The organism is Actinoplanes sp. CA-030573, from assembly GCF_050951115.1.
Taxonomy (GTDB): domain Bacteria; phylum Actinomycetota; class Actinomycetes; order Mycobacteriales; family Micromonosporaceae; genus Actinoplanes.
This window is the reverse complement of record NZ_CP192038.1, coordinates 1,732,436-1,843,414: the sequence shown is the minus strand read 5'-3', so window position 1 is coordinate 1,843,414 and position 110,979 is coordinate 1,732,436. Positions and strand designations below refer to the sequence as shown.

The following is a 110,979-nucleotide window of genomic DNA, read 5'->3' as shown; positions in this document are numbered from 1 at the left end:
GGGTTGCCCCGGGTGTCGGCCGTTGACTTGTCCGGTCGCGAGACGTGTCCGCTCGATGGCTCAGCCGCAGTCGCGACCCTTCCAAGCTTTCTCGCTGGTCAGCGTGGTGGTAGCCGCGTGGCTGCTGTCGCGCTGACTCTTCCTTTGGAGGACTTCCCGTGAGGGATGAATTCGACTTCGAGCCGGCCGATGCCGACCTGGACGCGATCGAGGCGGAAGAGCCCCTGATCAGCGCCGAGCTGGTTTGGCTGGATGCCGAGATCACGCTGCTCGCCGCGATCGACCGCGACGCGGTCAGCGACCTGGATCACCGCCGGGTCCGCCGTGCCGAGGCACGCGTGATCCGCGAGACCTTCGCCCACGTGGCCCGGCTGACCCGTACGCCCGGGCCGCGCCGCGCCGCCTGATGGCCCGCATCCGGGCCGCGTTCTTCGACCCGGACGGCAGCCGGTACGGCCTGCCCACCTACTGGTGGCGCGGCGCACCGGACGGCTACGCCACCCGCCGGCAACTACGCGAACGCGGTCTCAACCCGGGCCGACAGCCGATCGCCGCCCAAATCTTGTGGGCCGGTGTCGGCGGTACCCGCGTCGCCTACCTCTACCGCCTCGACCTCGCCCGACCCAAGCGCACCCCGAGCCCCGCGCAACTGCGCGCGGTGCGGCGAGCGCTGCTGGCCCGGCGCACCTGCCCGACCTGCCGCAGGGTGCGGCCCTACTACATCCCGCGCTCGCTCGGCGAGTGCCTGACCTGCGCATCCGTGGAGGCTGCCGCATGAAGACCCCGCCCGTTGCCCTGACCTGTACCTCCCCGAACTGCTCTCTTCCGACCTGCCCGGACTGCGGCGAGTGCGTGAAGTTCTGCGACTGCCGCTGGCCGAAGCCCACCAAGAAGGGTGCGAGCCGATGACCGCCGCGACCGCTGTCCGCAGCGCCTACCCGCCCGCGATCGCCGACCTGATGCCCAGCGCGATCGAGCTAACCAAGACCCTCAACGGCGAGCTGCCCTCGCGCAACCGGCTGATGAAGCACCTGCACATCGGCTCGGACAAGGCCAAGACTGTGCTCGCCGAGCTGGCCACGCTGGCCGAGCGCGACCAGCGGATCACCGACCTGCACACCGCGATGGTGGTCCGGGGCAGCCTCGCCGAGCGACCGCCGCTGACCCTGGTCCCCGACGTTCCGGCCGAACCCGACCCCGAGGCCGAGCCGGAGCCGGAGCCGAAGCCGAAGCCGAAGAATTTCCTGCCGGACCCCGCGAGCTCCACGCCCCTCGCCGCAAATTCTTCGGCCGAGCCGGTCGCCGAGCCGCCCGCGATCGAGGCCGAGCCGCAACGTCGGCCGGTCACCTGGCCGGTGCTGATCCTGTGCCTGCCCGCGTTCGTCGCGATCTGGGGCGGCTGGGTCGAGATGGGACGGCTGACCGGCTTCGGCAAGGTCACCCTCCTGCCCGGCATCGCCGACCGTTTCCAGCTCAACACCGCGATCACGCTCCCGATCGGCGTCGAAACCTACGCCGCGTACGCGCTGTTCGCGTGGCTCTCCGGCCGCGCCACCGGCGACGCCCGCCGCTTCGCCAAGATCTCAGCGATCGCCTCACTCGCCGTCGGTGGCCTCGGCCAAATCGCCTACCACCTGATGGCCGCCGCCGGCTGGACCACGGCCCCGTGGCCGATCACCGCCGCCGTCGCCTGCATCCCGGTCGCCGTGCTCGGCATGGGCGCCGCGCTCGCGCACCTGATGCACAAGTAGCCCCGCCCGGTCGCACGGCCCAAACCGACCAAAGCAGCGCCGTGCGACCGGTCACCCCATCCAGTCAGCAGACCCTTTGGGAGGTCACCAGTATGGCAAGCAACCTGTTCGGGCCGGGCAACTCCACCGGCCGCCGCAGCGCACACGAGATCCGCGACGCCCAGGACGCGGCGCGGGCCGCCGACGCACGCCAGCGCCGCGCCGCTGCGGCCGCCGGCCGCGACCGCCGATCGATCGGCGGCAAGCGATGAGGCGCAACGACCGCACGAGTGTCGAGCAGACCACGAACACCCGGCCGGCGCGCTGCCCGCACGGCTGTGACCCGCTACGTCCGCAGCACCGTCGGGGGCGATGAGCCATGGGCTTGAAGAAGAAGACCTACGGCGTCGATCTCGACAACAAAGACCGCTACGCGCTCATGGAGGAGTCCAAGCACAAGGGCTCCCTCTACTTCGAGGGCACGACCAAACGCCGCTTCGCCCTCGGTGACTCGATCCGCACCTTCCGGGCCGGCCGCTAACCCCGTCCCGCCCGCCGATCCGGTTGCCCGGCAACCGGATCGGCGGCAAACGGCCCACCCCACACACCCGCTCAGCGTCGTCAACCTCAACCCCTCGAACGGAGATCACCTCTCATGCGGACCACCTGTGTCGGGTGCAACGGCACCCGCGTCCAGTACCGCCCCTGCACCCGCTGCAAAGGCGCGGGCCAACTCCGGCTCACCTGCGGCACCTGCGCCGGAACCGGCACCCTCTACGTCAGCCGAGACAAGTGCACCCGCTGCCACGGCGCTCGCACGATCACCTGCACCTGCGACGCCTGCGGCGGCAACCGCAAGATCCCCCACCAGTGCAGCGGCTGCGGCGGCCTCGGCACCGTCCAGGTGCGCCGCTGATGACCGCCCCATTCGTGATGCCGGTCGACGTAACCGACCCCGCCCGGATCGCCGAACGCGCTCTCGCCACGCTCGGCTCCACGCCCCGCGCCGTCGCGGCCTCGCTCGCCGCTGCCGGATTCACTGGCCGCGTCGAGTCCGCCGATGACTGCCCCATCGCCCGGTACCTGCGCGCCACCGATCCCCGGCTGACCGCCGTGATCGTCCTCGGCGACGGCATCCAACTCGACCTGCCCGCCGAGTCCGTCACCATCCCGATCCCCGATCCGGTGCTGTGGTTCGTCACCCGCTTCGACCACGCCGACCTCCCGCACCTGATCGACACATCTCCGCAGCTTGATCCCCTCGCAGACCCGGGCACCACGATCCGGAAGGAGGACCGCCCGTGAACCCCAACCCGACCCCGGAGCCGGACGACTTCGACTGGCAGGCCGCCGAAAACGACGTGGCGGAGCAGCCGGCCGCCGAAGTAGTGGACCTGAACGCGGCCCGGACCCGCCGGGCCAACCCTGCCTCGGCCGAGCGCGACCAGGTCGACGAAGATGCCGAGTCCATCGACGACGCACCGCCCGGCGAGGGTGGCCCGGCCGACCAGGCCGATGACATCCCGGCCGAGGTGCTGGCCCGGCAGAAGGACCGCCGGCCGATCCTGGCCGAATGGGCGCGCTCGCGGCGCGCGTTCCGCGCCGCGCTCAAGCATCAGACCAAGAACGCCGGGTACGTGCTGGCCTATCACGCGGTCCGCTCGCCGAAGTACGCGGCGAAGACGGCCTTGTGGGCTCCGATCGGCCTGTTCCGCGGGCTCGGCCGGGCGCTGCATTGGGCGACGGCCGAAGAGGGCAATTGGGACCTTCGGCAGGCCGCCGCGCAGCGCGGCGAGGCCGACACGTGGTTGAAGCTCGACGCCCGTCGGCAGCGGCAGTCCGTGTGGCGGTGGTGGGTGCTCGCGTTCGGGGCGGCCGGCATCGTCACCGCCGCCGTGGTGCTGGCGTTCGGCCCGACCTGGTGGCGGTGGCTGGCCGTGTGCCTGGCGTTGCCGCTTCTGGCCACGCTCGGGCGTCCGGCGGACAAGCCGATCACCGACCGGGTGACCGAGGGCAGCCGCTACCGCAAGCTCACCGCCGAGCTGGTTCGCCGGGCGTTGACGTCGTTGCAGATGGCCGCGATCAACAGCGCCGTGGCCAAGGACGCGAAGGCGATCGCGTTCCCGTTCGACATCCACCGCGACGGCCCTGGGCACATCGCGATCGTGGACCTGCCGTACGGGGTGGAGGCGTCCGAGGTGGTGGCCCGGCGCGGCCGGCTCGCCTCGGCGATGCGGCTCCCGCTCGACCAGGTGTGGCCCTCAACCGCGCCCGGACACACCGGCCGGCTCGCCCTTTGGGTCGGCTACGAGCCCGCCTCGCAGATGAAGCAGCCGACCTGCCCGCTGCTGAACGAGTCGGCGAAGGTGGACCTGTTCAAGCCGTTCCCGTTCGCCACCACGCCGAAGCTCGACGAGATCTTCGCCGAGCTGATGTTCCGCAACTGGCTGTTCGGTGGGCAGCCGGGATCGGGCAAGACGTTCGCGCTGCGGCTGCTACTGCTGGCTGCCTCGCTCGACCCTCGCGCCGAGATTCGCGGCTACGAACTCAAGGGCGTCGGTGACTTCGCCGTACTCGAGCCCGTCATGGCCGAGTACGGCAACGGCTTCGACGACGAGACCCTGGCCCGCGCGTTCGCGTTCATCGAGTGGCTATACGAGGAGTGCCGTCGCCGGTCGAAGCGGATCGAGCACTACGCCCGGCTCGGCAAGGCCCCGGAGAACAAGGTGACGCCCGAGCTGGCCTCGCTCAAGGGCTCCGGGCTGCACCCGCTGGTGGCCTGGTTCGATGAGCTGCAAGAGCTGATGACCAGCAAGTTCGGCAAGGAAGCCGGCGAGCTGCTGGAGAAGGTCATCAAGCTGGGCCGGGCCTTGGGCGTGATCATCATCATCGGCACCCAGATCCCCGACAAGGACAGCCTGCCGACCGGGATCACCCGCAACGTCAACTCCCGGTTTTGCCTCAGCGTCGCTGACCAGACCGCGAACGACATGATCCTCGGGACCTCGGCCTACAAGCAGGGCTACCGGGCCACCGTGTTCCAGCCGGTCACCGAGGCCGGGTGGGGTGTGCTGCGCGGCTTCGGGGCGGTGCAGTCGGCCCGCTCGTTCTACGTGGACACCACGGCCGCCGGCCGGATCGTGGCCCGTGCGGTGGCGCTGCGCACCGCCGCCGGCAACATCCCGACCTTCCCGACCGAACGCGAGGTCGGTCCGGCGCACAGCGTGCTCGACGACCTGGCGCAGGTGTGGCCGGGCGACGAGAAGTCGGCGTGGAATGAGACGCTGTGCGGCCTGCTCGCCGAGCTGCGGCCCGACGTCTACGGCGGCTGGGAGGCCGCGCAGCTCACCGCCGCGCTCAAGCCGTACCCGGCGATCAAGGTCGGCGACGTCGGCCGCCGCATCGACGGCAAGTCGGTCACCCGGCGCGGCATCCGGCACGCGAACCTCCTCGCCGCGATCGCGGAGCGTGACCGGAAGCGGTCGAGCGACTAGCCCTCCGCCGGCTGCTAGCGCTAGCGGTCCAAGCCGCTAGCGCTAGCAGCTCCGCTAGCACCCGATCAAGATTCTGAGCTGCGATCTAGCGGATAGCAGCTCACGGCCCTTCACGCCCTGAAACCGGCCTTGGAGGCTGCTTTGAACCCCCAGCTCAGCGGCGCTATCGCCGTCCCGCTCGCCCTCATCATTGTCACGCTCGGTTACGCTCTCGCGTGCTGGGTGTGGCCCTTCAAGAGCTGCCGCAAGTGCGACGGCACCGGTAAGAAGCGCTCGCCGTCGCGGCGCGCGTTCCGGCTGTGCCGCCGCTGCGCGGGCACCGGCCGCCGGCTTCGCGCCGGCCGCTGGATCTACAACCGGCTCTCCGGCATCCGCCGGGACGCCCGATGACGCCCCGGACCATGGGCCACCATCGGCGGCAGCCGACGCCGCACACGACGTGGTGCGCCCGCGACCACCGCTGCGGCCTCAACGAACACCGCTCACCCGACATGATCGCCGACGCGGTCGGCGGCCGGGTGACCATCACCCGCGTGCGAGCCGGCGACATCGAGTACGCCGAGATCCGAGGCCGCGTCCCACTGCACGGCCACGACACGACCGCCCGCCGGCAGCTCGTCCTCGCGCTGCACCTGTTGCGACGGCTGTTCGCCGCCGTCGCCGGCATGCGCCCCGAAGCCCTACCCCCGCCGCCGGACCGCCCGGCGATCGGCCGGAAGGCCGCCTGATGAACCGGCCCGCCGTCCCGGGGCAGTGGATCGCCGCGAGCGCGGTGCTCCACCGTCCCGTGACGACCACCGAGCCCTACCCCCACGTCTGCGATCGGCTAATCCCCGCCGACGAGACCACCACCGGCACCCGGCCGATCCGGTTGCCGTCCCGCGACTGTGCCGCCTGCGCGATCAAGCACTGCGGCCAGTCCTCGCGGCGTACGCCGCCCATCCCGCTCGCCGAGGAGGCGACCATGCCCGACCTCGCCCCGACGCTGCCTGCCGCGCTCGCGCTGGCCGCCGAGGGCTATCCCGTGTTCCTGCTCGGCCGCCGCAAACGGCCGGTCGCCAACTGCTCGACCTGCCCTAAAGCCGAGACCGACCCAACCCATGATCCGGAAGGCTGCGACTGCCTGACCTGCCACGGCTTCTACGCCGCCACCCGAGATGCTGACCGGATCGTCGCGCTCCATCAGGCGGTACCGGGCGGCCTGCTCGCCGTGCGCACCGGCCGGGCGGCTGGAATCGCCGTGGTCGACATCGACCCCCGCCATGGGGGCCGCCTCCTGCCCGAGCTGATGCCACCTACTCGCTGCGTGCGTACCGGCTCGGGTGGATGGCACCTGTACTACCGGCACCCCGGCGGCTCGTTCGGCGCGAAGCTACGTGGCCATCCCGGCATCGATCTCAAAGCCGACGGCGGGTACGTGGTCGCGCCGCCTTCGGTACACCCCGACACCCGACAGCCGTACCGGTGGATCGGTGACCGGGCAGTCATCGAGATGCCCCCGCCGTTGATCGAGGCGTGCCGGCCAATCGAGCCGTCCGCCGCCCCGCCGGCCACCGTCACCCCGCTTGGCCGGGGCGGGGGCATCTCGGACCCGGCCGCCCTGCTCGCCGCGAACCTCGCCGCGATCGCCCGCGCCCCGGAGGGCAGCCGCCGCAACACCGTCTACGGCGCGGCCCGAGGCGTGGCCCGGATGGTCGCGGCCGGGGCGATCACCGCCGCCGACGGCTACGCGGCGCTGTACGCGGCCGGCCGGGCGGCTGGGCAGAGCGACCGGGACACCCGCGCCGCCATCCTCGGCGGATTCCGCGCGGAATCCGTTGCCATAGAAGGGATTGCCGCATGACTCAACCACACGCGAATCTCGACGGCGCGACCCTGCTCGATCGGCTGCACGACACGCTGACCCGCTACGTCGTGCTTCCGTCGGCGGAGGCGATCGACGCCACGGTGTTGTGGATCGCCGCGAGCCACGCGCAACCGGCATGGGCCCACGCGGCCCGGCTCGTGATCCGCGCACCGGAGAAGCGCTGCGGCAAGTCCCGGCTGCTCGACATCGTGGAAGGTACCTGCCGAGAACCCTTGATCACGGTCAACGCTTCTACAGCGGCGGTCTACCGGTCGATCGGCACGGCCGAGCCGCCCACCCTGCTCGTCGACGAAGCCGACACGATCTTCGGCGGGAAACAGGCCGAGGCCAACGAAGAGCTACGCGGCCTGCTCAACGCCGGTCACCAGCGCAACCGGCCCACCATCCGATGGAACCAGGCGCGCAACGAGCTGGAGAAGATCCCGACGTTCGCGATGGCCGCGCTCGCCGGGATCGGGCAGATGCCCGACACGATCGAAGATCGCGCCGTGGTGATCCGCATGCGGCGCCGAGCACCCGGCGAGACCGTCGCCCCCTACCGGCATCGCCGGGACGGACCCGCCCTGCGCAAGCTCGCTGGAGACCTCAGCCACTGGCTACGCGGCAACCTCAAGGCGCTCGAACGGGCCGAGCCGGTCATGCCGCTGGAAGACCGCGCCGCCGACACCTGGGAACCGCTGATCGCCGTCGCCGACCTCGCCGGGGGCGACTGGCCTGACCGGGGCCGGCACGCCGCCGAGACGCTGACCGCCGAACGCGACCACAACACCGTGGCGTCCGACCGCATCCGGCTGCTGACCGACTGCCGAGCCGCGTTCGGCCAAGCCGAAGCGATCCCCACCGTCGCGCTGCTCGACCGGCTCAAATCCGACCCCGAAGCGCCATGGGCGGAGTACGGCGGGACTGGCTTGACCGCGATGCGGCTCGGCGCGCTGCTGCGCGAGTACGACATCGGCTCGGGCAACATCCGCTTCTCAACGGACGCGGCCCGCGCCTACGGGCTCACAAGCACGCAAGCCAAGGGCTACCAGCGCGCTGACTTCCTCGACGCTTGGCAGCGCTACTGCACCGAACCCGAGGGGGAGCCGTCCCAGCCGTCCCAGCCGTCCCAGCCCAGCTCAGCCCCGGGACGGCTTGCGACCGTGGTACGGCTCAAGCCGTCCCAGCCCACTCTCGATGCCGAGATGCCCCCGCCGCCGGACGCGGCACGTGGGCTCGATGCCGAGATGCCCCCGCCGCCGGACGCGGCACGTGGGACGGCTTGAGCCGTCCCAGCGTTCAAGCCGTCCCGGGTTTGACCTGCGACGGGACGGCTGGGACGGCTGGGACGGCTTGACCGCCCGGCACGAACCCACTGCCTCGATCCGCGTCTGAGAATGGCCCGCTGAGAGCTACGCAGAGACATCGGTGCATCCGGTCATACCAGCCATGCGCAGATCTTGGCTCTGCGGCGCTCTCAGCGGCCCGTTCTACGCCTTCCTGCCGTACCGCCCCTCGCACCCACGCCAGAGGCCGAGCAACACCGGAACGAGCCTCAGCGACGACGTGGGACCCCCACCGACCCATTCACGTCGCACCACGGGGAGACACCGTCATGGCAACCGACGCCACGCCACTCGTCCTGACCATCGAGCAGGCCGCCCACCGTCTCGGGATCGGCCGAACCCTCATGTACGCACTCGTCACCAGCGGCGAAATCGAGTCGGTCACGATCGGCCGGCTCCGCCGCATCCCCGCCGACTGCGTCACCGAATACGTCCACCGACTTCGCCAGCAGAACACCCAGCTTCCGGCCGCCGCCTGAAAGGAGATTCCCTCGAATGGGACGCAAGCCCAACGGCGCGTCGAGCATCTATCTCGGTGCCGACGGTGACTGGCACGGCCGGGTCACCGTCGGCACCAAGCCCGACGGCCGGCCCGATCGGCGACACGTACGCGGCAAGACCGAAGCGATCGTCACCCGCAAGGTCCGCGACTTGGAGCGCGAGCGCGACAGCGGCTCGATCCGAAAGACCGGTCAGCGCTGGACCGTCGCCTCGTGGCTGACCCATTGGGTCGAGACCATCGCCGCCCCGGCCGTGCGGGAAACGACGATGGTCGGCTACCGCGCGGCCGTGTACACGCATCTGATTCCGGGCATCGGCGCCCACCGGCTCGAAAAACTCGAGCCCGAACATTTGGAGCTGCTGTACGCCGCGATGATCCGGCGAGGAAGTGCGCCGGGCACGGCCCACCAGGCGCACCGCACCATCAAGACCGCGCTCAACGTCGCCATGCGGCGGGGGCATCTCCCTCGCAACGTCGCGCGACTGGCTAAGGCACCCCGACTCGACGAAAAGGAGATCGAGCCGTTCACCGTCGCCGAGGCGCAGCGGCTACTCGCCGTCGCGGCGGAAAAGCGAAACGGCGTCCGATTCGCGCTCGCGCTCGCGCTCGGCCTCCGCAAGGGCGAGGCACTCGGCCTGAAATGGCGACGCGTCGATCTGGAGAACGGCCTCCTGCGCACGCCCCGGCAATTGCAGCGGCACCGATGGCGGCATGGCTGCGAGAACCCGCATGCGTGCGGGGAACGGCTGCACAAGACCGCGCCGTGCCCGCCGAAGTGCTCGCGTCACCAGCGAGCGTGCCCGCCACCGTGCCCACCCGGTTGCCAACGGCACGCGAGCAATTGCCCGCAGCGTCACGGCGGCGGTTTACGCGAGGTCGACGTGAAATCGCGTGCCGGCCGCAGGGCGGTCGGCATTCCCGCACCGCTGGTTGAAGCGCTCCGGCAGCACAGGGAAGCGCAGAACGCAGAACGGCAGATAGCAGCTCAATTGTGGGAAGAAGGCGATTGGGTCTTCGCTCAGCCGAACGGGCGACCAATCGACCCCAGAGCCGATCACGACGCGTGGAAAGCGCTGCTCAAAGAGGCGGGCGTCCGGGACGCTCGACTTCACGACGCCCGGCACACGGCCGCCACCATGCTGCTCGTGCTCGGCGTGCCGACCCGGGCCGTGATGGAAGTGATGGGCTGGTCTCAGATGGCCATGACGACGCGCTATCAGCACCTCGCGCCCGAGCTGGCCGGCGGCATCGCCGAGCAGGTCGCGGGGCTGCTCTGGCGGACCAACTGAGACCGAAACTGAGACCGGAGCGGATCGCCGATCGCTCGGCTGTCCGCTCCGGTGCTGGTCAGATGGGTGGGCGCGGCAGGTTTCGAACCTGCGACCCCTCGCTTGTAAGGCGAGTGCTCTCCCGCTGAGCTACGCGCCCGGCTCGGCCTGCGGCCGACCGGAGTGGTCATCGTACCTTGCCGGGTGGCCGGGCCTCAGGGCGGCGAGGGCCTCTTTCCACGGGTGCTGGTCGCGGGAATCGCCGGGGCCGGTCTCCTCGGCGTAGCGGATCACGCCGGTCCGGTCGATGACGAAAGTGCCCCGGTTGGCGAAGCCGGCCTCGGCGTTGAAGACCTGGTAGCTCTGGGCCACGGCGCCGTGTGGCCAGAAGTCGGCCAGCAACGGGAAGTCGTAACCCTCCTGGAGCGACCAGACCTTGTGGGCGTAGACCGAGTCGACGCTGACCGCCAGGACCTGTACGTCTTCATTGGCATAAAGGCCGATATTGTCGCGGATCTCGGTCAGCTCGCCCCGGCACGTGCCGGTGAAAGTCAGAGGGTAGAAGACCAGGAGCACGGCCTTGCGATCGCGGAAGTCACGAAGGCGTACGAGCTGATTGTTCTGATCTTTGAGCGCGAAGTCGGGCGCCGGGGCTCCCACGTCAAGCGGCATGCGCACACCCTAACCGGACCGGCGCCAGAGGGACGCCGGCCGGCGCGAACGGAGAGGCGAGCGCGAGGCTACTTCTTCTTGGCACCCCTGGGGGAGACGAGCCGGGCACCCGTCCAGTCCTTGCCGGCGTTGACCGTCGAGGTCTGCTGCAGGCCCGCGGTGGGGGCGGACTCCGAGATCTCGCTCGGCTCGACGTGGCCGTCACGGCCGGCCTTCGGGGTCAGCAGCCACACCACGCCGTTGTCGGCGAGGGGGCCGAGGGCATCGGTGAGCAGCTCGAACAGATCACCATCACCGTCGCGGTACCAGAGCAGCACCGCGTCGACGACCTCGTCCGTGTCTTCGTCGACCAACTCGCCGACGCGTTCGGTCAGGGCGTCACGGAGGTCCTCGTCGACATCGTCGTCGTAGCCCATCTCCATGACCACCATGTTCGGCTCGAAGCCGAACCGGTCCGCCAGGCTGCGTACGCCGTCGGCCTGACCAGCGGTCGCGCTCACTGTCTAAGTCCTCCTAGCCAAGAATGAAAATGCACGAAACCTGGGGGTAGTCCACACACTCGCGGCCCCGTGCGCAAGTGGCGCACCGAGTGTGTGGCAATTTACCGCGCCAGCAGGGCGTGGGCACCCTGTGTGATGGCATCCTCCCCCACCAGCACGTGCTGTGCGGCCGGACCGAGCGGAATCAGTGAGTCCGCGGAGGCCGTCCGGCGTGCGGAGCCCACGAAACCGCCGTCCACCAGGGCCGCGAGGATGCCCTCGCCGACGCCGCCGGAGCGCCGGGTCTCGTCGACGATCAGCACGCGGCCGGTTGCCGCCGCCTCCCGGACCAGGTCGGCGGCCGGCAGCGGGCTCAGCCAGCGCAGGTCCACCACGCGGGATCCGTACCCCTCCTCGGCCAGCCTGGCCGCCACCCGCAGTGACATCCGCAGCCCGTTGCCGAACGTGACGATGGTCAGATCGGCCGCGTTGCCCACCGGGTACGTGCGCGCCCGGCCGATCGGCACGTGCTCGCCGGCCCACGAGCTCGGCGGCGAGTACGGCGCCAGCCACTCGTTGTCGCCCTGCTCGTAGAGGTCGCGGGTGTGGTAGAGCGCGATCGGCTCGAGGAAGACGCAGACGCTGCCGTCGGCCGCGGCCGAGGCCAGGCAGGAGCGCAGCATCGGGGCGGCGTCGGCCGGCCGGGCGGGCACGGCCAGGACCAGGCCCGGCACGTCGCGCAGCACCGCCACCGAGTTGTCGTTGTGGAAGTGACCGCCGAACGCCTGCTGGTAGGCGAGCCCGGCGATCCGCACGACCATCGGGTTCCGGTAGGCCCCGGAGGAGAAGAACGACATGGTCGCCGCCTCCCCGCGCAGCTGGTCCTCGGCGTTGTGCAGGTAGGCCAGGTACTGGATCTCGGGCACCGGGAGCAGCCCGTCGAGGCCGGCGCCCAGGCCGAGCCCGAGGATCGTGGTCTCGTCGAGCAGGGTGTCGAAGACCCGCTCGGCGCCGAACCGCTCCTGCAGGCGCTTGGTGACGCCGTAGACGCCGCCCTTGCGCGCCACGTCCTCGCCGAACAGCAGCATGCCGGGGTGCGACAGCAGGGAGTCGGCGAGCGTCGCGTTGATCGTCTGGGCGAGCGTGAGCGGGCCGGACTGCTCGGGCAGCTTGCCGTCGAAGGCCTTGTGCCGGGCCGCGGCGCCGGGACCGACGGCCCGGGTGGCGATCTCGGTGATCTCGTGGGCGATCCGGAGCGGCCGGCGCGGGGCGAGCGGCGCGACCACGTCGGCGACCGAGGCGAGCTTGGGCTCGCCGAGCACCTCTTCGGCGACCTTGCGGACCTGCCAGCCGATCTCGTCGTAGCGGCCGATGATCTCCTCGGGGCTGAACAGGCCGGCCTCGACCAGCAGCCGGGCGGTGCCGACCAGCGGGTCACGCTCGAGATCGCGGTTGATCTCCTCGGTGGTGCGGTAGGCGACCTCGGCGTCGGCGCCGGCGTGTCCCATGAGCCGCACGGTGGACAGGTGCAGCACGGCCGGGCGTCGCTCGCGCCGGACGAAGCCGGCCGCCTCCACCGCGGCGTCGTAGGTGGAGGCCAGGTCGCAGCCGTCGGCCGAGGTGTAGCGCACGCCCGGTCGCGACGCCAGCATGGCCGCGAGCCAGCCGTCCGGCGAGGGCACGCTAACGCCGAGGCGGTTGTCCTCACAGATCAAGAGCAGCGGCAGCCGTACGGACGAATGCTCGAACCACCCCGCGGCATTCAACGCGGCCGTCGCCGTCGCATGGTTGGCCGAGGCGTCTCCGAAGGAGGCGACCGCGATCGCGTCCGCCGGCCAGCGCCGCGGCGTGCTCCGCGGGCGCGCCAGGGACCAGGCCAGGCCGACCGCCCGGGGCAGGTGCGAGGCGATCGTCGAGGTGGTCGGGACGATGTTGAGGTCCGCGCTGCCGAAGACCTTGTGCCGCCCGCCCGCGATCGGCTCGTGCGCCGAGGCGACCACCCCGCGCAGCACGTCCCGGGCCGCGTCGCCGATGCTCTTGGCGCGGGCGCAGAAGAACGCCGCCGACCGGTAGTGCAGCAGCGCCGGATCGGTCGGCAGCAGCGCCGCCGCGACGCCCGCGTTGCCCTCGTGGCCGGACGAGCCGATGGTGTAGAAGCCCTCGTTGAAGCTGCGCAGCCAGCGCGCGGCCAGGTCGAGATGACGGCTGGCGAGCTGCGCGTCGAAGAGCTCCGCGGCCCGGCCGCCGGTGAGCAGGGCGCCGTCCCGTACGGCGTCACCGGGCGCGCGCCGCTCGCCGGGCACCGGCAGGGCCGACACCGCGTCGCGGAAGCGCTCGTCCAGGTTCTGCGGCGTGGTCACGGGACCAGCATCGCCCACCGGCGCCAGGCCTGCCATCTCGGAATCCGGCCGGAGATCGGGACGCTGCCCTGACGTGCAGCGATCACCCGAGTCTGATCCGTCACCGATTCGGGCACCGGCGGGCCGCCCGGATGCTGTACTCGCCGGATGGTGGTGCGGAGGCTCGCCGTGGGCGCGCTGTGGGTGGTGCTGGTGGCCGGTCTGTTCCTGATTCTGGATCTCTACACATGAGAGCGGGCCGGAGGAAGCCCCTCCGGCCCGCTCATCGGCAACCCGCGATCAGGTGGCCACGACCGCCACGACGGTGAAGGCGGCCTTCGCGTAGCGGAGGAGCGTCCCGGCCGGCGGGAGGCCGGCCGCGATGATCGTCTTCGCGCCCGCGGCGGTGCCGGCCGGGATCGTCACCGTCGCGGTGAAGGTCCCGCTCGCGTCGGTCACCGCGGTGCCCAGCCGGGCGCCGCCGGCGTAGAGCGCGAGCGCGACCCCGGTGTACGGCGCGAAGCCGCTTCCGCTCACCGTCACCGTGCTGCCGGCCCGGCCCGAGGACGACGTCGCGGTCAGCGCGTTCGGCGCGGTCGGCATCGTCGTGGTGGACAGCGTCGGCGCCGCCGAGAACAGCGCCGTGGCCGTGACCGCCTCACTGGCCGCCGACTTGACGCCCGTCTGCGAGCCGTTCGCGACGACCGTCACGGCGTACACACCCGGCGTCACGTTCGAGAGCGTGCAGGTGGTGGCGGTCGCCGTGGTCCCGGCGCAGGTGAGCGGGGCGCCACCGGCCGCCGGCGTGGCCGACGCGGTGAACCCGGCCAGCCCGTCGCCGGCGCCGCCGGACGCCCACTGCACCGCGATCGACCGGACGCCGCCGGTGGCCACGACGTTGCGCGGCGTGCCGGGCGGGGTCCGCGGGGTCACCGACGCGGCCGCGCTGGGCGCCGACCATCCGGTGGCCGCCTGGCCGACGCTGACCACGGTGATCTGGTACACCTGCCCGTTGGTCAGACCGGTGATCGTGCAGGTCGTGGTCGCCCCGTTCGGCGTGGTGCAGGTGTGCGTACCGTTCGCGTCGGTCGTGCTCGCCGTGTAGCGGGCGATGCCGTCACCGGTGTTCGCCGGCGCGGTCCAGCTGACCACGGCGCTCGCGTTGCCGCCGACGGCGGTCACCGCGGTCGGGCTGCCCGGCGCGCCCGCGTTCGGCCGCACGCGGGCCGAGGGCACGCTGGTCGCCACGTTGCCCTCGCCGGGCCCGACGGCGGTCACGGTGATCGTGTACGACGTCAGGTTCGTCAGCCCGCCGATCACACATTCGGTGCCGGTGGTCGTGCAGGCGGCGCCGCCGGGGCTGGCCACCGCCCGGTACGAGACGACCCGGTCGGCGGCGTTCGCCGGCGCGGTCCACGAGACCGCCACCTGCCGGTTGCCGGCGAGCACGTCGACGTTGTACGGCCGGCCCGGCGCCTGCGGCACGATCGGTTCGGAGGCGCGGCTGAACGCCGAGCTCCCGCTGCCGCCGGCGCCGACGGCCTGCACCCGGAACGTGTACCGGGTGGCCGGGTCGAGCCCGGAGACCACACAGGAGGTGGCGTCCGCGCCGGCCGGCTCGGCACAGCCGATCCGGCCCGGAACCGACTCCACCACGTAGCCGTCGATGCCGGCGCCGGGCGACGGCATGTCCCAGCTCACCACGACCTCGCTGGTGGTGGCGCCCGGGGCGACGGCGGGCCGGGCCGGCACGTCCGGCGGTCCGACCACGATGGTGTCCGAAGGCTCGCCGACGGCGGTACGGCCCGCGGTGCCCTCGGTGGTCACCGTGAAGCTGTAGGCGGTGCCGCTGATCAGGCCGGTGAAGATGCAGGAGCTCTTCTCGACGTGCAGGCAGGCGGTCGGCGTGGCCACGGCCGGGCTCGACGTCACCGAGTAGCCGGTGACCGGCCCGCCGGTGGTGGGCTCGTCCCAGCTGACCCGCACCGCGTTCGCACCGTTGAGTGCCAGCGTCGTCGCGCCCGGCGCGTCCGGGCCGGCCATGCTCACCGGCCAGCTCGGCTGGCTCTCCGACGTACCGCCGGCCGAGCCGTTCGCGGTCACCACGAAGGTGTACTCCTTGGTGGCGTCCAGCCCGCCGAAGTCGCATTGGGACGCATCGGCGGCGACGTCGGTGCACGCGGCCGAGGTGACCGGCGTGGACGGGGCGTCGGTCGCGAACGCGGTGACGGTGTAGCCGGCGACCGGTCCGGCGCCGGGCGGCGACGGGGGCCACATGACCCGCGCCGTCACGCCGGACTCGTCGGCGGCGATGACGTCGGCCTTCGGCATGCCCGGAGCGTTCGGCTTGTTCGGGATCACCGCGACGGTCGGCGCGGAGGTGTTGCCGTCGAGGGCGTTCTCGGCCCGCACCGTGAACGTGTACGACCTCGTCGGGTCCAGGCCGGTGAGCGTGCAGGTCCGGTCTGTCGCCGGGTTGGGCGTACAGGTCGGGCCGGCCATGCCGCCGGTCGTCGGCGTCACCGTGTACGCGTCGACCACCGCGCCCGCGGGCTCGTCCCAGGTCACGGTCACCGTGCCCGGAGTCGGGCTGACCTGGACCTGCACGTTGGTCGGCGCCGGCGACGGGCCGGGGACGATCGCGTCGGTCGCCACCGAGCCGGCGGTGCCGGCCGCGTTGGCGGCCTCCACCGTGAAGGTGTAGGTCTTGTCCGGGTCGAGGCCGGTGACGTCGCAGGAAGTGTCGCCCGGGTCGCCCGTGCAGGTCGGCGTCTCGGTTCCACCGTCCGACGACGCGGCGGTCACCCGGTAGCCGGTGATCGCGCCGCCGCCGGCCGGCGGCGTCCAGGAGACCGTCACCGAGCCGTCGGCGTCACCGAGGGCCACCTGCGGAGCGGTCGGCGCGCCCGGCTTGTCGGGCTTGAGCGCCGTCGTCGCGGCCGCGTCCGAATGTCCCCGGGGATTCTTCGCCGACACCACGAACTGGTAGCTCTTGGTCGCGTTGAGCCCGGTGATCTCGCAGCTGGTCTCGGTGGCCGCGACCACGCACGGGTTGGTCGTCGGCAGCACCCCGCCGTCCGTCGACGAGGTCAGCACCTCGTAGCCGGTCGGCGCGCCGCGGTCGGTCGGCGCATCCCACGACACGACGACGGTGCCCGGCGTGTTGGCCTTCAGCGCGACGTCCACCGACGTCGGCACTCCGGGCGCGTCCGGCACCAGGTCGGGTGTGGTGGCCGGGGCGGGCGCGGAGCCGAGGTCATTGACCGCCGCGACCGTGAAGTTGTAGTGCTTGTCCAGGTCGAGCCCGGTGATCGTGCACGACGTCGTGGCCGGGCCGGCCTCGCACGGGTTCGGCGTCGGCAGCGTGCCGCCGTCGGTGCTGGCGGTGGTCACGGTGTAGCCGCTCACCGTGCCGCCGCCGGTCGGGGCCGTCCACGTCACCTCGACGGTGCCGGAGGCGGCGCCGGGCAGCGCGACGACCGAGGTCGGCTCCTGCGCGAGGTCGGCCACGATCGGCGCGGTGGCCGCGGCGCTCGTACCGCCGAGGCTGTTGTTCGCGGTCACCACGAAGCTGTAGGGCTTGTCCCGGCTCAGGTCCGTGATCTGGCAGTCGGTGTCGCTCGGCCCGCCGATGCAGCCGGCCGAGACGTCCGCGGTCTGATCGGCCGACGTCGCCGTGACGGTGTAGCCGGTCACCGCGGCGCCGGTCGGCGCGGTCCAGCCGACCGTCACCGTGCCCGGTCCGTCGATGGTCACGGTCGGGTCGGTGGGCGCGCCCGGCTTGCTCGGCACGATCGGGGCGGTCGGGGACGCGGCCGTCTCGCCCGCCGTGTTCACCGCGCTGACCGTGAAGGTGTAGTGCTTGGTCCCGTCGAGGCCGCTGAAGTCGCAGTGCGACACGGTCGGGCCGACCTCGCACGGGTTCGTGGCCGGCAGCGCTCCGCCGTCGGTCGAGGCGACGAGCACCCGGTAGCCGGTGACGAGGCCGCCGCCGGTGGTCGGGACGGTCCAGCTCACCGTCGCGACGACCGGGTCGCCGGCCAGCGTCACGTCCACGTCGGCGGGCGTGCCGGGCTGGTCGGGAACGATCTCGTCGCTCGGGTCCGAGGCCACCGCGCCGAGGTCGCCGACGGCGCTGACGGTGAAGGTGTAGGTGTCGCCGGGCGTCAGGCCGGTGATCACACACGACGGCGCGGCCAGGTTGGCGCCGCAGCCCGCGTCCTGCGTGCCGGCGCTGCCGCCGTCGGCCGGATCGGCCGTCACGACGTAGTTGGTGACCGTGCCACCGCCGGTGGCGGGCGTCCAGCTCAGGCTCACCTTGCCAGGGGCGTCGCCGAGCGTCACGGCCGGCGTGCCCGGCTTGTCCGGCAGCTGCGAGACGATCGGCGCGCTGGCGGCCGACGTCTGGTCGCCCGCGTTGTTGTGCGCGGTCACCGTGAACGTGTACGCGGTGCCGTTCTCCAGGCCCTCGAAGGCGCACTGGGTCGTCGGCGAGTTGACCGTGCAGGTCGCCGGCGACAGGTTGCCGGTGGCCGGCGACGGCGTGACCACGTAGCTGTCCACGGTGCCGCCGTCGGCGGGCTCGTCCCAGTAGACGGTGACCTTGCCGGCGACGTCGCCGAGCTCGACGCTCGGGGCGTCCGGCCGGCCCGGGAAACCGGGGGTGATCGCGGCCGACGCGGCACTGGCCACCGAGCTGCCGCCGTTCGTCTCGCCGACCGACGTGACCGTGAAGGTGTACGACTTCGCCATGTCCAGGCCGGTGACGGTGCAGGAGGTGTCGTCCGGGTCGGACTTCGTGCAGGCGCCGACGCCGGTCGTCGCGCCGTCGACGGTCTTGCTCACCGTGTAGCCGGTGATCGCCGGGCCACCGGACGGCCTCGTCCACGACAGGTCGACGCTGGTGTCGCTCGCGCGGACCACGGTCGGCGCGTCGGGCGCGATCGGCGGACCGGCGATCTTGGCGTCGGATGCGGGGCTGAGCGTCGAGGTGCCGCTGCTGCCGGCCGCGTTGGTGACGCCGTTGGCGGCTACCCGGAACGTGTAGGCCGTCCCCGGCTCGAGACCGGCGATGTCACAGCTGTTCGCCGGGTAGGACACCAGGCCGGTACAGGTGCCGGTCTGACCGGGCGCGGACGGCGAGGGCGTCACCTTGTACGACGCGATGCCGGCCCCGACGCCGTTGGCGCTCCAGCTCACGTGCATCGCGGTGGGATCGCCGGAGTAGGTCACGACCGGCTTGGACGGCGCGGCCGGCGGCCCGGGCGTCACCGAGGCGGTGGTGGCCGGCGCCGAGCAGTCGGTGGCGTCGGTCGGCGTCAGGTTCGGGCAGACGATGACGTCCACGGTGTAGGGCGTGTTCGCGGTCAGACCGGTGATCGTGCAGCTCGTCTGCACCGCCGATGCGTCGCAGTAGGCACCGCCCGGGTTCGCGGTCGCCCGGTACCGGGCGATCACGCCGCCCGGCGTGCCCGGCGGCGTCCAGCTGACCAGAATCGTCCGACGGCCCGGAACCGCCGAGGCGCTGTCCGGCGAGGCGAGCGGCGACGCCATCGCCGGCGCCGGATTGGCCAGCACACCGCCGACGGCCAGCAGCGCGCCCGCGGCTGCCACAACCCATCTGGAAAGAGTTCGCCTTACTGGTCGCACTGCTCCACCCCCGCTACTGGTTGCCACCACCACAAGGTAGCCACTTTCGTGCTAAATACCTCCGAAACCGGCCAATAGGAGTGGACTCGCGGGCGGCCACCTGCTAGGGGACTGGCACACTCGGCCCATGCGCACCGAAGTGATCACGGTCCGGACCGGCTCCCACCCCGTCGTCCGGGACATCACCAGCGAGGCGAGCCGGTTCGCCGCCTCCGAAGGGGACGGTCTGCTGCACGTCTTCGTGCCACACGCGACGGCGGGCCTGGCGATCATCGAGACCGGGGCCGGATCGGACGACGATCTGCTCGCGGCCATCGATGAGCTGCTGCCGGCCGAGGACCGGTGGCGGCATCGACACGGCTCGACAGGGCACGGCCGCGACCACGTGCTGCCGGCCTGGATCCCGCCGTACGCGACACTGCCCGTGATCGGCGGGAAGATAGCGCTCGGAACGTGGCAGTCGATCTGCCTCGTCGACCCCAACGGCGACAACCCGACCAGGCAGGTCCGCTTCTCCTTCATCGAAGGCTGAGAAGTTACTGGTCAGTACGTGTGTCCCGGATCGCGGACACCCCGGGTAGGCGTGACGATGCCCACCGCGAGGGGGCAGGATGGAGTCCTATCCGAGCGACTCACACAATGGGCCGCCCGGTTCCGACACCCGACCAAGAGGATTGCCTGTGGCCACGGAGCGCAAGCGCCCGGTAATCAGCGATGGACTGCCGAGCCAGCTTCCCGACATCGACCCCGAGGAAACCAACGAGTGGGTCGAGTCGCTCGACGGAGTCATCGACGAACGCGGCGCCAAGAGAGCCCGCTACGTTATGTTGCGCCTGCTCGAGCGGGCCCGGGAGCGGCAGGTCGGCGTGCCGCCGCTGACCTCCACCGACTACATCAACACGATCCCGCCGGAGCAGGAGCCCTGGTTCCCCGGCGACGAGTTCGTCGAGCGCCGCATCCGGGCGTACATCCGGTGGAACGCGGCCATGCTGGTGCACCGTGCGCAGCGTCCCGAGATCGGCGTCGGCGGCCACATCTCGACGTACGCGTCGAGCGCCAGCCTCTACGAGGTCGGCATGAACCACTTCTTCCGCGGCAAGGACCACCCCGGCGGCGGCGACCACATCTTCTTCCAGGGCCACGCCTCCCCGGGCATGTACGCGCGGGCCTTTCTCGAGGGCCGGCTCAGCGCCGACCAGCTGGACGGCTTCCGGCAGGAGCTGTCGCACCCCGGCGGCGCCCTCCCGTCGTACCCGCACCCCCGCCTGATGCCGAACTTCTGGGAGTTCCCCACCGTCAGCATGGGCCTCGGCCCGCTGAACGCGATCTACCAGGCGCGCTACAACCGCTACCTGCACAACCGCGGCATCAAGGACACCAGCCAGCAGCACGTCTGGGCGTTCCTCGGCGACGGCGAGATGGACGAGGTCGAGTCGCTCGGCGCGATCGGCGTGGCCGCCCGCGAGGAGCTCGACAACCTGACCTTCGTCATCAACTGCAACCTGCAGCGGCTCGACGGCCCGGTGCGCGGCAACGGCAAGGTGATCCAGGAGCTGGAGTCGTTCTTCCGCGGCGCCGGCTGGAACGTGATCAAGGTGATCTGGGGCCGGGAGTGGGACCCGCTGCTCGCGGCCGACACCGACGGCGCGCTGGTCAACCTCATGAACGTCACGCCCGACGGCGACTACCAGACCTACAAGGGCGAGTCCGGCGCGTACGTGCGGGAGAACTTCTTCGGCCGTGACCCGCGCACCCGCAAGCTGGTCGAGCACATGAGCGACGACGAGGTGTGGAACCTCAAGCGCGGCGGCCACGACTACCGCAAGCTGTACGCGGCGTACAAGGCGGCGACCGAGCACACCGGCCAGCCGACCGTGATCCTGGCCAAGACGATCAAGGGCTGGACGCTCGGGTCGCACTTCGAGGCCCGCAACGCCACGCACCAGATGAAGAAGCTGACCCTGGACGACCTCAAGGGCTTCCGGGACCGCCTCTACCTGGACATCAGCGACAAGGCGCTGGAGGAGAACCCGTACCTCCCGCCGTACTACCACCCCGGCGAGAAGTCCGACGAGATGCAGTACATGCTCGAGCGGCGCCGCGAGCTGGGCGGCTTCGTGCCGTCCCGGCGCACCAAGGGCAAGTCGCTGGCGATCCCCGACTCGAAGGCGTTCGGCGACGTCAAGCGGGGCAGCGGCAAGCAGAAGGTCGCGACCACGATGGCCTTCGTCCGACTCCTCAAGGACCTGATGAAGGACAAGGAGTTCGGCGCGCGCTGGGTGCCGATCATCCCGGACGAGGCGCGCACCTTCGGCATGGACTCGCTGTTCCCGACCAAGAAGATCTACTCGCCGCACGGCCAGACCTACACCTCGGTCGACCGCGACCTGTTCCTGTCGTACAAGGAGGCCACGAACGGCCAGATCCTGCACGAGGGGATCAACGAGGCCGGCTCGACGGCCAGCTTCATCGCCGCCGGCACCTCGTACGCGACGCACGACGAGCCGATGATCCCGCTGTACATCTTCTACTCGATGTTCGGCTTCCAGCGCACGGCGGACGAGCTGTGGGCCGCCGCCGACCAGATGACGCGGGGCTTCCTGCTCGGCGCCACGGCGGGCCGCACCACGCTGAACGGCGAGGGCCTGCAGCACGAGGACGGCCACTCGCTGCTCATCGCGGCCACCAACCCGGCCGTGGTGGCCTACGACCCGGCGTACGCGTTCGAGATCGCGCACATCGTCGAGGACGGCCTGCACCGGATGTACGGCGAGAAGCAGGAGAACGTCTTCTACTACCTCACCGTCTACAACGAGCCGATCGTGCAGCCGGCCGAGCCGCCGAACGTGGACGTCGAGGGCCTGCTCAAGGGCATCTACCGCTACCAGGCGGCGCCCGAGACCACCGGGCCCAAGGCGCAGCTTCTGGCCTCGGGCACCGGCATGGGCTGGGCGCTCAAGGCCCAGGAGCTGCTGGCCCAGGACTGGGGCGTGGCCGCCGACGTCTGGTCGGTCACCAGCTGGACCGAGCTGCGCCGGGACGCGGTCGAGGTCGAGGAGCACAACCTGCTCAACCCGGGCGACCAGCCGCGCAAGCCGTACATCCAGCAGAAGCTGGAGGGCACCGAGGGCCCGGTCGTGGCGGTCAGCGACTTCATGCGGGCGGTGCCCGACCTGATCTCGCGCTGGGTGCCGAACGACTACACCTCGCTGGGCACCGACGGCTTCGGCATGAGCGACACCCGGCACGCGCTGCGCCGCCACTTCCACGTCGACGCGGAGTCGGTGGCCGTGGCCACGCTGCGCCAGCTGGCGCTGCGCGGCAAGGTGCCGACGCACGTGCCGGCCGAGGCGGCCAAGAAGTACGCGATCGACGACGTCTCGGCGGCTCCGGTCGGCGAGACCGGCGGAGACAGCTGACATTTCGCGTGAAGGGCCCCATCGGCGACGATGGGGCCCTTTGCCGCTCAGACCTCGGCAGACCTCGCCGAACAGGGTGAGGTGAGACGTCGCGGTCTGCAGATGAGCCATCAGTTGCTGGCACTCGGCCTGGGCGGGGTGCTGATCACCGCCATCGTGCTGCTCGGGGTCGGCGCCTGGGAGAGCGGCCGGTTCGCCGGGCACGCCGGGGACGAGGTCGCCGCCCAGACCCGGGAGAGCCTGGACCGGACCGTCACCGACGTCACGACGCTGGTGAAGACGGTCGGGTCGGACGTGCAGGGCAAGGTCGACCAGCAGATGAGGTCCGCCGACGTCTACCTGGGCCAGCGCGGCGGCGCCCGGCTGGCCACGGCCACCAGCACCTGGACGGCCACCAACCAGGTCAGCAAGGCCAAGAAGACGGTCACCCTGCCGCAGCTGAAGATCGAGGGCGAGGCGCTGACCCAGGACGGCGACCACAGCGGCGCGACCCGCTTCGTCGAGCGGACGAAGGCCCTGGTCGGCGGCGAGGTCACGGTCTTCCAGCGGATGGACGACGCGGGCGACCTGATCCGGGTCGACACCACGATCAAGGGCAACGTCGGCACGTACATCCCGGCCGTCGGCGCCGACGGCAAGGCCAACGCGGTGGCCGCCGCGATCAAGTCGGGCAAGGGCTACCGCGGCGTCGCCCAGGTCGTCGGCACCCCGTTCATCACCGGCTACGACCCGATCAAGGACGGCGCCGGGAAGGTGATCGGCGCGCTCTTCGCGGGTGTGCCCCAGGCGGACGCCCTGGCCAGCCTGACCTCGGCGATCGCCGTCGAGAAGGCCGGCGCCAACGGCTGGACCTCGGTGTTCAGCACCGCCGCCGCGGACGCCGGTCGGGTGATCGCGTCGAGCATCGACGGCCTGCCCGGCCAAACCGTGCTGGACGCCACCGACGCCGGCGGCGCCAAGTACGTCCAGGAGATCGTGACCAAGGCGCCGACCCTGGGCGACGGCCTCTGGCGCACCGGGTACACCCTGCCGGGCGCCGAGAACGGCAAAGCCGGCGGCACCACCGTCATGGTCACGTTCTACAAGCCGTTCCAGTGGGCGATCGCGGTCGGCGGCTACCACGCCGACGCGAACGGCGCGATCGACGCGGTCCGCAGCGGGCGCAAGGACATGCTCTTCTCGTTCGTGCTGGCCGCGGTCCTGCTGGCGGTCGCCGGCGCGGGGCTGGCCGTGTTCCAGGCCCGGCGGATCTCGGGGCGACTGCGGAAGCTGACCGACGGCCTGGCCCGGCTCGCGCATCGCGATCTCACCGTGTCGGTCGACGTCCGCGGCACCGACGAGATCGCGGTGGCCGGCCAGGAGCTGAACGCGGCCGTGGCCGAGCTGCGCGGCGTGATGACCGAGGTGACCAGCGCCTCGCACGAGGTGTCGGCGGCGGCCCAGCAGGTGGCCGCGAGCGGCGGCGCACTCTCCTCCTCGGCCGACGCGGCGGCGGCCCGGGCCGGCTCGGTGAACGTGGCCGCCGAGAGCGTGTCGAGCGTGGTGCAGACGGTGGCCGCGGGCGCCGACGAGATGGGCTCGTCGATCTCGGAGATCTCCAGCAACGCCCAGGACGCGGCGCAGGCCGGGCGGGACGGGGTGGCGCTGACCGCGGCCGCGGCCGGCGTGATCACCGAGCTGCGCGGGTCGACCTCGCAGATCGCGGACGTCGTACGCCTCATCGCCAGCATCGCCGAGCAGACCAACCTGCTGGCGCTGAACGCCACGATCGAGGCCGCCCGCGCCGGGGAGACCGGCAAGGGCTTCGCGGTCGTCGCCAACGAGGTCAAGGAGCTGGCCCAGGAGACGGCCCGGGCGACCGAGGACGTCACCGCCCGGGTCGCGGCGATCGAGGGCGACACCACCCGGGCGGTCTCCGCGATCGAGGCCATCACCGCCCGGATCGCGCAGGTCAACGACTACCAGACGGCGATCGCGGCGGCCGTCGAGGAGCAGGCCGCGACGACCGCCGAGATGGCCCGCAACATCGCCGAGGTGGCGGCCGGCAGCCGGGACATCGCCGAGGGCATCGGCGTGGTCAGCGGCGCGGTCGACGGCACCCGGCAGACGGTGAGCGCCTCGCACCGGTCGGCCGACGAGCTCAACGCGACCGCCGGCCGCCTCACCGACCTGGTCGGGCGCTTCACCGTGTGAGGAAGCTGTTCAGCTTGGCGTACTGCTCGCCGGCGCCCTGCTCCATGAAGCTCTGGATCTGGTCGGTGAGGTAGCCGGCGAAGTGGTCGAGCATCTCGGTGCGGCCGTCGCCCAGATCGCGGAAGGTGACCGTGACCTTGCCGCCGCCGAGGCCGCGCTGACCGTCCCACTCGAACTCGAGCAGGCTCGGTTCGTCGACCTTGGTGTAGCGCATGTCGGAGGGGAACTCGGCGCCGGTCTTCTCCTGCACCATCACCACCCGGAACACGCCGCCGGGCCGGACGTCCATCTCCACCCGGTCGCGCGGCGTGTGCATGCCGGCCGGGCCCCACCATGCGGCCAGCTGGTCGGGATCGGTCCAGGCCCGCCAGACCACCTCGCGCGGCGCGTCGCAGATCCGGACGATGTCGATCTCGCGGAAGGTCATCTCGTCGGTCATCGGTCGGTTCCCTTCATCAGAGTCTTGAGGTGGGAGTCGAGCTTGTCGAAGCTCTCCTCCCAGAACTGGCGGTAGCGGCCGAGGAAGTCGCTCGCCTCGCGCAGCGGCTCGGCCTCGAGCGTGCAGGGACGCCACTGCGCCTGCCGGCCGCGGGAGATGAGCCCGGCCCGCTCGAGCACCTTGAGGTGCTTGGAGATGGCCGGGAGCGTGAGGTCGAACGGCTCGGCGATCTCGTTGACCGTCGCCGGGCCGTCGGCCAGCCGGGCCAGGATCGCCCGGCGCGTCGGGTCGGCCAGCGCCCCGAACACGACACTGAGCTGATCCGTGGCCATGTGGACGCCTGCGCCTTACGCCGGGATGTAGGTGATGACCTCGACGCCGGTCGTGGTCTGCCAGGTGGCGGTCGGCTTCAGGGCGATCCTGGTGCCGTCGTCCCAGAGCTTGCGCCCCTCGCCCTGCACGACCGGGTAGATCATGATGCGGTACTCGTCGATCAGGTTGTGCCGGGTCAGGTAGTTGACCAGCGAGGCGCTGCCGTTGATCAGGAGGTTGCCGGGCTCGGTCTTGAGCTTCGCCACCGCGTCGGCGACCTCGCCCTGGATGAAGGTCGCGTTCCACTCCGGCTCGGTGAGCGTGGTGGTGGCGACGTGCTTGGGCATCGAGTTCATCTTCACGCCGAAGTCGCCGGTGGAGGCCTCCATCTGCGGCCAGGCGGCCTTGAAGCCCTCGTACGTCTTCCGGCCGAGCAGCAGCGCATCCGCCTCCCCGAGGTTGGCCGCCTGCCACTGCCCCAGCTCGTCGTTGAAGTACGGGCCGCTCCACTGCGGCTCCTCGAAGACGCCGTCAAGAGTCGTGTACTCGACCGCTACAACCTTGCCCATCTCCATCACCCCGGTACTTTCCGACTTGGTTAATTAGCTGATCGGTAAATTACACGCCGGAGTGGCCCTCGTCAACCTGTCTGACATTCCGTAAGCTCTCCGCTACGGAGGGGAGGATCGATGGCGATCACGCACAACCCGGCCGCACTGGCCGAGCCCGTCGTCCCGGTCCGGCGGTCCTGGATCGGCCTGCTCTTCGCCGCCAACCTGGGCCTCTGGATGGCGTTCTACACGCCACTCCAGGTGCTGCTGCCCGAGCAGATCGAAGACCTCGGCGTGGCGCACAAGGAGATCTGGCTCGGCATCGTCACCGGCATCGGCGCCATCGTCGCCGTGGTGGTCAACCCGCTGGCCGGCGCCCTCTCCGACCGCACCCGGCCGCGGCTGTTCGGCCGGCAGTTCGGCCGGCGGCACATCTGGACCGCCGGCGGCGCCGCGCTGCTCTTCCTCTGCCTGCTGGTCCTCGCCGTGGCGCCCAACCTGTTCTGGATCACGGTCGGCTGGGCGGTCGCGAACGTGGGCATCAACATCATGCTCGCGACGCTGACCTCGGCCGTGCCCGACCGCGTGCCGGTCGACCAGCGTGGCCTGGTCTCGGGCTGGATCGGCATGCCGGTGGCGCTCGGCCTGGTGCTCGGCGCCATCCTGGTCACCGCCGTGGTCACCACTCCGCCGCCGGGCTACCTGATCATCGCGTTCGGCATGATCCTGCTGGTGGCGCCGTTCGTCCTGCGCACCCCGGACGACCCGCTCGGCGAGGCGCGGATCCCCCGCATCTCGTTCCGGCTCGACCTGCGGGGCAACCCCGACTTCGCCTGGGCCTGGGTCACCCGGTTCCTGGTCATGCTCGGCAACGCGCTCGGCACGCTCTATCTGCTCTACTTCCTGACCGACCAGGTGAAGCTGGCGGACCCCGACACCGGCCTGCTCTACATGATCCTGCTCTACACGGTCGGCATGATCGGCACGGCGATGCTGAGCGGCTGGCTCTCCGACCGGGCCGGCAAGCGCAAGGTCTTCGTGGTCTGGTCCGGCGTGATCATCGCGGTCGCCGCGATCCTGCTCGCGGTCTGGCCGACCTGGCCGGTCGCGATGGTGGCGTCGGTGCTGTTCGGCGCCGGCTTCGGCATCTACCTGGCGGTCGACACCGCGGTGGTGACCCAGGTGCTGCCGGCCGCCACCGACCGGGCCAAGGACATCGGCGTCATCAACATCGCGCCCTCGGTGTCGCAGGCGCTCGGCCCGGTGCTGGCCGCGCCGGTGGTCGCCTACCTCGGCGGCTACCCGTCGCTGTTCGTCCTCACGGCGCTGACCAGCCTGGCCGGAGCCCTGGCCGTGCTGAAAATCCGTTCTGTGCGATAGGTAGTCTGGTCGGGTGACTGTTCGCGTACGTTTCGCCCCGTCCCCGACCGGCATGTTCCACGTCGGCGGCGCCCGCACGGCGCTGCAGAACTGGATCTATGCCAAGCAGCACGACGGCGTCTTCGTGCTCCGCATCGAGGACACCGACGCCGCCCGTAACCGTCCCGAGTGGACCGAGGGCATCCTCTCGGCGCTCGACTGGATCGGGATCGAGCGGGGCTCGTACGAGGGGCCGTACTACCAGTCCTCGTACGCCCCCGACCACGCCGCCGCCGTGACCCGCCTGTACGGCGAGGGCCGGGCGTATTACTGCGACTGCAAGCGCGAGGACGTCATCGCCCGCACCGGCAACCCGCACACCGGCTACGACGGCTTCTGCCGCGACCGGGGGCTCGGCCCGGGCGAGGGCCGCGCGCTGCGGTTCCGCACCCCCGACGAGGGCGAGACCGTCGTCGAGGACCTGGTGCGCGGCAAGCCGACCTTCGAGAACAAGCTGATCGAGGACTTCGTCATCGCCCGTGCCGACGGCTCGCCGCTGTTCCTGCTGGCCAACGTCGTCGACGACATGACCATGGGGATCAACGTCGTCATCCGCGCCGAGGAGCACCTGCCCAACACGCCCAAGCAGCAGCTGCTGTGGGAGGCGCTCGGCCACACCCCGCCGGTGTGGGCGCACGTGCCGGTCATCGTCAACGAGAAGCGGCAGAAGCTGTCGAAGCGCCGCGACAAGGTCGCCCTCGAGTCGTACCGCGACGAGGGCTACCTGGCCGCCGCCATGAAGAACTACCTGATGCTGCTCGGCTGGGCGCCCTCGGGCGACCGCGAGATCGTCCCGTGGCAGGTCATCGAGGACGAGTTCCGCATCGAGGAGGTCAACCACGCCTCCGCGTTCTTCGACATCAAGAAGCTGCGCGCCTTCAACGGCGAATACATCCGCGCGCTCGCACCCGACGAGTTCGCGGCCTGCTGCGCGCCCTGGCTGCAGGGCACCGACACGATCCCGGCACCGCCGTGGCGCCCGGAGGCCTTCGACATCCAGGTCTTCACGGCGGTCGCCCCGCTGGCACAGACCCGCATCGCGGTGCTGTCCGAGATCGTGGAGTACGTCGACTTCCTCTTCCTCGACGAGCCGGTGCGCGACGAGGCGTCGTGGGCCAAGGCCATGAAGGGCGACGCCGCCGAGATCCTGGACGCGACGGCCGCGGCGTTCGAGGCGCTCGAGGTCTGGGCGGCCGAGCCGCTGAAGGCCGCGCTCGAGCAGGTCGGCCTGGCCCGCGAGCTCAAGCTGGGCAAGACCCAGGCGCCGGTACGGGTCGCGGTCACCGGGCGCTCCGTCGGCCTTCCGCTCTTCGAGTCGATCGAGGTGCTGGGCCGGGAGCGCACGCTGAGCCGACTGCGAGCCGCGCGCGCCGCCCTCTAAGTAGCTCCATATCGTATTTGCCGCCCAGGCCGCCATCGTTGCCCGTCGTTCCGGTAACGAAAACGCTGAGCGGGGTGACCAGGGCAGCAACCGCTTGCCGTCGGTGGGTACTATTCGGCCGCTGATCAACGGCCGTTGTCGCTTCGTCGGTCATCCCCAGATGGCTTCAAATCGTCCGGCTCGAGATGCGCCCGGGCGTCAGTCCGGGGAGGCTGAAGTGGCTCCGGTCGTGCCGCGCGATTCGTCGTCGCGGCACGACCAGTGCACGAAGCCATGTCCACCACGGGGCGGGGGAGGCCGGACGATGGTTCGAGGGGCGATCACACGGTTGACGACGGCGGCCGGAGCACTGGCCGTCGCTTTCGCGCTCACCATCGGTGTCGCGCCCGCGGCGCAGGCCGCGCCGAAGCCGCCGGCCAAGCCGACCAGCATCCAGATCACCGGCAAGGACATCAACGGCACGCTCATCGTCGACCCGAGCGACGGCGCCCGTCTGTTCGACACCCTGCTCGCCGAGGTCAACTGGATGGCGTCGGCCAAGCCACAGACGACCGCGCCCAAGTCGGACAAGCTCGGGCCGAAATACAAGCTGAGCGTGCTGGCCAAGACCGTGCCGCTGCAGGAGTACGAGCTGTACCCGATGGCGGCCGGTGGTCCCCGTGCCCACCGCCCGGCCAACCAGCCCAGCGGCAAGAAGGACGACGGCTGGTTCTACGGCCGGCTCACCATGTCCGAGACGCTGCGGCTGTCCGGCGTCCCGCTGAAGGCCAAGCCCGACGTGATCAACGGCGGCATCGGCGGCGGCGTCGGCGAGGACATCAAGACCGGCGAGCTCGACCCGGTCGCCGGGGTCACCACGTTCCTGCAGCGGATGCGCGAGCTGCTGCTCCTCAACGGCGGCGTGCTGATCGTCATCCTGTTCGGCCTGGCCGGCATCGCCTTCCTGATCCGCCGCAAGGTCTGACCCGCCCGGGCCGCCCTAGTCGATCTGGCCGGCCGGCACCGGCACCTTGAAGACCGGGCAAGCGTCGGCGGCCGGGCCCGGGCACTTCTCGTCCGGGCCGAAGGCGTCGAAGAGCCGCTTGTCGGTCGCGACCTTCTCGACCTGGGCGCCGGTCAGGCCGGGCTTGCCGTCCGACGGGCGGCCGGCGTCCCGCTCGCCGGTGGCCATCACGACCACGGTCCGGCCGTCGGAGATGCGCCGGGCGATCGTCTCGTGCACCTGCCAGCCCGGGTCCTGGTCGTCGTCGTAGCGGACGTACTCGATGCCGGCCGGCGCCCACTCGGTCTTGGCGCACGAGCCCGGCGCGGCCGTCACCGGGAAGCACAGGTCGTCCCGGACGGCGTAGACGGCGACCTCGAGCGTGCCGCGCGGCTTGCCGTCCCGGTCGGTGACCGAGTACTGCCGCCAGCCGTCGCCGCGCTCCGGCGGCCGAGGGGCGAGGTCCATCTTCTTCTCGGCGGCCACCGGCGCGAGCAGGGCCAGCACCCGGTCGGCCACGGCCGGCGGCGCGGTGACGGCGCCGGCCGTGGCCGGGGTGGTCTTCACGTCCGGGCCGGCCGCCGGCATCAGGGTCGTGGTGAGCAGCCAGCCGGCCACCACGATCACGACCACCGCGGCCAGGCCGGCCGCCAGCAACGCCCGGGTGCGGCGGCGGCGCAGGCGGTCGGCACGGCGGAAGATCTCGTCGACCGCGTCGCCGGCCTCGGGCTCGCCGTCGAGCACGTGCTCGAGCAGGCTGGTCAGCTGCACAGTCATCCGGCCAGCGCCGCCTCGGAGTCGGTGAGCAGCTGCTCGAGGGCGGCCAGCCCGGCCCGCTCGTACGCGGCCACCCGCTCCTCGTCGAGGTCGAGCATGGCGCCGACCGCGTCCGCGTCGAAGCCGTCCCAGTGCCGCAGGATCAGCACCGCCCGGCAGCGCGGCGCCAGCTTGTGCAGGGCGTCGAGCAGCAGGATCGACTCGGCCGCGACACCCTCGGCGCCGGCCGCGGCCACGAAGACGTGCTCCCGGCGGCGGTTGCGGCGACGGCAGGCCTCCATCAGGTCCGCGTACGCGTAGACGTCCGGATCGGCGACCGCACCGCGCCGGGTGTCGGCCACGACCCGGGCCAGGCTCGCCTCGGTCAGCTCGGTGGCCAGCTCCCAGTCGCCGCACATCAGGAACGCCGACCGGCGCAGATGCGGGAGGCGGCTGGTCACGAAGTCGCGCAGACCATTCTCGTCGCCGGACATGCTTCCTTTATAGGAAAATATCGGCGCTCGCAACGGCAAAGGGCGGTCAGGACGCCCGAACGGCGACCTCCACCAGGCGTACGAGATCGGTCAGGTCCGCCTCGAACTCGGCCGCCGGATCGCCGGAAGCCGCGGCCGGAAGACCGCCGGTGACCTCGCCGGTCGTGTGACCCAGCAGAAAGGCGGCGATCATCCGGCCCAGCCGGGGAACCTGGGTGTCGGGCACCCCCGCGTCGTGCAGGATGCCGCGCAGCGCCGCGGTGAGCCACGAGGCGGATGCGCCGGCCGCCGAGCGGTTCAGCAGCAGCGGAAAGGCGCCGGGATGCGCGTACGCGAGCTGCCGGACGGCCCGGCCCAGCGCGACCAGCCGGCGCCGCCAGTCGATGCCCTCGCCCTCGTCGACGACCGAGCCCAGCTCGTGGTGCAGGAGGTCGACCAGGCCGTCGAGAAGCGCGTCCTTGCCGCCGACATAGGGATAGAGCGCCATCGACGTCAGACCGACCCGTTCGGCCACGGCCCGCATCGACATCGCCGCCAGCCCGCGCTCGTCGACCAGCGCGAGCGCCTGGTCCAGGATCAGTCGCCTCTTGTCGTCCACGATCCCACCGTGTCCATCCGCCGCCGCGGCCGCTCCCGGACGCGCCGAAGGGCTACCTCGACCGGGTGACTCAGCACCAACGGCCGGGTGGCCGGCCGCGGCCGGCGGCGCGGCGGCGCGGCCGGACCGCGCCGTGCAGATGGGCGCCCGCCCAGCCACGCAGCTCCGTGCGGCAGCCCATCCGGCTCGGACCCGTCATCGGCTCGTCCTCGGCGGCCGGGGCCGCCGGAGTCGCCGGGTCCTCGAGCGCGGGATCGATGTCGGCGCGCAGCGGCCCGTCGTCCGGTTCCGTCATCTCGCCTCCCCCAACCTTCACGCGGTTCCATCGGCCGCGCGGCGCCCGGCCTTACCTTCTGGACCGGGTGACCCGCGCAACGCTAGGACGACACCCTGCCAGGTCACCGACCGAAATCGCGGCAGGGGCGCACCGCTATCCCGACAAAGAACCCAAATCGGTATAGAAACCCCGTGCATTGCACTCATTTGGCCCGCCACCTGCGGACTTGCCCCTATCCCCGCGGATCCTCCCCGACCGGGACAGAGCGGTGGCGAGTCGCCGATCCCGGGCCGCGGCGTGGCACGCTGTGCTGCGTGGCATCTCCCGGGACGACAAAGCCCCCGCTCGCCGCCACGCTGCGCCGCATCGAGCGCAACGCCGGCGGCCTGGCCACCTCGGCCGTGGCCCGGATGGACGAGACCCTCCCCTGGTTCCGCGCCCTCCCGGCCGACCAGCGCTCCTGGGTCATGCTCGTCGCCCAGGCCGGTGTCCGCTCGCTGGTCGAGTGGCTGCGGTCCGGCGGCACCGTGGCGAACACCCAGGAGATCTCGGACGAGGTCTTCGCGGCCGCGCCCCGCGCGCTGGCCCGGTCGATCACCCTGACCCAGGCCGTCCAGCTGATCAAGGTCACCATCGACGTGGCCGAGTCCGAGGTCGGCAACCTGGCGGCGGCCGGCGAGGAGGAGGCCCTGCTCCAGGCCATCCTCAAGTTCTCCCGCGAGATCGCCTTCTCGGCCGCCCGCGTCTATGCCCGGGCCGCCGAGTCGCGCGGCGCGTGGGACGCCCGCCTGCAGGCCATGCTGGTCGACGCCCTGCTGCGCGGCGACTCCTCGGACGTGCTGGCCAGCCGGGCCGCCGCCCTCGGCTGGGCGGACGCGCCCCCGGTCGCGGTGGTGGTCGGCCGCTCCCCCGGCGGCGAGATCACCTCGGTGCTGCACGGCGTCTACCGCGCCGCCCGCCGGGCCCGGCTCGAGGTGATCGGCGGCGTACACGGCGACCGGCTGGTGGTGGTGATGGGCGGCGTCACCGACCCGGCCGCCAGCGCCGCCGCGCTGGCCGGCAGCTTCGGCGAGGGCCCGGTCGTGGTCGGGCCGGCCGTGCCCTCGCTCGACCAGGCCACCGAGTCGGCCCGGGCCGCGCTGGCCGGCTTCCGGGCGGCGCCGGCCTGGCCCGGCGCGCCGAGCCCGGTGGCCGCCGACGACCTGCTGCCCGAGCGGGCGCTGGCCGGCGACCTGGCGGCCCGGCGCGCGCTGCGGCACGACGTGCACGGCTCGCTTGCGCGGGCCGGCGGCGGATTGATGGAGACACTGGACGCATTCTTCGCGGCCGGCGGGGTACTCGAGAGTGCGGCCCGCGAGCTCTACGTGCATCCCAACACGGTGCGATACCGGCTGAAGCGGGTCGCCGAGGTGACCGGCCTGTCACCGCTCGACGGACGCGACGCGTTCGCGCTGCGGCTCGCCATGACCATCGGGCGCTTGGATCCTGCGACCTAAATCACCGAGCGCTCGTTCAGCTTCACGATGCCTACAAATGGTGCGCAAGTGGGCCACCGAACGGGCCCATTTGTAGGATCCCTACAACGGCGGTCGTAGGGTTTGGTTGCCGCCGTCACCCCCGCTCGGCCCCTCCATCCGGAAGAGTCAGTCCCGTGCTCGCCGTACTCTCCCCCGGCCAGGGTTCCCAGAAGCCTGGCTTCCTGACCCCCTGGCTCGACCTGCCCGGCGCCGCCGACCGGCTCGCCGCCTGGTCCGAGCTGGCCGGCCTCGACCTGCGCCACCTCGGCACCGAGGCCGGGGCCGACGAGATCAAGGACACCGCCCGCACCCAGCCGCTGCTGGTCGCCGCCGCGCTGCTGGCGGGCGAGCAGCTGCCGCTCGAGAACGTCGCCGTGGTCGCCGGGCACAGCGTCGGCGAGCTCGGCGCGACCGCCCTGGCCGGCGTCTTCCCGGCCGAGGCCGCGATCACGCTGGCCGCCGTCCGCGGCCGCGAGATGGCCGCCGCCTGCGCCCTCGAGCCGACCGGCATGAGCGCCGTCCTCGGCGGCGACCCCGACGACGTGGTGGCCACCATCGAGCGGCACGGCCTCTACCCGGCCAACCGCAACGGCGCCGGCCAGATCGTCGCGGCCGGGTCGCTGGAGGGGCTGGCCAAGTTCGCGGCCGAGCCGCCGGCCAAGGCCCGGGTCATCGCGCTGCCGGTGGCGGGGGCGTTCCACACGCCGTACATGGCGCCGGCCGAGACCGCCCTCGGCGCCGTCGCCGGCGATGTCGCCGTCACCGACCCGGCCCGCGTCCTGCTCTCCAATCTCGACGGCACCTCGGTGACCGCCGGCGGCGAGATGCTCCAGCGGCTGGTCCGCCAGGTCACCGCCCCCGTTCGGTGGGACCTGTGCATGCGGACGCTCAAGGAGCTCGGTGTCACCGGCATCATCGAGCTGCCACCGGCCGGCACTCTCGCCGGCCTGGTCAAGCGCGAGCTCAAGGGCGAGGGCGCCCCCGAGATCGTCACTCTCAACACGCCGGACGACCTGCCCGCCGCCCGCGACCTGATCGCCCGTATCGGAGGAGCAACACGATGACAGCCGCGGGTTCCCGCATCATCGCGCTGGGGCACTACCAGCCCTCGCGCGTCGTCACCAACGACGACCTGGCCAGCACGATCGACACCAACGATGCGTGGATCAAGGACCGCGTCGGCATCTCCGAGCGGCGCATCGCCGGCGCCGAGTCGGTCGCCGACATGGCCACGTACGCGGCCGAGAAGGCGCTCGCCGGCTCCGGGCTGAACGCCGCCGACATCGACCTCGTGGCGGTCGCCACCTGCACCTCGATCGACCGCTGCCCCAACGTCGCCACCCGGGTCGCGGCCCGGCTCGGCATCACGGCCCCGGCGGCGTACGACCTGAACACCGCCTGCTCCGGCTTCTCCTACGCGGTGGGCACCGCCGACCACGCGATCCGGGCGGGCGCCGCCCGCAACGCCATCGTGATCGGCGCCGAGAAGCTCTCCGACGTCACCGACTGGACCGACCGCACCACCGCCGTGCTCTTCGGCGACGGCGCCGGCGCGGCCGTGATCACCGCGGTGCCGGACGGCGAGGCGGCCGGCATCGGCCCGGTGCTCTGGGGCTCGGCGCCGGACAAGGGTGACGTCCTGAAGATCGAGGGCTGGCAGCCGTACATCCAGCAGGAGGGCCAGATCGTCTTCCGCTGGGCGACCACCGCGCTCGCCCCGTTCGCCCGCGAGACCTGCGAGAAGGCCGGCGTCGACCCGTCCGAGCTGGCCGCCTTCATCCCGCACCAGGCCAACGCCCGGATCATCGACGGCATCGTCAAGCGGCTCGGCCTCGGTCCCGACGTGGTCGTGGCCAAGGACCTGGTCGAGTCGGGCAACACCTCCGCGGCGAGCATCCCGCTGGCCCTGTCCAAGCTGGTCGAGCGGCGGGAGGTGCCCTCGGGCGCCCCGGTCCTGCTCTTCGGCTTCGGCGGCGGCCTCACGTACGCCGGCCAGGTCGTCCGCTGCCCGTAAGCGGCGACCGACCCGGACGGACCACCCTCACCACCACCAGTTGAGAGGAATACACGAGAAAATGGCAACTCGCGAAGAAATCACTTCCGGCCTCGCCGAGATCCTGGAGGAGGTCGCCGGGGTGAACCCGGACGACGTCGCCGAGGACAAGTCCTTCACCGACGACCTGGACGTCGACTCGCTGTCCATGGTCGAGGTCGTGGTGGCCGCCGAGGAGAAGTTCGGCGTCAAGATCCCCGACAACGAGGTGCAGAACCTCAAGACCGTCGGCGACGCCGTCTCCTACATCGAGGCGAATCACTGACATGAGCAACGTAGACGTCGTCGTCACCGGGCTCGGCGCGACCACCCCGTTGGGCGGGGACGTCGCGTCCACCTGGGACGCCATGCTCGCGGGCCGCTCCGGGGTGAGGGCACTCACCCAGGAGTGGGCCGCACAGATGCCCGCCAAGATCGGCGCCGAGCTGGCCGTGGAGCCGAGCGAGGTGCTCGAGCGGGTCCGCCTGCGCCGCCTCGACCGCTCGGAGGCGATCGCGCTGATCGCCGCCAAGCAGGCCTGGGCCGACTCCGGCCTGGAGGACTCCGGGCTCGACCCGGAACGCCTGGGTGTCAGCTTCGGCAGCGGCATCGGCGGGGCCATGACCCTGCTCAACCAGGACGACATCCTCGAGGAGTCGGGCCCGCGCCGGGTCAGCCCGCACACCGTGCCGATGCTGATGCCGAACGGACCGGCGGCCTGGATCGGCATCGACTTCCAGGCCCGGGCCGGCGTGCACGCCATGGCCAGCGCCTGCGCCACCGGCGCCGAGGCCCTCGCCCTGGGCCTCGACATCATCCGTTCCGGCCGGGCCGACGTGGTCATCGCCGGCGGCACCGAGGCGGTCATCCACCCGCTCCCGTACGCCGGGTTCACCGCCATGCGCGCCATGTCCACGCGCAACGACGAGCCCGAGAAGGCCTCCCGCCCCTGGGACAAGAACCGCGACGGCTTCGTCTTCGGCGAGGGCTCCGGCGCGGTCATCCTGGAGCGCGCCGACCACGCCGCCGCGCGTGGCGCCCGGGTCTACGCCCGGCTCGCCGGCGCCGGCATCACGTCGGACGGCTTCGACATCGTGCAGCCCGACCCCGAGTGCAAGGGCGGCATCCGCGCGATGGCCAAGGCGATCCAGGACGCCGGCCTGACCGGCGCCGACATCGCGCACGTCAACGCGCACGCCACCTCGACGCCGGCCGGCGACATGGGCGAGATCGTCGGCATCAAGGCCGCGGTCGGCCGCCACCCGGTGATCACCTCGACCAAGTCGATGTCCGGTCACCTGCTCGGCGCGGCCGGCGCGCTCGAGTCGATCGCGACCATTCTCGCCATCCGGGACAGCGTGGTTCCCCCCACGATCAACCTGGACGACCCGGACGATCGCCTCGACCTCGACGTGGCGGCGCACAAGTCCCGCGCGCTCGACATCCCGGCGGCCATGAACAACTCGTTCGGCTTCGGCGGTCACAACGTGGCGCTGGTCTTCACCCGCCCCTGAGGTCCCGACTCAGCAAGCGCTGCGGGGCAGACCTGCGACGGCGACCGGCGATCGGCCGGTCGCCTTCGCTTTTCCGGCGATGACCGCGGCCAGGGTGGTAAGCGACAGCCTGCTCGACGAGTACGTGGCGATGAGCGTCGGCGACTTGGCCGAGGCGAGCAGGTAGGGCGTGTCCATCATGACCGTGATGGCCGCGGACTGGTCGAGATCGAGGGCGCTGTCGCCGTACCCGACCAGGTGTATGACCTTGCCCCCCGCGGCCTGGACCGGCACGCCCAGCGCTTGCAACGCCTTGACCAGGTTGATCCGCGCCGCCTCGCGGCCGTCGGCCGCAGTGACCGTGACCGGGCCGGTGAGCAGGGGGCCGCCGCAGGCACCCTTGAGGACCGTGATCGACGCGGCATCGAGCGCGGCGACCGCCTGCTCGTGGGCCGCGCCGCTCCCTCCCTCGGCGGGCCGACCCGACTTCTTCGCCTTCAGCGTGAGGATGCGGGTCACGGCCTCGACCAGGCGCTCCCGCTTGAGCGAGCCGTCCTTGAGCCCGGCCAGGATGCCGTCCCGGGCCTTGGTGATGTCCGGCGGCATGAGCAGCATGTCGTTGCCGGCGTTGAGCGCGCGCACGGCGGCCTCGCCCGGCGGCCACTGCATGGCGGGCGGCATGTTCATGGCATCGGTGATCGCCACCCCGCCGAACTTCAGCGCGCCGCGCAGCTCATCCGTCATGATCTTGTGCGAGAACGTGGCCGGTACGCCCTTGTCCAGCGCCTGAACGTCGAGGTGACCGGACATCACCACGTCGGCGCCGGCCGTCACGCCGGACCGGAACGGCGGGAGATCCTGCGCCGTCCAGGCGTCCCGGCTCTGCTTCACCACCGGCAGCGTCGCGTGGCTGTCCCTGTCGGTGTGGCCGTGGCCCGGGAAGTGCTTGAGGCCTGCGGCGACGCCGGCCGACCGCAGCCCGCGCACGACGGCGGCGACCTGGTCGGCGTTGGCCTTGGGGTCGGCGCCGAACGACCGGGAGCCGATCACCGTGTTGGCCGGCGGCCCGAGGGTGTCGGCGACCGGGGCGAAGTCCACGGTGATGCCCATGGCCGCCAGCTCCTCGCCGGCCGCGTGCCAGGCCGCCTCGGTCAGGGCCGGCTTGCCCGCGGCGCCGGCGCCCATCGCGGACGGCAGCATGGTCACGCCCTGGGTGACGCGGGTGACCACGCCGTACTCCTGGTCGGTGCCGATCATCAGGGGTGGCAGCTCGGCCTCGCGGGCCGCCGTCTGGAGGCCGTCGGTGAGCTTGCGGACCTGCTGCGGGTTCTCCACGTTGGTCGCCGGGTTGGTGGAGCCGGTCGGGTCCTGCGCGGTGAAGCTGACCAGGATGAGGCCGCCGAGGTGGAACTTGGCCACCATCTGGGCCGGAGTGTCGACGCCGGCCAGGCCCCGGTTGCCGGCCGCCGACGTCTTGTCCACCGTGGTCGCGTCACTGCCGTAGGCGTACGGCATCAGGACCTGCCCGGCCAGATCGGCGTCGCTCATCGCGGCCGCGCGGGCCGCCGGATCCGCCTCCGCCGCCGCCCCCGTCTCCGCCCCCGCCTTCGCCGACGCCGGCTCGCTGGAGGTTGTGGCCGGCGCCGGCGTCCTGTGCGCTTCGTCCTTGCCGCACGCGGCCGCGGCCAGCAGTGTCGTGGCGACCACGGCGAGCGGCAGGCACCTCTTCACGCACGCCATCTCAGCAGCCCGCCCGACCGTCCGCAAATTTTGCCGTTTTTATCGGCCTTTACCCTACTCTCGTCAGCAGCGTCACCGGCGCGCCGTCGCCCGCGTACCGGTACGGCTCGAGCTCGGCGTCCCAGGCCGTGCCGAGCGCCTTGTCGAGGGCATGCGAAAGGGCCTCCGGCGCTCGCGCGGAGGCCATCAGCGCGCGCAGCCGGTCCTCGCCGAGCTGGATGTCCCCCGACGCGCCCATGATCCCGTGGAAGAGCCCGCGGCCCGGCACGTGCATGAAACGTTCGCCGTCCACGCCCGGGCTGGGTTCCTCGGTAACCTCGAAACGGATCATGGGCCACTGCCGGAGGGCAGCAGCCAGCTCGGCGCCGGTCCCGGCCCGTCCGGTCCAGCTGCATTCGGCCCGTCGCGCGCCGGGATCAACCGGCTGGGCGGTCCATTGCAGGTTGACCGGCGCGGTCAGGACGCGCGCGATCGCCCACTCGACGTGTTGGCACACGGCAAGCGGGGTCGAGTGGACGTATACGACGCCACACGTTGGCACGGTGACCTCCCGGAGACCGAGGTGCGTCTTCCCCTACGACCTCGACCGCGGTTGATCGTGTCCCATGATGCCGGTTGGTACGGATGGTGCGCCAGAGAATCGGCAACATCGACATCTTCGCAGCCGTCGTGGCCCACTCATCTCAACGGCCGGACCTGCTCCGACGGCACGGTCCGCCCGGGATCGTGTAGAGTTGCAACGGCCTTTTTTCTGTTTCCTCAAGGAGTACCGCCGTGGCTAGCAGCACCTCCAAGACCGCCCGCGCATCAGTTCGCGCCGGCCAGGGCACCTCGGGCGCTCTGAGCGTGCTCGGTGAGTACAAGTACCTCATCCCGCTCGCCAGCGGCCGCTTCGCCTACGTGCGCAACCTGACCAACGGCAAGACCGTGCACCTCAAGACCGACTCGGACGCCTTCATCGAGGAGATCCGCTCCCTCTCGGCCGCCGGCCACGGTGCCAAGATCCGCGCCGAGCTCGAGACGCTCAACACCGCCCACCCGCAGGACGGCTGGGACGCCACCGAGAAGCGCCTGGTCGACGCCGGCGTGTTCGAGGGCTGACACACCGTTCGAAAAGGCGCCCCGGCCTGGCCGGAGGCGCCTTTTTGCGCTCTCTGATCATCAGCCCATCGAGATCATCAAGGCATGATCGGGGACAGAACCGGATGATGTACGCATAATTCCGCGCGTTGAGATTGCGGATTGCCTCATCCGCCGCCGTTTGGTTCGTCTGCCGCCCTTCGGCTCGTCCGCCGCCTTGGCTCGTCCGCCACCCTTCGGCTCGTCCCCCGCCCTTCGGCTCGTCCCCCGCCCTTCGGCTCGTCCCCCGCCCTTCGGCTCGTCCCCCGCCCTCTACTGGGTGGGCTCGAACATACGGCTCGGGTACGACAGTTTTTGCCCGGCGATCCACATGCCTTCGCGCGAGCCCACCGCTGGCTCCGACCTCCCAGCACCGAACACAACGCCACGCTCCCGGGAGTCTCTCGAGCACGACCGGCGGCGCAGTCTCAACAGCCGCGCCACTACCAGCCAGCCGTGCACTAACAGCCAGCCGCGCTCGTACCAGCCAGTCGCGGAACACCAGCCCAGCAGCGGGCATCCCAGGCTGAGTCCACCCTGGCTCGCCCCATCGCCGCGGGCCGGTCAGCGCGCCACATCCGCCGGCAAGCCAACGCCACCCCAGCCAACGCCGCCCAGCCAACACCGCCCAGCCAACCCCACCCCACCCGAGCACTGGGTGGGGCCGACCATACGGCCCACCTACGACACTTCCGGCCGGTTATCCACAACCCAAAAACGCCGCAGCCTCAACCGCCACAGCGATGAAGAGCCACAGCGACCCGCAACCCGCAACCTCATCAAGATCCGGGCACCGCCGATCCCCCACCGACCTACGGCAGCAGGTCCACCCATCCCGTATCGAGGTCGTAAACGGCACCCACGACATCGACCCGGCCGGCCGCCACCGCGTCCGCCACGCCCTCGATCTCGCGCATCACCGCCACCGTCCGCGCGACGTGCGCCCGCATGGCCAGCTCCGCCACGTCGGGCGAGTCGAGCCCCACGGCGGTGACCGCGGGAGCGATCTCGTCCACCAGGTACCCGATGTCGCCCGGCGGGCGCTCGCCCGAGCTCAGCGAGTCGACGGTCGCCTGCACGGCTCCGCACCGCTTGTGGCCCAGCACCATGATCAGCGGGACTCCGAGCTTGGCCACGGCGAAGCCGACCGACCCCAGCACGGCCCGGTCGACCACGTGCGCGCCGGAGCGGACCACACAGATCGACCCGAACGTCTGGTCGAAGATGGCCTCCAGCGGCACCCGCGAGTCGATGCACCCGATGACCACGGCGTGCGGCTGCTGTCCGCCCGACGCCGCGGCCGCGGCCGACACGCGGTGCCCGTGCTCGGGGCGCGCGCTGACGAAGCGTTTGTTGCCGGCGACCAGCTCAGCCAGAGCGTCGGCGGCGGTGGTGATCGGTGGGGACGGCGGGGCCAAGGGGTCGGTGGTCATGAGGGAAATTCTCGCCGAGTTCGGGCAAGTGGACAGGGAGTGCGAGGCAAGTCACGGAATGACGGGGAGATGAGCCGTACGGCAGCTAGGGCGAAAGGCAATAAATCACCCAGGACCCGTGGCACTTGCGCGAGATGCGGGTGATGATTACTACCCGTGGGTACAACGGGGCCGTGCGACTTGCGGAGGTGCCCATGTCAGAACGCTCGGTGTTGCGGCTCGCGGATGACGTCGCGCTCAGTGTCGAGACCTGGGGTCCCGCCGACGCGAAGGTCACCGTGGTGCTGCTGCACGGCTGGTGCCTGAACCGGCGCACCTGGCATCACCAGATCGCGGCGCTGCAGAAGATGGGCGAGGCGGCTCCTCGGATCATCGCGTTCGACGCTCGCGGCCACGGCCGCTCGGGATCGACCCGGCTGGGCTCGGCGACCCTCGGCCAGCTGGGCGACGATCTCTCCGAGATATTGCGGCGGTACGCGCCGGAAGGCCCCGTGGTGCTGGCGGGCCACTCGATGGGCGGCATGACGATCATGGAGTACGCCCACGGCCACCCCGAGGAGTTCGCCCAGCGCGTCGCCGGCCTGTTGTTCGTCTCGACCACCGCCGAGGGCACCGCGCACACCCGCTACGGCCTGCCGGCCCGGCTCGCGACCCTGATGCGGGCGGGCGAGACGCTCGGGGCCGGGCTGCTGGCCCGCTCCGGCGCCTGGCGGCCGCACCGCGCCTTCCTCCCCGCGCTGCGGCCGGCCCTGCGCTGGCTGCTGTTCGGCGACGACTACGAGGACGCCGCCCTGCAGATGACGATGAAGAGCGTGGGCCGCACGACGCTGCGCTCGATCGGCGGCTTCCGCACCTCGATCGGCGAGCAGCAGCGGCTCGACACGCTGGCCCGGCTGGGCGACGTACCGGCCGCCGTGCTGGTCGGCGACCGCGACCGGCTGACGCCGCCGCCGTGCGCCGAGTGCATCGCCGAGGCCCTGCCCGGCACCGAGCTCACCGTCTTCCCCGGCGCCGGCCACATGCTGATCCTCGAGCGTCACGCCGAGGTCTCCGCCATCCTCACCACCATCGTGGAGCGGGCCGGCGCGAGCACCTCGGGCGAGCGCCGCCGGCGTACCAGGCGGGCCCGCAAGGCCGCCACTGCGAGCCCGAGCGGCAAGGCCGCCTAGGTTCTGTCTCTTAGATCAAGTCTGTCGGGTACGGCTCGGAGCCAGTCGAGCATTTCGACGAGGTCGAGGGTGGCTTGAAAGTGGGCGCCGAGCTTGTCGTAACGGGTGGCCAGTCCGCGCCAGTGTTTGCGCCGGTTGAAGCCGCGTTCGACCTGGTTGCGCCGCGTGTAGGCGTGCGGGTCGAACGCGGGTGGCCGGCCGCCGTTGCGGCCCTTGCGCAGCCGGTTGGCGACCTGGTCACGCGGCTGCGGGATCGTGGTGGCGATGTGTTTGTCCCGCAAGGCCTTGCGGTTGGCCCGTGACGAGTACGCCCGGTCGCCGGTTAACGAGTTCGGACGCACACGCGGGCGCCCAGGTCCGGGTGTGGCCACCCGAACCTGGTTGAGCAGCGGGATCAGCTGCTGGGTGTCGGCGGCTTGCCCGGGCGTGATCAGCGATGCCAGCGACCGGCCCCGGCCGTCGGCCAGGGTGTGGATTTTCGTGGTCAGCCCGCCGCGGGAGCGTCCGATGCCTTCGCGTGCCTGCGTCGCGGCGACGTCGAGCCCCTTTTTGCGGCCCCGGCAGCATGCTGATGGGTGCGCACGATCGTGGCGTCGACCTGGGCGTCCCAGTCGATGTCGTCGTCGAGTTCGGCAAGCGTGACGACCTGGGCTTTCAACCGCGCCCAGGTGCCATCGGCCGCCCACCGGCGGAAACGTTGGTACGGCGTCTTCCACGGCCCGTACCGTTCGGGCAAATCCCGCCAGGGTGAACCGGTGCGCTTGACCCAGCAGATCGCGTTGATCACCTGCCGGTGATCACGCCACCGCCGGCCCTGAACCGGCTGCGCCGGCAGCAACGGCGCCAGCACAGCCCATTCCTGGTTCGTCAAATCACCACGCGCCACACCCGATCCAACGATCGACGCCCATGATCGCCACGATGATCTAAGAGACAGAACCTAGAGGGACTTGGCCAGCGCGTCCATCAGGTCCTCGGTGCCCTGCTTGCGCTGCGCCGAGTTGTCCAGCCCGTCCAGGTAGACGCCCTGCTCGGTCAGCACGAAGTCGGTTCCCCCGCCGGCTCCCGCCCGCAGCTCGACGGTGGCGACCGAGACCGAGATGCGGCGCCCGTTCATGGTCATCTCGTACGTGTAGACGATCCGCTCGTCCGGAACCACGTCGGTGTAGGTAGCGACGTACCCGTACCGGTTGTCGGCGAAGACCGACTCCATCGTCTCCCGGCCGCCCTCGCGGAAGTCGAACTCCTTGTGCTGGGTCGACGACGGATCGCCGAACCATTTGGCCTTGGCCCCCGGGTCGGCGAAGGCCCGGAAGACCCGCGCCGGCTCGGCGTCGAAATGCCGGTCGATACGGAAGGTGTCGTGCAGCGCGGAACGTTCAGTCATCACTCTCTCCGTTCAGGAAGTCCTCGAGACGATCGAGACTGCTCACCCATCCGGACCGCCGGTCGGCGATCCACTGCTCGGCGGCCTGCAACGCGGCCGGCTGGAGGCGGCAGGTGCGGACCCGGCCGACCTTCTCCGAGCGGACCAGGCCGCTCTCCTCCAGCACGCGCAGGTGCTGCAGCACCGCGGGCAGCGTCATGGTCAGCGGCCCGGCCAGCTCCTTGACCGTGGCCGGACCGCGGCTGAGCCGGTCGACCATGGTCCGCCGGCTGCCGTCGGCCAGGGCCGCGTACATCAGGTCGAGCGAATGGTTAAGCACTTGCTTAAGTATCCGCTTCGGCACCCGGCTGTCAAGAACCCGGCCGGTAGGAGTAAGTTCGATTGCCCCCTTTTTCAACCAGGGAGAAGCACCAGCCTTGAGCGACCCCACCGTCCTCCAGCAAGAGATCGCGGTCGAACAGCAGCATGTGGACCGGGTCTACGCCCGCCTCGCCGAGCTTCGCCGCGACGCCTCGCGCGCCGAGAAGGAGGGCTACCGCCTGGCCGGCGTCGGCACGTTCGGCGCCCTGGTCGAGCGGGACGCGATGGTCTACCACGCGGCCCGGCGACGCCATGCCCTCGACACCGAGTACGAGGGCCTGGTCTTCGGCCGCCTCGACCTGAAGACCGGCGCGACCCACTACGTCGGCCGGATGGGCATCCGCGACGAAAGCTCGCAGCCGCTGGTCGTCGACTGGCGCGCGCCGGCGGCCGCGGCGTTCTACCGGGCCACCGCGGCCGAGCCGCTCGGCGTGATCCGCCGCCGCATGATCCAGTCGAGCCGGGAGAAGGTCACCGGCATCGAGGACGACCTGCTCGACCCGGAGGCGGCGCCGCCCGGCATGCGGGTGGTCGGCGACGGCGCGCTGCTGGCCAGCCTGTCCAAGGCGACCGGGCGGGGCATGCGCGACATCGTCGCCACCATCCAGCGCGAGCAGGACGAGGCGATCCGCTCCCCGGCATCGGGCGTGACGATCGTGACCGGCGGGCCGGGCACCGGCAAGACCGCGGTGGCGCTGCACCGGGCGGCGTACCTGCTGTACTCCGACCGCAGCCGGTTCGCGGGCGGCGGCATCCTGGTCGTCGGCCCGTCCGGCGTCTTCGTGGAGTACATCGCGACCGTGCTGCCCTCGCTCGGCGAGGACACGGCCACCCTGCGCTCGCTCGGCTCGCTGGTGCCGGGCTACGACGCGACCCGGGTCGACAGCGGGCCGGTCGCGGCGATCAAGGGCTCGCTGCGCATGCGGCGGGTGCTCGAGCGGGCCTCGCACGACGCGGTGCCGGGCGGCCCGGCCGAGCTGCGCCTGCTCTACCGGGGCACGCTGCTGCGGCTGGACGCGCGCGAGCTGGACGAGATCCGGCGCAAGGCGCTGCCCCGGGGCGCGCGCCGCAACGAGGTCCGCGGGCACGGCTTCGACCGGCTCTTCGACGCGCTCTGGGCGCAGGCGCGTCAGCTCAAGATCACGGGCCTGCCGGAGAAGGCGGACTTCGAGGCCGAGCTGGCCGACCGCGGGGACTTCCGCGACTTCCTCAAGGCGTGGTGGCCCCGCTTCACCCCACTGCGGGTGCTGCGCTGGCTGGCCGATCCGGGCCGGCTGCGGAAGTACGCCAACGGCCTGCTCTCCCGGGAGGAGATCGCGACCCTGCAGGGCTCGTTCGACGCGCTGGCCGAGCAGGGTCCGACGATCGCCGACGTGGCGCTGCTCGACGAGCTCGACGAGCTGATGGGCCGGCCCCGGCAGGCGCAGAAGAAGACCAAGAACCCCTTCCACGTACGGGACGGGATCCAGGAGGTCAGCACCTACGCCGACCGGCAGGCGGCGGCCCGGGCCCAGCAGGTGCAGCGCGACGAGGACTACCGCGACTTCGCCCACGTTGTCGTGGACGAGTCGCAGGACGTCTCGCCGATGCAGTGGCGCATGATCGGCCGCCGCGGGCAGTACGCGTCCTGGACGATCGTGGGCGACCCGGCGCAGACCGCCTGGGCCGGCGACCCGGCCGAGCTGGACCGGTCCCGCGACCGGGCGCTCGGCTCGCGCCGGCGCAACAGCTACGCGCTGACCACCAACTACCGGAACTCCTCGGAGATCTTCGCGGTGGCGGCCCGGGTGATCCGCACGCTGCTGCCGGACCTGCCGCTGCCGCGGGCCGTGCGCAGCACCGGCGTCGACCCGGTCGATGTGGTCACCGACCGGGCCGGGCTGCCGGGCCTGGTGCGCGAGCTGGCCGAGAAGCAGCTCACCGAGGTGGACGGGACGATCGGCGTGATCACGCCGGTGCCGCGCCGGGACGAGATGGCCGGGTGGGTGGCCGGGCTGCCGGAGCGGGTCCAGGTGGTCACGGCGCTGGAGGCCAAGGGCATGGAGTACGACGCGGTCGTGCTCGTGGAGCCGGCGGCCCTCACCCGGGACGCGGCCGGCATCCGCACGCTCTACGTCGCCCTGTCCCGGGCCACCCAGCGCCTGACCACGGTCGGGACGACCGCCGACTGGGTGCCGGCTACGGAATCCGCACGCTGACCGCGTCGTACGGCGTGGTCGGCGTCGCCGGTGTGGTGAAGCGCGCGTTGGGCAGGTAGAACCGCTTGCCGTACTCGGCGATGGTGGTCGGCACGTCGAACGATCCGTCGGTGGTCCGCGAGATCACCGAGCCGGCGGTGGCGTCCTTGTTCAGCAGGATCTCGGTGATCGTGTTGAGCCGGTTCTGCACGACGTAGAGCGTGCGCCCGCGCAGCCAGAGGCCGTCGCCGTTGACCACGTTGTCGCCGCGCAGGTCGATCTCGGTCGTCTGCCCGTCGTAGCGGACGTGGAACAGCTTGCCGGTGTTCGACTGGACGACGATCAGCGCGCGGCCGTCCGGGGTCGGCGCGATGCCGTTGGCGTTGTTGCCGGCCGCGTACTTGATCGCCCCGGTCAGCGGCACCCGCACGGCCGCGGCCGGCAGCTTGCCCTTCCGGTCCAGCGGCAGCTTGAACAGCACGGGGTTGGCCGAGTCGGTGAACCAGGCGGCGCCGCCGGTCAGTGCCACGTCGTTGATGAACGACGGGACGGTCTGCAACGCGTACGTGCGCAGGACCTTGCCGTTGTGGGTGTCGATCACACGAGCGTCGCCCCCGGAGCCGCCGGCCACGAAGAGGCGTTCCCGCTTGTCGAGCTTGAGGCCGAGCGAGGGAGTGCCCGGACCCTGGTTGATCACCCGGGTCTCGCCGGTGACCAGGCCGACCCGGATGATGTCGCCGTCGGCGCGGGAGCCGAAGTAGGCGTACGGCCGCTCGCCGATGGCGATGCCCTCGGGCTGGAAGCCGGCCGGGAGGGCGAAGCTGGTGAGCACTCCGGAGTGGGAACGGGCCACCGCGGGGGTCGCGCCGAGCGTGACCGCGAGCAGCGCGGGGATGACAATCGCGAGAGTACGTCTGGACACGGAAATCCTTTCCAGGCGGTGCTGTGAGGTTGTCGTTGATGACATACCCCGGCCGAGCCGCCCCGGTTCGGCTTGCACATATAGCGATGTACGCATACATTGGCCGAGGCGGGTCGCGCCGACGGAGGGTTGACGCATGGGAGCCGGGCACGACCACGGGAAGCAGGCGATGCGCGCCGGCGAGCGACACCGGGCCCGGCTGTGGTGGGCCGGTGGCCTGCTGGCCGCGTTCATGCTGGTCGAGGCCGTCGCCGCGTTCGCCACCGGTTCGCTGGCCCTGCTGTCCGACGCGGGCCACATGTTCACCGACGTGCTCGGCATCGCGATGGCGCTGGCGGCGATCACCGCGGCCGGTCGCGCCGCCACCGACTCGCACCGCACCTTCGGGCTCTACCGCCTCGAGGTGCTCGCGGCGCTGGCCAATGCCGCGCTGCTGACCGCGGTCGCCGTCTTCGTCCTGGTCCAGGCGGTGCGCCGGTTCACCGATCCGCCCGAGGTGCTGGCCGGCGGGATGCTGGCGGTGGCGGTGGGCGGCCTGGCGGTCAACCTGATCGCCTTCGGCCTGCTGCGCGCGGGCGCCAAGGAGAGCATCAACGTCCGCGGCGCCTACCTGGAGGTGGTCGGCGACCTGCTCGGCTCGGTCGGCGTGATCATCGCGGGTGTGATCATCAAGACCACCGGCTGGCAGTACGCGGACCCGATCGTCGCCGTGATCGTGGCGCTCATGATCCTGCCGCGCACGTTCGCACTCGGCCGCGAGGCGGTGCGGATCCTCGTGCAGGCCGCGCCCGACCACCTCGACATCACCGCGGTCCGGGCCCGGCTGGCCGCCGTGCCGGGCGTCTGCGACGTGCACGACCTGCACGTCTGGACGCTGACCTCGGGCATGGACGTCGCCTCGGCCCACCTCAGCCTCGAGCCCGCGGCCGAGCTCGCGACGGTGCTGAGCACGGCCCGCGAGGCGCTGCACGAGGACTTCGACATCGACCACGCCACCCTCCAGGTCGAGCCGGTCGGGGCCGGCGGAGGGTGTGCGCCGGCCGGCTGGTGATCGGGTATGGCGATCATCACAGAAGGCGGGCATCCTGGTCGCACTCCGGCCACCGGTCGCGGGAGGCGTCTCTACGCTAGGTGGCTATGTCATCACGAGGGGACACCGTCATGGCGCAGACCGTCATCCATCAGCCGAGAGTCGCGTGGGACGGCGCCCGGGCGTTCGTCCGGGCCGCCGGCAGCCAGCAGTCCGACCGGTTCGCGGCCAAGGTGCTGAGCCGGCTCGGCAGCGAGGTCTACGGCCAGTTCGCCGACACGCGCCAGCGCCTGCTCACGGCTCTGGTCGAGACCGGCGGCGACCGGTACGCGGGGGACGTCGAGGCGGGCAAGTGGCGAGTGCGGCTCGAGGATCTGCTGCAGACGCGGCCGGACCTCATCGATGCCGTACGAGAGTTGACGAACGAGGCATTCGAGCTCTGAGGTTTTATCGCTTTTGCCGGACCGGGCGTCCATAAAAGTGGACAATGTCGGATATGAGCGACGCTCGGGTCATGGTCTTCGCGCCCGCACCTCAACTCACCGTGACTATCGAACAGCAACACGAGCTGCCCGAGTTGCACGTCCATCCGGGCGGGCAGGGCATCTGGCAGACTCGCATGATCACCTCGCTGGGCGCCGAGGTGATCCTCTGCGCGGCCGTGGGCGGTGAGGTCGGCCGCGTTCTCAAGCCGCTGCTCGACTTCAAGGGCGTGACGCTGCGGACGATCCCGCGGGAGAGCGGCAGCGGCTGGTACGTCCACGACCGGCGGGACGGCCAGCGCCGCTCGCTGGCCGAGATCGCCGGCGCGCCGTTCACCCGGCACGAGCTCGACGAGCTCTACAACCTGGCGCTGGCCGAGGGTCTGCGGGCCGGCATCGCGATCCTCAGCGGCCCGGCCCACCCGTCGGTGATCAAGCCGGCCGTGTACCGGCGCCTCGCCGCCGACCTGCGGGCCAACGGGTGCAAGGTGATCGCCGACCTGTGCGGCGACCATCTCAAGGCGGTACTGGAGGCGGGCCTCAACGTGGTGAAGATCAGCCACGAGGAGCTGATCGCCGACGGCCTCTCCCCCGACGACTCCGAGCGGCACCTCACCGACGCGCTGCTCAAGCTGCGCGACGACGGCGCCGAGGCGGTCCTGGTGTCGCGGGCCGACATGGGCGCGCTGGCCCTGATCAACGACGAGATCTACCGGGTCGGCACGCCCAAGCTGACCCCCACCGACGGCCGCGGCGCCGGCGACTCGATGACGGCCGGCGTGGCCGCGGTGCTCGCCCGCGGCGGCGAGATGAGCGAGGCGGTACGCACCGGGGCGGCCGCCGGCGCGCTGAATGTCACCCGGCACGGCCTCGGCACCGGACATCTGGACGCCGTCCAGGTCCTGACCGAGCGGATCAAGCTCACCCCGATCAAGAAGGCACGATGACACGAATCCTGGTCACCAACGACGACGGCATCGAAGCCCCCGGCTTGCGCTACCTGGCACGGGCGGCCGCACGCGAGGGGCACGACGTGGTGGTGGCCGCGCCGGTCACCGAGTCGAGCGGCAGCAGCGCCGCGATGACCGCGATCGAGGAGCACGGCAAGATCATCCTGCACAAGCGCGAGCTGCCGGGCAACAAGCACATTCCGGCGTACGCGGTGGCGGCCTCCCCGGCGTACATCGTGCTGCTCGCCTTGCGGGAGGCCTTCGGTGAGCCGCCGGAGATGATCCTCTCCGGCATCAACCGGGGCGCGAACGCCGGCTCGGCCGTGGTGCACTCGGGCACCGTGGGCGCGACGCTGACCGGGTCCTACGCGGGACTGCACGGCCTCGCCGTCTCGCTCGACGTGCTGTCACCGCGGGTGGCCTCGACCCGCAGCGGCGGCGCCGCGATGGACGTGATCAGCGAGGTCGACGACGAGAAGCGGCACTGGAGCAGCGCCGCCGAGCTCGCCGTGCGGCTGATTCCGACGCTGCTGCACACCGCCGCCGGCACGGTCTTCAACCTCAACGTGCCCGACCTGCATCTGGACGGAATCCGCGGGCTGCGCCGGGCCGCGCTCGCGCAGTTCGGCCAGGTGCAGATGAGCATCGCCGAGGCGGGCGAGGGCTTCGTGCGTACCGCCGTGCAGGCCGCCGACGACCTGCTGGAGCCGCAGACCGACCTGGCCGCGCTGGCCGAGCATTTCGCCGTGGTCACGCCGCTGCGGGCGCCGGTGGAGGCCTCGGACGTCCGCTTCAACCTCGAGACGGTGGCGGTCCAGTCCCCGGCGATCTAGGGAGGGCCGCTCCGGGCCGCTCGAGGCCGGCCATGGAGGGGCCCCCGCATGCGCCTCGCGCATCGTCGCGGCGGGTGTCGGCGGAAGCGGCCGACGCCTCGAGCGTCGCGGCGCGGTCAGGCGAAGGCGGCCGGCTCCTCGCTCTCGGCGCCGTCGCCGAAGGGGGTCGGGTTGCCGAAGAGGCCGAGCAGCCCGGTCACCCACAGCTGCCGGTGGGCGAAGCGGCTCGGCCGGGTGACGACCAGCTTGACCTCGCTCACGGCGGCGAGCTGGAAGGCGGCGACGAGGGCGCTGATGCCGACCGAGTCGATGAAGGTCACGTTGTGCAAGTTGAGCTCGATGCGGGTGGGGCGCCCCTCGGCGAGCTGGGTCGCCACGGCCTCCCGGATCTCGTAAGCGTTCTCCACGTCGATCTCGCCGCTGGGCGAGACCTCCACCACACCGTCGGCAAGCGTCGACGTCATTATCGACAGCGTCACGCCAATCCCTCCACCCGCCCGGACTCCCCGAGCGTCAGCTCCTCTGTGCGCGGGCCGCGACGCAGCGTAGTGCACCACCCCACTGGGCCTCGCGCCGGGGGCAGAGCAGACTACCCCCGAAAGGTTCGGTGAAACTGACCGAAACGCTAGGCCCCGAACCTGTTAGCCACCTGAGTGACCCGTGTGAACCGCGTCAAGACTACCGGCTGGCGTCCAGTCGTTTCCGAAACGTGATGGCGTCCACAGCGGACGCGTTTGCCGCTTGGCGCATATGGGCAGGTGACCGAGGTACGCCGACCGCGTGAGGAGATTGCGACGATGACCACAACAGCCGAGCGAACCGCCGAACAGGCCTGGGACTACCTGACATCCGCGTGGTCGACGGCGAGCGACAACGCGTCGAAGGCGGCCACGGCCGCGAGCGACAAGGCCTCCAAGGCGGCCTCGCGAGCCGGCGACAAGGCGGCGAAGGCGGCCACGCGCGCGAGCAACAAGGCGTCGAAGGCGGCGTCGCAGACCGGGGGCAAGGCCTCGAAGGCGGCGACCCGGGCCAGCGACAAGGCCGCGAAGGCGGCCGCCAAGGCCGCCGCCCTGGCCGGCGACCGTGGCCAGGACTTCGCCGACGAGGCGTGGCGGCGGGCCACCGCGGCCGCCGACGCACTGGCCGGTCGCCGCCCGGGCCGCCCGTGGGGTCTGATCGCCCTGGCCGGCCTGGCCGGGGTGGCGGTGGGCTGGGCGGCGGCCGCCTACGCGCGGCGCTCGCTGGCCCAGCAGGCGGCCGAGGAGGAGCGCGAGCTCGCCGAGACGGCCGTGATCGTCCAGGGCCGCGAGATCTGACACACCCGAGCAGAAGCACCACCGGCCGCCGGGCGGAGCCCTTTGCCGCCCGGCGGCACCTACGCTGTCGGCGTGGATGCGCTCTTCTTCGACACGGCCGCCGACCTGCGTGAGTGGTTCGAGGCGAATCATGCCGCCGCTCCCGAGTTGTTCGTGGGGTACTGGAAGAAGGGCAGCGGCCGCAGCGGGGTCTCCCACCCCGAGGCGATCGAGCAGGCCCTCTGCTACGGCTGGATCGACAGCGTGGCCCGCCGGATCGACGACCAGCGCTACCAGGTGCGGTTCACCCCGCGGCGGCGCGGCAGCGTCTGGAGCGAAGTCAATGTGGCGAAGATCGCTGAGTTGACCGAGCGCGGCCTCATGCGCCCGTCCGGGCTCCGCGCTTTCGAGGAGCGCAAGATCGACCAGGCGCCCGCGTACGCCCACGAACAGGACGGGCAGTTCGACGACCAGCAAAGCGCGCGTTTCCGGGCAGACCCGCAGGCATGGGACTGGTTCTCGGCCCAATCCGCGTCCTACCGCCGGGCGGCGACACACTGGGTGATCAGTGCGAAGCGGAGCGATACCCGGGAACGGCGGTTGGCCCAGCTCATCGCGGACTCGGCGGCCGGGCGAAGGGTGCCATCGCTGGCCCCCCGCTGACCGACGGGCATCTGTAGAGTTGAGCGACGTTCGCTTGCTGTGGCCCTGCCACCCGATTAGATAAGGTCCGGCGGTGCTGTCTGCGGGGATCCTCCTGGGCAACCGTTATCGGTTGGACGAGCGCATCGCGACCGGTGGCATGGGCGAGGTGTGGAAGGGCACCGACGTGGTGCTCGGTCGCGTGATCGCGGTCAAGGTGCTGAAGACCGCCATGCTCAGCGACCCCGAGTTCGCGGCCCGGTTCTACGGCGAGGCGCGGATGATGGCGTCGTTCCGCCACCCGGGCGTCGTCGAGGTCTACGACTACGCCGGCGCCGGTGACGGCGACTCCGACGAGGACCAGGTGGCCTACCTGGTGATGGCGTACGTGGAGGGCGAGCCGCTCTCGGCCCGGGTCCGCCAGGGCCCGATGAGCGTCACCGAGACCATGTCGATCGTGGCCCAGGCCGCCGACGCGCTGCACGCCGCGCACGAGGTGGGCGTGGTGCACCGCGACGTGAAGCCGGGCAACCTGATCGTGAAGCCGAACGGCACGGTGGTGCTGGTCGACTTCGGCGTGGCCCGGTCGAACGCGGTGACCAGCGTCACACAGCTCAACGCGATCGTCGGCACCGCCCTCTACATGGCCCCGGAGCAGGTGGCCAAGGGCAAGGTCACCGCGGCCACCGACATCTACGCGCTCGGCGCCGTGGCGTACCACTGCATCGCGGGCGTGCCCCCGTTCGACGGCGACAACGCGTTGCAGGTGGCCCTGCGTCATCTCGAGGACGAGCCCGACCCGCTGCCCGCGCACGTGCCGCCCCCGGTCCGCGCGCTGATCGCCCGGGCGATGGCCAAGCAGCCGGCCGACCGGTTCGCCACGGCGGCCGAGTTCGCCGCGGCGGCGTTCGAGTCGGCCGGCCCACTCGACTGGAAGCGGATGACCGGCACCGCGCTGGTCGCCCCGCTGAGCCCGCCGGCGCCGACCCGTGCCGTGCCGATGCCGCGTGACCTGCCCTTCACCCCGGCCAACCCGCCGCTGCCGGCCCGGCGCCGGCCGCAGCGCAGCCAGACGGCGCTGCTGGTGGCGGTCTGCGTGATGGCGGTGCTGGCGATCGGGCTGACCATGGCGATCATCTTCCGCAGCGACGACGACCCGCAGTCCGGCAACAACCCGCTCAACGTGGCGCCGACCGAGACGCAGCAGCAGGATGACGATCCGGTCGTGCCGACGCTCGCGCCCACCCCGACGACGAAGCAGCCGAACCGGCAGGCCACCACCCGCAAGACGTCGGCGCCGCCGAGCAAGTCCGCCTCGGCCAGCGCGTCGGCTTCGACCAGCGCGACCCCGACGAAGCCGACGACCCAGCCGACCACGACGTCGCCGCCGACCACGCAGCCGACCACGACACCCCCGACGACGCCCCCGACGACCGACGCCACGACCACGCCGCCCGGCGAGACCGGCGGCTGACCCCCGCGAGATCCGAAGGGGCGCCCGGGAGATCCGAAGAGGACCCTTGACTCTGACACTGTGTCAGGCCGGAGGCTACGAGGACCATGTTCAGTATCGGAGACTTCGCCGGCCTGGGCCGGGTGTCGGTGCGGATGTTGCGCCACTACGACGCCATCGGCCTGCTGCCGCCCGCCCACGTCGACCAGCACAGCGGCTATCGCTTCTACACGGCGAGCCAGCTCAAGCTGCTCAACCGGGTGACCGCGCTCAAGGACCTCGGCTTCTCACTCTCGGAGGTGCAGAAGCTCATCGACGAGAAGGTCGACGTCGGTGAGCTGCGCGGCATGCTGCGCCTGCGCCGGGCCGAGCTGGAAGCGCAGGCACGCAAGGACCGCATGCGGCTGGCCCAGGTCGACGCCCGTCTCCGGATGATCGAGATTGAGGGCCATATGGACACCGGAGACGTCGTTCTCAAGAACATCCCGCCGATCCGGGTCGCGGAGCTGTCCGCGACCGCGACCGGCTACGACCATCCCGATTCGATCACCGAGAACCTGTCCCCGCTCTACCCGCGGCTCATGGAGCTGATGGAGGCCGGCGGCGTGCAGATGACCGGGGCGCCGATCGCGTACTACCTGCCGGCGCCCACCGAGCCGGGCGACGAGACGATCACCGTGCACGCGGCGTTCCCGATCGGTGACGCCGAGGCCGGCGACGACCCCGGCTTCGAGGTGGTCGTGCTGCCCGAGATCGAGCAGGCGGCGACGGCCCTGCACGAGGGCTCGATGTCCGAGGCTTTCCGCACCGGGCAGAAGATCGCGAACTGGATCGACGACAACGGCTACCACACCGTCGAGCCCGGCTTCGCCCGCGAGGTGTACCTGGACTGCCCGCCGGGCGAGTTCGACAAGTGGGTGACCGAGATGCAGGTCCCGGTCAGCAGATAGCGAGGAGGGGCGCCCGAGGCGCCCCTCCACCGAACATGATCAGAACTGGACGGGCACGCCCTCGCGGACGAGCTGCCAGTTCTTGACGAAGAAGTCGGCCGGGTTGATCGAGCCCTTGGCCTGGGCCCAGTCGATGAGCAGCTGGCGGATCTCCTTCTGCTCGTTGTAGACCTGGGTCTTCACGATGCCGGGGAAGTTGCCGCCGCCGGAGCGCCGGTAGTTGTTCACCGCCACCACGAACTGGGCCGCCGGGTCGACGTCGGCGCCGGCGATCTGCAGGCGGGTGATCCGCGAGCCGATCGGCTTGCTGATGTCGATGTCGTAGTCGACGCCGGAGAGCACGTCGTAGTTGTAGTCCGGGATCGACGGGTCGCTGATCGTGGCCGGGTCGACCGGCGCGCCCGGGGCCAGCGTCACGAAGAACTTCGCCGAGTACTCCAGGTACGCCTTCACCTCGGCGCCGGTCAGCACGACCGCCTCGAGCGTGTTGTCGTAGATGTAGAGCCCGGCCACGTCCTTGATCTTGACGTCGCCCTTGGGGAACACGGCCGTCCGGCTGAACGGCGCCGCGATCGACAAAACCGGCAAGCTCCCATAAGCGCCGCCGGCCAGCGCCGCGGTCACTTCGTCGGTCTGCACCTTGTTGATGTAGTCGAGGATCGCGGTGTCCTCGTACCGGGAGGTGGCGGCCGAGAGCTCCTCGGTCGACTGGGCGACGACCTGGTTGACGTACGCGACGGTCTTCGCGTGCTGCGACCGGGTCACCGCGAGAACGCGCGGGTCGGCCTCGACGGTGTTGGTGTTCAGCGTGGTCGCGGCCTTCGCGACAATCGACCACTTGCCGTGCTGACGGACCAGGTCGAAGTCCATCTTGGTGAGGCGCTGGCCCCACTTCGACGGCTCGGACAGCAGCACCTGCTGGCCGGTCGCCTCGTTGGTCACGAACCGCTGCGGGATGTCCAGGTGGGCGTGGCCGAACAGGACCGCGTCGATGCCGGGCACCTGGGCCGCGATCAGCGCCGCCGGGTTCTCGTTCGGCAGCTCGGGGCCGTAGCTGGACTTGCCGCTGTCGCCGCCGTGCGCCGAGACGATCACGATGTCCGCGCCGCAGCGCCGCATGACCGGCACCCACTTGGCCGCGGTGGCCACCATGTCCAGGAACTCGAGCTTGCCCTCGACGTTCGCCCGGTCCCAGATGGCGACGCCGGGGTTGGTGAGGCCGAGGATCCCGACGCGCAGCGTGGGAGCGTGCTTTCCGAGCGAGACCTTCTTGATCACGTACGGGGTGAAGGCCGGCTTACCGGTCGTGGCGCTGACCGCGTTGGCGGCCAGGGCCGGAAAGCCGAGCTGCCGGATCCACAGGTTCAGCAGCGGCAGGCCGTAGTTGAACTCGTGGTTGCCCAGCGTCACCGCGTCGTAGTGCAGGACGTTCATGGCGCGGGCCATCGGGTGCTTCTCACCGGTCGTGGTGATCGGCTCCTGCTTGGCGTAGTAGGTGGCCAGCGGCGTGCCCTGGATGGTGTCACCGGCGTCGAGCACCAGCGTCGCCCCGGTCGCCTCCCCGCGCAGCTTGTTGACCAGGGCGGCGAGCTTGGCCACCCCGACGTCGTTGTGCGCGCTGTCGTCGTACTCGGCGTCCCGGTAGTAATCCCAGTTATACACATTTCCATGCGTGTCGGACGTGCCGAGCACGGTGAGGTGGTACGTCTCCGGGGCCGGAGCGTGGCCGCCATGGGCCTGTGCGGCCCCGGAGGCGACGAAGGGCGCCGCGGTGGCGGCGGCCGAGGCGGCGATAACTGTGCGCCGCGAAACACCGGCGGGAGGGGTCATCACGAACCTTTCCGAATCGGATCGCGCGCCTGGTCCAGGCGCGCCTGAACGCACCCTAACCGTCGATGCCTCGGCAGTTGAAGAACCCACTTGTCACATCTCGCCGGGGATATCGATCCCGAGCAGGCCGAGGCCCAAGCCCAGCGTGCGGGCGGTCCGGTCGGCCAGGGTCAGCCGGCTCGCCCGGGTCGCGCCGTCCGACCGCAGCACCGGGCAAGTCTCGTAGAAGGCCGAGAACGCGACGGCCAGGTCGTGCAGGTAGCCCGCGAGCCGGTGCGGCTCCCGCAGGTCCGCCGCGGCGGTGACGGCCGGCTCGAAGCCGAGCAGGGCCAGCGCCAGCCGCCGCTCGGCCGGCTCGGCCAGCACCACGGGCCCGGGCTCGGACGCGCCCCGCCGGAAGATCGACCGGATCCGGGCGCAGGCGTACTGCAGGTACGGCCCGGTGTTGCCGGTCGAGGCCAGCATCCGGTCCCAGTCGAAGACGTAGTCGGACCGCCGGTCCCCGGCCAGGTCGGCGTACTTGATCGCGCCGATGCCGACGGCGGCCGAGGAGGCGCGGCTGTCGGCCTCGTCGAGCAGGTCGTCCAGCCGTACGTTGTCGCCGGCCCGGGTCCGGAAGGCCTTGCCGTCGTCGCCCAGGATCGAGCCGAACTCGATGTGCTCGGCGGTCACCGCCGCGGGCAGCCAGCCGGCCGCCCGGGCGACCGCGAAGACCATCCGGAAGTGGGTCCGCTGCGGTGCGCCCACCACGTACAGCAGCCGGTCGGCCTTCAGGTCCCCGGCCCGGTGCCGGACCGCGGCGAGGTCGGTCGCCGCATACCCGAACCCGCCGTCGCTCTTGCGCACGATCAGCGGCAGCGGCTCGCCGTCCCGCCCGGTGAAGCCGTCCGGGAAGACGCACAGCGCGCCCTCGCTCTCCACCAGCAGGCCCCGCGCGGCGAGATCGTCCACCACCGACGCCAGCCGTTCCTGGTAGAAGCTCTCGCCGACGAAGTCACCCCCGGTAAGGGTCACTCCGAGCCGGGCGTACGTGTCGAGGAAGTTGCGTTCGGTCTGCTCGACCAGCTGCGTCCACAACGTCCGGGACAGCTCGTCGCCGGACTGCAGGGCCACCACCCGCCGCCGGGCCCGGACCCGGAAGTCCTCGTCGGAGTCGAACTTCGCCCGCGCCACCCGGTAGAAGCCGGTCAGGTCGCCGAGCGAGTGCCGGGCCCGGTCGTGGCCGAGCTCGACCATGTGCTCGATCAGCATCCCGAACGGGGTTCCCCAGTCGCCGAGGTGGTTGGCCCGCACGACGTCGTGGCCGAGCCAGCCGAGCAGCTGGGCCAGCGCGTCGCCGATGATCGTCGACCGCAGGTGCCCGATCTGCATCTCCTTGGCGGCGTTCGGCGCCGAGTAGTCGATGACCACCCGCTCGGGCCGGGCGGCCGGTGGGACGCCGAGCCGGTCGTCGAGGTCGTCGACGGCGGAGGCGAGCACGGCGTCGTCGACGGTGACGTTGAGGAAGCCGGGCCGGGAGACGCGCACGGTGGCCAGGCCGGCGAGATGCGCGCTGGCCGCCGCCGCGACGTCGGTGGCGATCGCCCACGGTGGCCGGCCGGTGCGCTTGGCCAGCGCGAGCGCGGCCGCGGACTGGAAGTCGGCGTGCTGCGACCGCCGGACCACGGGATCGACCGGGAATCCGGCGACGGCGGCGAGCGGCGCCGCGAGCCGGTCGGCGAGCAGAGCTTCGAGATTCATGGCAAACCCATCGACGTGTACGCGCGGAGGCGGGTCGACCGGTTCCGGACACAAAAAACCGGCGGGCTCGACCCGCCGGTGGAAGGGCACAACTTCAGCGGCGGTCGTCAGATCGCCGGCGTCGCTCGCAGAAGCCGTACATGGCCGCGACTGTAGCAGGATGGTGACGTGGGTATCGAGCAACTTTGGCGGGCCGGTGAGCCCGGAGTGATGGCGTTGCCGTCGGGACGGCTGGTGCGCGGCCGCGGCCTGCGCGACCCGATGCCGTCCGGTCATCCCCCGGCGTTCGGCGTCTACCTGCTGGGCAAGGAACCACCGGAAGTGGGCTGGGAACAGCGCTGGGTCCGGTGGCCCGACTTCCGCCTGCCGGCCGATCCGGCGTACCTCCACGAGGTCCTGCTCGAAGCCCTGCGCCGCAGCGAGGGTGAGCGGGTCGAGATCGCCTGCGGTGGCGGCCGCGGACGCACCGGAACCGCGCTGGCCTGCCTCGCGGTGCTGGACGGTGTGCCCGGCCCGGACGCGGTCGCCTACGTGCGCGCGCACTACCACCCGGGCGCGGTCGAGACGCCGTGGCAGAAGCGGTTCGTCCGCGGTTTCGGCGAGAGAGTGAAACACGGGCACTGATCAGAAGCTGCCATTACGCTGGGACAGCACCGCCGACGCCCAGGGGGACCGATGATCGTCGTGGAGCGCACGTTCGCCGTGACCGCAGCCCCGGCCGTCGTGCTGGCCTATCTCCGCGACTTCGCGAACGCTCAGGAATGGGATCCCTCGGCCGTGCGCACCAGCCGGCTCGGCGACGGCCCGACCGTCCCCGGCGCGCAGTGGCGGCATGTGCGCAAGGTGTACGGGGTGACGGCCGAGCTCACCTACACGCTGATCGCCGACGAGCCCGGCCGCCTGGTCCTCCACGGCCGCAGCGAGGGTGCGACCTGCGTCGACTCCGTCGTGGTCCGGGCCGTCCCGGGCGGCAGCGAGGTCACCTACCGGGTCGAGCTCGAGATGCACGGCCTGGCCAAGCTGGCCGCCCCGATCCTGCGGTCGGAGATGGAGAAGCTGGCGTCGGGCGCCGTGGTGGCGGCGACCGCGGCCCTCGACCCGGCGGCGGTGCGCCACCGGTTCGGCGCCGCCACGCCGAACCGGCTACCCACCCCGCTGGAAGAGACCGGTTAGCGGCGCGTCGCCAGCACCTGGACGTAGGCGGCCGCGATCTTCGCGGTGCCGTCGGTCGCGACGTTGTGCACGGCCGCCAGCGCCACCAGGTCGTCGAAGAGCGGCTTGGCGTCGTCGCCGAGCGCCTCGAACGCCTTGACCGTCGGGCCGTAGTGCCGGCGGAAGTACTCGGCGAACGCCTCCGGTGACGGGTAGCGGAACACGAACGTGCGCGGCACGACCCGCAGGTCGGTCACCCGGTCGCCGAACAGCTCGCGGACCCGCGCCTCGCTGCCCCACTCGACCGGGCCGCGGATGCCGGGCGGCGGCGGCACCCGGCGGCCGACCGTGCGGAACATCTGGCCGATGAAGCCCTCGGGCGTCCAGTTCGCCATCGCGATCGTGCCGCCGGGGCGGGCCACGCGGGTCAGCTCGGCGGCGACCCTCTCCTGGTCGGGGGCGAACATGGCGCCGACGACCGAGAGCACCGCGTCGAACGAGCCGTCCGGGTACGGCAGGTTCTCGGCGTCGGCGGTCTCGAAGTCCATGGCCAGCCGCTCGGCCGCCACGCGCTCGCGGGCGCGGTCGAGGAGGCTCGGCACGTAGTCGCTGGCCACGACCCGGCAGCCGCAGCGGGCGGCCGCGATGGCCGCGTTGCCGGAGCCGGCGGCGACGTCGAGCACGCGCGCGCCGGCCGACAGGTCGGCGGCCTGGACGAGCTCCTCGGCGATCGGGTGGATGATGGCGGCCACGGCGCTGTAGTCGCCGCTGGCCCAGGTCTTCTGCTGCTTGGCCTTGAGGCCGTCGAGTGCAAGCTCTGTCATGCGACCGACGCTAGAGATCCCCGGCCGCCGCCACATGGGGAGAGTTCCCTAAATCAGCCCGCGCCGCCGGGCCGCCGCGGCCGCCTGTCCCCGGCTCGGGACGCCGAGCTTGCCCAGTACCGCCGAGACGTGGTGGTCGACGGTCTTGGTCGACAGCGTCAGCCGGGAGGCGATCGCGGCGTTGCTCAGCCCCTCGGCCAGCAGCGCCAGCACCTCCCGCTGGCGGCCGGTGAGTCCGGTCGGGTCGGCCGCGGCGGCGGCCCGGGGACCACGCGGCACCGGCAGCCCACGCTCGCGCAGCGTGGCCCGCAACCGCCGGGCCGGCCGCACGGCGCCGAGCCGGTCGTAGATGCGCAGCGCCTCGGCGGTCGCGGCGGCGTCGCCGGCGGCGAGCGCCTCGGCCCGCAGATAGGTGCAGCCGCGCTCGGCCCAGGCCGCGGCGGCGGCCCGCCACTCCCCCGCGATCATCAGCCGGAACGGCTCGGCCTCCACCGGCGGCGGCTCCTCGCCGCAGCGGGCCAGCCAGAACCCCAGCTCGCCGAGGAACCAGGCGTGCCCGGCCCGCGCGGCGACCTCGGCGCCGTGCCGTGCCTCGGCCGCCGCCCGGCGCCGGTCGCCGTCCAGCCAGTGCAGCTCGGCCAGGGCCAGCGCGGCCGGGCCGACGAACTGGATCTCGCCGGTGCGGTAGCCGCGCTCGGCCGCCTCGGCCGCGGCCTCACCGGCGCCCGGCTCGTCCCGCCGGATCCGCAGCACCGCCCGCGCGGCCAGGGCCGGCAACTGGGCGCCGCCGGGCTCGAGCGGGCCGCTCAGCGCCACGGCGACGGCGTCGGCGGCGGCCGGCCAGTCGCCGCGGGCGAGCTCCATCCGGGCCCGGTGGCCGGACACGTGCCGGACGTAGCCGTGCAGGTCGCGGGCGGTCAGGAAGGGCAGCAGCCGGTCGAAGGCGGCGTCGGCGGTGGCGTAGTCGTAGCGGTCGACGGACTGGGTGCCGAGGTTGACCAGCGCGCGACCGGCGTGGTCGTCGAAGCCGGCCGCGGCTGCCCGCTCGAAGGCGGCGGTGAGCAGGGCCGCGCCGGCCGCGTCGTCGAGCTGGTGCCGGGCCGAGCCGATGTTGACCATCGCGTGCAGCTCGGTGTCGAGGTCGCCCAGACCGCGGGCCAGCTCCAGCGCCCGGTTGCCCCACTCGACCGCCGCCGGCTCCTCGTTGGCCAGCATGAACAGCTGCGACAGGTTGCTGTAGGCGGCGGCCAGCTCGCGGCCCGGCGGCGCCGCCTCGAGCACCTCGACCGCCCGCCAGGCGGCCGCGCGGGCCTCGTCGGGCCGGCCGTTCCACCAGCTCAGCCGGGACAGCCAGCGCAGGTCGTCGCCGATCCGGCGAGGGTCGCCCTGCTCGGTGCGCAGGGCCAGGGCCGCGCGCCGGGTCTCGATCGCCTCGGTGCTGAGGCCGCCGTGGTAGGCGGCCGTCGAGTACTCCTCGAGCAGCCCGGCGTGCTCGTCCGGCGGGCCGGCGGCGACCAGCGGGCGGGCGGTGGCGTAGTGCGCGGCGGCCTGGCGGTAGGCGCCGAGCTGGGCGGCCCGTCGCGCGGCGGCCGGCGCCCAGCGCAGCACGGCCGCCGCGTCCCCGGCGTGGTGGGCGTGGTGCACGAGCCGGGCCGGGTCGATCCCGGGTATCCCGGCCAGGGCCGACAGGACCTCGGCGTGCAGGGCTTTCCGCCGTACGGGCGAAAGGGCCTCCTCCACCGCCAGGCGCAACAGCTCGTGCCGGAAGGCGACGCCGTCACCGCTGGTGGTCAGCACCCCGCGCGCCAGGCACTCCTCGACCGCATCGGCCCGGCCGGTGAGCAGCGCCGACTCGGCCCGCGCCGGCACCACCGCGACCAGCCCGGCCACCTCGCGGGCCGGCTCGCCGAGGGTGGCCAGCCGGGACAGCACGAGATCGCGCACGGTCGGCGGGATCCCCTCGGCCTCGGCCGCCAGCACCTCGGTGACCAGCAGCGGATTGCCGCCGGTGACCGCGTGCACCTCGGGCCGGTCCCGGCCGGAGCGCCGCGCCAGCTCGTCGACGGCGGCACGGGACAGCGGCGGCAGACTCACCCGGCCGGAAAGCGCGGCCGGAAGTCCGGCGAGGACGGTCCGCAAGCGGTGGCCGGGCCCGATCTCGTCGTCCCGGTACGTCAGGAGCAGCAGCGCCCGGCACAGCGCGAGCCGGCGGCCGAGGAACGCCACCATGTCCAGCGTCGCCTCGTCGGCCCAGTGCAGGTCCTCGACCACCACCACCGGCCGCGGCGACTGCGGCGGCCGGTCCAGCGCCTCGAGCAGCAGGTCGAACACCTCGGCCCGGGGCCGCTCGCGCTGCAGGGCCTCGCGCAGGCGGCCGCCGAGCACCCGGGCGATGTCGTGCAGCGGGCCGAGCGCGCGCGGGGTCAACAGCGGGTCGCAGGCGCCCCAGAGCACGTGCGCCCGCGCGCTGGCCGCCTCGGTGAACGCGGTGGCCAGCGTGGACTTGCCGGCCCCGGCCTCGCCGCTGAGCACCGCCACCCGGCCGCCGGCGGACGTCTCCGCGAGCAGCCGGTCGAGCGCGGCCAGCTCGTCGACGCGTTCCAGCAGGTCCATCACCGGTGAGGCTAGGACCTTCAGCTCGGCGTGGACATCCCACTGCCGTACGGGAAGAGGCCGTCGATCGTGACCGGGAGCCGGCCGGGGGCCTCCGCCTCGCCGCGCAGCACCGCGGCCAGCGCGGTGACCGAGACCGGCTGGTAGCCGTAGGCGGCCACGTAGGTGGGCGCGGCCGGGAAATAGGCGATGTCGTAGGGCCCGCCGACCGCGGCGACGACGATCGGCTTGCCGGTCGCGAGCAGGGCGGCGACCAGGCGCTGCTGGGTGACGTCGTTCCAGGCGTTGTACGTGGTGACGACCGTGACGTCGGCGTTGTTCGCGGCCGCGACCGCCTGGGCGATGACCGCGTCGCTGGGCGACCCGGTGTAGAAGCGGGTGGCGCCGAGCGCGTTCGCCAGGTTGGTCGTGGTGGTCGCGCCCCAGCCGGTGACCAGGACGTTCTGGCCCGGCTGCAGCGGCAGCGTGCCCTTGCGCAGGACCGTGATCGAGCGGGCGGCGGCGTCGGCCATGGTCGCGAGGTGCTCGGGGGTGCCGACCGTGGGCTGCTCCGGCACGTACGGGAAATAGGTCTTGGTCTTGAGGATCCGGCGCACCGACTGGTCGATGCGGTGCTCGGAGATGGTGCCGGCGGCGACGGCGTCGAGCAGGGTCTGGATGGCGAGCGGCACGTTGCGCGGCATGAGGAGCTGGTCGACGCCGGCGTTCACCGCGTCGAGGACGATCTCCTGGTCGGTGTAGTCCTCGAGGGCGGCCGCCTCCAGCGCGTCGGTGATGACCACGCCGCCGAAGTGCAGCTGCTTGCGCAGCAGGCCGGTGATGATCGGCTCGGAGAGGCTGGCCGGCCTGCCCGACGGGTCGAGCGCGGGGGCGATGATGTGGGCGGCCATGACGCTCGTCGCCCCGGCCCCGATGGCCGCCTTGAACGGCGGGACGTGCGTGCTCTCGATCTGCTCTTTCGTCTCGTTCGTGATCGCTACGCCGTTGTCGGTGTTGACGGTCGTGTCGCCCAGGCCGGGGAAGTGCTTGGCCTGCGTCCCGATCTTGGCGCTCCGGTAGCCCTTGATCGCGCTTTTCGTGAACGCCACGACGTGGTCGGTGCGGTCGGAGAACGCGCGTACGCCGTCGGCCGTGTTCCTCGGGTTGGTGTTCACGTCGACCACCGGGGCGTCGACCACGTTGATCCCGAGCGCCCGCAGCTCCTGGCCGCTGACCTTCGCGACCTTCTCCGCCGTACGGGGATCGAAGGTCGCGCCGAGGGCCATGTTGCCGGGCGAGACCGCCAGCGGCGCGCCGATCCGGTTGACGACGCCGCCCTCCTGGTCGGTGCTGATCTGCAGCGGGATGCCGGTGTCGGCCATGGCCGTCAGCTGGAGCCCGTTGGAGAGCGCGGCGATCTGGGCCGGGGCGTTGAGGTTGTGGCTCCAGGTGAAGTAGATGACGCCGCCGAGGTGGTACTTGGCGACCGCCTCGGCGGCGGTGCTCACGCCGTACGCCTGCTGGTTGGCGGCCGCGTCGGCGGCGCTCGGATTGGTCGCGGAGTCGCCGTAGACGTAGGAGACGACCATCTGGCCGACCTTCTCGGCCAGCGTCATCTTGGCGATGCGCCGGCCGATCGAGTCCTGTGCCTGCGCCGGCGTTCCGAGTCCCATCATGGCCAGCACCGTCGCCGCGGCGAACGCGGACGCTCTCCGAATCATGCCCTCATCGGAACGCCCGGATCGATCGTTGTCAAACCGAATGCCTCCTCGGCCAGGTCGAGCGCCCGGATCCACGGGAAGCGGCGGGGATCGTTGTGCCCGGGCGGCAGCGGTTCCCAGCCGTCCTCGGCGCCGAACAGGACGCGTACGCCCTCCTCGCGCAGATCGTCGATCGCCCTGCGGAACGGCCGCCGGGCGGCGAGCGCCGAGTTGACCGCGGGCACCACGACGGTCGGCACGCCGCGCCCGATGACCTCGGCGACCGAGCTGAGAACATAGGTGTCGGCGATGCCCGCGGCCAGCTTGTTGATCGTGTTGAACGTCGCCGGCGCCACGATGAGAGCATCGGCCGGCGGCGAGATCCGCCGCCCGTCCGGCGCGAACTTGTACGTGGTCCGCAGCGGCCGCCCGCTGGCGCGCACAATGCTCGCCGGCTCGATGAAGTCGAGCGCGCTCTTCGTGGCGGTCACGTCGACCGTCCAGCCCCGGGCGCACGCCTCCTTGATCAGCGACACCACCCCGGAGGCGGCGCCGCCCCCGCACACCACGACCCGTAGATCACCCATGGCCCCGATCCTGCCCGATCCTCGCCGGTTTGTGTTGCCCAGATCACATCGAGCTTCCGGACATCGCGCGCAATACCCCCAGATCGCCCGCGAGTTAGTCGCCCTGCTGGCGATCCGTCTCGCCGGCCCTGGAACACGGCGGTTACACGACGCTGCGCCGGCCAACAGCGAGGCGAAGATGCGGCAGGCGTTCGACAAACTCGCCCGGCACGGCCGGATCCTCGTCGTCGGCCAGCCGGCCCCGGTCGGCGCGTTGCCGGTCGCGGTCGCCCGGTCTTCCTCGCCGCGTTCGCCAGCCTGCCTCGCCCGCCGCCGCGTCGACGTCCTGTTCGCCATGGTCCGCGACCACCAGCCCGACCAAACCCGGCCCACAGACCACGCCCTCGCCGCTTGACGACACGCACCGGCTCGCACGCGTCGACCCACCGGCCGGCTCGACCTCCCGCCGGGAAGTCGGCGACGGCCGAGGTCGCGCCGGTGGCGGCCATTTCCAGGAAGTGGCGCGGTCGGGGCTTGATTTGGCGTCCACGTCCTTGAAGTGGCGGCGGTGCCCGGGTGGCGGCGGGCGGCCGGCGGATCGGCCGCGGACCGTCCATATGCGAGCGAGGCATTTATTTCGGCCGATGCACCCTCAGTGACGGCGCGGAAACTATTTGTTAAGGGCCGGGAAACGGCCGGGAAATCGCCTCCTCCGAGACTTACCCCATTCCTAGCAGTCAATGCCTGGAACGGTCCCCCAAGGGTTGCCTCAGGAGGATATATGTTCGGGAATCGTGGATATCGGGCGCTGGCCCTGGTGGCGACGGCGGCGACGCTCGCCGGGCTCGCCGGGTGTGGCGCCAAGACCAGTGACGGGGCAACGGCGGGCGGGGCCGGAGCGGTCGTCGACACGGCCGGGCCGAGCGTCAAGGTCGGGCTGCTCAACTCCCTCTCCGGCACGATGGCGATCAGCGAGGTCACCGTGCGGGACTCTCTGCGCCTCGCGATCGACGAGATCAATGCGTCCGGCGGCGTGCTCGGCAAGCAGATCACGCCGGTCAGCGAGGACGGCGCGTCGGACTGGCCGACCTTCGCCGAGAAGGCCCAGAAGCTGATCAGCCAGGACAAGGTCGCCGCGGTCTTCGGCTGCTGGACCTCGGCCAGCCGCAAGGCGGTGAAGCCGGTCTTCGAGAAGAACAAGGCCTTGCTGTTCTACCCGGTGCAATACGAGGGGCTCGAGGAGTCGCCCTACATCTTCTACACCGGGGCGACCACGAACCAGCAGATCGTGCCGGCTCTCGACTATCTCAAGGCGCAGGGCAAGACCTCGCTCTACCTGGTCGGCAGCGACTACGTCTTCCCGCGGACGGCCAACAAGATCATCAAGGCGTACGCGTCGGCGAACGGCATGAAGGTCCTGGGTGAGGACTACGCGCCGCTCGGCTCGACGGAGTTCTCGACCATCGTCAACAAGGTGAAGGCGGCCAAGGCGAGCGCCGTTTTCAACACCCTCAACGGCGACAGCAACGTGGCGTTCTTCAAGGAGTACAAGTCGGCCGGCCTGACCGCGGCGGCGATGCCCGTCGTCTCGGTGTCGATCGCCGAGGAGGAGGTCAAGAGCATCGGCACGCAGTACCTGGCCGACCAGCTCACGGCCTGGAACTACTACCAGACCACGGAAGGCGCCGCCAACGAGAAGTTCGTGAAGGCGTACAAGGCCAAGTACGGCGCCGACAAGCCGACCAGTGACCCGATGGAGGCCGCGTACACCTCGGTCTATCTCTGGAAGGCCATGGTCGAGAAGGCCGGCGCGTTCGACGTCGCCAAGGTGAAGGCGGCGGCCGACGCCGGCGGCATCACGTTCGAGGCGCCCGAGGGCCTGGTCACCGTGGACGGGCCGTCCCAGCACGTCTACAAGACCGCCCGGATCGGCAAGATCGGCTCGGACGGCCTGATCAAGGAGGTCTGGAGCTCCGGCCAGCCGGTCAAGCCGGACCCGTACCTCAAGGACTACAGCTGGGCGACCGGGCTGTGAGCCTCGTCCTCGGCCAGCTCTTCACCGGCATCAGCATCGGCGCGGTGCTGCTGCTCATCGCCCTCGGGCTGAGCCTGACCTTCGGCCAGATGAACGTGATCAACATGGCGCACGGCGAGTTCATCATGGCCGGCGCGTACACCGTCTACGTGCTCCAGCAGGTGATCACCAGCGCCGGCGCCTCGCTGCTGGTCGCCCTGCCGGTCGCGTTCGCGGTCGCCGGGGCGATGGGGGTGCTGCTGGAGTTCCTGCTGATCCGCCGGCTGTACGGGCGGCCGCTCGACACGCTGCTGGTGACCTGGGGCGTGGCACTGATCCTCCAGCAGGCGGCCCGGGACATCTTCGGCGCGCCGAACGTGCAGACCCGGGCGCCCGACCTGCTCACCGGCAGCATCCACCTGCCGGGCGGCCTGGTCATCGCGAGCAGCCGGGTCTTCATCCTGGTGCTGGCGCTCGGCGCGGTGGCCGCCCTGACCGTGGTGCTGCGCACGACCCCGCTCGGCCGGCGGATCCGGGCGGTGGTGCAGAACCGCGACCTCGCCGCCGTCTCCGGGCTGGCCACCGGCCGCGTCGACCGGCTGACCTTCTTCATCGGCTCGGGGCTGGCCGGCATCGCCGGGGTCGCGCTCACCCTGATCGGCCCGATCGGGCCGGCCATGGGCACCAACATCATCGTCAACGCGTTCCTGGTCGTCGTCGTGGGCGGGATCGGCCAGATCAAGGGCACCGTGATCGTGGCGTTCGCGCTCGGCATGCTGCAGTCGATGGTGGAGTACGCGACCACGGTCAGCGTGGCCAGCGTGATCGTCTTCGTGGTGATCGTCGCGTTCCTCCAGTGGCGGCCGCAGGGCCTGTTCACGCTGCGGACGAGGAGCCTGGCATGACCGCCGTCGCGTCACCGCCGGTCGAGTCCCCGCCCCAGCCGCGGGCGGGGCGGCGCTGGAGGCCCGCCGCCGGCTTCGGGGTGGGCGCGGTCCTGCTCTTCGCGCTCGCCCCGGCCGTCCTCGGCGACTTCCGCCTCGGCCTGCTCGCCAAGTACCTCTGCCTCGCGATCATCGCGGTCGGCATCGGCCTGGCCTGGGGCCGCGGCGGCATGCTCACCCTCGGCCAGGGCGTCTTCTTCGGCCTCGGCGGCTACGCGATGGCCATGCATCTCAAGCTGGTCGACGCGGGTCCCGGCAACCTGCCCGATTTCATGCAGCTGTACGGGCAGCTGGACGCCCTGCCGTGGTGGTGGCGGCCGTTCACCAACCCCGTCTTCGCGCTCACCGCGACCGTGGCGCTGCCGATGCTGGTGGCCCTGCTGCTCGGGTTGCTGATCTTCCGGCGGCGGGTCCGCGGCGCCTACTTCGCGATCCTGTCCCAGGCCCTGGCCGCGGCCATGGCGATCTTCCTGGTCGGGCAGCAGGGCACGACCGGCGGCACCAACGGGCTGACCGACATCCAGGGGTTCTTCGGCTACGACCTGAACGACCCGGTCAACCGCCGGATGATCTACTTCATCGTGGCCGGGGCGCTGCTGCTCATGCTCGCGGTGGCCTGGCAGCTGATGCGCAGCCGGTACGGGGAGCTGCTCGTGGCCGTGCGCGACGGTGAGGAGCGGGTCCGGTTCCTCGGCTACGACCCGGCCAACGTCAAGCTCGTCGCCTACGTGGTGGCGGCCGGCATGGCCGGGCTGGCCGGCGCCCTCTTCGTGCCCGCGGTCGGGATCATCTCGCCGGCCCTGGTCGGGGTGGTGCCCTCGATCGAGTTCGTGGTCGGCGTCGCGGTCGGCGGCCGGGCGAGCCTGGTCGGGCCGGCGGTCGGCGCGATCGCGGTGGCCTGGGCCCGTACCGCCCTCTCCGAGAAAGTCCCCTCGGCCTGGACCTACTTCGAGGGTTTGCTGTTCATCCTCCCGATCGTCTTCCTGCCCGGCGGCCTCGCGTCGCTGTGGGAGATGGTCCGCCGGCGGAAGGCGGCGTCATGAGCGGACTCTCGGTGCGCGACCTGCGCGTGGTGTTCGACGGCTTCGTGGCGGTCGGCGGGGTGGATCTCGACGTGCCGGCCGGCGACGTGCGGTTCGTGATCGGGCCGAACGGCGCCGGCAAGACCACCCTGATCGACGCCATCACCGGGCTGGTCAAGGCGTCCGGCTCGGTGACCTTCGACGGGCACCCGCTGCTCGGCACGAAGGTCCACAAGATCGCCCGGCTCGGCGTCGGGCGCACGTTCCAGACGGCGGCGGTCTTCGAGGAACTCACCGTCCTGCAGAACCTCGACATCGCGGCCGGCTGGAGCCGGCATCCGATCACCCTGCTGCGCAAACGCACGAGAGTGCCGGAATCGGTGGCGGCGGCGCTGGCGACCGTGGGTCTTTCGGCCGTACGCGATGAGCTTGCCGGCACCTTGGCCCACGGCCAGAAGCAATGGCTCGAGATCGGCATGCTCCTGGTGCAGGACGCCAAGCTGCTGCTGCTCGACGAGCCGGTGGCCGGGATGAGCCAGGCCGAGCGGGACGCGACCGGCGAGCTGCTCGGGCGGCTGGCGGCCGACCGGACGGTGCTGGTGGTCGAGCACGACATGGACTTCCTGCGCCGGTTCGCCCGCACGGTGACCGTCATGCACGCGGGGAAGGTGCTCTCCGAGGGAACGGTCGCCGAGGTGCAGGCCGATCCGCGGGTGCAGGAGGTCTATCTCGGACACTCGGTGAAGGGGGCGTGATGCTGGAGTTCGACGAGGTGCACGTCGGGTACGGCCGCAGCGTCGTCCTGCACGGGGTGTCGCTGGCCGTGCCCGGCGACGGGGTGGCGGCCGTGCTCGGCCACAACGGCGCCGGCAAGAGCACCCTGCTGCGCTGCGCGGCCGGGCTGCTGCGGCCGCGCCGGGGCCGGGTGCTGCTCGACGGCGACGACATCACCCGGCTCGCCCCACATCAGCGGGTGGCGCGCGGGATGGCGTACGTGCCGCAGGGCCAGCAGAGTTTCCCGCACCTCACCACCGCGGAGAACCTGCAGCTGGTGGCCGACGGCCGCCGGGACGGCAAGGCCGCGACCGCCGAGGCCCTCGACCTGTTCCCGGCGTTGCGGGAGCTGATGGGCCGCCGGGCCGGGCTGCTCTCCGGCGGCCAGCGGCAGCAGCTCGCGATCGCCCGGGCGCTGATCACCCGACCCCGCCTGCTGCTGCTCGACGAGCCGACCGAGGGCATCCAGCCGTCGGTGGTGGCCGAGATCGAGCGGACCATCCGGGCGGTGGCCGACCGCGGCGGCATGTCGGTGCTGCTGGTCGAGCAGCACGTGGGCTTCGCCCTGACCGCCGCCCAGCGCTACTACGTCCTCGAAGCCGGCCGGGTCACCTCGACCGGCGACGGCGGCGCCGAGGCCGAGGGGACGGTGCGGCGGGCGCTCACGGTCTGAACCGCCGGGTTGCTAACGTCGGCCGACGGCCCTCTCGTCCGACGTCACGGGGTAACCATGAAGCTGCTGCTCACGTCCGCTGGTGTCCGGAACAAGTCCATCGAGGCGGCGCTCGTCGAGTTGCTCGGCAAGCCGATCGCCGAGTCCACCGCGCTCTGCATCCCGACCGCCGACTACGGCAGCCCCTACGGCTCGCCGGGCGGGGTCTGGCGCTTCGTCAGTGGACACTCCCCCTTGCCGATGACCGAGCTGGGGTGGAAGTCGGTGGGGGTGCTCGAGCTGACCGCGCTGCCCAGCATCGACCGCGACCGCTGGGTGTCGTGGGTGCGCGAGGCGGACGCGCTGCTGGTCAAGGGCGGCGACGCCCTGTTCCTGGCGCACTGGATGCGGGAGTCGGGGCTGGCCGATCTGCTGCCGTCGCTGCCGGAGACGGTCTGGGTCGGCTTCAGCGCCGGCAGCATGGTGCTGACCCCGCGGATCGGCGCCGACTTCATGAGCTGGGAGCCGCCGGGCGGCCGGGACGAGGCGCTGGGCGTCGTCGGCTTCTCGATCTTCCCGCACGTCGATCATCCGGATCTGAGCGAGAACACCATGGCCGCGGCGGAGAAGTGGGCGGCCGAGATCCCCGGTCCGGCGTACGCGATCGACGACGAAACCGCGATCAAGGTGGCCGGCGGAACGCTCGAGGTCGTCACCGAGGGGCACTGGAAGCTGTTCACACCGGTCGTCGCGGACGCCGGTGACCTGCCCGTTCTCGAGCTCGCCGCGCCGGGCCCGCTCCGGGACGCCGGGGTCGGCGCCATCCTCGGCGGCTTCAAGACGACGATGACCGGGTTGCCCGCGCTGCACGAGCGGGCCGGCGAGCCGATTCCGGCGGCCGGCGACCGGTTCTGCGTCGTGGACTCGGACGGCGAGCCGGCCGCCGTCATCGAGATGACGCACGTCGGCATCGAGCCGATCGGCATGGTCACCGACGAGTACGCCCGGGCCGAGGGCCGTGGCTACCGCGACGCCGCCGCCTGGCGCGCCGCCCACGAGGAGTTCTTCCGCAGCGACTTCGTGGCCGAGTTCCTCGGCGCCGGTCCGGAGATCGACGACGACACGCCGGTGGTCACCCAGCGGTTCCGGCTGGTCGGGCGGCCGGCTACCGCACGTCGACGGTGAGGCGGACGGTCACGGTGTCGCCGACGTCGATGGCCTCGGCTTTCCGCACCACGGTCTTGACCGGGACGATGTATCTGCCGTCCTTGGGCCACAGCGAGGTGGTCCACCCGGTCCGCCCGATGCGCGCCGCCACCGGGATCATTCCCCAGCCGTAGGTGACCAGCGAGGCCGCCGCCGCGATGGCCTGGCACTCGTCGTCGGGGACGGTGACGAAGTGCCAGGGCGCGGGGCCCCGCCAGAACCACATCTCGCCGCTGAACTCGAGATCCATGGCGACCAGGATAGGAGCCCCGGGCCCGGCCGGGCCCGGGGCTTGTCGCGCTAGCCGGTGGTGCAGGACAGGGCCGGGACGCTGTTGGTGCCCGACCACGAGCCGAGGAAGCCGAACGTCGTCGACCCGCCGGCGGCGAGCTTGCCGTTGTAGCCGGCGTTCCTGGCGGTGACGGCCGAGCCGCTGCTGGTCACCGTGGCGCTCCAGGCCTGCGACACCGACTGCCCGTTCGCGTACGTCCAGGTCACGGTCCAGCCGTTGATCGCCGCGCCGCCCGCGGTGACCTTGACCTCGCCCTGGAACCCGGCCGGCCACTGCCCCACGATCGAGTACGACGCCGTGCACGCCCCGCCGGCCGGCGGAGTGGTGGGCGGGGGCGTCGGCGGGGTGGTCGGCGGGGTGGTCGGCGGGGTGGTCGGCGGGGTGGTCGGCGGCGTCGTGCTCGTACCGAAGATCGTCGCCTGCTTCGAGGTCGCCCTGATCCCGTTGGCGCCGTCGACGATCCGCCGGCCCCACGTGGTGAGCGCGTTCGGGTCGAAGTTGGTCGTCATGTCCAGGACCGGGTCGTTGTTGCCGGCCCACGACCAGCCGATGTAGCCGAGCCCGCGCTTGACCGCCTCCGCCATCAGCGTCTGGTCGTCCACCTCGCCCGAGGCGAACTGCCAGCCGAACTCGCCGATCACCAGCGGCCACCCCTTGGCCTTGACGGCGTCCAGGTACGAGGTGATGGACGCCGCCGTGTTGAAGACCGCGTACATGTGGATCGACAGCACGGTGTTGTGCTGAGTGTCGGCGTCGAGCACGGTCTGCGCGTTGTCCCGCATCGTGTACTGCCAGTCCTGGCCCCAGTTCGGCGCATCGACCATCAGCAGGTGCTGGAAGCCGTTGCTGCGCATCTTCTGGACGGCCGCGGCGGTGGCGGCCGTCCACTGGCCGGGGTTGTTGTTGCCGATCGGCTCGTTGCCGATGTTGATGACGACGTAGTCCTCCTGGCCGGCCAGCACGCTCTTGAGGCCGATCCAGTAGTTCACCGCCTGGTCGAGCGGGTAGGCGGCGCCGTCCTCGCCGTACCCGGTGGTGTCGTGGTCCTCGAGCACGCAGATCAGCCGGTTCTGCTTGCAGAGCGAGATCACGTTGGCCACGTCGGAGGCGTTGTTGGCGGTCCATCGGCCGCCACTGAGCACCACGCGTACGGTGTTCGCGCCGGTGGCCTTGATGTTGGCGAACGAACTGGTCTGGTTCGTGAACCAGGTGTGCTCGTGGTTGATGCCCCGCATGATGAACGTCGATCCATTGGACTCGACGATGTTCGTGCCGCTGATGTGCAGCCCGGTGGCCGCGTAGGCCGGACTCGTGAAGGTGAGCACCGACGCGACGAGGGCGATGACCACGGCGCCGATCAGGGTGAGCTGTCTTTTCATGACCTGCCTCGAGAACGGGGGAAGTGGGGAACCACCACCCAGCCCGCCGCCTGCACGGCAACGCGCTCGCCCTCGGGATTCCTGGAAAAGCTACCGATTCCATTGCCGGACGTCAATGGGAGCGTTTCCATCGCGTATTCGTAACCCACACACAGGCCGGGGACAGGTCGGGCCCGCACCTTCGACGGATGCACCCCAGCATCCAGGGAAGGGACGCTCGATGACCACCGACCAGGTCTCACCTCGCCACGACCCGTCTTCACCCGGACGAGCCGGTCACCGCGCCGATCGGGGAATGGGCGCCGACCGGGGAATGGGTTCCGCCGGCCGACGGGTGGAGGACCGTGCCGGCCGACGTCACGACCGCTCCGGCGCCGGGGGGCGGCGGGTCCGTGGACCGGGAAGAAGGTCGCCGCCGCGGTGGCGTTGGCGGCGGCGCTGGCCGGCGGTGCCGGTTTCGGCATCGGCATGGCGGTCGACAGCGGCGGGAGCGGCTCGGTTCAGCAGGGCGTGCCGGGCGGCGGCTTCCGCGGCGGCGAGGGCGGTGGTCCGGGCGGCATGATGGGTGGCCCGCAGGACGGCGCGGGGACGGGCTCGACCACCTAGGCGCGCTCGAGCAGGGCGACCAGGAAGTCGGACCTGGGTGTGAACGGGCGCAGGTCCCAGGTGCTGAACAGTATCTCGGCGGTCAGACCCGCAGTGCCAGCGTCGCTCAGGAACGCCTCGAACGCGTACCCCCGCTTGGCTCCGAAACCGACCGCCAGTCGCGCCTCGGCGCGTAAGCACCCACCCAGCCTGCGCAAGATCTCCACCCGGGTGGAGGGAGCCACGAAGGTCATCACGTTGCCGGCGCAGACGATCGCGTCGAAGTCGCCCGGCACGTCGAGCTCGGCCAGATCGCCGACCAGCCACTCGCCACCCGGATGCCCGGCGCGGGCGTGGGCGATCAGCTCGGGGTCGAGGTCGACGCCGACCACCTCATGGCCCGCGTCGAGGAGGAAGCCGCCCACCCGGCCGGTCCCGCAGCCGGCGTCGAGGATGCGGGCGCGGCGGCCGACCATGGCGTCGATCATCCGGGCCTCGCCGCCCAGGTCCATGCCGCCCGCGGCGAGATCGCGGAAGCGCTGGATGTAGCGCCGTGAGTGGCCGGGATCGTCGGCCACCAGGCGGCGCCACTTGTTCTCGTCAGTCATCGCTGTTCCTACGAAGGCGGCCGCCCCCGCGATGGGGACGGCCGCCTTCGGCGTTGCTCTCAGACGGTGCCGGGGGACTTGCTGTTCGAACCGGCCAGCTCGCCGGTGTCGCTGGTCGTGTGCAGCTTGTCGCCGATCTTCTCGCCCAGCTTGGAGGACTGGATCTTGTCCTTGCCCTCCGAGTAGAGCTTGGTGGCCTGCGCCTGGGCGACGCCGGCGGCCTCCTGAACCGACGGGCTCTCCCAGACCTTCTTGGCGCTGTCCCGGATCTCCTCGTACTTCTCCCGGCCGGCACGGCTACCCAGGACGAAGCCCGCCGCGAGGCCGGTGAGGAACATCAGCTTTCCGCGCATGGTGGCGGCTCCTTCCGAACGTGACGCGTGCGCGTCTCCGCTGCGTCATACCCATCCTGCCTTTTTTGTACTCATGCCACGGTCGTTTCACCCGGTACGGCGCGCCCGGGTACCCCTTGGTGCATCGGGCCCGCGGTCATGTACTCTGTTTCCCGGCACCACGGAGCACCGGTGCTGAGCAGCAATCCCCTGTAGCTCAATTGGCAGAGCAGCCGGCTGTTAACCGGCAGGTTATTGGTTCGAGTCCAATCGGGGGAGCCACTTTCGCCCAGGGCACACGCCCTGGGCGTTTCGCTTGCCTGAGGGTTTTGCTTGCCTGATGGTACCGCCCTAACGTGAAGCGTGACCGATTCTCCTGCCTCGGCCATCTCCCGCCGTTAGGCTGAGGCTCGCCTGTTTCGTCCCCTTGTGAGGTGCCCGTGTCGCAGCCCGTGGAGGTGGATGTCGTCATCGTCGGCGGCGGACTCGCCGGTCTCGCCGCCGCACGCCGGCTGGACCGCGCCGGCGTCGAATGGCTGCTCGTCGAGGGCTCCGACCGCATCGGCGGCCGCGTGGCCACCGACGTCATCGACGGCTGGCACCTAGACCGCGGCTTCCAGGTGCTCAACACCGCCTACCCGCGGATCCCGGCGCTGATCGACGTCGAGGCGCTGGACATGCGGTATTTCACACCCGGCGTGCTGGTACGCCGCGGCGGCGACCTGCACCGGCTGGAGAACCCGCTGCGCGACCCGCTGACCGTGCCCCGCACGCTGGCCTCGGGCGTAGGGACGCTCAGCGACCGCCTGAAGTTCGCGGCGCTGGCCACCCGCTGCGCGACGATGCCGCCCGCGTCACTGCTCGCGGCGCGGGAGACGACCACGCAGGAGATGCTGCGCAAGGCCGGCCTGTCGCACCGGATGATCGAGGAGGTGCTGCGGCCCTTCCTGTCCGGGGTGTTCGCCGACCGCTCGCTCGACACGTCCAGCCACGTGTTCGCCATGGTGCTGCGCTCCTTCGCCCGCGGCCGCATCGGCGTACCGGCCGCCGGCATGGCCGCGCTGCCCGCCGCCATCGCCGGACCGCTCCCCTATCCCCAGCTGCTGATCGGCGCCCGCACCCTCTCGGTCGGCCCCGGCATGGTCGTCACCGAGGGCGGCGAGATCCGCTGCCGCGCCGTCGTGGTCGCCACCGGCCCGGTCGCCGCCACCACGCTCCTCCCCCAGCTGCCGGTGCCCGACATGCACGGCCTGACGACCTTCTACTTCGGGGCCGACCACGCCCCGCTCGACGAGCCCACCCTCCTGCTCGACGGCGACCGCCGCGAGATCATCGCCAACACGGTGGTGGTGAGCAACGCCGCGCCGGAGTACGCACCCAGCGGCAAGTCGCTGATCGCCGCCTCGGTGGTCGGCGTGTCCGCCCCGTCGAGCGCGTCGGAGTCGGTGATCCGGGTCGAGCTGGCCCGCATGTACGGCGTGCCGACCGACTCGTGGGAGCTGCTGGAGACGGTGAGCATCCCGGAGGCGCTGCCCTCGGCCCGCGTCCCGCAGGCCAATCTCCGCAAGCCGGTCGACCTGGGCGACGGCCTCTTCGTGGCCGGCGACCACCGCGACAGCCCCTCGATCCAGGGCGCGCTGGCCGGCGGCTGGCGCACCGCGGGCGCGGTGCTGGCGTGGCTGGGAGCGCGGGTACCGGCGTAGATCGGTGGCTTGCGGGTTGAGTGGCGGGTTAGGATCGCCGCCGGTAAGGGGCGGTAGCTCAGCGGGTTAGAGCAGTCGACTCATAATCGATCGGTCACGGGTTCGAGTCCCGTCCGCCCCACGAGTGGTTGGGTGGAGTCTGCTCGCCGAACGCGCGAGCCGGAACCACTCGTCATGCCTGCTCCGGGGGCCGAGCCCCCGGACACCCCGCGGCGCGGCGGTCGCGCATCGTCGTTGCGGTTCGCTTGCTGCAACGTCCGGTCCACGAGTGGTTGGGTGGAGTCCGCTCGCCGAACGCGCGAGCCGGAACCACTCGTCATGCCTGCTCCGGGGGCCGAGCCCCCGGAAACCCCGCGGCGCGGCGGTCGTGCATCGTCGTTGCGGTTCGCTTGCTGCAACGTCCGGTCCACCAGGTGAAGCATTGCCGGGAACCGTTTCTGGCTCGGCGGCCGCCTCTGTGGTGGTCCCGGCGGTCTCGTCGGGCCGGGGATGCGGAAGACCGGCGGTTTACCAGCAATACCCGGCAATCCGCCCGGCTGCAGTAACCGCGACACCAGTCATGACGCGGAACGGTGCGGGCGTCCGGGCTCACCGCAGGAGGAGCACAGCATCGCCAGCGACCTCGAAACGACGCTGCCACCACCGTCCAGGAGCTGATCCGGCAACGGAGCGAACGTCAGCAGGGGTGAGAGGCGCGCCGGCCGTCGCCTCCGGCCGCCGACGGCGGCCCTCGTACTTCCGGGCCGGCCGCTCGGGCGACCTGCGCGGTCGGCGGGCGATGGGGCCCGCGTTCAGCGGCGCCGCCGGGCGGTCCCGAAGATCGATCGGGCGATTTCCCGGCCGGCGGCCGTGGCGGCGCTGCGCAGGGCCGTGCGCACCGCCGCGTTGCCGAGCGCCTTCTCCAGGAAGGACTTCTCCGGCTCGGGTTTGCGGGCCGGCGCCTCGGGCGAAGACGGCGCCGGGACGGGTGCGGCGGGCGGCGGCACGGCGACCTTGGCCAGCAGCATCTCGTACGCCGACTCGCGGTCGACCCGCGGGCCGTACCTGGCGAACAGCGGGGACGCCTTGACGAGCTGGTCCGACACCGCCGCGTCGACCTGCGCCATCAGCGATTGCGGCGGCGGCATCCTGGTCCAGGCGACCGGGGACGGCGCGCCCCGCTCCGACAGCACCGTCACGACCGCCTCGCCGGTGCCCAGTTGGGTGAGTACCTCCGCGAGGTCGTACGCCGACTTCGGGAACGTCGACACGGTGGCCTTGAGCGCCTTGGCATCCTCCGGCGTGTACGCCCGCAAGGCGTGCTGTACCCGGTTGCCCAGTTGCGCCAGCACGTCGCCGGGCACGTCCTTCGGCGTCTGCGTGACGAAGAAGATGCCGACGCCCTTCGAGCGGATCAGCCGCACGGTCTGGGTCACCGCGGCCAGGAAGTCCTTCGACGCGTCGCGGAACAGCAGGTGCGCCTCATCGAAGAAGAACACCAGCTTCGGCTTGTCCACGTCACCGACCTCAGGCAGGTCCTCGAACAGGTCAGCGAGGAACCACATGAGGAAGGTGGCGAACAGCTCCGGCCTGTCCTGCAGGCTGGGCAGCTCCAGGATGCTGACCACGCCGCGTCCGTCCGGGGCGGTGCGCAGGAACTCGCGGGTGTCGAACTCCGTCTCGCCGAAGAAGTCCTCGGCGCCCGCGTCGGCGAACGCGACCAGCTCGCGCAGGATCACCCCAGCCGTCGCCTTGGACAGACCGCCGAGCGCGGTCAGCTCCCCCGCGCCTGCCGGCGAGGTGAGGTGCTGGATGACCGCGCGCAGGTCGGCGAGGTCGAGCAGCGGTAAGGCGTTCTTGTCGGCGTAGTGGAAGATCAAGCCGAGCGAGGACTCCTGGACGTCGTTGAGGCCGAGCACCCTGGCCAGCAGGGTCGGGCCGAACGAGGTGATGGTGGCCCGCACCGGCACGCCGGTGCCCTTGCCGCCCAAGGCGAAGAACTCCACCGGGTACGCCGTGGGCTGCCAGTCCGCGCCGACGTCGCGGGCCCGGGCGGTGACCCGGTCGCTGGGCACGCCCGGCGCGGCCATCCCGGAGAGGTCGCCCTTGACGTCGGCCAGGAAGACCGGGACGCCGGCGGCAGAGAGCTGCTCGGCCATCGCCTGCAACGTCTTGGTCTTGCCGGTGCCCGTCGCGCCGGCGACCAGCCCGTGCCGGTTGACCATGGACAACGGGATGCGTACCTTCGCCGTGGGGTCGCAGGTTTCGCCGACGACCAGGGCGCCCAGCTCGAGGACAGGGCCGGAGAACGCGTAGCCGGCGCGCACCACCGCCGGGATGTCAGTTTCCGCCATGCCGATCAACTTAGCTCCGCCACGCCGTGAGTGCAGCCAGGCGCCGGTCACGGCGGTTCCCGGCGCGGCAGCCCCGGCCTGGCAACCGGTGATCTGCTAGATCAGCGCGTGTACCGGGCACCCCGCGTGCGGACGAGGGTCTCGCCACTCTCGAGGTGCTGCGGCAGCCGCAGGCCGGCAGCTGGCTTGCGCTTCTGACTCGAAGGTGCTGGCTGCTGGGCCATGTGGGCCGGGCACGCGCCGGCGAGTGATCGGCCCGGGTGCCGTTCTAACGGTCGTTTCAGGTTCGCTCGGTATGAACCGACTTGACCGTCCGTCCGACGCTGAAAGGCAGCCATTCATGATCTCTGTGCTTGTGGTGGATGCCCAGCCGCTGCAGCGCCTCGGGTTTCGCATGCTCCTGGAGAGCACGCCCGATACCGCGATCGTCGGTGAGGCCGAGAACGGCGCCGAGGCCGTTCGGCGGATCACCGAGCTGCATCCCGACGTGGTGCTGATGGACATCAACCTGCCGGGCGTCGACGGGATCGAGGCCACCCGGCGCATCGTCGCCGCCGGTGGGCGTTCGCGGATCCTGGTGCTGACGACCTTCGACGTGGACCGGTACGCGTTCGCCGCGCTGCGGGCCGGGGCGAGCGGTGTCCTGCTCAAAAACATCCGCCCGGAGGAACTGCTCGCCGGCGTCCGCGCCGTCGCGGCCGGGGACGCGGTGATTCCGCCGGCGCTGACCCGGCGGCTGCTCGACGCGTTCGCCGACCTGCTCGACGGTGACCCCTGCGAACCCGTACGGCAGGACCCCCGGCTGGACTTCCTGACCGACCGCGAGCGCGAGGTCCTCGTCGCCATCGGCCACGGCCTCACCAACGGCGAGATCGCGCGACAGCTCACGCTGTCGGAGTCGACGGTGAAGACCCACGTCGGGCGGGTCCTCACGAAGGTCGGCGCACGGGACCGGATCCAGGCCGTCATCCTGGCCTACGACCTGAGACTCACCCGGCCGGTTCAGCACTTCGTCCCGGCGCTTCCTCAGGACTTGCGGGGGGAGACCGTCATGATGCCGATGCACATCTCGTCGCTGGTGCCGTCGCCCCACACCACGTAGCGCGGCGGCAGCTTCCTCAGCTGGGGCAGCAACTTGCGCAGTCCCGCGTCGTGCGTACAGGTCACCCGCAGCGTGTCGCCCGGACCGATGTCCACCGGCTTCGGCAGCTTCATCAGGCGCTGGTTGTCGAAGTCGAAGTGCGGCACGTCCAGAACCACCTGGGCCTTCGGCGTGCCGGGGTTGAGTTCGACCTTGATGGCCCGCCCGAGCATGTGCATGTGGCCGAAGCCCGCGAACAGCGTCATCGGCGCTTCCACCTTGTGGTCGCAGGTCTGGGTGATACCGGGCTTCGGCACGCCCCGGCCGCACTCCTCCACCTGACGGTCCGCCATTTCGCCGACGTCCGGCCCGAACCGCTTCGTCACGTCCGCGATCGAGGCGGCCCGGTCACAGAGCGGACCCGACTCGCCGGCGGCGCAGGGCAGGTCGGTCGGCGCGTCGAGCGGCCACGTTTCGAGCTCCCGGGTCTGCGGAGTGCCGTCCGTCAGCCGCAGCCGCACCGCCGAGCGGTCCGGCCCGGCCGGCTTGCCGCCGGTCGCGAGCAGGTTGTAGTGGATCTGGAGGACGATCAGGCTGCCCGGCTCCAGCTTGTAGCCGGCGTCCTGGTCGAGCAGCGTCTCCGTGGCGCCCGGCGCCCAGGTGTCCACCCAGGCCGCGTCCCCCTCTTCGACCTGGGCGCCGGCCACGCCGGTCCCGCCGAAGCACTGCCAGCCGGCACCAGGCGTCTTCGCGTCCTGCTTGCGCACCGCGGCAGCGCCACGCGGCGGCACCGCGTACACGATGGCGTGGTGCGCGATGGCGACGTTCCCCGGTGTGAATTGGGTCCCGGTCAGAAACGCCGTCTTGGTCAGGCCTGGATCGATCACCTGGCACCGGTACTCGTCCGAGCCGCCCTCCGGCGGCACGGGCGTGTAGGCCGCGGCCATCCTGAGGTTGACGAACCGCTCGCCGGCGCGCAGCGGCTGTGGTGGAGCTGACGACCCGCCGGCGTGCGCGCCGTGCGGGCCGGCCGCGGTGGGCGCCGCCCTGTTGTCGGCGTCCGACCCGCAGGCGGCGACAGCGAACGCCGTCACCAGCGTCATGGCACCCGCTCCGAACTTCCACAATGGGCCCTCGGGTTTCGTCATAGCTCGAAAGCTAGGCCCGATTCCGTCCCGTTTCGTCGTACTGCGGTCGTCATTCTCGGGAGAGGGGCGGTACCGCGGTACCACGCCGCGGCATTAACGGTCGTCTCAGATTCACTCGGTACGAATTCGGCCTCGGATGAGCGACGCAACGCTTACGTAGGAGGCTATTGATGGAAGTCAATGCAACGCCGCCCGGTCGGCTGGCGGGCCGGTGGGTGCCCTGGTTGGTGATCGGCTTGTGGGTGGCGCTGGCGGCGGTCATGGTGCCGTTGAGCGGAAAGTTGAGCTCGGTCACGACCGACAGCGCCGTGGACACCCTGCCGGCCGGCGCGGAGTCCACCAAGGTGGCCGTGCTGGAGGACAGGCTCTCCGGCGGTGAAGACAGCACGTTCGTCTTCGTGTACCACCGCGCCGGCGGCATGACCGACGCCGACCGCGCGACGGTCGAGCGCCAGTACACCACCCTGACCAAGCGATACCCGCCGAAGGCGACGACCGCTTCCGCCGACGCAGGAGAGGGCGAAGGCGCCGGCCCAGCGACGAGAAAGTCCGACGACGGCCAGGCGATGATGTTCACCCTCCAGGTGAGCGCGGCCTACGGTCCACCGGAGACCATTGTCGGTCCGCTGCGTGACGCCGCGAAGGACCGTCCCGCCGGCCTGGAGCTCGACGTGACGGGCCCGGCCGCGATCGACGGCGACATGGACGCCATCTTCGACGGCATCGACCTGCAGGTCTTCCTGACCACGATCCTCGTCGTCACCGTCCTGCTCATCCTCACCTATCGCAGCCCGGTGCTGTGGCTCATCCCGCTGGTGGTGGGTGCCGCCGCATTGACCGCGATGGCGACCGTCTACCTGCTCGTCAAGGGCTTCGGCATCGTGGTCAACGACCAGAACTCGGCGCTTTTGACGATCCTGGTGTTCGGCGTCGGCACGGACTACGCGCTGTTGCTCATCGCTCGATATCGGGAGTCACTGCACCACCATGAGAACGTGCGGGTCGCGATGGTCCACGCGCTACGCGGCGCGGCGCCGGCCATCGTCGCGTCCGCGGCCACCGTGGTCGCCGGCCTGCTGTGCTTGCTCGTTGCGGACCTGAACAGCACCAGTGGGTTGGGCCCGATCGGTGCGGCCGGCATCCTGTGCGCATTGGTCGCCATGCTGACCCTGTTTCCGGCGGTGCTCGTGATGCTCGGCCGGCGGATCTTCTGGCCGGCCATCCCGCGGTTCGGTACGGCCGTGGCGGAGAAGCCGGGGCTGTGGGGACGGCTCGGCGCCGCCATCAGCCGCCGGCGGTGGGTGGCAACGCTCGGCTCGTTCGGAATCCTCGGTGTGCTCGCCATCGGGTTGGCCGGCAATACCGGCGCCCTGCGGGAGCAGGACCAGTTCCTGTCCGCGCCGGAGTCGGTCACCGGCTTCACCGTTCTCCGCCAGCACTTCCCGGAACTCGGCGGCCAGCCGATGACGATCTTCATGCGGCCGGCGTACGAGGAGCGCGTGCTCGACATCGTCGAGGGCACTCGCGGTGTGGCCATGGCCATCCCGGAGCAGGCCGGCGTCGGCTGGGCCACCATCTCCGTGTTCCCGGCGGACGCACCGGACACGGTCGCGGAATACGACACGATCAAGCGGGTGCGCGCCGCCGTGCACGCGGTCAGCGGGGCGGAGGCGATCGTCGGCGGGCCGAGTGCGGAGAACCTCGACACCGAGGTGACCACACGGCGCGACGAGAAGCTGGTGATTCCGCTGGTGCTCGCCGTCGTCCTGATCGTGCTCGGTCTTCTGCTGCGCGCGATCGTCGCCCCGCTGGTCCTGATGGCCACCGTGATCGTCTCGTTCGCCGCGGCCTTCGGCGGCAGCGTGTTCGTGTTCGACACGATCCTCGGGTTCAAGGGCGTCGATAATGCGGTGCCGCTGCTGGCATTCATGTTCCTGGTGGCGCTCGGTGTCGACTACAACATCTTCCTGGCCAGCCGGGCCCGGGAAGAGACGGTGCGTCTCGGTACGAGAGGGGGCATGCTCAGAGCCCTCTCCGCCACCGGCGGGGTCATCACCTCGGCCGGCCTGGTCCTGGCGGCCACGTTCGCGGTCCTTGCCACACTTCCGCTGGTGATGCTGGTCGAGGTCGGGTTCCTGGTCGCCTTCGGCGTGCTGCTCGACGCCGTGCTGGTGCGATCGGTCCTGGTGCCCGCCCTCACCCTGCTGATCGGCCGGCGGATCTGGTGGCCGAGCCGGCTGTCCCGTCCCGTGGCGGAACCGCCGAACGGGCGACACTCGCTCGCCGACCAGGAGGAGCCCGCGCTGCAACGGTGAGCGCGCCGCGCCGCCGGGGCGGGTCAGCGCGCCGCGGTGTCCTCTCCGGCGGTGAGCCGCGCGACCGGGGCGGGCGGGGCCGCGGCCGGAAGGTCGACCCGAAGCAGCGCGCCACCGCGGGCGGAGCGGGCGACGGTCGCCCGGCCGCCGTGGGCGTCGACGACCCGCTGCACGATCGACAGCCCGAGACCGGATCCCGGCAACGCCCGGGCGCTGTCGGCACGATAGAACCGGTCGAACACCCGCGGTACGTCGGCGGCGTCGATGCCCGGCCCGGCGTCGTCGACCTCGAGCACCGCCGACGCGCCCTCGGCCCGGAGCCGTACCTGGACCGCCTGGTCCGCGGGGGACCACTTGCCGGCGTTGTCGATGAGGTTCAGCACCGCCCGCTGGAGCGCGGCGGGACGCCCGCTCACCCAGACGGAGGTCACGTCGGTCACGATCTCGATGTCGGGCGCGCGGGAGCTCGCCCGGGTTGCGGCGGCCACCACCACGTCGGCGAGGTCGAGCAGCTCGGTGCTCTCGTCGCTGACGTCACCACGCGCCAGATCGGTCAGCTCGGCGGCAAGGGTGCTCAACTCGGCCACCTGAGCGCCGACATCGTTGAGCAGCCGGGTCCGGCTCTCGGCCGGCAGCGCGCTGTCCAGCGTGCCGCGCCGATCGAGCCGGATCAGCAGCTCGACGTTGAGGCGCAGGCTGGTGAGCGGGGTCTTGAGCTCGTGGGCGGCGTCCTCGGCGAGCAGCCGCTGAGCCTGCCGGGAGTCCCGGAGCGCGGCGAGCATGTCGTTGATCGACTGGATCAGCCGCCGAATCTCCCCACCACCCTCATCCGGGATGTCGGCGTCGAGATCCCGGGTGTCAGCGACACGTACCGCGGCGGCGGTCAGCCGGTCGATCGGAGCCAGCCCGGTCCGCGCCACGGTCCGCCCGACGAGGGCGCCCCCGGCCATGCAGAGCAGCCCGATCAGCAGCATGCCGAACCCGAACTGGTTGATCGGGCCGTCGTCGGCGACGTGTGCCACCTGGACCGCGCCGCCGCCGGCCCGCAGCGTGTAGACGACGTAGCCGTCTTCGTCGCTGTCGTTCGACTCGATCAGGTCGGCCGACGCTCCACCCGCCACGCGCCGGGCGTGCTCGCTGACCGGGGGCAGCGCGGGTTGGCCGGGCGGCGTCCGGGTCGAGCCGTCGGGCAGGATGACCCGTACGAGCCGACCGGATCCTGGATAGGGCGGCAGCTCGACCTGCGCCAGACCGGCGCGCTCCGCGTTCGTCGCCAGGACGCGGGAGTCGGCGCGTAGCTGGTTCACGGCGGTGTGCTGCAGCTCCCGAGCCAGAAGCTCGCTGGCCACCTGGAAGGCCACGAAGACGCTGACCGCGATGGCCGTCGCGGCGATCACTGTCATCCTGGTTCGCAGGGACCGCCGGCGCCACCATCGGGTCAGCCGACGCGGTTCCCGGCTGACGGGCCCGCTCACGGAGGAGTCTCCCGCAACGTGTATCCCAGGCCGCGCAGCGTGTAGATCAATCGCGGCTCACCGTCGGCCTCCATCTTGCGGCGCAGGTAGCTCACGTACACCTGGAGGTTGTTGGCGGTGGTGCTCATGTCGAAGCCCCAGATCGCCTCGAACAGCGCGTCGCGGGTCAGGACCCGGGTCGCGTTGCGCACGAGAACCTCCAGGAGAGAGAACTCGGTACGGGTCAGGCGCAGCGGCCGCCCGCCACGCCACGCCTCGAACCGGTCGGGATCGACCCGGACGTCGGCGAAAGACAGCACGTGCGACTCCCCGTCGGCCGGCGCGCGCCGACGAAGCAGGGCCCGCACCCGGGCCAGCAGCTCCTCGGTGGCGAACGGCTTGGGCAGATAGTCGTCGGCGCCCGCATCCAGCCCCTCGACCCGGTCGGAGACCCGGTCACGGGCGGTCAGCATCAGCACCGGAAGATCCCGGCCCGCCGCCCGCAACCGCCGACAGGTCTCCAACCCGCCGAGGCGGGGCATCATCACGTCGAGGATCAGCAGGTCCGGCGTGTCACCGCCCGCCCCACCGACCCGGTCGAGCACGGCGAGCCCGTTGGCGACGGCGCTGGTCTCATAGCCTTCGACCTGGAGCACCCGCTCCAGCGACTCACGGATGGCCGCCTCGTCATCCGCGATCATGATCTGCACGCCGGCCCGCCCCCGCAATCGATGGTTTGCGGCTCATGCTGCCCGATCAACCTGAGGCCAAGATTAGAGCCGCCCGGCCGGCGACGATGCAAGACGTTCAGGTCGAGTCATGCCGGCGGGCCGCCGCCCTACGGCCTCGGCCGGCGCGGTGGATGCTGATCCAGGTTTCGATGTCGGTGAGCACCCAGACCTTGCCCTGGGCCAGATCGGCGACGGGCCTCGGGAAGTCGGACCGCAAGGCCAACTGGCGGACCCGCTGGCGGCTCACGCCGAGCATGTCGCGGATCTCGTGCGGTCCGACGAGGGGAACGAAGCCATCGCGCATGCACACGACTATAGGCGTAGGACTAGGATGCTGTCGAAGTCGGATTCGTCGCCGAAGGCGTGACTCCGGCAGGGCCTGCATTGGGCAGACTAGCTGACCTGCTGTTGGAAGACTATAGAGCCTGCATTTGGTAGAGTAGCGCTGTGGTCGATTACCGTCGCCGGATCGTGGACGATGCACTGGATGAGCTCCAGCCGCACCTGCGTGCTCTGTCTATCCACGGGCCGAAAGGTGTTGGCAAGACGGCGACCGCGATGCAGCGAGCCGTATCTGTCATCGACCTCAGCCTTCCTGCTCAGCGAGAGATACTGGCTGCCGACCCGTCGGTTCTGACCACGCTGCCGGGACCCGTGCTGGTGGATGAGTGGCAGCGGCTGCCCGAAGTCTGGGATCAGGTTCGCCGCGCGGTTGATGCCGGCTCCCCGCCTGGGCACTTCATCATCGCCGGCAGTTCGGCACCCCGGGGTGCCGTGGTTCATTCCGGTGCCGGGCGAATCGTTCCGATGCGGATGCGCCCACTCAGCGTGGCAGAGCGGGATATCGAGAACCCTACGGTGAGCCTGGCCGCGCTCCTGGCCGGCGACCCGGACATCGACGGAACCACTGGGCTCCGGCTTGCCAATTACGTTGAGGAGATCACCGCATCAGGATTCCCCGCCATTCGCGGACTGCCGCCTCGCGTCCGCCGGGCCGAGTTGGATGCCTACTTGGAAAACGTCGTTCAGCGAGAATTCCCCGAGCAGGGCTACCCGGTCCGCCGTCCTGCCGTGCTGCGCGCGTGGCTTGCCGCCTATGCGGCCGCGACGTCGACAACGGCGGCGTACTCGAAGATCCTGGACGCAGCCACCGCCGGCCTGGCGAACAAACCGGCCAAGGAAACCACCATGGCGTACCGTGACGCACTGTCGTCGCTGTGGTTGCTCGATGACCTGCCGCCGTGGATTCCGGGCCGGAATCACCTTGATCGGCTCAGTCAGTCCGCTCGGCACCAGCTGGCCGACCCGGCACTGGCCGCCCGGCTTCTGGGACTGGACGCCGCCGCGCTGCTACGTGCCGAGCAAGGCAACACCAACCTTTCCGAGGGTACGATTCTCGGCGCCCTTTTCGAGCATCTCGTGGCGCTCAGTGTGCAGACCTACGCCGAAGCGGCCGAGGCGAGGGTCAGTCACCTCCGCACCCGCAACAACGATCACGAGGTGGACCTCATGGTTCAGCATGCCGATGGAAGAGTGCTGGGTATTGAGGTCAAGCTGGCCGACCGAGTAGAGGATGCCGACACCAGGCACCTGCGTTGGCTGCGGGATCGAATCGGAGAGGACCTGATCGACTCCGTCGTCATCTACGCAGGCGGACGTGCCTACCGTAGGCGCGACGGCGTCGCAGTCGTTCCCTTGGCACTGCTCGGCCCCTGACCCACACCAGACGACCGGCTCGCGGGCTTACAGCGGGCGGGTGAACATCTTCCGGTTGGTGAAGTTGCGGTAGCCGGCGCGCTGGAAGGCTTTGACCATGGCGGTGTTGTCGGCGTCGCAGTCGCCGCGGATCTCGGCGGCGCCGGCATCGCGGAGCACCCGGGTGCCTCGGGCGACCACGCTGGTGGCGTAGCCCCGGCCGCGGCCGATTCTCGCGACGGCGACCAGGCCGATCACCGCCGAAGTGGGCGTACGCGCCGGCATGCTGATCGCCACGGGGGTGCCCGCCGGCTCGTAGCCGATCTCGTACCAGCCGGGCTGGTGGTCCATTTCCAGCATGTCGGCGATGTTGCGCTCGGCCGCGCCGCGCAGGCCGTGCTCGGCGATCTCGGCCTGGAAGATCGAGTCCTCGGTGTCCGTGAAGGTGTCGGCGAGCAGCTCCACGAACGGCGTTGCACCCAGGTCGGCCAGCGATCGCCAATTCAGCCGCTCGTCCTGGGCCGGCATCGGGTCGCCGGCGGTCCACCGGAACCGGCAGCCGTCGCGGATGACGGTGAACCCGGCATTGGCGAGCAAGTCTTCACGCAGTTGGGGATTCCGCTGGAACTGGGGCGCCTGGGCCGGGCTGTCCAGGACATGGCCTTGTGTTTGCGCGCCCCACTTACGGGCCTGGTCGGCGGCGTACGCCAGCAGCGCCGCGCCGGTGTCCGGGTCGCCTGGCTCCAGCAGCACGATGTCCATCGGCACGGCGCGGCCCGGCATCGTCCACAGCACGACGTTTCCCGCCAGGCGACCGTCGCGTTCGGCGGCCAGGCACCACTCCGGCCGGGTGCAGCCGCTCTCCAGCAGGCCGGCCAGGTAGGCAGCGGTCGCGGCGTTGCGCTCGTCGTCGTCGGGAAAGGCCGTCAGCGCGGGTAGCTCGTCGGCGCGGGCGGGACGAATCGTCAGCACGGTCGGGGTTCCTTCTTCGTCGATCGACGGGCGCCGTCAGCCCTGATCCAGGGCTCGAATCGTGTGCCGATATCCGACGACGAAGGCTCCGGCCGGGACGGACCCGGCCGGAGCCTTCTTTCTTGTCGAGCGATCAGCGGGTGCGGAGAGTCCCGTTGATCGGCGTGCCGCTGCGGCTGCCGGCGGCCGAGTGGCTCTGGGCCTTCGCCCGCGGCTCGGCGCCGACGGTGCTCGCCGTACCCGTGGCGTAGATGCTCTGGAAGGTGCCGTTGACATCCACGAGCACGTCAGTCGTACCGACGTAGTTGTAGATGCTGAAGCCCTTGTTCGCACCCAGCCCCACGATCGCGGCGTTCGCGACGGTCTGGCCCTTGGCCGGGTTGAGGTTGCTGGCCGTGGGCCGGGTGACCCCGTTCGGCCACAGGGTCAGGTAGGTGTTGGCGGTCGGCTTGACCCCGGTGACGTTGAAGGCGAGGGCGTCCGCCTGCGCGACGCTGGCGGGCGCCGTCACGTTGGCCGTGACGCCGGCCCCGAGCGCCTTCGCGTAGCCCAGGCCGTTGCGGGTGTCGGTGATCCGCACCGGAGTGATCGGCTGGAACCGCAGGCCGTCGCCCGGCGTCGCGTTGTCGTAGACGCCGACGATGTCGACGATGAGGTGGGTCGTCGAAGTCGCCGAGGAGGTGTTCGTGTTGATCACGCCGATCATCGGGATCCCGCTGGCGTCACACCACGTCTCGTTGCAGGGCGAGGTCGGCACGATGGCCATGTTCGGGACGTTGCGCCCGCTCGTGTAGTTGAGCGTCGACGTCTTCGGGAACGCGCCCGTGTTGCCGTTCCACGCCGACAGGTACCCGCTGCCGTTGGGGCTGACCGCGGTGATGTTGACAGCGACCGCCCGGACGTACGAGTTGAACTCGCCGAAGTCCCAGCCCAGCTGGTAGTAGTCGCCGTTGCCGAGCCGGCCCGCGTCGCCGTCGGCCCGGGTGTCGACCCAGCGCTCCGGCGTGAACGGGTAGAAGTCCGCGTCGGTGTTTCCGGCCGCCGGAATGACGCTGCTGTTGGCCGCGTAGAAACCGACCACGTCGGCGATCACGTGCGTGGCGCCGTACTCGTTGTAGATCCGCACCTTGCCGCCCGTGCCGACGCCGACGGTCACCGAGTTGGCCCCGGTCCAGCCCTTGGCGAAGTTGATGGACGACGCGGTGGGCCGGGCCGCACCGGTCGGGTAGACCGTCAGGAAGCTTCCCGCGGTGCTCCCGGTCACGGTGACGTTCAGCACGACCGCGGACACGCCGGTGGACGGCACGCCGCCCCGGCCCGTCACCTGCAGATCGAGGGTCTTCTGAGTGCCGAGCTTCGCGGCGGGCGCGCCGACACCGCTACGCGTGTCGAGCACCCGTGCCGGCGCGACCGGGTAGTACGCGCCCTTCGCGCCGATGCTCCCGGTGAGCGAGAGCGGGACGGTCTTCGTCGAAGTGCCGTTGTCCGACACGGTCAGCGTCGCGGACTGCGGGCCGACGGCCGTGGCGTTCGGCACCACTCCGATCTTGCACTGCCCGCTCGGCGCCAACGTCGCGCCGGAACAGGTGTCGGTCTTCTTGATGAAGGCCGGGGCGTCGGTACCGGTGATGGTCGCCGTGCCCAGCGTGATCGCCTCGGTGCTGGTCGAGGTGACCGTCACCGTGCTTTCCGCTCCGGGCTCCCCCACCTTCTGGTCACCGAAGGACAACGAGGCCGGTGAGACCGTCACCGCCAGGTCGGCCGCCGCGAAGGCCGGTACAGTGACCACTGTGGACGCAATGACTACTGCGCCGATGATGACGCCATGCAGACGTCGCACGCGTTCCCCCCGTTTTGATGGACTTGGATAGGCAGACGCACGTTAGATCATGCCGCCGGTCGACGCAACGCCCGAACAGACGGTCCGGCAGGCCCGAAAGGCGCCCGATCCGAATGTCGCCCCGACCGGGTCCGCGACCGCCCTCTTCACCATCTGGCCACCGGTGAGCGGTGGCGGCGCGGCGAAGTTCGACGCCCGCCGGAAAGACAAATCAAATGCGCGTGCCTTGACCCCATCGGAACCCCGGCGTATCAAGGGGCTTTGCGGCGACCGTGCTCGGCCGTGAATACGATCTCTCGGCGGGGCGGCGCCCGGAGGGGGCATTCATGTATTCCACCTGGCAAAGATGGACGGTGACGATATCCACGACGCTTCTCGTGATCACTGCGGGCGGCGCGGCCTCGGCCGATCCGGCGGCTGAATCCTCTGACGGATCAGCGGTTATCGCGTGGAACGAGACGGCCGCGACGGCCGCGCTGGGCGCCTGCCTGGCTCCGACGAACAATCCACTCCACGAATCGCGCATGTACGCGATGACACATATCGCAATTCATGACGCATTGAATGCGATCGACCGTCGTTCCCGGCCTTACACCTATCGCGGATCCGCGCACGGCGCGTCACCGGACGCCGCGGTCGCCGCCGCGGCACGCGACGTGCTCGTGCCCGTTCTCCGCGAGCTGCCAGCGCCGTTCGCGGACTGTGTCACGGGCGCGAAGGTCGTCGAGGGCGTCGAGGCACGCTATGCGGCCGTTCTAGCCCGCATTCCCGACGGTGCGGCCAAGACGCGGGGAATCGCGACCGGCCGCGCCGCCGCGGCGGCGATTCTCGCGGCCCGGGCCGGTGACGGGTCGGACACGCCGCTGTTCGACACCGCGTACCCGCAGGGCACGCGGCCCGGCGAGTACCGGTTCACCCCCGGCTCGGACTTCGCGTTCGCACCCGGGTGGGGCGGTGTCACGACGTTCGCGCTGCGCAGCGCTGTCCAGTTCCGGCCGGGTCCGCCGTACGCGGTGACCTCGAAGCGCTACGCCCGGGACTTCGCCGAGGTCAAGCGCCTGGGCGGGGACGGCGTCACCACCCCGAGCGCGCGCACCGCCGACCAGACCGAGATGGCCCGGTTCTGGGTGGAGAGCTCGCCGCTGCTGTGGAATCGGGTGGCCCGAGACGTCGCGACCCGCAAGCACCTCGATCTCTGGGAGAGCGCACGTCTCTTCGGCCTTCTCGACATGGCACTCGCGGACGGCTACGTGGCCACGTTCGACACCAAGTACCGGGCGTACAACTTCTGGCGTCCGGTGACCGCGATCCGCAACGCGGCCGACGACGGCAATCCGCTGACCGCGGCCGACCCGACCTGGACGCCGTTGGTGCAGACGCCGCCGATTCCGGACTACGACTCCGGCCACAGCGTGGAGGGCGGCGCCGCGGCACAGGTGCTGCAACGCTTCTTCGGCACCGACCGGATCCGCTTCGAGACCTGCAGCTACACGCTGCCGGCCGGGCAGACCTGCACCGACGCGGCGCCCGTGGTGCGGCACTTCCGCTCGTTCAGCGAGGCGTCGGACGAGAACGGCCGGTCGCGCATCATGGTCGGCTTCCACTTCCGGAAGGCCGTCAACGAGGGCATCGCCCATGGCGTCCGGATCGGCGACTGGACGGTGAACCACACCCTGCAGCGCGTGCGCTGAGCGGAAGCAGAGCCGGTCACGAGCCGACCCGTTCGGCCGCGTGACCGGCTTGCGCGGGACGCGACCGATGCCCGGCGCCGAGCCGCCGGGCCATCGGCCACCAGATCACGTGCTGGAGCAGGGACAGGGCCAGCGTCAACGGAAGCAGGGTCCACACGCCGGCGCCCTCGGCGATCGCGCCCGCCAGCCACGGGAACGACGAGCCGCCGACGACCGATCCCGCGTTCATGATGCCGATCGAGCTGGGCACCAGGCGCTCGGTGGTGAGCCGGGGCGCCAGGGCGATCGCGGTGGGGAAGATCGGCCCGAGGAAGAAGCCGAGGAGGACCAGGCCGGCCGTGGCGGCGGCCCGGCCCGGCAGCAACCAGGTCAGCGCCGTGGTGACGGTGACGCCGGCGAGGCACACGTTCATCAGGCCGGCCGCGGTGCCGCCGAGCCGGGTGACGATCGGGCTGAGCAGGAACCGGCCGGCGGTGAGCCCGAACCAGTAACCGCTGACCGCGTAGCCGGCGAGCACCGCGGTCTGCCCGCGCCCCTCGACGAGGTAGCCGAACGCCCAGTTCCCCACGCCCACCTCGAGCCCCACATAGACGGCGAGCAAGGCGGCGCCGAGCAGGACGCCCACGTGCCGCAGCGCGAGCCGGGTCAGGCCGGGCGTGCTCGGTGACCCAGGCTTCGTCGCGGCCGGAGCCGGATCGGTACGGGGATAGACGAGCAGGAACGCGGCCGTGAGCGGGACGGCCGCCGCCGCCAGCAGCACCATGACCATCGGCCACGAGGCGGTGGCGACGATCCAGGCGGCCAGGGGTGGCCCGAGCAGCGCCCCGACGCCGAAGAACCCGTGCAGCCGGTTGAGCAGCGTGGTCGCGCCGGGCAGGGCGGACAGATGCGCGTTGAGCACGGACTCCAGCAACCCGAGCGCGTAGCCGGACGCGATCTGGAGCAGGACGAAGGCTACGAACGCCGGCCGGGTGCCCGCGTACAGGGCGGCGAGCGCGTACAAACCGCCGGCCGTCGCCGCTCCCATCCGGGTGCCGAATCGGTGGATCACCGCACCGGCGGTGAGCCCGGCCAGCACGAACCCGGCCGAGCCGGTGAAGAAGGTGAGGCCGAGTGTGGCCCGGGAGACGGCATAGTCGTCGATCTGCGCGGCCAGCAGCACCCCGTTGACGCCGGCGTTCAGGCCGACGAGGACGAAGGCCGCATAGGCCAGCGCCACCGGCGCCCAGCGCGGTTGTCGCATCACAGCCTCCAGCGCTCGCACCGCGACGGGCGGCGGCCGCAGCCGAGGGAGGTGCGGCGCGACGGCCGGGGCCGCCGCGCCGCGCGGGTGGTGGAGCCGGCGATCGTCAGCCGGCGCTGCAGGAGACCGATGGCCAGGTCCAGGTGCCGTTGGCCATGATCGTGACACCGAAGTTGTTGCCGCTGCCGTTCGGCTTGGCGACCATCTGGTACTGGCTCGGCCAGCTGGCGCTGGTGTTCCAGGTGGAGCTGACGACCGACGGCGCGACCAGGTTCAGCGTCACGGTCCAGTTGTTCGAGCCGGAGACCGCCACGTTGAGGTTGTACCGGTCGCTCCACTTCTGCCCGGCCGACAGGGTCGCGGTGCAGCCGCCGGTGCCGCCGCCACCCGTACCGCCGCCGCCGGTGCCGCCGCCACCCGTACCGCCACCGCCGGTGCCGCCGCCACCGGAGCCCTCGCTCACGGTGATGTTGGAGCTGACGCTGCTCTGGTAGCCCTCGGTGGCGAGGATCTGGTAGTTCGGGCTGCCCAGCTGCAGGCCGGCCTGGCGCCAGGCGTTGAAGTGGTTGGCCACGTTGATCGTGCCGCCGGTGCGCTTCTGCTGCCGGACGCTCCAGTACTGGTAGAACGTGGCCGTGCCCTGGATCGAGGGCTGGTTGACCCGCTGCGTGCGGTAGAGGTCGTAGGTGCTGCCGTCGGTGGTCACCGAGCCCAGCCGGGTGGCGCCGGTGCTCGGGTTGTAGTTGCCGAAGTTCTCGACGATGTAGTACTCGACGAGCGGGTTGGTCATCCAGCCGTACAGGGCCAGGTAGCAGTTGCCGCCGCAGTTGAACGAGCCGGAGTAGTTGACCGTGTGGCTGGTGGAGCCGGGGTTCCAGCCCTTGCCGACGACGGAGTTGTTGATGTTGCTCATCTGCACGCTGTAGTTGCCGCCGCCACCCAGGTTCATGGTGACGTTCCCGTTGTCTTTCCAGTACGAGTAGAAGTACCCGTTGTGGGTGCCGGTCGAGTTCGAGGTGATCGTGCGGTCGGCCTCGGCGTGGGCGGCGCCGGCCGCGGCCACCGAGGTTACGGCCATTGCCACGGCGCTGGCCAGGCCGACGAACAGCCGCGTGCGGCGACGCCGGCGACCGGTCGGTCGAGCGGATGTGTCGTTCATGCTGAGTCCCTTTCGGAAGGACTGCGAGGACGGACGGCAGCAGACCCGGACCAGCGGAGCCGGCGACCTGGGTGACGGCGGGGCGCGTCGGCGTCGCACCAGGTGCTGGCTCGCCGGCCGTGTCGGTCGGCGCGCCGAGGGGGAGCCGGGTCGCGGTGGACGACCCGATCGACGGTGGTCGAACTGCCGGTGGCGACATCATGTGCTGGCGATCACGTGCGTGTCAACAATTACCGGAAGTTCGCGGAAGTTTCTTCGGCCCATTCGGGTGTGAAATTTCCTATTTGCTCGATTACTGCGACGCGATTCATCGCGGCCGATCAAGGCTTCGCTACGGCACCCCTAAGGTCATGTACCGAAAGTTTCGGACGGTTGCCCTCGTTACGCGACCGACGGGCCGGCGTTCTCCGGGGTGGAACCCTCGACGGCGGAACGGGCCAGCATCTCGCCCAGCAGCGGGGCGAACTTCATCAGGTTCTCGCCGTGGACGGCCAGCACCCGGCCCCGGCGCGCGAACTGGAGGCCGTCGCCGAGGCCGGGGTTGTGCGTGCAGTACACCCGGCCGATCGGGCGGGGCTCGACGAACGGCAGGTGCTCGGCCACGTAGCCGGTCACGGCGGCCAGTGACGCCTCCTCCGCGGCCTCGCGGCCATTCGCCCACGTCACCAGCGCCGGATCGACGTCGCCGCCGACCGCCCAGCTGCCCGGACCGTCCTGATGCTGGTAGGTCCCGAGCACCCCGTCGGCCGGCGCGGTGATCCAGCACGACAACGGCGCCGGCGCCGCGGGCCGAAGCGGGAAGCTGACCCGCAGGTGGTGCTCGAGTACCCGCGGGGTGTCGATGCCGACGCCGGCGGCCAGCGCCGAGGTGCCGGCGCCCGCACAGATCAGCACGGCGTCGAAGGTGTCCGACTCGGCGCCGGCCCTGACGCGTACCCCCGACGCGGTTTCCTCGATGGCATCGACGTGGACCGGCCGGAGACGGGCGCCCGCCGCGCCGACCAGGAAGGCGCGGACCCGGTCCACCCGGATGACGCCGCCGGCCGGGTCGATCAACGCCGGGCCCGCGAACGTGACGGCCGGCAGACGCAATCGCGGGGAGCCGGCCTCCACCAGCTCGTGGGCCACGCCCGCCGCGGCCATCGCCTCCGCCCACCCACCGGCCTCGGCGCCACTGACCACGGTGCCGACCTCGTCGACAAGGGCTACGCCGGCCCGCTCGCTCCAGGTGGCGAACAACGCCCGCGAACGCCCGGCCAGCCGCACCATGTCGGGACAGGCGTGCGCCAGGCGAAAGATCCGGGTGTCGCCGGCCGAGCGCTCGGCCATCGGCTCGCCGCGCTCATGGCACCACACGTCGATCCCCTGCCGGAGCAACGCGACGGTCGCCGACAGGCCGACGACGCCCCCACCGATCACTGCCACCCGCATGGCAGCCGACGCTACGCCGCGGCCGGTGAAACGCACGACGGGCCGGGCACGACGAGCCGGGCACGACGAGCCGGGCCGCTGACCGGCGCCGGCCCGTCGCCGCCGGTCAGGCGCAGGTGGTGCCGTTGAGCTTGAAGCCGGTGGGAGCGGCGGCGTTGCCGGTGTGGGTGGCCTGATAGCCGATGGTCGTCGAGCCGCCGGCCGAGAGGGAGCCGTTGTAGCCGGCGTTCGTCGCGGTCACCGTGCCGCTGGTGGGGGCGTAGGTGGCGCTCCAGCCGGAGGTGATCGTCTGGCCGGTGGGCAGGGTGAAGGTCAGCGTCCAGCCGTTGATGGCGGCCGCCCCGGTGTTGGTGATGGTGATGTTGTCGGTCAGTCCGGTGTTCCAGGCGTTCACCGCGTTGGTCACCCGGCAGGCGCCGGTGCCGCCGGGGCCGGTCGTCGGTGCGGTGGTCGGCGGCGTGGTCGGCCTGGTGGTCGGCGGGGTCGTCGGTGCGGTGGTGGGCTGACCGCCGCCGGCCGCGGTGATGATGGCGCTGATGATGCCCGGCTGGGTCACCGTCGCGTTACCGCGGTCGAACAGGCCGAAACCGTACTGGCCGTTGTAGCCGTTGTCCCAGTACGCGGTGGCGGCGCCGTACTTCTTGGCGGTGGACACGAGGGCGCGGGCGAAGTTCGTGCGATACGTGTTGTTCGCGGAGTCGAATGACGTCTTGTCGATGGCGCCGTACTCACCCACGAAAACCGGATATCCCCGTACGACGAAAGCGTCGTGCATCTTCTTCAGCATGGTGTCCAGGTAGTCCTCCTGTCCCCAGGTGGACCTCTTCGCCGGATTGCTCGCCGCCGATCCCCACTGCGTGATGGCGCCGTCCTCCTGACCGGTGAAGTCCCACGGGTCGTAATAGTGGACGGAGATCATGATGCGCTGCTCGCCGCTGGGAATGGAGCTGGAGCGGTACTGGTCGGTCGGCAGCACGAAGCCGTAGTTGCCGGCGGTGTACTCGATATTGGTGTTCCAGCCGGGCACGAGCAGCCACCGCGAGGCGTTGGTGCCGCCGGTCCGCCGGACGGTGTCGACGAAGATCTGGTTGTACGCGTTGATGTTCGAATAGCAGGTCGAGGTCGGATTGCCGTATTGGCCGTCGAACTCCTCGTTCATGGATTCGAAGATCAGGTGCTCGTTGTAGCTCTGGAACTTCGTCGCGATCTGCTGCCAGACCTTCTGGTACCGGGCCTTGATCGTCGACTGGTCGGACGAGTCGCAGATCAGCCATGAGCCGGTTACCGACTTGTATCCGTCCCCATGCATGTTGATCAATACGTAAAGACCCTGGTTGTACGCGTAGTCGACGACCTCGGCAATTCTGGTCAGCCACGCGGAACTGACCGTGTAGTTCGGCCCCGCCCCGATGTTGCCCAGGTAGGAGACCGGGATGCGGATCGTCTTGAAGCCGGACGCCTTGACCCGGTCGATGAGCGCCTGCGTGACGACCGGGTTGCCCCAGGCCGTCTCGCCGGGTATCCCGCTGGCGTTGGCCTCCAGCTGGTTGCCCAGATTCCAGCCGGCGCCCAGGTCGGCGACCAGCTGGGGAGCGGTCAGCCGGCTGGTGACATCGGCCGAGGCGGGCCGGGTCACGCCGTACACGGCGCCGGCGAAGGCCAGGGCGGCGGCGAAGAACGCCAGCCCCGCCTTCCTGACTGTCGATCTCATGGAACTTCCTCTCGGACGGACTCGAGCGCCGGGACCGGCGGTGACTCCGGTCCGCGCATGGCCATCGAAGCGCTTCGATGCGCTCGGGTCAAGAGGTGCCCGGGCCGGTGGCTGCGGGCCGCCCAACTTCGGGGGCCAATGACGCACACCGGGGCCGTCGCCCGATTTCCGCGGCGAACGCCGTTACTCGGCCCCCGGGTGGGTTATCCCGCTTTACGCGTCTGCTTCTCACCGATTCGGCGGATGGCTCGATCGACTTCCAGTCGGTTTTTCGTCGTCGCCGGACCAGCGGTTGATCGGTCGTCAGGCTTTCGGCGGCCTCTGCTTTGATCAACTTTGTTGGGGCACCGCGCGCCCAGCATTTGCACAGGAGTGGAACACGTGACACAACCCCCACCGCCGCCGTTCGGCCAGCAGCCCGCCGGTCAGAATCCGCCGCCACCCGCCGCGCCCGGATATCCGGCGCCCGTACCGCCGAAGAGGAAAGGCCCGCTGCGGTGGGTGCTCATCGGCGCCGGAGTGCTGATTCTGCTGTGTTGCATCGGCGTCATCACCAAGCTTGCCGGCGGCGATGACTCCGCCTCGTCGAAGGCGGGCACGGCGACCATTGCCCCGGCCGAGAGAACGGCGGAAGCGGAGGGCGCCCCGGCGACCAAGGCGGCCGAGACGAAGCAGGCCGAGGCGAAGGAAATCACTCCGGGCCTGAAGCAACCGGCCCGGGACGGGAAGTTCGAGTTCGTGGTGTCGTCCATGAAATGCGGTGTCTCGGAGGTCGGCTCGGACCTGCTCGGCGCCAAGGCGCAGGGACAGTTCTGCCTCGTGAACCTCTCGGTGAAGAACATCGGCAAGAAGGCGCAGTCGTTCGCCGACTCGGCCCAGACGGCGTACGACGCGAAGAAGGTCGAGTACTCCTCGGACTCCAACGCCGCCATCTACGCCAACAAGAACAGCCAGGTTCTCTTCACCGAGATCAACCCCGGGAACACCGTCAAGGGCACGCTGGTCTTCGATGTGCCGAAGGGCACGAAGCTCACCAGCATCGAACTGCACGACTCGCTTTTCTCCGGCGGCGTGACCGTCGATCTCCGGTAGTTCGGGCGTCACGCCAGGGATTTGGCGATGGCCGACTCCCAGGAGCGCATCATGGCCGGATAGTGCGCTTCGAAGTCGGTGAGCCAATGGTCGCCCTCGGGAGTCAGGGCGGTCAGCGAATAGGTGACGTCGACCCTGGTGTGACTCCCGGCCGGCGACAAACGCACCTCGATCGTGCCGGCGTCGCGGCCGGCGGCGACGCGGGCGTACCGGATGCGCCGGTCGCCGTCGCGATCGACGACGATCCAGGTGACGTCCTGCCCGCCGTGAGCGGTGACGAAGACCGTGCCGGCCTCGGCGTCGTCGGTGACCGGCGCTGGGAACTGCGGGTCCCAGCCGTCGACCCATTCGCGTTCGCCGAGCGCGGTGAAGAGCCGAAAGGCCGCGGAGACCGGAAGGGCCACGGTCAGACTTCCGTCCAGTGTCATCGACACAGCAAACCAGCCGCCGGCTAGTTCCTGTTCATGGCGATCAGGATGACGACGGCGGTGACGAGCACGAGGGCGGCGATGACGGCGGCGGCGATCTTCCAGGCGCTGTACGGGCGCTCGCCGGCCACCTCGCCGGTCCGGGCGTTGACCAGGATGTTGTACGTCTTGCCGGCGTGCAGGTAGCACGCAATCCAGACCGGCAGCAGCATCAGCTTGAACGTCAGGTCGTTGTACTGGGTGCTGACCTGGTGCACCCGCTGCTCGTCGCCGCCGATGTCGGCCCGGCAGTCCCGGTCGATCGCCGGCGCCATGCGCGACTTCGCCGTCTCCAGGGCCGATTCCGGCTCCACGTCATAGCGCAGCGTCTCGTGGCCGGCCAGGTATTCGGGTCGGTACGGCTCGGCGTCCAGCAGCGGCCACGGCTCGAGCTTGTCGAGGTGTTTCGGGGCCACTTTGGTGGTGCCCGCGATCAGCACGTCGTCGAAATCGCGGGCCACCACGCCGCTCGCCGACCGCCAGCGGGTCCGCTGCACCTGGCGGGTCTTCGTCTCGCCGTTCTCGGTGTAGGTCTCGGTGACCCAGTAGTGGTCGCCGCGCTCGCCCCGGTATTGCGAGACGGTGCGGGCGTCGTACGTCCAATGCGGAAGGTAGGTGCTGTGCGACGACTCGGCCGCGGTCACCTTTTTCAGGCCGTTCGGCGCGAACCACCGCGACGACGTCCATTCCTTCAGCGCCGTGCGCAGGGCGGAACGGTCGATCGCGAACGGCAGAACCGCCTCGGGCACCACCTGGTCGCCGGGCGAGACGTCGGCCACCAGGGGCGCGCCGCAGAACTGGCAACGGTCGGAAATCCTGTCGCTCTGGGTGACCGCGCCGCAGCCCTTGCAGGTGAAGACGTGTGGGGCCAGCGTCGCGATCGGCTTGCGCGGCAGGCCGGCAAATGACGCGTACGAATGCTCGCGAATGTGCCGCCCGGTGGGCGCGAGTTTCGTCTCGGCCCCGCAATAGGGGCATTTGAGCACGTCGGTGCCGGGCGCGAACTCGATGTTCGCCCCGCAGTTCGCGCACGGGTACTGCATCTGGCTCATCGGTGGTCAGCCCTGCGGCGGAAGCGGGGGCGGCACCTGGGCGAAAATGCCGGCCAGCTCGCCGACCTGACCCGCCGCGGTCCACGCCGCCATGCCGTTCTTCCACACCAGCGTCTCGCGGTTCAGCTGACCGGACGAGGCCATCGAGGCCAAGGCATTCTGGTCGTACGGCCCCTGCTGCTGGCCATTGACGCCGATGAACCACGCGGCGGTCGCCGGAAGCGGCGGCGGCCCGGACGAGGAAGGCGTGTTCATCGCCTGGGTCGCGCGCTGTCCCGCGGCCATGCCGAGCCCGAAGCCGAACGCCTCCCCCGCCCCGCCGGAATTGTTCGCGGCGTCCTCCATCGCGTTCGCGGCCTGAAACTTCGTATAGCTGTCGAGGTCGCCGACCACACCGATCGACGTGCGCTTGTCGAGCGCCTCCTCGACCTCGGGCGGCACCGAGATGTTCTCGATGATGAACTTCGGGATCGCGATGCCGCTGGGCGCGAGCTCGTCGGTGAGCACGGTGGCGAGGGTGGCGCCGATCGCCTGCTGCCGGGCGGCCAGGTCGAGCATCGGCACGCCGGCGGTGGCCAGGGCGCTGCCGAGGTGGCTGACCACCAGCTGGCGCAGGTACTCGCGCACCTCCTCGGTGCGGAACTGGGGGTCGGTGCCGACCAGCTCGCGCAGCAGCGTGGCCGGGTCCGCGACCCGCATCGCGAACGCGCCGAACGCCCGCAGCCGGACCGCGCCGAACTCGGGATCGCGCACGATCACCGGGTTCTGCGTGCCCCACTTCAGGTCGGTGAACTGCCGGGTGCTGACGAAGTAGACCTCGGCCTTCCACGGCGACTCGAATCCGTACTTCCAGCCCTTGAGGGTCGAGAGGATCGGCAGGTTCTGCGTGGTCAGCGTGTAGGTGCCGGGCGTGAAGACGTCGGCGACCTGCCCCTCGTTGACGAAGACGGCGGCCTGCGACTCCCGGACGATGAGCTTGGCGCCCATCTTGATCTCGTTCTCGTAGCGCGGGAACCGCCAGACGATCGTGTCGCGGCTGTCGTCGAGCCACTCGATGATGTCGATCAGCTCACCCTTGAGCTTGTCCCACAGACCCATGCGAACTCCTGGACCTCGTCGCCATGCGCTGGTCACCGCGCGGCGATGACGCTACCAACCCCCGGCCAGCGTCACGCGGCGTCGTGGAAGACCAGGTAACCCCGGGACTGCGCTCGCGGCCGCTGCTCCACCATCAGGAACTCGCCCCCGGTGTAGTCGGCGCCGGGCGCGTCGAGGCCGACGACCACCTGCAGCGGGAAGAGCATGTCGCCGAAGACGTCGCGGTGCAGGGCGTTCCAGTCGCCGGGGCGGTAGCGCAGCAGGATCTGCGCGGACTTGGACTGCCCGGCGGCGTGGCACCGGGCGATCCACTCGTCGAGCTCGTCCGGCCAGGGTGCGGGCTTTCCGAGCTTGGCCGCCCAGTCCCGGGCGACGGGCAGCAGGCGGGGATAGAGCTCCGCCCGCAGCCGCCGCACCGGCTCGGGGAGGTCGTGCGTGAAGTACCGGTACTGGCCGGATCCGAACCGGTGGCGGGCCATGTCCACGGTCGTCCGGAAGCGCGCCGGCTGGTCGTAGAGCGCGGCGATCTCGCGACATTCGACGGGCGTGAGGATCGGGCCGGTGAGCGCGCAGCCGTACGCGTTGAGCTCGTCTTCATTGATCATGATGTCCTCAGAGCAGGCTCGGTTGGAGGGCGCCCTCGTGGGTGAGCAGCCACACCTTGTTCGCGACGCCTCCCGCGTAGCCCCGCATCGAGCCGTCGGCGCCGATGACGCGGTGGCACGGACGCACCACCAGCAGCGGGTTCGCGCCGATCGCCGCGCCGAGGGCTTGAACGCGGTCGCGGGCCAGCCCGAGGCGCGCGGCCAGGGCGCCGTACGTGGTGGTCGTGCCGTACGGGATCCGGTCGAGCTCGTGCCAGACGCGGCGCTGGAAGTCGCTGCCGGTGGTGGCGAACGGCATGTCGAAGCGGGTCAGCTCGCCGGCGAAGTACGCGTCCAGCTGCCGGACGACCGCGGCGAACGGCCCCGCTGTGGATTGCCGGCCGGGAGGTGTCGTACCCGGGCCGTATTCTCCCCCCACCCAGTAACGGGGTGGGGAAGAGTAGCGGCCGGCTAGGGAGAGCGACCTCAACCGGAAGCCGTCCGCGGTCTCCTCGCCGGTCAGCAGCAGGTCGCCGAGCGGGCTTTTCATCGTCGTCCGGGCCGTCATCTGTGCCTCCTTCGTCACGTTCAACTGTGCGGCTTGGCATCGCCGAAAGCTGGCGGTATTCGGACATGGCGCTGGAGCTACGGCGGCCCGGGCGCTCGAGCTCGCCGGCATGCTGATCGCGGAATGAGCGTCGCCCGAAGCCGTCGGCGGGCGCGGCGGTGCGGACCATTGATCATCTTCCCGGCGCGGGCGGGCGTAACGTAAACCACGCCGGCAGGGCAGCCGGTTGTGCGCGCCGGCCGGGAGCGGCCATGGAGTTGCGATTTCGTCTGGTAACGCTGCGAGCCGAGCTGCTGCTGCGCAGAGCCGATCGCCGGCGTCGTCGGCAGCTCGCCGCCGAGCTGGCTACCTACACCAGCCACGCCGAGCTCAACGACCTGTACGCACTGCTGGACGCTCACCCCGACGGCGAGACGCACGAGATCCGCCGGATTCTCGGCATTCAGCAACGGCGTCGGCTCGGAATGACGTACGGGGATCACTGAGCCCGACCGCCACCAGCCCTCTTGCCGATGTCCGCGCGCGGGCTTATGTTAGTCACTAACAATCTTTATTGACTAACACATCGGCGGAGGAAGACGATGTCCGTTCTGGTGGTGGGAGCCGGGCCTACCGGGCTCGTCATGGCGTGCGCCCTGCTGGAGGCCGGCGTGCCGGTCCGGCTCATCGATGCCGCGCCCGGGCTGGCCACCACGTCCCGGGCCCTCGGCCTGCAGCCGCGTGGCGTCGAGGTGCTCGACCGGCTCGGCGCGCTCGCCGACCTGCCCGAACGCGGTCTGCCGATGCGCGCGGTGGTGATCCATGTGGATGGCGCGGAGATCACCCGGCTGCGGGTCGGCGGGCGGACGAAGCTGGTCAGCCGGCCCGGAGTGGTGATCTCGCAGGCCGAGATCGAGGGCGCGCTGCGGCGCCGGCTGACCCAGCTCGGCGGCCGGGTCGAGTGGAACAACCCGCTGACCGAGCTGCCCGCGACCGGATGGGTGGTCGGCTGCGACGGCGCGCACAGCCAGGTTCGCAAGGCGGCCGGCATCGGCTTCCCCGGCGTGCCGCTGATCGAGCGGTTCATCGTCGCCGACCTGCACGCCGACCTGCCGCTGCCGCGCGACGCGGTGAGCACCTGGCTGGCCGGCGACCAGATGTTCGCCCTGTTCCCGCTGCCCGGCGGCGACCTGTGGCGGGTTCTCATGCCGGAGCCGGCCGGCACCGCGGACGACGCCGACCCCGAATCGCTGGTCACCGCGGCGCTGCCGGAGCGCACCGGCCTGCCCGCCGCCGCGATCACCGGATTCGCCTGGACGTCCCGGTTCCGCATCCACCGCCGGCTCGCCGACACGTACCGGGCGGGCCGGGTGCTGCTGGCCGGCGACGCCGCGCACATCCACAGCCCGATGGGCGGCCAGGGCATGAACACCGGGATGGGCGACGCCGAGAACCTGGCCTGGAAGCTCGCGCTGGTCGAACGCGGGCACGCCGACGAGACGCTGCTGGACACGTACGAGGCCGAGCGCCGGCCGATCGCCGAAGAGGTGCTCGGCAACACCAGCTCGATGACCCGGGTGATGCTCGGCCGCACCGTCATCGAGCGGCTGATGCGCGATCATGTGGTGGTGCCGCTGATGAATCGCCCCTTCGTGCAACGCCTCATCACCGAGGCGTCCTCGCAACTGCGGGTGTCCTATAAGGCCGGGCCGCTGGGGTCGGCGTACCCCCGGATCGGGCGGGGTCCCTACGAGGGCGACCGGATTCCGGACCGGCCGTGCATCCGCGCCGACGGGTCGCCGACCCGGCTGCACGCCGAGCTGGGCGGCCGGTGGGCGGTGCTGACCGGCGACGAGACCGCTGCCCGCGTCGCCCGGCGCCACCTGGGCGACACCGCCGTCGTCACGCTGCGCTGCGCCGGTGTCGACCAGACCTACCTCGTACGCCCGGACGCGCACCTCGCCTGTCGCGGCGACGCCGACCGCCTGCGGGCCTGGTTCAGCCGGACCCTGGGCACACCGCAACCGGCCTTGGCCGCGGCGTGAGCGGACTGCGCGAGCGCAAGAAGACCGAGACGCGGCGGCGCATCCAGGAGCACGCGCTGCGCTTGTTCCAGGCCAAGGGGTACGAGGCCACCACGGTCGAGGAGATCGCGGCCGCCGCCGGCGTCTCGCACATGACCTTCTTCCGGTACTTCCCGAGCAAACCGGCGGTCGTGGAGAACGACGACTACGACCCGATGATCGCCGAGCTGATCCGGTCCCGGCCGGCGGCCGAGGAGCCGCTCACCGCGATCCGTCGCGCGCTGGTCGGTGCCCTGCGGGCGATGCCGGCGGCGGAACAGGCGACGATCCTGAGCCGCGCCCGCCTCATCCTGGGCGAGCCGGCACTGCGGGCCCGGCAGATAGAGTCGCAGCGCACGACCCGCGAGATCTTCGCGGCCGCGATCGCCGACCGCGACGATCCGCCACCGGCGTTCCACCGCCAGGTGCTGGCCGCGGCCGCGCTCAGCACGCTGGCCGTGGCGATCGACGAATGGGCGGGCGGCAACGGCGCCGACGACCTGGCCGACGTCGTCGACCGCGCTTTCGCGGCCCTGCGGTGGCCCGCCCGGACCTGACCGCACACCGGGCACCGGGCACCGGGCACCGCGCACCGCCCACCGCGCACCGTCCGATTTCCTACAGTGCGATGCCGGGACCGGCCACGATGGCGCACCGTACTGCGATACAGCCGTCTCGCCGTGGGGGGCGATCATCGTGGTGCGGAAGCTGTTGTTCGCCGTCGTTCTCGGCCTGGTCACCGCCGGGCTCGGAGTCCCGTCGACCGCCGGCGCGACCCGGGTCGACATCGACGCCGTCCGGTCCTGGAACGAGCTCGCCCTGAACGTGGTGCGGACGACCCGGGCGAGCGACGCCGACGCCGCCCGCCTCTACGCGATGGTCGACGTCGCGATGTACGACGCCGTCAACGGGATCGAGAGCGCCCGCGGCCGGGCGTCGCGGGCGCCCGCCCTGGTGCCGGGAGCCGGGCCGCGCAACGGTGACGAGCAGGCCGCCGCCGCGGCCGCGGCGAACGCCGTGCTGACCCGGCTGGACCCGGCCCGGGTCGCCGACTACGACGCCGCACTCGCCGCCGGCCTGGCCCGGCTCGGCGACGGCCGCGACGTGACCCGCGGGGCGGCCTGGGGTGCCCGGGTCGGCGAGCTCGTGGTGGCCGCCCGCGCCGGCGACGGGTCCACGCCGGTCGAGACCCAGCCGGCCGGCGCCGGTCCGGGCGTCTTCCGCGCCGCGTGGCCGGGCGTGCAGTACCGCAACGTCCGGCCGTTCGCGGTGGCCGATCCCGGCCGGTACGTCCCGGGACCGCCGCCGGCGCTGGAGTCGGTTCCGTACGCGGCCGCGTTCGCCGAGGTGGCCGTGCTAGGCAATGCCGCCCTTCCGGCGCCCGACCTGCTGGCCACGTTCCAGTTCTGGTCGCTGCCGGCCGGGTCCGACCAGCCGCCCGGGGAATGGCTGCGGATCGCGCTCACCGTCGCCGGCGACCGCCGGCTGCCGCTGACCGAGCAGGCCCGGCTGACCGCCCTGCTGACCATGGCGCTGGCCGACACGACCGTGACGACCGTGGCGACCAAGTTCCGCTACCAGCACTGGCGTCCCACGACGGCGATCCGCGAGGCCGACACCGACGGCAACCCGTCGACGGCCGCCGATCCGGCCTGGACCGCCCGCGCCGGCTCGGTGGGCGGCACCCCGGAGTACGTCTCCGGGCACAGCTCGTACAGCGGAGCGGGCGCCGCGGTGCTGCAGGGCTTCTTCTGCGCCGACGCGATCCCGTTCCGCCTCGCCACCGACTCGGCGCCGGGCGGGACGCCGCGTGCATACCCGGGCTTCTCGGCGGCCGCGGCCGAGGCCGGCCGGTCGCGGGTCTTCGGCGGCCAGCACTTCGAGTTCAGCAACCAGGCGGGACTGGCGATCGGCCGGGGCGTGGCGGCCGAGACGCTGGCCACTCGCCTGCTGCGCACCACCGGGCCGGCACACTTCGGCGCCTGCCCGCGGTGACGTTCCCTACCATGGCGGCGTGAGCCGTGAGGTCGAGGAGCTGAACCGGCGCCTGCTGCGTGCGCGGGACGCGATCGATCGCGCGTACGCCGAGCCGCTCGACGTGGCGGCCATCGCGTCCGTGGCGTACATGTCGGTGGCGCACTTCAGCCGCTGCTTCCGCGTGGTGTTCGGCGAGACGCCGCATCGCTACCTGCAGCGGCGGCGGATCGAGCGGTCGATGTTCCTGCTCCGGGAGACCGGCCGCAGCGTCACCGACGTGTGCTCGGCCGTGGGCTTCACCAGCCTCGGCACGTTCAGCCGGACGTTCCGGGAGATCGTCGGGGAGTCGCCGTCGGCCTACCGGCGCGGCAACGGGCCGGTCGTCGTGCCCGGCTGCGTCCAGATGGCGAACACCCGCCCGCGCGCCGATCGAGCAGTTCCGGAGAAGCTTTTCCCGGGCCGGCTTTCGTAGCCTGGCGCGGTCCCCACCGTACGGGAAAGGAAAGCGCGAGATGATCACCAAGCTGAACGTCACCTCGATCTACGTCCTCGACAAGGAGGAGGCGCTCGATTTCTACGTCGGCATGCTCGGGCTCGAGAAGGGCAACGACGTCCAGCAGGGCTCCTACCGCTGGCTGACCGTGCGCGTCCCGGGCGAGGGCGGCACCGAGATCCAGCTCGAGCAGCCGGGCCCGCCGCTGCACGACGAGGCGACGGCCGAGCAGCTGCGCGAGCTGGTCACCAAGGGCGCGCTCAACGGCCTGGTCCTCGACTGCGACGACGTCCGGGGCCTGTACGAGAGCCTGAAGTCGCGTGGTTTCACCGACTTCACGCAGGAGCCCGCCGACCACTTCTACGGCACCGACATGGGCCTGCGTGACCCGTCCGGCAACGCGATCCGGGTCCTGCAGCCGGGCAAGGCGGCCTGACTCAGGTCTCGGCCACGTTCTCGATCGCGGCGATGTTCGCGGCCTCGTCCGGGTCCGGCCCGGACGTGGCCAGGAACGCGCGCAGCACCTCGACCGCCACGTCCGGCGCCAGTCGTTTGAGGCTCATGGCCAGCACGTTCGCGTCGTTCCAGAGCCGGGCGCCGCGCGCGATCCAGGGATCCCAGGCGAGAGCGGCCCGAACCCCGGGCACCTTGTTGGCGGCGATCGCGGTGCCGGTGCCGGTCCAGCACATGACCACGCCGTAGTCGGCCCGGCCCTCGACGACGGCCCGCCCGACGAACCGGCCGAGATCGGGCCAGCTCTCCGCCTTGTCCGGCCGGACAACCGCATGCCCATCCTCGACGAGGGCGGCGACGACCGCCCGGGTGGTCTCGTTCTCGTCGTCACTGGCGAACGCAACCCGCATGCCCGCAGCCTATGCCGCCGGCCGCAGCGGCCCGATCGCGGCTTGACGCGAAGGATTGTCGCGTGCCATCTTGCTTGGTGACAATACTCATCCCGATATGACAGCGGGGCCCGACGTGGCACGCTTAGGACAGCATCCGCCGAGAGGTGAGGCGATCCGATGAGCGTGGCAATGCTGGAACACCCGGAGCCGTGGAGCGAGGACGAGTACTTCGCGCTCGGAGAGACCGCGAACCGGATCGAGCTGATCGATGGAAGCCTCTGGGTGAGCCCCGCGCCGAGCAAGCGTCATCAGCACATCGTGTTTCTGCTCGCGATGGGCCTCTACGACGCCGCCGAGCGGGCCGGCCTGCTGGTGCTGCAGGACGTCAATCTCCGGCTGGCCGGCGGGCGCATCCTGCAGCCGGACCTCGTCGTGGCCGACACCGACGACGCCGGCACGACGGTCGAGGCCGCGGAGGCCAAGCTCGTCATCGAGGTGGTCTCGCCGAGCAACGCCGGAACCGACCGGCTGCTCAAACCACAGCTCTACGCGGCGGCCGGAATCGGGTGGTACCTGCGGGTGGAACAGCCGCACGACTCGGTGGAGCTGCACCTGAGCCGGCTGAGCGGCGATCACTACAAGCCGCGAGCGGTCGCGGGGCCGGGCGAGGTCCTGGCCTCCGCCGAGCCGTTCGCGTTCGAGCTGGAGATCGCGTCCCGGCTCCAGCGCCGCCGGCGCGGCTGACTGCGGTGGCGTTCCCGGTGCCGGTCAAAGCGGGGGTGCCGGTCAAAACGCGGCTGCCGGTCGAAGCGGGGCTGCCGGTCAGAGCGGGGCTGGTGCCGCGGCGGCGGGGGCGACCAGCAGCGGGAGAACCGCGCGCACCTGGGTGGTCAAGCCGTCGAGGACGGGCTCGCCGCCGGCGGTGTAGGCCAGGAGCGCCTGCTGGAACAGGCCGTCGAGCATGCCGTACGCGACCGCCGGGGTCACCGCCGGCGGACGGCCGGACAGGGTCGCGTACCGCTCGATCACCCGCCAGATCATCGCCTCCAGCGCCGCGTCGATCTCGGTGATCGCGGTGCGCAGCGCCTCCTCGAACATGCTCTGCGTGCGCAGGTCGTACCAGAGGCGGTGCATGGGCGCCTCCTCGCGGATGGTCTGTGCCAGCTTGGCCGCGAAGGCCTCGACCAGAGCCCCGGCCGAGGCCGAGTCGCGCACCACGGCGTCGTAGCGGGTCACGCAGCGCGCCTTGTAGTGGCGGACGCTGTAGATCACCAGCTCCAGCTTGTCCTGGAAGTAGTAGTGCACGACGCCGTGGCTGAACGGCGAGTTGCCGGCGATCTCGCGGAGGCTGGCCCGCGCGTACCCCATCTCGCCCAGGGTGAGCAGCGCGCTCTCGGCGAGCTCATCGCGGCGGCGGTCGAACTTGTCGACCGGTCGGGTCGCAGTCACAGCCTCATCCTACGGAGCTTGACAAGCGTCCAAAGAATTCTTGACAACTGTCAAGCGGAGGCATGTGATGTAGGTCTCACGAAGGGAGCCGCCATGGCACAGATCGATCTCACCGGCCGCCGGGCCCTCGTCACCGGCGGGGCCCAGGGACTGGGCGAAGGCATGGCCCGCGCACTCGCCGACGCCGGGGCGAGCGTCGTCGTCGCCGACCTGCAGGACGACCTCGGCCCCAAGGTCGCCGAGTCGCTCGGCGGCACCGGCGGCTTCGTCCACCTCGACGTGACCGACGACGACAACTGGGCGGCGGCGGTCACGCAGGCGATCGGCATCCTGGGCGGGCTCGACATCGTGGTCAACAACGCCGGCGTCGAGATCACCAGCCTCATCGTCGACCTCGAGCCGGCCGCGGTCCGCAAGATGCTCGACGTCAACCTGCTCGGCACCGCGCTCGGCATCAAGCACGCGTTCCGGGCCATGCGCCCGGGCGGCGCGGCCGGCGCCGGTGGCGTCGTCATCAACGTGGCGTCGGTCGCGGCGACCATCGCGTTCCCCGGCATCTCGGTGTACTCGGCCACCAAGTCCGGCGTCGACCGGCTGACCCGGGTGGCTGCCATGGAGTCCGGCAAGCTGGGCTACGGCGTACGGGTGAACTGCATCTATCCCGGTCTCGTCCCCACCGCGATGGGCGCCGGGCTCGCCCTCGACGTCGCCCGGCTCGGGTTGTTCGGCTCGCCCGAGGAGGCGGTCGGCGCCGTCGTCGAGCTCACCCCGTCCGGCCGGCTGGGCGAGGTCGGCGACATGGCCGACGCCGTGGTCTTCCTCGCCTCCGACGCGGCCCGCTTCATCAATGGCGTGGGCCTGCCGGTCGACGGCGGAATGGGGATGTGAGATGGCCGGCAAGCCCGTCGTCGTCTACGGCGCGTCCGGCTACACCGGCCGGCTGATCTGCGAGTACCTGCGCGAGTACAACGTCCCGTTCGTGGCGGCCGGCCGCGACGCCGCCAAGCTCAAGCAGTCGATGCACGAGAACGTGGCCGGCATCGAGACCGCGGACTACGAGATCGTCGAGGTCGCCCACGACACCAAGGCGCTCACCGAGCTGTTCCGCGGCTCGTCGGTCGTCTGCAACACCGTCGGGCCGTTCAGCGTGTACGGGCCGGAGGTCGCCGAGGCGTGCCTGGCCGCCGGCACGCACTACCTGGACACCACCGGCGAGCAGGACTGGATGATCACCTGCGACGAGAAGTACGGCGGTGACTTCGCCGCCGCCGGGCTGCTGCTGGCGCCGGGCGTCGCGCAGATGTACACGACCGGCGAGATCGCGGCCGAGCTGTGCCTGGAGAAGCCGGGACTGGACACGCTGGACATCGCCGTCTTCTGGGGCGGGAGCCCGACGATCGCTTCCACGCTCACGATCCTGGTCAACGCGGCGACCTCGGGCGCGTACCGGCTCGAGCAGAACC

Annotated in this window: 106 protein-coding genes, 3 tRNA genes and 3 pseudogenes (1 of these 112 running past the window's edge); 64 read left to right on the top strand and 48 right to left on the bottom strand. The window is 71.2% G+C overall.

From position 1 onward, the window contains the following. Positions 1–158 precede the first annotated feature (158 nt). The 14 genes from ACQP2F_RS08635 (at position 159) to ACQP2F_RS08570 (ending at position 10,207) form a co-directional block, all read left to right on the top strand. Positions 159–407, top strand: a complete 249-nt coding sequence (locus ACQP2F_RS08635; RefSeq protein ID WP_433302292.1) for a DUF6284 family protein — start codon at positions 159–161, stop codon at positions 405–407. Then, positions 407–778: an RRQRL motif-containing zinc-binding protein gene (locus ACQP2F_RS08630; protein ID WP_433302290.1), complete on the top strand. Its 372-nt coding sequence runs from the start codon at positions 407–409 to the stop codon at positions 776–778. Before ACQP2F_RS08635 ends, ACQP2F_RS08630 begins: the two co-directional genes overlap by 1 nt. Before the next feature lie 127 nt (positions 779–905). Beyond that, complete coding sequence (locus tag ACQP2F_RS08625; protein ID WP_433302289.1) at positions 906–1,751, top strand: ABC transporter permease; 846 nt, start codon at positions 906–908, stop codon at positions 1,749–1,751. Positions 1,752–1,843: 92 nt separating this feature from the next. Continuing rightward, positions 1,844–2,002 carry a hypothetical protein gene (locus tag ACQP2F_RS08620; RefSeq protein ID WP_433302287.1) on the top strand — a complete coding sequence of 53 codons (159 nt, stop codon included), beginning with the start codon at positions 1,844–1,846 and terminating at the stop codon, positions 2,000–2,002. Positions 2,003–2,109: 107 nt separating this feature from the next. After that, positions 2,110–2,271, top strand: a complete 162-nt coding sequence (locus ACQP2F_RS08615; protein WP_433302285.1) for a hypothetical protein — start codon at positions 2,110–2,112, stop codon at positions 2,269–2,271. A gap of 114 nt (positions 2,272–2,385) precedes the next feature. Continuing rightward, entirely contained in the window at positions 2,386–2,646 is a 261-nt protein-coding gene (locus tag ACQP2F_RS08610; RefSeq protein WP_433302283.1) for a hypothetical protein, read from the top strand. Next, positions 2,646–3,035, top strand: coding sequence for a hypothetical protein (locus tag ACQP2F_RS08605; RefSeq protein WP_433302281.1), 390 nt, complete (start codon positions 2,646–2,648; stop codon positions 3,033–3,035). Before ACQP2F_RS08610 ends, ACQP2F_RS08605 begins: the two co-directional genes overlap by 1 nt. After that, on the top strand, positions 3,032–5,224 hold the full coding sequence (locus ACQP2F_RS08600) for a cell division protein FtsK (RefSeq protein WP_433302279.1): 2,193 nt from the start codon (positions 3,032–3,034) through the stop codon (positions 5,222–5,224). Before ACQP2F_RS08605 ends, ACQP2F_RS08600 begins: the two co-directional genes overlap by 4 nt. 141 nt (positions 5,225–5,365) lie before the next feature. Continuing rightward, on the top strand, positions 5,366–5,614 hold the full coding sequence (locus ACQP2F_RS08595; protein ID WP_433302278.1) for a hypothetical protein: 249 nt from the start codon (positions 5,366–5,368) through the stop codon (positions 5,612–5,614). Then, a complete protein-coding gene (locus ACQP2F_RS08590; RefSeq protein ID WP_433302276.1) occupies positions 5,611–5,952 on the top strand; it encodes a hypothetical protein in 342 nt (113 codons plus the stop codon). The genes ACQP2F_RS08595 and ACQP2F_RS08590 overlap by 4 nt, the downstream gene beginning before the upstream one ends. Further along, the gene (locus ACQP2F_RS08585) at positions 5,952–7,067 is read left to right on the top strand and encodes a bifunctional DNA primase/polymerase (protein WP_433302274.1); all 1,116 of its coding nucleotides are present in this window, start codon (positions 5,952–5,954) and stop codon (positions 7,065–7,067) included. The genes ACQP2F_RS08590 and ACQP2F_RS08585 overlap by 1 nt, the downstream gene beginning before the upstream one ends. Next, positions 7,064–8,356, top strand: a complete 1,293-nt coding sequence (locus ACQP2F_RS08580) for a DUF3631 domain-containing protein (protein ID WP_433302272.1) — start codon at positions 7,064–7,066, stop codon at positions 8,354–8,356. Before ACQP2F_RS08585 ends, ACQP2F_RS08580 begins: the two co-directional genes overlap by 4 nt. 329 nt (positions 8,357–8,685) lie before the next feature. Next, a complete protein-coding gene (locus ACQP2F_RS08575; protein WP_433302270.1) occupies positions 8,686–8,895 on the top strand; it encodes an excisionase family DNA-binding protein in 210 nt (69 codons plus the stop codon). A gap of 16 nt (positions 8,896–8,911) precedes the next feature. After that, entirely contained in the window at positions 8,912–10,207 is a 1,296-nt protein-coding gene (locus ACQP2F_RS08570) for a tyrosine-type recombinase/integrase (RefSeq protein ID WP_433302268.1), read from the top strand. 67 nt (positions 10,208–10,274) lie between these two features. Here the strand turns inward: ACQP2F_RS08570 and ACQP2F_RS08565 are convergent. From ACQP2F_RS08565 to ACQP2F_RS08545, 5 genes are all read right to left on the bottom strand, one after another. Further along, positions 10,275–10,346, bottom strand: a tRNA-Val gene (locus ACQP2F_RS08565). Beyond that, entirely contained in the window at positions 10,337–10,858 is a 522-nt protein-coding gene (locus ACQP2F_RS08560; RefSeq protein WP_433302266.1) for a peroxiredoxin, read from the bottom strand. Before ACQP2F_RS08560 ends, ACQP2F_RS08565 begins: the two co-directional genes overlap by 10 nt. Positions 10,859–10,926: 68 nt before the next feature. Beyond that, positions 10,927–11,358 (bottom strand): DUF3052 domain-containing protein, encoded by a 432-nt coding sequence (locus ACQP2F_RS08555; protein WP_020516653.1) that lies wholly within the window; start codon positions 11,356–11,358, stop codon positions 10,927–10,929. Positions 11,359–11,459: 101 nt separating this feature from the next. Next, positions 11,460–13,733, bottom strand: a complete 2,274-nt coding sequence (locus ACQP2F_RS08550; protein ID WP_433302264.1) for a thiamine pyrophosphate-dependent enzyme — start codon at positions 13,731–13,733, stop codon at positions 11,460–11,462. Between the two features lie 243 nt (positions 13,734–13,976). Further along, a complete protein-coding gene (locus ACQP2F_RS08545) occupies positions 13,977–19,289 on the bottom strand; it encodes a fibronectin type III domain-containing protein (RefSeq protein ID WP_433302262.1) in 5,313 nt (1,770 codons plus the stop codon). A 163-nt stretch (positions 19,290–19,452) separates the two neighbouring features. Between ACQP2F_RS08545 and ACQP2F_RS08540 the strand changes: the two genes are divergently transcribed. The 3 genes from ACQP2F_RS08540 (at position 19,453) to ACQP2F_RS08530 (ending at position 24,937) form a co-directional block, all read left to right on the top strand. Beyond that, positions 19,453–19,857 (top strand): YjbQ family protein, encoded by a 405-nt coding sequence (locus ACQP2F_RS08540; protein WP_433302261.1) that lies wholly within the window; start codon positions 19,453–19,455, stop codon positions 19,855–19,857. A gap of 148 nt (positions 19,858–20,005) precedes the next feature. Further along, a complete protein-coding gene (gene aceE, locus ACQP2F_RS08535) occupies positions 20,006–22,744 on the top strand; it encodes a pyruvate dehydrogenase (acetyl-transferring), homodimeric type (RefSeq protein WP_433302259.1) in 2,739 nt (912 codons plus the stop codon). A 102-nt stretch (positions 22,745–22,846) separates the two neighbouring features. Continuing rightward, positions 22,847–24,937 carry a methyl-accepting chemotaxis protein gene (locus ACQP2F_RS08530; RefSeq protein WP_433302257.1) on the top strand — a complete coding sequence of 697 codons (2,091 nt, stop codon included), beginning with the start codon at positions 22,847–22,849 and terminating at the stop codon, positions 24,935–24,937. On the opposite strand, the gene ACQP2F_RS08525 is transcribed toward ACQP2F_RS08530, so the two are convergent. The 3 genes from ACQP2F_RS08525 to ACQP2F_RS08515 are packed head-to-tail and all read right to left on the bottom strand — an operon-like array spanning position 24,927 to position 26,257. After that, entirely contained in the window at positions 24,927–25,376 is a 450-nt protein-coding gene (locus ACQP2F_RS08525) for an SRPBCC family protein (protein WP_433302256.1), read from the bottom strand. The genes ACQP2F_RS08530 and ACQP2F_RS08525 overlap by 11 nt on opposite strands. Continuing rightward, on the bottom strand, positions 25,373–25,708 hold the full coding sequence (locus ACQP2F_RS08520) for an ArsR/SmtB family transcription factor (protein ID WP_433302254.1): 336 nt from the start codon (positions 25,706–25,708) through the stop codon (positions 25,373–25,375). The genes ACQP2F_RS08525 and ACQP2F_RS08520 overlap by 4 nt, the downstream gene beginning before the upstream one ends. Before the next feature lie 15 nt (positions 25,709–25,723). Continuing rightward, positions 25,724–26,257 carry a dihydrofolate reductase family protein gene (locus ACQP2F_RS08515; RefSeq protein ID WP_433302252.1) on the bottom strand — a complete coding sequence of 178 codons (534 nt, stop codon included), beginning with the start codon at positions 26,255–26,257 and terminating at the stop codon, positions 25,724–25,726. A 120-nt stretch (positions 26,258–26,377) separates the two neighbouring features. On the opposite strand from ACQP2F_RS08515, the gene ACQP2F_RS08510 reads away from it, so the two are divergent. The 3 genes from ACQP2F_RS08510 to ACQP2F_RS08500 all read left to right on the top strand — a co-directional run bounded on the left by ACQP2F_RS08510 (position 26,378) and on the right by ACQP2F_RS08500 (position 30,003). After that, positions 26,378–27,619 carry an MFS transporter gene (locus ACQP2F_RS08510; RefSeq protein ID WP_433302251.1) on the top strand — a complete coding sequence of 414 codons (1,242 nt, stop codon included), beginning with the start codon at positions 26,378–26,380 and terminating at the stop codon, positions 27,617–27,619. 13 nt (positions 27,620–27,632) lie between these two features. Then, positions 27,633–29,039, top strand: coding sequence for a glutamate--tRNA ligase (gene gltX / locus ACQP2F_RS08505; RefSeq protein WP_433302249.1), 1,407 nt, complete (start codon positions 27,633–27,635; stop codon positions 29,037–29,039). A 304-nt stretch (positions 29,040–29,343) separates the two neighbouring features. Beyond that, complete coding sequence (locus ACQP2F_RS08500; protein ID WP_433302247.1) at positions 29,344–30,003, top strand: hypothetical protein; 660 nt, start codon at positions 29,344–29,346, stop codon at positions 30,001–30,003. Positions 30,004–30,018: 15 nt separating this feature from the next. Here ACQP2F_RS08500 and ACQP2F_RS08495 read toward each other — a convergent pair whose 3' ends face one another. The 4 genes from ACQP2F_RS08495 to ACQP2F_RS08480 form a co-directional block, all read right to left on the bottom strand. Next, on the bottom strand, positions 30,019–30,798 hold the full coding sequence (locus ACQP2F_RS08495; RefSeq protein ID WP_433302245.1) for a hypothetical protein: 780 nt from the start codon (positions 30,796–30,798) through the stop codon (positions 30,019–30,021). Then, entirely contained in the window at positions 30,795–31,271 is a 477-nt protein-coding gene (locus ACQP2F_RS08490; protein WP_433302243.1) for an RNA polymerase sigma factor, read from the bottom strand. Before ACQP2F_RS08490 ends, ACQP2F_RS08495 begins: the two co-directional genes overlap by 4 nt. Positions 31,272–31,317: 46 nt before the next feature. Continuing rightward, complete coding sequence (locus tag ACQP2F_RS08485) at positions 31,318–31,869, bottom strand: TetR/AcrR family transcriptional regulator (protein ID WP_433302241.1); 552 nt, start codon at positions 31,867–31,869, stop codon at positions 31,318–31,320. A gap of 70 nt (positions 31,870–31,939) precedes the next feature. Next, complete coding sequence (locus ACQP2F_RS08480) at positions 31,940–32,164, bottom strand: hypothetical protein (RefSeq protein ID WP_433302239.1); 225 nt, start codon at positions 32,162–32,164, stop codon at positions 31,940–31,942. Between the two features lie 287 nt (positions 32,165–32,451). On the opposite strand from ACQP2F_RS08480, the gene ACQP2F_RS08475 reads away from it, so the two are divergent. The 5 genes from ACQP2F_RS08475 (at position 32,452) to ACQP2F_RS08455 (ending at position 37,209) form a co-directional block, all read left to right on the top strand. Continuing rightward, positions 32,452–33,642 (top strand): PucR family transcriptional regulator, encoded by a 1,191-nt coding sequence (locus ACQP2F_RS08475; RefSeq protein ID WP_433307394.1) that lies wholly within the window; start codon positions 32,452–32,454, stop codon positions 33,640–33,642. Positions 33,643–33,797: 155 nt separating this feature from the next. Next, positions 33,798–34,727 carry an ACP S-malonyltransferase gene (locus ACQP2F_RS08470; RefSeq protein WP_433302237.1) on the top strand — a complete coding sequence of 310 codons (930 nt, stop codon included), beginning with the start codon at positions 33,798–33,800 and terminating at the stop codon, positions 34,725–34,727. Then, the gene (locus tag ACQP2F_RS08465; RefSeq protein WP_433302235.1) at positions 34,724–35,677 is read left to right on the top strand and encodes a beta-ketoacyl-ACP synthase III; all 954 of its coding nucleotides are present in this window, start codon (positions 34,724–34,726) and stop codon (positions 35,675–35,677) included. The genes ACQP2F_RS08470 and ACQP2F_RS08465 overlap by 4 nt, the downstream gene beginning before the upstream one ends. A 61-nt stretch (positions 35,678–35,738) precedes the next feature. Further along, positions 35,739–35,981, top strand: a complete 243-nt coding sequence (locus tag ACQP2F_RS08460) for an acyl carrier protein (protein WP_433302234.1) — start codon at positions 35,739–35,741, stop codon at positions 35,979–35,981. A 1-nt stretch (position 35,982) separates the two neighbouring features. Further along, the gene (locus ACQP2F_RS08455) at positions 35,983–37,209 is read left to right on the top strand and encodes a beta-ketoacyl-[acyl-carrier-protein] synthase family protein (RefSeq protein ID WP_433302232.1); all 1,227 of its coding nucleotides are present in this window, start codon (positions 35,983–35,985) and stop codon (positions 37,207–37,209) included. A 9-nt stretch (positions 37,210–37,218) separates the two neighbouring features. Here ACQP2F_RS08455 and ACQP2F_RS08450 read toward each other — a convergent pair whose 3' ends face one another. Further along, the gene (locus ACQP2F_RS08450; RefSeq protein ID WP_433302230.1) at positions 37,219–38,928 is read right to left on the bottom strand and encodes a glycoside hydrolase family 3 protein; all 1,710 of its coding nucleotides are present in this window, start codon (positions 38,926–38,928) and stop codon (positions 37,219–37,221) included. Between the two features lie 49 nt (positions 38,929–38,977). Further along, the gene (locus tag ACQP2F_RS08445) at positions 38,978–39,469 is read right to left on the bottom strand and encodes a DUF3145 domain-containing protein (protein WP_433302228.1); all 492 of its coding nucleotides are present in this window, start codon (positions 39,467–39,469) and stop codon (positions 38,978–38,980) included. Positions 39,470–39,702: 233 nt separating this feature from the next. Here ACQP2F_RS08445 and ACQP2F_RS08440 point away from each other — a divergent pair, with 233 nt between their 5' ends. Then, entirely contained in the window at positions 39,703–40,029 is a 327-nt protein-coding gene (locus ACQP2F_RS08440) for a hypothetical protein (protein WP_433302226.1), read from the top strand. Positions 40,030–40,859: 830 nt separating this feature from the next. Here ACQP2F_RS08440 and ACQP2F_RS08435 read toward each other — a convergent pair. Further along, the gene (locus tag ACQP2F_RS08435) at positions 40,860–41,480 is read right to left on the bottom strand and encodes a carbonic anhydrase (RefSeq protein ID WP_433302225.1); all 621 of its coding nucleotides are present in this window, start codon (positions 41,478–41,480) and stop codon (positions 40,860–40,862) included. A gap of 194 nt (positions 41,481–41,674) precedes the next feature. Here ACQP2F_RS08435 and ACQP2F_RS08430 point away from each other — a divergent pair, with 194 nt between their 5' ends. After that, a complete protein-coding gene (locus ACQP2F_RS08430) occupies positions 41,675–42,649 on the top strand; it encodes an alpha/beta fold hydrolase (protein ID WP_433302224.1) in 975 nt (324 codons plus the stop codon). On the opposite strand, the pseudogene ACQP2F_RS08425 reads toward ACQP2F_RS08430, so the two are convergent. The 3 genes and pseudogenes from ACQP2F_RS08425 to ACQP2F_RS08415 all read right to left on the bottom strand — a co-directional run bounded on the left by ACQP2F_RS08425 (position 42,646) and on the right by ACQP2F_RS08415 (position 44,355). Continuing rightward, positions 42,646–43,535, bottom strand: a pseudogene (locus tag ACQP2F_RS08425) (IS5 family transposase). The gene ACQP2F_RS08430 and the pseudogene ACQP2F_RS08425 sit on opposite strands and share 4 nt — an antisense overlap. A 54-nt stretch (positions 43,536–43,589) precedes the next feature. Further along, positions 43,590–44,036: an SRPBCC domain-containing protein gene (locus ACQP2F_RS08420; protein ID WP_433302222.1), complete on the bottom strand. Its 447-nt coding sequence runs from the start codon at positions 44,034–44,036 to the stop codon at positions 43,590–43,592. Further along, the gene (locus ACQP2F_RS08415) at positions 44,029–44,355 is read right to left on the bottom strand and encodes an ArsR/SmtB family transcription factor (RefSeq protein WP_433302220.1); all 327 of its coding nucleotides are present in this window, start codon (positions 44,353–44,355) and stop codon (positions 44,029–44,031) included. The genes ACQP2F_RS08420 and ACQP2F_RS08415 overlap by 8 nt, the downstream gene beginning before the upstream one ends. Before the next feature lie 97 nt (positions 44,356–44,452). Here ACQP2F_RS08415 and ACQP2F_RS08410 point away from each other — a divergent pair, with 97 nt between their 5' ends. After that, entirely contained in the window at positions 44,453–46,594 is a 2,142-nt protein-coding gene (locus tag ACQP2F_RS08410; protein ID WP_433302218.1) for a HelD family protein, read from the top strand. Here ACQP2F_RS08410 and ACQP2F_RS08405 read toward each other — a convergent pair. Then, entirely contained in the window at positions 46,575–47,495 is a 921-nt protein-coding gene (locus tag ACQP2F_RS08405) for an SMP-30/gluconolactonase/LRE family protein (protein ID WP_433302216.1), read from the bottom strand. The two genes, ACQP2F_RS08410 and ACQP2F_RS08405, sit on opposite strands and share 20 nt — an antisense overlap. Before the next feature lie 136 nt (positions 47,496–47,631). On the opposite strand from ACQP2F_RS08405, the gene ACQP2F_RS08400 reads away from it, so the two are divergent. The 4 genes from ACQP2F_RS08400 to surE all read left to right on the top strand — a co-directional run bounded on the left by ACQP2F_RS08400 (position 47,632) and on the right by surE (position 50,790). Then, positions 47,632–48,546, top strand: a complete 915-nt coding sequence (locus tag ACQP2F_RS08400) for a cation diffusion facilitator family transporter (RefSeq protein WP_433302214.1) — start codon at positions 47,632–47,634, stop codon at positions 48,544–48,546. A gap of 110 nt (positions 48,547–48,656) precedes the next feature. Further along, the gene (locus tag ACQP2F_RS08395; protein ID WP_433302212.1) at positions 48,657–48,968 is read left to right on the top strand and encodes a hypothetical protein; all 312 of its coding nucleotides are present in this window, start codon (positions 48,657–48,659) and stop codon (positions 48,966–48,968) included. 53 nt (positions 48,969–49,021) lie between these two features. Beyond that, positions 49,022–49,954, top strand: a complete 933-nt coding sequence (locus tag ACQP2F_RS08390; protein ID WP_433302210.1) for a 1-phosphofructokinase family hexose kinase — start codon at positions 49,022–49,024, stop codon at positions 49,952–49,954. Beyond that, on the top strand, positions 49,951–50,790 hold the full coding sequence (surE, locus tag ACQP2F_RS08385; protein ID WP_433302209.1) for a 5'/3'-nucleotidase SurE: 840 nt from the start codon (positions 49,951–49,953) through the stop codon (positions 50,788–50,790). The genes ACQP2F_RS08390 and surE overlap by 4 nt, the downstream gene beginning before the upstream one ends. A 116-nt stretch (positions 50,791–50,906) precedes the next feature. Here the strand turns inward: surE and ACQP2F_RS08380 are convergent, their stop codons facing one another. Further along, positions 50,907–51,269 carry an STAS domain-containing protein gene (locus tag ACQP2F_RS08380; protein WP_433302207.1) on the bottom strand — a complete coding sequence of 121 codons (363 nt, stop codon included), beginning with the start codon at positions 51,267–51,269 and terminating at the stop codon, positions 50,907–50,909. 318 nt (positions 51,270–51,587) lie between these two features. Here ACQP2F_RS08380 and ACQP2F_RS08375 point away from each other — a divergent pair, with 318 nt between their 5' ends. From ACQP2F_RS08375 to ACQP2F_RS08360, 4 genes are all read left to right on the top strand, one after another. Continuing rightward, a complete protein-coding gene (locus ACQP2F_RS08375) occupies positions 51,588–52,106 on the top strand; it encodes a hypothetical protein (RefSeq protein ID WP_433302205.1) in 519 nt (172 codons plus the stop codon). Positions 52,107–52,178: 72 nt separating this feature from the next. After that, entirely contained in the window at positions 52,179–52,748 is a 570-nt protein-coding gene (locus tag ACQP2F_RS08370) for a YdeI/OmpD-associated family protein (RefSeq protein WP_433302203.1), read from the top strand. 73 nt (positions 52,749–52,821) lie between these two features. Continuing rightward, on the top strand, positions 52,822–54,201 hold the full coding sequence (locus ACQP2F_RS08365) for a serine/threonine-protein kinase (RefSeq protein WP_433302201.1): 1,380 nt from the start codon (positions 52,822–52,824) through the stop codon (positions 54,199–54,201). 86 nt (positions 54,202–54,287) lie between these two features. Next, positions 54,288–55,130: a MerR family transcriptional regulator gene (locus tag ACQP2F_RS08360; RefSeq protein ID WP_433302199.1), complete on the top strand. Its 843-nt coding sequence runs from the start codon at positions 54,288–54,290 to the stop codon at positions 55,128–55,130. A 39-nt stretch (positions 55,131–55,169) separates the two neighbouring features. On the opposite strand, the gene ACQP2F_RS08355 is transcribed toward ACQP2F_RS08360, so the two are convergent. Together ACQP2F_RS08355 and argS are read right to left on the bottom strand one after the other, a co-directional pair. Beyond that, positions 55,170–56,960: a bifunctional metallophosphatase/5'-nucleotidase gene (locus ACQP2F_RS08355; RefSeq protein ID WP_433302197.1), complete on the bottom strand. Its 1,791-nt coding sequence runs from the start codon at positions 56,958–56,960 to the stop codon at positions 55,170–55,172. Positions 56,961–57,053: 93 nt separating this feature from the next. Beyond that, positions 57,054–58,700: an arginine--tRNA ligase gene (argS, locus tag ACQP2F_RS08350; RefSeq protein ID WP_433302195.1), complete on the bottom strand. Its 1,647-nt coding sequence runs from the start codon at positions 58,698–58,700 to the stop codon at positions 57,054–57,056. 168 nt (positions 58,701–58,868) lie between these two features. On the opposite strand from argS, the gene ACQP2F_RS08345 reads away from it, so the two are divergent. Next, a complete protein-coding gene (locus tag ACQP2F_RS08345; protein WP_433302193.1) occupies positions 58,869–59,324 on the top strand; it encodes a protein-tyrosine phosphatase family protein in 456 nt (151 codons plus the stop codon). Positions 59,325–59,375: 51 nt separating this feature from the next. Further along, positions 59,376–59,873: an SRPBCC family protein gene (locus ACQP2F_RS08340; protein ID WP_433302191.1), complete on the top strand. Its 498-nt coding sequence runs from the start codon at positions 59,376–59,378 to the stop codon at positions 59,871–59,873. Here the strand turns inward: ACQP2F_RS08340 and ACQP2F_RS08335 are convergent. Genes ACQP2F_RS08335 through ACQP2F_RS08320 form a run of 4 tightly spaced genes read right to left on the bottom strand, consistent with a single transcriptional unit; the run spans position 59,870 to position 65,555 of the window. Continuing rightward, the gene (locus ACQP2F_RS08335) at positions 59,870–60,676 is read right to left on the bottom strand and encodes a class I SAM-dependent methyltransferase (RefSeq protein WP_433302189.1); all 807 of its coding nucleotides are present in this window, start codon (positions 60,674–60,676) and stop codon (positions 59,870–59,872) included. The two genes, ACQP2F_RS08340 and ACQP2F_RS08335, sit on opposite strands and share 4 nt — an antisense overlap. 48 nt (positions 60,677–60,724) lie before the next feature. After that, the gene (locus ACQP2F_RS08330; protein ID WP_433302187.1) at positions 60,725–63,289 is read right to left on the bottom strand and encodes an AAA family ATPase; all 2,565 of its coding nucleotides are present in this window, start codon (positions 63,287–63,289) and stop codon (positions 60,725–60,727) included. Between the two features lie 20 nt (positions 63,290–63,309). Then, on the bottom strand, positions 63,310–64,989 hold the full coding sequence (locus ACQP2F_RS08325) for a glycoside hydrolase family 3 protein (protein ID WP_433302185.1): 1,680 nt from the start codon (positions 64,987–64,989) through the stop codon (positions 63,310–63,312). Then, on the bottom strand, positions 64,986–65,555 hold the full coding sequence (locus tag ACQP2F_RS08320) for a flavoprotein (RefSeq protein ID WP_433302184.1): 570 nt from the start codon (positions 65,553–65,555) through the stop codon (positions 64,986–64,988). The genes ACQP2F_RS08325 and ACQP2F_RS08320 overlap by 4 nt, the downstream gene beginning before the upstream one ends. 103 nt (positions 65,556–65,658) lie before the next feature. On the opposite strand from ACQP2F_RS08320, the pseudogene ACQP2F_RS08315 reads away from it, so the two are divergent. The 8 genes and pseudogenes from ACQP2F_RS08315 to ACQP2F_RS08280 form a co-directional block, all read left to right on the top strand. Further along, positions 65,659–65,832, top strand: a pseudogene (locus ACQP2F_RS08315) (IS110 family transposase); the annotation flags it as partial. 483 nt (positions 65,833–66,315) lie between these two features. After that, positions 66,316–67,569, top strand: coding sequence for an urea ABC transporter substrate-binding protein (gene urtA, locus ACQP2F_RS08310; protein ID WP_433302182.1), 1,254 nt, complete (start codon positions 66,316–66,318; stop codon positions 67,567–67,569). Next, on the top strand, positions 67,566–68,453 hold the full coding sequence (gene urtB / locus ACQP2F_RS08305) for an urea ABC transporter permease subunit UrtB (RefSeq protein ID WP_433302180.1): 888 nt from the start codon (positions 67,566–67,568) through the stop codon (positions 68,451–68,453). The genes urtA and urtB overlap by 4 nt, the downstream gene beginning before the upstream one ends. Next, positions 68,450–69,535 (top strand): urea ABC transporter permease subunit UrtC, encoded by a 1,086-nt coding sequence (urtC, locus tag ACQP2F_RS08300; protein ID WP_433302178.1) that lies wholly within the window; start codon positions 68,450–68,452, stop codon positions 69,533–69,535. Before urtB ends, urtC begins: the two co-directional genes overlap by 4 nt. Then, positions 69,532–70,269, top strand: coding sequence for an urea ABC transporter ATP-binding protein UrtD (urtD, locus tag ACQP2F_RS08295; protein ID WP_433302176.1), 738 nt, complete (start codon positions 69,532–69,534; stop codon positions 70,267–70,269). Before urtC ends, urtD begins: the two co-directional genes overlap by 4 nt. After that, on the top strand, positions 70,269–70,961 hold the full coding sequence (gene urtE, locus ACQP2F_RS08290; protein WP_433302174.1) for an urea ABC transporter ATP-binding subunit UrtE: 693 nt from the start codon (positions 70,269–70,271) through the stop codon (positions 70,959–70,961). Before urtD ends, urtE begins: the two co-directional genes overlap by 1 nt. Positions 70,962–71,018: 57 nt before the next feature. After that, a pseudogene (locus ACQP2F_RS08285) lies at positions 71,019–71,678 on the top strand (Type 1 glutamine amidotransferase-like domain-containing protein); the annotation flags it as partial. A 108-nt stretch (positions 71,679–71,786) separates the two neighbouring features. Beyond that, positions 71,787–72,125 (top strand): ASCH domain-containing protein, encoded by a 339-nt coding sequence (locus tag ACQP2F_RS08280; protein WP_433307393.1) that lies wholly within the window; start codon positions 71,787–71,789, stop codon positions 72,123–72,125. Here the strand turns inward: ACQP2F_RS08280 and ACQP2F_RS08275 are convergent. Together ACQP2F_RS08275 and ACQP2F_RS08270 are read right to left on the bottom strand one after the other, a co-directional pair. Further along, on the bottom strand, positions 72,106–72,396 hold the full coding sequence (locus ACQP2F_RS08275) for a DUF1905 domain-containing protein (RefSeq protein ID WP_433302172.1): 291 nt from the start codon (positions 72,394–72,396) through the stop codon (positions 72,106–72,108). The genes ACQP2F_RS08280 and ACQP2F_RS08275 overlap by 20 nt on opposite strands. 50 nt (positions 72,397–72,446) lie before the next feature. Then, positions 72,447–73,817: a cellulase family glycosylhydrolase gene (locus tag ACQP2F_RS08270; RefSeq protein ID WP_433302170.1), complete on the bottom strand. Its 1,371-nt coding sequence runs from the start codon at positions 73,815–73,817 to the stop codon at positions 72,447–72,449. A 420-nt stretch (positions 73,818–74,237) separates the two neighbouring features. On the opposite strand from ACQP2F_RS08270, the gene ACQP2F_RS08265 reads away from it, so the two are divergent. Then, positions 74,238–74,423: a hypothetical protein gene (locus tag ACQP2F_RS08265; RefSeq protein ID WP_433302168.1), complete on the top strand. Its 186-nt coding sequence runs from the start codon at positions 74,238–74,240 to the stop codon at positions 74,421–74,423. On the opposite strand, the gene ACQP2F_RS08260 is transcribed toward ACQP2F_RS08265, so the two are convergent. Continuing rightward, positions 74,420–75,010 carry a class I SAM-dependent methyltransferase gene (locus ACQP2F_RS08260; protein WP_433302166.1) on the bottom strand — a complete coding sequence of 197 codons (591 nt, stop codon included), beginning with the start codon at positions 75,008–75,010 and terminating at the stop codon, positions 74,420–74,422. The two genes, ACQP2F_RS08265 and ACQP2F_RS08260, sit on opposite strands and share 4 nt — an antisense overlap. Before the next feature lie 59 nt (positions 75,011–75,069). After that, on the bottom strand, positions 75,070–75,363 hold the full coding sequence (locus tag ACQP2F_RS08255) for a hypothetical protein (protein WP_433302164.1): 294 nt from the start codon (positions 75,361–75,363) through the stop codon (positions 75,070–75,072). Between the two features lie 185 nt (positions 75,364–75,548). Between ACQP2F_RS08255 and ACQP2F_RS08250 the strand changes: the two genes are divergently transcribed. From ACQP2F_RS08250 to ACQP2F_RS08240, 3 genes are all read left to right on the top strand, one after another. Further along, positions 75,549–75,624 (top strand) — tRNA-Asn (locus ACQP2F_RS08250). Between the two features lie 158 nt (positions 75,625–75,782). Further along, entirely contained in the window at positions 75,783–77,045 is a 1,263-nt protein-coding gene (locus tag ACQP2F_RS08245) for an FAD-dependent oxidoreductase (protein ID WP_433302162.1), read from the top strand. A 47-nt stretch (positions 77,046–77,092) separates the two neighbouring features. Next, positions 77,093–77,166: transfer RNA gene (locus ACQP2F_RS08240), tRNA-Ile, on the top strand. Between the two features lie 670 nt (positions 77,167–77,836). Here ACQP2F_RS08240 and ACQP2F_RS08235 read toward each other — a convergent pair. Continuing rightward, positions 77,837–79,378, bottom strand: coding sequence for a helicase HerA-like domain-containing protein (locus ACQP2F_RS08235; RefSeq protein WP_433302160.1), 1,542 nt, complete (start codon positions 79,376–79,378; stop codon positions 77,837–77,839). Positions 79,379–79,718: 340 nt separating this feature from the next. On the opposite strand from ACQP2F_RS08235, the gene ACQP2F_RS08230 reads away from it, so the two are divergent. Next, positions 79,719–80,480, top strand: coding sequence for a response regulator (locus ACQP2F_RS08230; protein ID WP_433302158.1), 762 nt, complete (start codon positions 79,719–79,721; stop codon positions 80,478–80,480). Here ACQP2F_RS08230 and ACQP2F_RS08225 read toward each other — a convergent pair. Next, entirely contained in the window at positions 80,405–81,607 is a 1,203-nt protein-coding gene (locus tag ACQP2F_RS08225; protein ID WP_433302156.1) for a monooxygenase, read from the bottom strand. The genes ACQP2F_RS08230 and ACQP2F_RS08225 overlap by 76 nt on opposite strands. A gap of 170 nt (positions 81,608–81,777) precedes the next feature. On the opposite strand from ACQP2F_RS08225, the gene ACQP2F_RS08220 reads away from it, so the two are divergent. Then, entirely contained in the window at positions 81,778–83,922 is a 2,145-nt protein-coding gene (locus ACQP2F_RS08220; protein ID WP_433302154.1) for an MMPL family transporter, read from the top strand. A 23-nt stretch (positions 83,923–83,945) separates the two neighbouring features. On the opposite strand, the gene ACQP2F_RS08215 is transcribed toward ACQP2F_RS08220, so the two are convergent. The 3 genes from ACQP2F_RS08215 to ACQP2F_RS08205 form a co-directional block, all read right to left on the bottom strand. Then, complete coding sequence (locus ACQP2F_RS08215; protein WP_433302152.1) at positions 83,946–85,325, bottom strand: HAMP domain-containing sensor histidine kinase; 1,380 nt, start codon at positions 85,323–85,325, stop codon at positions 83,946–83,948. Positions 85,326–85,393: 68 nt separating this feature from the next. Continuing rightward, positions 85,394–86,077, bottom strand: a complete 684-nt coding sequence (locus ACQP2F_RS08210) for a response regulator transcription factor (RefSeq protein WP_433302150.1) — start codon at positions 86,075–86,077, stop codon at positions 85,394–85,396. A 106-nt stretch (positions 86,078–86,183) separates the two neighbouring features. After that, a complete protein-coding gene (locus tag ACQP2F_RS08205) occupies positions 86,184–86,411 on the bottom strand; it encodes a helix-turn-helix transcriptional regulator (protein ID WP_433302148.1) in 228 nt (75 codons plus the stop codon). Between the two features lie 143 nt (positions 86,412–86,554). Between ACQP2F_RS08205 and ACQP2F_RS08200 the strand changes: the two genes are divergently transcribed. Next, positions 86,555–87,823: an ATP-binding protein gene (locus ACQP2F_RS08200; protein ID WP_433302147.1), complete on the top strand. Its 1,269-nt coding sequence runs from the start codon at positions 86,555–86,557 to the stop codon at positions 87,821–87,823. 27 nt (positions 87,824–87,850) lie between these two features. Here ACQP2F_RS08200 and ACQP2F_RS08195 read toward each other — a convergent pair whose 3' ends face one another. Both ACQP2F_RS08195 and ACQP2F_RS08190 read right to left on the bottom strand, forming a co-directional pair. Beyond that, complete coding sequence (locus ACQP2F_RS08195) at positions 87,851–88,774, bottom strand: GNAT family N-acetyltransferase (RefSeq protein ID WP_433302145.1); 924 nt, start codon at positions 88,772–88,774, stop codon at positions 87,851–87,853. 133 nt (positions 88,775–88,907) lie between these two features. Continuing rightward, on the bottom strand, positions 88,908–90,563 hold the full coding sequence (locus tag ACQP2F_RS08190) for a choice-of-anchor D domain-containing protein (protein ID WP_433302143.1): 1,656 nt from the start codon (positions 90,561–90,563) through the stop codon (positions 88,908–88,910). A gap of 584 nt (positions 90,564–91,147) precedes the next feature. Between ACQP2F_RS08190 and ACQP2F_RS08185 the strand changes: the two genes are divergently transcribed. Beyond that, the gene (locus ACQP2F_RS08185) at positions 91,148–92,305 is read left to right on the top strand and encodes a vanadium-dependent haloperoxidase (RefSeq protein WP_433302141.1); all 1,158 of its coding nucleotides are present in this window, start codon (positions 91,148–91,150) and stop codon (positions 92,303–92,305) included. Between the two features lie 16 nt (positions 92,306–92,321). Here ACQP2F_RS08185 and ACQP2F_RS08180 read toward each other — a convergent pair whose 3' ends face one another. From ACQP2F_RS08180 to ACQP2F_RS08165, 4 genes are all read right to left on the bottom strand, one after another. Continuing rightward, positions 92,322–93,548, bottom strand: coding sequence for an MFS transporter (locus tag ACQP2F_RS08180; protein ID WP_433302139.1), 1,227 nt, complete (start codon positions 93,546–93,548; stop codon positions 92,322–92,324). Positions 93,549–93,654: 106 nt separating this feature from the next. Then, entirely contained in the window at positions 93,655–94,707 is a 1,053-nt protein-coding gene (locus ACQP2F_RS08175; RefSeq protein ID WP_433302137.1) for a glycoside hydrolase family 11 protein, read from the bottom strand. Positions 94,708–95,088: 381 nt separating this feature from the next. Next, positions 95,089–96,138 (bottom strand): FAD-dependent oxidoreductase, encoded by a 1,050-nt coding sequence (locus tag ACQP2F_RS08170; protein WP_433302135.1) that lies wholly within the window; start codon positions 96,136–96,138, stop codon positions 95,089–95,091. A gap of 106 nt (positions 96,139–96,244) precedes the next feature. Beyond that, positions 96,245–97,849, bottom strand: coding sequence for a cellulase family glycosylhydrolase (locus tag ACQP2F_RS08165; protein ID WP_433302133.1), 1,605 nt, complete (start codon positions 97,847–97,849; stop codon positions 96,245–96,247). Positions 97,850–98,230: 381 nt separating this feature from the next. Between ACQP2F_RS08165 and ACQP2F_RS08160 the strand changes: the two genes are divergently transcribed. After that, positions 98,231–98,941: a DUF4352 domain-containing protein gene (locus ACQP2F_RS08160; RefSeq protein ID WP_433302131.1), complete on the top strand. Its 711-nt coding sequence runs from the start codon at positions 98,231–98,233 to the stop codon at positions 98,939–98,941. Between the two features lie 8 nt (positions 98,942–98,949). Here the strand turns inward: ACQP2F_RS08160 and ACQP2F_RS08155 are convergent, their stop codons facing one another. From ACQP2F_RS08155 to ACQP2F_RS08135, 5 genes are all read right to left on the bottom strand, one after another. Beyond that, positions 98,950–99,369: an SRPBCC family protein gene (locus tag ACQP2F_RS08155; RefSeq protein WP_433302129.1), complete on the bottom strand. Its 420-nt coding sequence runs from the start codon at positions 99,367–99,369 to the stop codon at positions 98,950–98,952. A gap of 23 nt (positions 99,370–99,392) precedes the next feature. Further along, positions 99,393–100,460, bottom strand: coding sequence for a hypothetical protein (locus ACQP2F_RS08150; RefSeq protein ID WP_433302128.1), 1,068 nt, complete (start codon positions 100,458–100,460; stop codon positions 99,393–99,395). Positions 100,461–100,466: 6 nt separating this feature from the next. Next, a complete protein-coding gene (locus ACQP2F_RS08145) occupies positions 100,467–101,558 on the bottom strand; it encodes an SPFH domain-containing protein (RefSeq protein ID WP_433302126.1) in 1,092 nt (363 codons plus the stop codon). 71 nt (positions 101,559–101,629) lie between these two features. After that, a complete protein-coding gene (locus tag ACQP2F_RS08140) occupies positions 101,630–102,163 on the bottom strand; it encodes a 2OG-Fe(II) oxygenase (protein WP_433302124.1) in 534 nt (177 codons plus the stop codon). A gap of 7 nt (positions 102,164–102,170) precedes the next feature. Beyond that, complete coding sequence (locus tag ACQP2F_RS08135) at positions 102,171–102,710, bottom strand: methylated-DNA--[protein]-cysteine S-methyltransferase (protein WP_433302122.1); 540 nt, start codon at positions 102,708–102,710, stop codon at positions 102,171–102,173. A 251-nt stretch (positions 102,711–102,961) separates the two neighbouring features. Here ACQP2F_RS08135 and ACQP2F_RS08130 point away from each other — a divergent pair, with 251 nt between their 5' ends. From ACQP2F_RS08130 to ACQP2F_RS08105, 6 genes are all read left to right on the top strand, one after another. Further along, positions 102,962–103,195, top strand: a complete 234-nt coding sequence (locus ACQP2F_RS08130) for a hypothetical protein (RefSeq protein ID WP_433302120.1) — start codon at positions 102,962–102,964, stop codon at positions 103,193–103,195. A 96-nt stretch (positions 103,196–103,291) separates the two neighbouring features. Next, on the top strand, positions 103,292–104,734 hold the full coding sequence (locus ACQP2F_RS08125) for an FAD-dependent monooxygenase (protein ID WP_433302118.1): 1,443 nt from the start codon (positions 103,292–103,294) through the stop codon (positions 104,732–104,734). Beyond that, on the top strand, positions 104,731–105,309 hold the full coding sequence (locus ACQP2F_RS08120) for a TetR family transcriptional regulator (protein ID WP_433302117.1): 579 nt from the start codon (positions 104,731–104,733) through the stop codon (positions 105,307–105,309). Before ACQP2F_RS08125 ends, ACQP2F_RS08120 begins: the two co-directional genes overlap by 4 nt. A gap of 139 nt (positions 105,310–105,448) precedes the next feature. Further along, a complete protein-coding gene (locus tag ACQP2F_RS08115; RefSeq protein WP_433302115.1) occupies positions 105,449–106,747 on the top strand; it encodes a vanadium-dependent haloperoxidase in 1,299 nt (432 codons plus the stop codon). 19 nt (positions 106,748–106,766) lie between these two features. After that, on the top strand, positions 106,767–107,201 hold the full coding sequence (locus ACQP2F_RS08110; RefSeq protein WP_433302113.1) for a helix-turn-helix transcriptional regulator: 435 nt from the start codon (positions 106,767–106,769) through the stop codon (positions 107,199–107,201). A gap of 40 nt (positions 107,202–107,241) precedes the next feature. Continuing rightward, positions 107,242–107,658, top strand: coding sequence for a VOC family protein (locus ACQP2F_RS08105; RefSeq protein WP_433302111.1), 417 nt, complete (start codon positions 107,242–107,244; stop codon positions 107,656–107,658). Position 107,659: 1 nt separating this feature from the next. Here ACQP2F_RS08105 and ACQP2F_RS08100 read toward each other — a convergent pair whose 3' ends face one another. Next, entirely contained in the window at positions 107,660–108,085 is a 426-nt protein-coding gene (locus tag ACQP2F_RS08100) for an RpiB/LacA/LacB family sugar-phosphate isomerase (protein ID WP_433302109.1), read from the bottom strand. Between the two features lie 159 nt (positions 108,086–108,244). Between ACQP2F_RS08100 and ACQP2F_RS08095 the strand changes: the two genes are divergently transcribed. Continuing rightward, a complete protein-coding gene (locus ACQP2F_RS08095; RefSeq protein WP_433302107.1) occupies positions 108,245–108,811 on the top strand; it encodes a Uma2 family endonuclease in 567 nt (188 codons plus the stop codon). Positions 108,812–108,889: 78 nt separating this feature from the next. Here the strand turns inward: ACQP2F_RS08095 and ACQP2F_RS08090 are convergent, their stop codons facing one another. Next, positions 108,890–109,516 (bottom strand): TetR/AcrR family transcriptional regulator, encoded by a 627-nt coding sequence (locus ACQP2F_RS08090; protein ID WP_433302105.1) that lies wholly within the window; start codon positions 109,514–109,516, stop codon positions 108,890–108,892. A 93-nt stretch (positions 109,517–109,609) separates the two neighbouring features. Here ACQP2F_RS08090 and ACQP2F_RS08085 point away from each other — a divergent pair, with 93 nt between their 5' ends. Together ACQP2F_RS08085 and ACQP2F_RS08080 are read left to right on the top strand one after the other, a co-directional pair. Then, positions 109,610–110,404 (top strand): SDR family NAD(P)-dependent oxidoreductase, encoded by a 795-nt coding sequence (locus ACQP2F_RS08085; protein WP_433302103.1) that lies wholly within the window; start codon positions 109,610–109,612, stop codon positions 110,402–110,404. A 1-nt stretch (position 110,405) separates the two neighbouring features. Further along, positions 110,406–110,979 carry the 5' portion of a DUF5938 domain-containing protein gene (locus ACQP2F_RS08080; RefSeq protein ID WP_433302101.1) on the top strand. 554 nt of this gene lie beyond the right edge of the window, so only the first 574 of its 1,128 coding nucleotides appear in the window; its start codon is at positions 110,406–110,408; its stop codon lies off the right edge, out of view.

Bases quoted from the DNA above. Each gene is read 5' to 3' on its own strand.
- ACQP2F_RS08630 (WP_433302290.1), top strand. From the start codon at position 407: ATGGCCCGCATCCGGGCCGCGTTCTTCGACCCGGACGGCAGCCGGTAC.
- ACQP2F_RS08625 (WP_433302289.1), top strand. From the start codon at position 906: ATGACCGCCGCGACCGCTGTCCGCAGCGCCTACCCGCCCGCGATCGCC.
- ACQP2F_RS08620 (WP_433302287.1), top strand. From the start codon at position 1,844: ATGGCAAGCAACCTGTTCGGGCCGGGCAACTCCACCGGCCGCCGCAGC.
- ACQP2F_RS08615 (WP_433302285.1), top strand. From the start codon at position 2,110: ATGGGCTTGAAGAAGAAGACCTACGGCGTCGATCTCGACAACAAAGAC.
- ACQP2F_RS08610 (WP_433302283.1), top strand. From the start codon at position 2,386: ATGCGGACCACCTGTGTCGGGTGCAACGGCACCCGCGTCCAGTACCGC.
- ACQP2F_RS08605 (WP_433302281.1), top strand. From the start codon at position 2,646: ATGACCGCCCCATTCGTGATGCCGGTCGACGTAACCGACCCCGCCCGG.
- ACQP2F_RS08590 (WP_433302276.1), top strand. From the start codon at position 5,611: ATGACGCCCCGGACCATGGGCCACCATCGGCGGCAGCCGACGCCGCAC.
- ACQP2F_RS08585 (WP_433302274.1), top strand. From the start codon at position 5,952: ATGAACCGGCCCGCCGTCCCGGGGCAGTGGATCGCCGCGAGCGCGGTG.
- ACQP2F_RS08580 (WP_433302272.1), top strand. From the start codon at position 7,064: ATGACTCAACCACACGCGAATCTCGACGGCGCGACCCTGCTCGATCGG.
- ACQP2F_RS08575 (WP_433302270.1), top strand. From the start codon at position 8,686: ATGGCAACCGACGCCACGCCACTCGTCCTGACCATCGAGCAGGCCGCC.
- ACQP2F_RS08570 (WP_433302268.1), top strand. From the start codon at position 8,912: ATGGGACGCAAGCCCAACGGCGCGTCGAGCATCTATCTCGGTGCCGAC.
- ACQP2F_RS08560 (WP_433302266.1), bottom strand. From the start codon at position 10,858: ATGCCGCTTGACGTGGGAGCCCCGGCGCCCGACTTCGCGCTCAAAGAT.
- ACQP2F_RS08550 (WP_433302264.1), bottom strand. From the start codon at position 13,733: ATGGCAGGCCTGGCGCCGGTGGGCGATGCTGGTCCCGTGACCACGCCG.
- ACQP2F_RS08540 (WP_433302261.1), top strand. From the start codon at position 19,453: ATGCGCACCGAAGTGATCACGGTCCGGACCGGCTCCCACCCCGTCGTC.
- ACQP2F_RS08530 (WP_433302257.1), top strand. From the start codon at position 22,847: ATGAGCCATCAGTTGCTGGCACTCGGCCTGGGCGGGGTGCTGATCACC.
- ACQP2F_RS08525 (WP_433302256.1), bottom strand. From the start codon at position 25,376: ATGACCGACGAGATGACCTTCCGCGAGATCGACATCGTCCGGATCTGC.
- ACQP2F_RS08520 (WP_433302254.1), bottom strand. From the start codon at position 25,708: ATGGCCACGGATCAGCTCAGTGTCGTGTTCGGGGCGCTGGCCGACCCG.
- ACQP2F_RS08515 (WP_433302252.1), bottom strand. From the start codon at position 26,257: ATGGGCAAGGTTGTAGCGGTCGAGTACACGACTCTTGACGGCGTCTTC.
- ACQP2F_RS08510 (WP_433302251.1), top strand. From the start codon at position 26,378: ATGGCGATCACGCACAACCCGGCCGCACTGGCCGAGCCCGTCGTCCCG.
- ACQP2F_RS08500 (WP_433302247.1), top strand. From the start codon at position 29,344: ATGGTTCGAGGGGCGATCACACGGTTGACGACGGCGGCCGGAGCACTG.
- ACQP2F_RS08495 (WP_433302245.1), bottom strand. From the start codon at position 30,798: ATGACTGTGCAGCTGACCAGCCTGCTCGAGCACGTGCTCGACGGCGAG.
- ACQP2F_RS08490 (WP_433302243.1), bottom strand. From the start codon at position 31,271: ATGTCCGGCGACGAGAATGGTCTGCGCGACTTCGTGACCAGCCGCCTC.
- ACQP2F_RS08480 (WP_433302239.1), bottom strand. From the start codon at position 32,164: ATGACGGAACCGGACGACGGGCCGCTGCGCGCCGACATCGATCCCGCG.
- ACQP2F_RS08465 (WP_433302235.1), top strand. From the start codon at position 34,724: ATGACAGCCGCGGGTTCCCGCATCATCGCGCTGGGGCACTACCAGCCC.
- ACQP2F_RS08460 (WP_433302234.1), top strand. From the start codon at position 35,739: ATGGCAACTCGCGAAGAAATCACTTCCGGCCTCGCCGAGATCCTGGAG.
- ACQP2F_RS08455 (WP_433302232.1), top strand. From the start codon at position 35,983: ATGAGCAACGTAGACGTCGTCGTCACCGGGCTCGGCGCGACCACCCCG.
- ACQP2F_RS08450 (WP_433302230.1), bottom strand. From the start codon at position 38,928: ATGGCGTGCGTGAAGAGGTGCCTGCCGCTCGCCGTGGTCGCCACGACA.
- ACQP2F_RS08435 (WP_433302225.1), bottom strand. From the start codon at position 41,480: ATGACCACCGACCCCTTGGCCCCGCCGTCCCCACCGATCACCACCGCC.
- ACQP2F_RS08430 (WP_433302224.1), top strand. From the start codon at position 41,675: ATGTCAGAACGCTCGGTGTTGCGGCTCGCGGATGACGTCGCGCTCAGT.
- ACQP2F_RS08420 (WP_433302222.1), bottom strand. From the start codon at position 44,036: ATGACTGAACGTTCCGCGCTGCACGACACCTTCCGTATCGACCGGCAT.
- ACQP2F_RS08400 (WP_433302214.1), top strand. From the start codon at position 47,632: ATGGGAGCCGGGCACGACCACGGGAAGCAGGCGATGCGCGCCGGCGAG.
- ACQP2F_RS08395 (WP_433302212.1), top strand. From the start codon at position 48,657: ATGGCGCAGACCGTCATCCATCAGCCGAGAGTCGCGTGGGACGGCGCC.
- ACQP2F_RS08390 (WP_433302210.1), top strand. From the start codon at position 49,022: ATGAGCGACGCTCGGGTCATGGTCTTCGCGCCCGCACCTCAACTCACC.
- surE (WP_433302209.1), top strand. From the start codon at position 49,951: ATGACACGAATCCTGGTCACCAACGACGACGGCATCGAAGCCCCCGGC.
- ACQP2F_RS08375 (WP_433302205.1), top strand. From the start codon at position 51,588: ATGACCACAACAGCCGAGCGAACCGCCGAACAGGCCTGGGACTACCTG.
- ACQP2F_RS08360 (WP_433302199.1), top strand. From the start codon at position 54,288: ATGTTCAGTATCGGAGACTTCGCCGGCCTGGGCCGGGTGTCGGTGCGG.
- ACQP2F_RS08355 (WP_433302197.1), bottom strand. From the start codon at position 56,960: ATGACCCCTCCCGCCGGTGTTTCGCGGCGCACAGTTATCGCCGCCTCG.
- argS (WP_433302195.1), bottom strand. From the start codon at position 58,700: ATGAATCTCGAAGCTCTGCTCGCCGACCGGCTCGCGGCGCCGCTCGCC.
- ACQP2F_RS08340 (WP_433302191.1), top strand. From the start codon at position 59,376: ATGATCGTCGTGGAGCGCACGTTCGCCGTGACCGCAGCCCCGGCCGTC.
- ACQP2F_RS08335 (WP_433302189.1), bottom strand. From the start codon at position 60,676: ATGACAGAGCTTGCACTCGACGGCCTCAAGGCCAAGCAGCAGAAGACC.
- ACQP2F_RS08330 (WP_433302187.1), bottom strand. From the start codon at position 63,289: ATGGACCTGCTGGAACGCGTCGACGAGCTGGCCGCGCTCGACCGGCTG.
- ACQP2F_RS08325 (WP_433302185.1), bottom strand. From the start codon at position 64,989: ATGATTCGGAGAGCGTCCGCGTTCGCCGCGGCGACGGTGCTGGCCATG.
- ACQP2F_RS08320 (WP_433302184.1), bottom strand. From the start codon at position 65,555: ATGGGTGATCTACGGGTCGTGGTGTGCGGGGGCGGCGCCGCCTCCGGG.
- urtA (WP_433302182.1), top strand. From the start codon at position 66,316: ATGTTCGGGAATCGTGGATATCGGGCGCTGGCCCTGGTGGCGACGGCG.
- urtC (WP_433302178.1), top strand. From the start codon at position 68,450: ATGACCGCCGTCGCGTCACCGCCGGTCGAGTCCCCGCCCCAGCCGCGG.
- urtD (WP_433302176.1), top strand. From the start codon at position 69,532: ATGAGCGGACTCTCGGTGCGCGACCTGCGCGTGGTGTTCGACGGCTTC.
- urtE (WP_433302174.1), top strand. From the start codon at position 70,269: ATGCTGGAGTTCGACGAGGTGCACGTCGGGTACGGCCGCAGCGTCGTC.
- ACQP2F_RS08280 (WP_433307393.1), top strand. From the start codon at position 71,787: ATGACCGGGTTGCCCGCGCTGCACGAGCGGGCCGGCGAGCCGATTCCG.
- ACQP2F_RS08275 (WP_433302172.1), bottom strand. From the start codon at position 72,396: ATGGATCTCGAGTTCAGCGGCGAGATGTGGTTCTGGCGGGGCCCCGCG.
- ACQP2F_RS08270 (WP_433302170.1), bottom strand. From the start codon at position 73,817: ATGAAAAGACAGCTCACCCTGATCGGCGCCGTGGTCATCGCCCTCGTC.
- ACQP2F_RS08260 (WP_433302166.1), bottom strand. From the start codon at position 75,010: ATGACTGACGAGAACAAGTGGCGCCGCCTGGTGGCCGACGATCCCGGC.
- ACQP2F_RS08255 (WP_433302164.1), bottom strand. From the start codon at position 75,363: ATGCGCGGAAAGCTGATGTTCCTCACCGGCCTCGCGGCGGGCTTCGTC.
- ACQP2F_RS08235 (WP_433302160.1), bottom strand. From the start codon at position 79,378: ATGGCGGAAACTGACATCCCGGCGGTGGTGCGCGCCGGCTACGCGTTC.
- ACQP2F_RS08230 (WP_433302158.1), top strand. From the start codon at position 79,719: ATGATCTCTGTGCTTGTGGTGGATGCCCAGCCGCTGCAGCGCCTCGGG.
- ACQP2F_RS08225 (WP_433302156.1), bottom strand. From the start codon at position 81,607: ATGACGAAACCCGAGGGCCCATTGTGGAAGTTCGGAGCGGGTGCCATG.
- ACQP2F_RS08220 (WP_433302154.1), top strand. From the start codon at position 81,778: ATGGAAGTCAATGCAACGCCGCCCGGTCGGCTGGCGGGCCGGTGGGTG.
- ACQP2F_RS08215 (WP_433302152.1), bottom strand. From the start codon at position 85,325: ATGACAGTGATCGCCGCGACGGCCATCGCGGTCAGCGTCTTCGTGGCC.
- ACQP2F_RS08210 (WP_433302150.1), bottom strand. From the start codon at position 86,077: ATGATCGCGGATGACGAGGCGGCCATCCGTGAGTCGCTGGAGCGGGTG.
- ACQP2F_RS08205 (WP_433302148.1), bottom strand. From the start codon at position 86,411: ATGCGCGATGGCTTCGTTCCCCTCGTCGGACCGCACGAGATCCGCGAC.
- ACQP2F_RS08185 (WP_433302141.1), top strand. From the start codon at position 91,148: ATGACACATATCGCAATTCATGACGCATTGAATGCGATCGACCGTCGT.
- ACQP2F_RS08180 (WP_433302139.1), bottom strand. From the start codon at position 93,548: ATGCGACAACCGCGCTGGGCGCCGGTGGCGCTGGCCTATGCGGCCTTC.
- ACQP2F_RS08175 (WP_433302137.1), bottom strand. From the start codon at position 94,707: ATGAACGACACATCCGCTCGACCGACCGGTCGCCGGCGTCGCCGCACG.
- ACQP2F_RS08170 (WP_433302135.1), bottom strand. From the start codon at position 96,138: ATGCGGGTGGCAGTGATCGGTGGGGGCGTCGTCGGCCTGTCGGCGACC.
- ACQP2F_RS08165 (WP_433302133.1), bottom strand. From the start codon at position 97,849: ATGAGATCGACAGTCAGGAAGGCGGGGCTGGCGTTCTTCGCCGCCGCC.
- ACQP2F_RS08155 (WP_433302129.1), bottom strand. From the start codon at position 99,369: ATGACACTGGACGGAAGTCTGACCGTGGCCCTTCCGGTCTCCGCGGCC.
- ACQP2F_RS08150 (WP_433302128.1), bottom strand. From the start codon at position 100,460: ATGAGCCAGATGCAGTACCCGTGCGCGAACTGCGGGGCGAACATCGAG.
- ACQP2F_RS08145 (WP_433302126.1), bottom strand. From the start codon at position 101,558: ATGGGTCTGTGGGACAAGCTCAAGGGTGAGCTGATCGACATCATCGAG.
- ACQP2F_RS08140 (WP_433302124.1), bottom strand. From the start codon at position 102,163: ATGATCAATGAAGACGAGCTCAACGCGTACGGCTGCGCGCTCACCGGC.
- ACQP2F_RS08135 (WP_433302122.1), bottom strand. From the start codon at position 102,710: ATGACGGCCCGGACGACGATGAAAAGCCCGCTCGGCGACCTGCTGCTG.
- ACQP2F_RS08130 (WP_433302120.1), top strand. From the start codon at position 102,962: ATGGAGTTGCGATTTCGTCTGGTAACGCTGCGAGCCGAGCTGCTGCTG.
- ACQP2F_RS08125 (WP_433302118.1), top strand. From the start codon at position 103,292: ATGTCCGTTCTGGTGGTGGGAGCCGGGCCTACCGGGCTCGTCATGGCG.
- ACQP2F_RS08105 (WP_433302111.1), top strand. From the start codon at position 107,242: ATGATCACCAAGCTGAACGTCACCTCGATCTACGTCCTCGACAAGGAG.
- ACQP2F_RS08100 (WP_433302109.1), bottom strand. From the start codon at position 108,085: ATGCGGGTTGCGTTCGCCAGTGACGACGAGAACGAGACCACCCGGGCG.
- ACQP2F_RS08095 (WP_433302107.1), top strand. From the start codon at position 108,245: ATGAGCGTGGCAATGCTGGAACACCCGGAGCCGTGGAGCGAGGACGAG.
- ACQP2F_RS08085 (WP_433302103.1), top strand. From the start codon at position 109,610: ATGGCACAGATCGATCTCACCGGCCGCCGGGCCCTCGTCACCGGCGGG.